Origin of the sequence: Streptomyces sp. ITFR-6 (assembly GCF_031844725.1) — a bacterium.
Classification (GTDB): Bacteria; Actinomycetota; Actinomycetes; order Streptomycetales; family Streptomycetaceae; genus Streptomyces.
The window spans coordinates 5,301,504-5,416,846 of record NZ_CP134612.1; the positions used below are offsets into that span (position 1 = coordinate 5,301,504).

81 protein-coding genes, 3 rRNA genes, 1 other RNA gene and 1 pseudogene (2 of these 86 cut by a window edge) are annotated in these 115,343 nt (G+C 70.5%); 63 read left to right on the top strand and 23 right to left on the bottom strand.

From position 1 onward, the window contains the following. On the bottom strand, positions 1-497 hold the 5' portion of the coding sequence (gene cofD, locus RLT59_RS24295) for a 2-phospho-L-lactate transferase (RefSeq protein ID WP_311305358.1). 460 nt of this gene lie to the left of the window's left edge; the window shows 497 of its 957 coding nt (coding positions 1-497); it begins with the start codon at positions 495-497; the stop codon falls past the left edge of the window. A gap of 123 nt (positions 498-620) precedes the next feature. Continuing rightward, positions 621-1,112 (bottom strand): cysteine dioxygenase, encoded by a 492-nt coding sequence (locus tag RLT59_RS24300; protein ID WP_311305359.1) that lies wholly within the window; start codon positions 1,110-1,112, stop codon positions 621-623. A 712-nt stretch (positions 1,113-1,824) separates the two neighbouring features. On the opposite strand from RLT59_RS24300, the gene RLT59_RS24305 reads away from it, so the two are divergent. The 3 genes from RLT59_RS24305 (at position 1,825) to RLT59_RS24315 (ending at position 7,819) form a co-directional block, all read left to right on the top strand. Further along, positions 1,825-2,088, top strand: coding sequence for a WhiB family transcriptional regulator (locus RLT59_RS24305; protein WP_024494319.1), 264 nt, complete (start codon positions 1,825-1,827; stop codon positions 2,086-2,088). 296 nt (positions 2,089-2,384) lie between these two features. Next, the gene (locus tag RLT59_RS24310) at positions 2,385-6,296 is read left to right on the top strand and encodes a glycosyltransferase (RefSeq protein ID WP_311305360.1); all 3,912 of its coding nucleotides are present in this window, start codon (positions 2,385-2,387) and stop codon (positions 6,294-6,296) included. Then, a complete protein-coding gene (locus tag RLT59_RS24315) occupies positions 6,293-7,819 on the top strand; it encodes a DUF5719 family protein (RefSeq protein WP_311305361.1) in 1,527 nt (508 codons plus the stop codon). The genes RLT59_RS24310 and RLT59_RS24315 overlap by 4 nt, the downstream gene beginning before the upstream one ends. Positions 7,820-7,888: 69 nt before the next feature. Here RLT59_RS24315 and RLT59_RS24320 read toward each other — a convergent pair whose 3' ends face one another. Further along, a complete protein-coding gene (locus tag RLT59_RS24320; RefSeq protein WP_311305362.1) occupies positions 7,889-8,317 on the bottom strand; it encodes a metallopeptidase family protein in 429 nt (142 codons plus the stop codon). Between the two features lie 323 nt (positions 8,318-8,640). Between RLT59_RS24320 and RLT59_RS24325 the strand changes: the two genes are divergently transcribed. The 8 genes from RLT59_RS24325 to RLT59_RS24360 all read left to right on the top strand — a co-directional run bounded on the left by RLT59_RS24325 (position 8,641) and on the right by RLT59_RS24360 (position 17,220). Further along, positions 8,641-9,021 carry a DUF3499 domain-containing protein gene (locus tag RLT59_RS24325; protein WP_311305363.1) on the top strand — a complete coding sequence of 127 codons (381 nt, stop codon included), beginning with the start codon at positions 8,641-8,643 and terminating at the stop codon, positions 9,019-9,021. 86 nt (positions 9,022-9,107) lie between these two features. Further along, the gene (locus RLT59_RS24330; RefSeq protein WP_311305364.1) at positions 9,108-10,475 is read left to right on the top strand and encodes a phosphomannomutase/phosphoglucomutase; all 1,368 of its coding nucleotides are present in this window, start codon (positions 9,108-9,110) and stop codon (positions 10,473-10,475) included. Between the two features lie 392 nt (positions 10,476-10,867). Continuing rightward, positions 10,868-11,050 (top strand): Trm112 family protein, encoded by a 183-nt coding sequence (locus tag RLT59_RS24335; protein ID WP_073738559.1) that lies wholly within the window; start codon positions 10,868-10,870, stop codon positions 11,048-11,050. Between the two features lie 51 nt (positions 11,051-11,101). Continuing rightward, positions 11,102-12,238, top strand: a complete 1,137-nt coding sequence (locus tag RLT59_RS24340) for an SIS domain-containing protein (RefSeq protein ID WP_311305365.1) — start codon at positions 11,102-11,104, stop codon at positions 12,236-12,238. Positions 12,239-12,362: 124 nt separating this feature from the next. Continuing rightward, positions 12,363-13,556: a mannose-6-phosphate isomerase, class I gene (manA, locus tag RLT59_RS24345; RefSeq protein ID WP_311305366.1), complete on the top strand. Its 1,194-nt coding sequence runs from the start codon at positions 12,363-12,365 to the stop codon at positions 13,554-13,556. Between the two features lie 89 nt (positions 13,557-13,645). Continuing rightward, the gene (locus RLT59_RS24350) at positions 13,646-14,671 is read left to right on the top strand and encodes a cation diffusion facilitator family transporter (RefSeq protein WP_311305367.1); all 1,026 of its coding nucleotides are present in this window, start codon (positions 13,646-13,648) and stop codon (positions 14,669-14,671) included. A gap of 246 nt (positions 14,672-14,917) precedes the next feature. Next, entirely contained in the window at positions 14,918-16,375 is a 1,458-nt protein-coding gene (gene ahcY / locus RLT59_RS24355; protein ID WP_311305368.1) for an adenosylhomocysteinase, read from the top strand. Positions 16,376-16,608: 233 nt separating this feature from the next. Next, positions 16,609-17,220 carry a hypothetical protein gene (locus RLT59_RS24360; RefSeq protein ID WP_311305369.1) on the top strand — a complete coding sequence of 204 codons (612 nt, stop codon included), beginning with the start codon at positions 16,609-16,611 and terminating at the stop codon, positions 17,218-17,220. Between the two features lie 47 nt (positions 17,221-17,267). Here the strand turns inward: RLT59_RS24360 and RLT59_RS24365 are convergent, their stop codons facing one another. After that, positions 17,268-18,233, bottom strand: a complete 966-nt coding sequence (locus RLT59_RS24365) for an RDD family protein (protein WP_311305370.1) — start codon at positions 18,231-18,233, stop codon at positions 17,268-17,270. A gap of 120 nt (positions 18,234-18,353) precedes the next feature. On the opposite strand from RLT59_RS24365, the gene RLT59_RS24370 reads away from it, so the two are divergent. From RLT59_RS24370 to rrf, 4 genes are all read left to right on the top strand, one after another. After that, positions 18,354-19,361 (top strand): stage II sporulation protein M, encoded by a 1,008-nt coding sequence (locus RLT59_RS24370; protein ID WP_311305371.1) that lies wholly within the window; start codon positions 18,354-18,356, stop codon positions 19,359-19,361. Positions 19,362-20,059: 698 nt separating this feature from the next. Continuing rightward, positions 20,060-21,586 (top strand): 16S ribosomal RNA (locus RLT59_RS24375). A 301-nt stretch (positions 21,587-21,887) separates the two neighbouring features. Then, positions 21,888-25,014, top strand: a 23S ribosomal RNA gene (locus RLT59_RS24380). A 79-nt stretch (positions 25,015-25,093) separates the two neighbouring features. Continuing rightward, a 5S ribosomal RNA gene (gene rrf, locus RLT59_RS24385) occupies positions 25,094-25,210 on the top strand. The 16S, 23S and 5S rRNA genes sit together here, the layout of an rRNA operon. A gap of 172 nt (positions 25,211-25,382) precedes the next feature. Here the strand turns inward: rrf and RLT59_RS24390 are convergent. Genes RLT59_RS24390 through RLT59_RS24410 form a run of 5 tightly spaced genes read right to left on the bottom strand, consistent with a single transcriptional unit; the run spans position 25,383 to position 30,816 of the window. Then, positions 25,383-26,693, bottom strand: a complete 1,311-nt coding sequence (locus RLT59_RS24390; RefSeq protein ID WP_311305372.1) for a DUF58 domain-containing protein — start codon at positions 26,691-26,693, stop codon at positions 25,383-25,385. Between the two features lie 11 nt (positions 26,694-26,704). Then, on the bottom strand, positions 26,705-27,706 hold the full coding sequence (locus RLT59_RS24395; RefSeq protein WP_311305373.1) for an AAA family ATPase: 1,002 nt from the start codon (positions 27,704-27,706) through the stop codon (positions 26,705-26,707). Continuing rightward, complete coding sequence (locus RLT59_RS24400; RefSeq protein WP_311305374.1) at positions 27,703-28,926, bottom strand: DUF4350 domain-containing protein; 1,224 nt, start codon at positions 28,924-28,926, stop codon at positions 27,703-27,705. Before RLT59_RS24400 ends, RLT59_RS24395 begins: the two co-directional genes overlap by 4 nt. After that, complete coding sequence (locus RLT59_RS24405; protein ID WP_311305375.1) at positions 28,923-29,612, bottom strand: DUF4129 domain-containing protein; 690 nt, start codon at positions 29,610-29,612, stop codon at positions 28,923-28,925. Before RLT59_RS24405 ends, RLT59_RS24400 begins: the two co-directional genes overlap by 4 nt. A 4-nt stretch (positions 29,613-29,616) precedes the next feature. Further along, positions 29,617-30,816 (bottom strand): DUF7544 domain-containing protein, encoded by a 1,200-nt coding sequence (locus tag RLT59_RS24410; protein ID WP_311305376.1) that lies wholly within the window; start codon positions 30,814-30,816, stop codon positions 29,617-29,619. 140 nt (positions 30,817-30,956) lie between these two features. Between RLT59_RS24410 and mtnA the strand changes: the two genes are divergently transcribed. The 7 genes from mtnA (at position 30,957) to RLT59_RS24445 (ending at position 39,470) form a co-directional block, all read left to right on the top strand. Beyond that, entirely contained in the window at positions 30,957-32,102 is a 1,146-nt protein-coding gene (mtnA, locus tag RLT59_RS24415; protein WP_311305377.1) for an S-methyl-5-thioribose-1-phosphate isomerase, read from the top strand. 4 nt (positions 32,103-32,106) lie between these two features. Next, a complete protein-coding gene (gene mtrA / locus RLT59_RS24420; protein WP_187740742.1) occupies positions 32,107-32,796 on the top strand; it encodes a two-component system response regulator MtrA in 690 nt (229 codons plus the stop codon). 1 nt (position 32,797) lies between these two features. Next, positions 32,798-34,831 (top strand): MtrAB system histidine kinase MtrB, encoded by a 2,034-nt coding sequence (mtrB, locus tag RLT59_RS24425; protein ID WP_311305378.1) that lies wholly within the window; start codon positions 32,798-32,800, stop codon positions 34,829-34,831. Between the two features lie 85 nt (positions 34,832-34,916). Continuing rightward, positions 34,917-36,686: an LpqB family beta-propeller domain-containing protein gene (locus RLT59_RS24430; protein ID WP_311307841.1), complete on the top strand. Its 1,770-nt coding sequence runs from the start codon at positions 34,917-34,919 to the stop codon at positions 36,684-36,686. Between the two features lie 102 nt (positions 36,687-36,788). Beyond that, positions 36,789-37,517, top strand: a complete 729-nt coding sequence (locus tag RLT59_RS24435; RefSeq protein ID WP_311305379.1) for a ComF family protein — start codon at positions 36,789-36,791, stop codon at positions 37,515-37,517. Positions 37,518-37,838: 321 nt separating this feature from the next. Beyond that, entirely contained in the window at positions 37,839-38,528 is a 690-nt protein-coding gene (gene hpf, locus RLT59_RS24440; protein WP_311305380.1) for a ribosome hibernation-promoting factor, HPF/YfiA family, read from the top strand. 186 nt (positions 38,529-38,714) lie between these two features. After that, positions 38,715-39,470: a response regulator gene (locus tag RLT59_RS24445; RefSeq protein ID WP_311305381.1), complete on the top strand. Its 756-nt coding sequence runs from the start codon at positions 38,715-38,717 to the stop codon at positions 39,468-39,470. A gap of 33 nt (positions 39,471-39,503) precedes the next feature. Here RLT59_RS24445 and RLT59_RS24450 read toward each other — a convergent pair whose 3' ends face one another. Both RLT59_RS24450 and RLT59_RS24455 read right to left on the bottom strand, forming a co-directional pair. Further along, positions 39,504-40,679, bottom strand: a complete 1,176-nt coding sequence (locus RLT59_RS24450; protein WP_311305382.1) for a winged helix-turn-helix domain-containing protein — start codon at positions 40,677-40,679, stop codon at positions 39,504-39,506. A gap of 52 nt (positions 40,680-40,731) precedes the next feature. Beyond that, on the bottom strand, positions 40,732-41,319 hold the full coding sequence (locus RLT59_RS24455; protein WP_311305383.1) for a GNAT family N-acetyltransferase: 588 nt from the start codon (positions 41,317-41,319) through the stop codon (positions 40,732-40,734). Positions 41,320-41,560: 241 nt separating this feature from the next. On the opposite strand from RLT59_RS24455, the gene secA reads away from it, so the two are divergent. After that, a complete protein-coding gene (secA, locus tag RLT59_RS24460; RefSeq protein ID WP_311305384.1) occupies positions 41,561-44,398 on the top strand; it encodes a preprotein translocase subunit SecA in 2,838 nt (945 codons plus the stop codon). Between the two features lie 401 nt (positions 44,399-44,799). Here secA and RLT59_RS24465 read toward each other — a convergent pair whose 3' ends face one another. After that, positions 44,800-45,219 (bottom strand): Rv3235 family protein, encoded by a 420-nt coding sequence (locus RLT59_RS24465; RefSeq protein ID WP_311305385.1) that lies wholly within the window; start codon positions 45,217-45,219, stop codon positions 44,800-44,802. Positions 45,220-45,508: 289 nt separating this feature from the next. Here RLT59_RS24465 and RLT59_RS24470 point away from each other — a divergent pair, with 289 nt between their 5' ends. Then, the gene (locus RLT59_RS24470; RefSeq protein ID WP_311305386.1) at positions 45,509-46,015 is read left to right on the top strand and encodes a DUF6912 family protein; all 507 of its coding nucleotides are present in this window, start codon (positions 45,509-45,511) and stop codon (positions 46,013-46,015) included. Between the two features lie 71 nt (positions 46,016-46,086). Continuing rightward, entirely contained in the window at positions 46,087-46,758 is a 672-nt protein-coding gene (locus RLT59_RS24475; protein ID WP_311305387.1) for an HAD family hydrolase, read from the top strand. 64 nt (positions 46,759-46,822) lie between these two features. On the opposite strand, the gene RLT59_RS24480 is transcribed toward RLT59_RS24475, so the two are convergent. Continuing rightward, on the bottom strand, positions 46,823-47,389 hold the full coding sequence (locus RLT59_RS24480) for a DJ-1/PfpI family protein (protein ID WP_311305388.1): 567 nt from the start codon (positions 47,387-47,389) through the stop codon (positions 46,823-46,825). Positions 47,390-47,831: 442 nt separating this feature from the next. Between RLT59_RS24480 and RLT59_RS24485 the strand changes: the two genes are divergently transcribed. Further along, a complete protein-coding gene (locus RLT59_RS24485) occupies positions 47,832-52,865 on the top strand; it encodes an NAD-glutamate dehydrogenase (RefSeq protein ID WP_311305389.1) in 5,034 nt (1,677 codons plus the stop codon). Positions 52,866-52,968: 103 nt separating this feature from the next. On the opposite strand, the gene RLT59_RS24490 is transcribed toward RLT59_RS24485, so the two are convergent. Then, the gene (locus RLT59_RS24490; RefSeq protein WP_311305390.1) at positions 52,969-53,748 is read right to left on the bottom strand and encodes an ABC transporter ATP-binding protein; all 780 of its coding nucleotides are present in this window, start codon (positions 53,746-53,748) and stop codon (positions 52,969-52,971) included. After that, on the bottom strand, positions 53,741-54,697 hold the full coding sequence (locus RLT59_RS24495; protein ID WP_399126011.1) for an ABC transporter permease: 957 nt from the start codon (positions 54,695-54,697) through the stop codon (positions 53,741-53,743). The genes RLT59_RS24490 and RLT59_RS24495 overlap by 8 nt, the downstream gene beginning before the upstream one ends. Positions 54,698-54,815: 118 nt before the next feature. Here RLT59_RS24495 and RLT59_RS24500 point away from each other — a divergent pair, with 118 nt between their 5' ends. The 5 genes from RLT59_RS24500 to RLT59_RS24520 all read left to right on the top strand — a co-directional run bounded on the left by RLT59_RS24500 (position 54,816) and on the right by RLT59_RS24520 (position 62,839). After that, complete coding sequence (locus tag RLT59_RS24500) at positions 54,816-55,433, top strand: TetR/AcrR family transcriptional regulator (RefSeq protein WP_311305391.1); 618 nt, start codon at positions 54,816-54,818, stop codon at positions 55,431-55,433. A 322-nt stretch (positions 55,434-55,755) separates the two neighbouring features. Next, a complete protein-coding gene (locus RLT59_RS24505; RefSeq protein WP_311305392.1) occupies positions 55,756-59,292 on the top strand; it encodes a bifunctional glycosyltransferase/CDP-glycerol:glycerophosphate glycerophosphotransferase in 3,537 nt (1,178 codons plus the stop codon). Between the two features lie 322 nt (positions 59,293-59,614). Further along, positions 59,615-60,796 carry a hypothetical protein gene (locus RLT59_RS24510; protein ID WP_311305393.1) on the top strand — a complete coding sequence of 394 codons (1,182 nt, stop codon included), beginning with the start codon at positions 59,615-59,617 and terminating at the stop codon, positions 60,794-60,796. 83 nt (positions 60,797-60,879) lie between these two features. Beyond that, on the top strand, positions 60,880-62,394 hold the full coding sequence (locus tag RLT59_RS24515; protein ID WP_311305394.1) for a methyltransferase domain-containing protein: 1,515 nt from the start codon (positions 60,880-60,882) through the stop codon (positions 62,392-62,394). A 70-nt stretch (positions 62,395-62,464) separates the two neighbouring features. Then, complete coding sequence (locus RLT59_RS24520) at positions 62,465-62,839, top strand: DMT family transporter (protein ID WP_311305395.1); 375 nt, start codon at positions 62,465-62,467, stop codon at positions 62,837-62,839. Between the two features lie 67 nt (positions 62,840-62,906). On the opposite strand, the gene RLT59_RS24525 is transcribed toward RLT59_RS24520, so the two are convergent. From RLT59_RS24525 to RLT59_RS24545, 5 genes are all read right to left on the bottom strand, one after another. Further along, the gene (locus RLT59_RS24525; protein ID WP_311305396.1) at positions 62,907-65,078 is read right to left on the bottom strand and encodes a bifunctional glycosyltransferase/CDP-glycerol:glycerophosphate glycerophosphotransferase; all 2,172 of its coding nucleotides are present in this window, start codon (positions 65,076-65,078) and stop codon (positions 62,907-62,909) included. A 353-nt stretch (positions 65,079-65,431) separates the two neighbouring features. Beyond that, complete coding sequence (locus RLT59_RS24530; RefSeq protein WP_311305397.1) at positions 65,432-66,355, bottom strand: carbohydrate ABC transporter permease; 924 nt, start codon at positions 66,353-66,355, stop codon at positions 65,432-65,434. Further along, on the bottom strand, positions 66,352-67,776 hold the full coding sequence (locus RLT59_RS24535; RefSeq protein ID WP_311305398.1) for a carbohydrate ABC transporter permease: 1,425 nt from the start codon (positions 67,774-67,776) through the stop codon (positions 66,352-66,354). Before RLT59_RS24535 ends, RLT59_RS24530 begins: the two co-directional genes overlap by 4 nt. Positions 67,777-67,780: 4 nt before the next feature. Next, complete coding sequence (locus tag RLT59_RS24540; protein WP_311305399.1) at positions 67,781-69,151, bottom strand: ABC transporter substrate-binding protein; 1,371 nt, start codon at positions 69,149-69,151, stop codon at positions 67,781-67,783. Between the two features lie 227 nt (positions 69,152-69,378). Next, entirely contained in the window at positions 69,379-72,960 is a 3,582-nt protein-coding gene (locus RLT59_RS24545; protein WP_311305400.1) for an FtsK/SpoIIIE domain-containing protein, read from the bottom strand. A gap of 500 nt (positions 72,961-73,460) precedes the next feature. Between RLT59_RS24545 and RLT59_RS24550 the strand changes: the two genes are divergently transcribed. The 4 genes from RLT59_RS24550 (at position 73,461) to RLT59_RS24565 (ending at position 79,051) form a co-directional block, all read left to right on the top strand. Then, on the top strand, positions 73,461-75,095 hold the full coding sequence (locus RLT59_RS24550; protein ID WP_311305401.1) for a serine/threonine-protein kinase: 1,635 nt from the start codon (positions 73,461-73,463) through the stop codon (positions 75,093-75,095). Positions 75,096-75,298: 203 nt separating this feature from the next. Next, positions 75,299-76,549: a protein kinase domain-containing protein gene (locus RLT59_RS24555; RefSeq protein ID WP_311305402.1), complete on the top strand. Its 1,251-nt coding sequence runs from the start codon at positions 75,299-75,301 to the stop codon at positions 76,547-76,549. Between the two features lie 92 nt (positions 76,550-76,641). Beyond that, complete coding sequence (prfB, locus tag RLT59_RS24560) at positions 76,642-77,748, top strand: peptide chain release factor 2 (protein WP_311305403.1); 1,107 nt, start codon at positions 76,642-76,644, stop codon at positions 77,746-77,748. A 346-nt stretch (positions 77,749-78,094) separates the two neighbouring features. Then, positions 78,095-79,051 (top strand): hypothetical protein, encoded by a 957-nt coding sequence (locus RLT59_RS24565; protein ID WP_311305404.1) that lies wholly within the window; start codon positions 78,095-78,097, stop codon positions 79,049-79,051. 221 nt (positions 79,052-79,272) lie between these two features. Here RLT59_RS24565 and RLT59_RS24570 read toward each other — a convergent pair whose 3' ends face one another. Next, positions 79,273-79,476 (bottom strand): hypothetical protein, encoded by a 204-nt coding sequence (locus tag RLT59_RS24570; protein ID WP_024489200.1) that lies wholly within the window; start codon positions 79,474-79,476, stop codon positions 79,273-79,275. Positions 79,477-79,734: 258 nt separating this feature from the next. Here RLT59_RS24570 and ftsE point away from each other — a divergent pair, with 258 nt between their 5' ends. From ftsE to RLT59_RS24620, 10 genes and pseudogenes are all read left to right on the top strand, one after another. Then, entirely contained in the window at positions 79,735-80,424 is a 690-nt protein-coding gene (ftsE, locus tag RLT59_RS24575; RefSeq protein WP_311305405.1) for a cell division ATP-binding protein FtsE, read from the top strand. Positions 80,425-80,447: 23 nt separating this feature from the next. Continuing rightward, entirely contained in the window at positions 80,448-81,365 is a 918-nt protein-coding gene (ftsX, locus tag RLT59_RS24580) for a permease-like cell division protein FtsX (RefSeq protein WP_311305406.1), read from the top strand. A 67-nt stretch (positions 81,366-81,432) separates the two neighbouring features. Continuing rightward, positions 81,433-82,620 carry a S41 family peptidase gene (locus RLT59_RS24585; RefSeq protein ID WP_311305407.1) on the top strand — a complete coding sequence of 396 codons (1,188 nt, stop codon included), beginning with the start codon at positions 81,433-81,435 and terminating at the stop codon, positions 82,618-82,620. Between the two features lie 18 nt (positions 82,621-82,638). Beyond that, on the top strand, positions 82,639-83,127 hold the full coding sequence (gene smpB, locus RLT59_RS24590; RefSeq protein WP_311305408.1) for an SsrA-binding protein SmpB: 489 nt from the start codon (positions 82,639-82,641) through the stop codon (positions 83,125-83,127). 120 nt (positions 83,128-83,247) lie between these two features. After that, positions 83,248-83,635: a transfer-messenger RNA gene (gene ssrA, locus RLT59_RS24595) on the top strand. A 331-nt stretch (positions 83,636-83,966) separates the two neighbouring features. Further along, on the top strand, positions 83,967-84,659 hold the full coding sequence (locus tag RLT59_RS24600; RefSeq protein WP_311305409.1) for a hypothetical protein: 693 nt from the start codon (positions 83,967-83,969) through the stop codon (positions 84,657-84,659). Between the two features lie 66 nt (positions 84,660-84,725). Then, positions 84,726-86,855 (top strand): bifunctional polysaccharide deacetylase/glycosyltransferase family 2 protein, encoded by a 2,130-nt coding sequence (locus RLT59_RS24605; protein WP_311307843.1) that lies wholly within the window; start codon positions 84,726-84,728, stop codon positions 86,853-86,855. Next, positions 86,852-88,171 carry an acyltransferase family protein gene (locus RLT59_RS24610; RefSeq protein WP_311305410.1) on the top strand — a complete coding sequence of 440 codons (1,320 nt, stop codon included), beginning with the start codon at positions 86,852-86,854 and terminating at the stop codon, positions 88,169-88,171. Before RLT59_RS24605 ends, RLT59_RS24610 begins: the two co-directional genes overlap by 4 nt. Positions 88,172-88,313: 142 nt before the next feature. Further along, positions 88,314-89,182, top strand: a pseudogene (locus tag RLT59_RS24615) (MFS transporter); the annotation flags it as partial. A 152-nt stretch (positions 89,183-89,334) separates the two neighbouring features. After that, positions 89,335-90,477 carry a uroporphyrinogen-III synthase gene (locus RLT59_RS24620; protein WP_311307844.1) on the top strand — a complete coding sequence of 381 codons (1,143 nt, stop codon included), beginning with the start codon at positions 89,335-89,337 and terminating at the stop codon, positions 90,475-90,477. Here the strand turns inward: RLT59_RS24620 and RLT59_RS24625 are convergent. Then, on the bottom strand, positions 90,426-90,995 hold the full coding sequence (locus tag RLT59_RS24625) for an anthrone oxygenase family protein (protein WP_311305411.1): 570 nt from the start codon (positions 90,993-90,995) through the stop codon (positions 90,426-90,428). The genes RLT59_RS24620 and RLT59_RS24625 overlap by 52 nt on opposite strands. Positions 90,996-91,086: 91 nt before the next feature. Here RLT59_RS24625 and RLT59_RS24630 point away from each other — a divergent pair, with 91 nt between their 5' ends. The 5 genes from RLT59_RS24630 (at position 91,087) to RLT59_RS24650 (ending at position 97,419) form a co-directional block, all read left to right on the top strand. Continuing rightward, a complete protein-coding gene (locus RLT59_RS24630; RefSeq protein WP_311305412.1) occupies positions 91,087-91,671 on the top strand; it encodes a GNAT family N-acetyltransferase in 585 nt (194 codons plus the stop codon). A 112-nt stretch (positions 91,672-91,783) separates the two neighbouring features. Further along, positions 91,784-92,392 carry a CGNR zinc finger domain-containing protein gene (locus tag RLT59_RS24635; protein ID WP_311305413.1) on the top strand — a complete coding sequence of 203 codons (609 nt, stop codon included), beginning with the start codon at positions 91,784-91,786 and terminating at the stop codon, positions 92,390-92,392. A 117-nt stretch (positions 92,393-92,509) separates the two neighbouring features. Continuing rightward, complete coding sequence (locus tag RLT59_RS24640; protein WP_311305414.1) at positions 92,510-94,891, top strand: HelD family protein; 2,382 nt, start codon at positions 92,510-92,512, stop codon at positions 94,889-94,891. A 470-nt stretch (positions 94,892-95,361) separates the two neighbouring features. Continuing rightward, positions 95,362-96,795: an NAD-dependent malic enzyme gene (locus RLT59_RS24645; RefSeq protein WP_311305415.1), complete on the top strand. Its 1,434-nt coding sequence runs from the start codon at positions 95,362-95,364 to the stop codon at positions 96,793-96,795. Positions 96,796-97,137: 342 nt separating this feature from the next. Beyond that, on the top strand, positions 97,138-97,419 hold the full coding sequence (locus RLT59_RS24650; protein ID WP_003968811.1) for an HU family DNA-binding protein: 282 nt from the start codon (positions 97,138-97,140) through the stop codon (positions 97,417-97,419). A 139-nt stretch (positions 97,420-97,558) separates the two neighbouring features. Here the strand turns inward: RLT59_RS24650 and murA are convergent, their stop codons facing one another. Next, a complete protein-coding gene (murA, locus tag RLT59_RS24655; protein WP_311305416.1) occupies positions 97,559-98,899 on the bottom strand; it encodes a UDP-N-acetylglucosamine 1-carboxyvinyltransferase in 1,341 nt (446 codons plus the stop codon). Positions 98,900-99,173: 274 nt separating this feature from the next. On the opposite strand from murA, the gene RLT59_RS24660 reads away from it, so the two are divergent. The 13 genes from RLT59_RS24660 to RLT59_RS24720 all read left to right on the top strand — a co-directional run. Further along, positions 99,174-99,734 (top strand): YqgE/AlgH family protein, encoded by a 561-nt coding sequence (locus RLT59_RS24660; protein WP_311305417.1) that lies wholly within the window; start codon positions 99,174-99,176, stop codon positions 99,732-99,734. Between the two features lie 30 nt (positions 99,735-99,764). Then, complete coding sequence (locus tag RLT59_RS24665; protein WP_073723799.1) at positions 99,765-100,058, top strand: DUF3039 domain-containing protein; 294 nt, start codon at positions 99,765-99,767, stop codon at positions 100,056-100,058. Between the two features lie 257 nt (positions 100,059-100,315). Continuing rightward, a complete protein-coding gene (locus RLT59_RS24670) occupies positions 100,316-101,620 on the top strand; it encodes an extracellular solute-binding protein (protein ID WP_311305418.1) in 1,305 nt (434 codons plus the stop codon). 2 nt (positions 101,621-101,622) lie between these two features. Next, on the top strand, positions 101,623-102,597 hold the full coding sequence (locus tag RLT59_RS24675; protein WP_311305419.1) for a carbohydrate ABC transporter permease: 975 nt from the start codon (positions 101,623-101,625) through the stop codon (positions 102,595-102,597). Further along, entirely contained in the window at positions 102,594-103,442 is an 849-nt protein-coding gene (locus tag RLT59_RS24680; RefSeq protein WP_311305420.1) for a carbohydrate ABC transporter permease, read from the top strand. Before RLT59_RS24675 ends, RLT59_RS24680 begins: the two co-directional genes overlap by 4 nt. 4 nt (positions 103,443-103,446) lie before the next feature. Beyond that, the gene (locus RLT59_RS24685) at positions 103,447-105,081 is read left to right on the top strand and encodes a beta-N-acetylhexosaminidase (protein ID WP_311305421.1); all 1,635 of its coding nucleotides are present in this window, start codon (positions 103,447-103,449) and stop codon (positions 105,079-105,081) included. Between the two features lie 287 nt (positions 105,082-105,368). Then, positions 105,369-106,265 carry an FAD binding domain-containing protein gene (locus RLT59_RS24690; protein WP_073738181.1) on the top strand — a complete coding sequence of 299 codons (897 nt, stop codon included), beginning with the start codon at positions 105,369-105,371 and terminating at the stop codon, positions 106,263-106,265. Beyond that, positions 106,262-107,905, top strand: coding sequence for a 2Fe-2S iron-sulfur cluster-binding protein (locus RLT59_RS24695; RefSeq protein WP_311305422.1), 1,644 nt, complete (start codon positions 106,262-106,264; stop codon positions 107,903-107,905). The genes RLT59_RS24690 and RLT59_RS24695 overlap by 4 nt, the downstream gene beginning before the upstream one ends. After that, positions 107,902-110,247, top strand: coding sequence for a xanthine dehydrogenase family protein molybdopterin-binding subunit (locus RLT59_RS24700; protein WP_311305423.1), 2,346 nt, complete (start codon positions 107,902-107,904; stop codon positions 110,245-110,247). Before RLT59_RS24695 ends, RLT59_RS24700 begins: the two co-directional genes overlap by 4 nt. A gap of 68 nt (positions 110,248-110,315) precedes the next feature. Next, positions 110,316-111,974: a helix-turn-helix domain-containing protein gene (locus RLT59_RS24705; protein WP_311305424.1), complete on the top strand. Its 1,659-nt coding sequence runs from the start codon at positions 110,316-110,318 to the stop codon at positions 111,972-111,974. 165 nt (positions 111,975-112,139) lie between these two features. Next, entirely contained in the window at positions 112,140-113,552 is a 1,413-nt protein-coding gene (locus tag RLT59_RS24710) for a type III PLP-dependent enzyme domain-containing protein (protein WP_399126025.1), read from the top strand. Next, entirely contained in the window at positions 113,549-114,382 is an 834-nt protein-coding gene (locus RLT59_RS24715; RefSeq protein ID WP_311305426.1) for a M55 family metallopeptidase, read from the top strand. The genes RLT59_RS24710 and RLT59_RS24715 overlap by 4 nt, the downstream gene beginning before the upstream one ends. Positions 114,383-114,474: 92 nt before the next feature. Further along, positions 114,475-115,343, top strand: partial view of an amino acid permease gene (locus RLT59_RS24720; RefSeq protein WP_311305427.1) — the 5' portion only. It continues 598 nt past the right edge of the window; the window shows 869 of its 1,467 coding nt (coding positions 1-869); its start codon is at positions 114,475-114,477; its stop codon lies beyond the right edge, outside the window.

Consider the following 115,343-nt stretch of genomic DNA (forward strand, 5'->3'; position numbering starts at 1 on the left):
GGGACGGAGGCGCGGAGCTTCACCCAGTACTCCTGGAAGTGAATGGCCTTGCTCTCGCCGTCGGCGTCGACCGCGACATGGGTCTCGATTCGGTCGTCGGACATCGGCAGCAGCCGGACCCCCGGCTTCCAGCGCGCACAGAGCGCCTCCGTGACGGCGCTCAGCGGGTAGCCCGCGCCGAGCATCTGGGTGCGGACGATATGGGTCGCGAAGTCACGGTCGCCGAGACCGAACCACTCGGGTCCCACGCCGTAGGCCGCGAGTTCCTCCTTGACGTGGAAACTCTCGTCGGTACGGCCCCAGCCCTGGTCCTCGTTGATGCCACCGCCGAGGGTGTACATGACGGTGTCGAGGTCGGGGCAGACCTTGAGCCCGAACAGATGGATGTCGTCACCGGTGTTGCCGATCACCGTGATGTCCACGTCGGGCGCGGCCTCCTTGAGGCCACGCAGAAAACGAGCACCACCGATACCGCCGGCCAGAACCACAATGCGCATGGGAAACAGTCTGTCAGGCGAAGCCTGATCGTTGTCGGGGTGGTGGCGGGCGACGGGTGGGACTGTCAGGCGAAGCCTGATCGTTGTCGGGGTGGTGGCGGGCGACGGGGTGGTGGTGCGTCGTCAGACGGTGACCGTTGCCGCGGTGCTCTGCGAGGCGTGCATGGGCATGTCGGTCAGGCCCGGGTAGTAGATGTGCAGGCTGACGGCCGGTTCGAGGAAGTCGTTGACCACCTCGTGGGCGTAGCCGGGGGCGAAGACGCGCTGGGCGCCGGAGCTCAGCGTCCGCTTCCCTCGGTCCGTACGCTCCGTCAGCTCGCCGTCCAACACGGTCAGTACACCGGAGGACGGGCCGTGGTCGTGCAGCCCGCTGCCCTGGCCCGGGATCCAGCTGAGCAGCCAGACGTCGTACCCGGGGAGGCTGAGCAGCCGGTGGTACCAGCGGGTGGTGGCGTCGTACTGGACGAGCGGGGCCCAGCGGGGGCGGTCGTCGGCGATGGAGCGGGCGAGCCCGGCGAACTCCGCCACCGTGGCGGGGTGCTCACGGGCGGGGCGCAGGAGGTGCTGGACCTCAAGGAGGTCGCCGGCGATCTGGAGGTCGCTGTCGCTGTTCATGGGTGCGGTGGTTCCTCGGCGGGAGTGCGGGTCCGGTGGGGGTGCGGGGGTGTCGCGAGGACCGTGGGGACCGGGTGACCACGGGCCGTGAAGGCCGCAGGGGAGGGTCCGGGGGTCCGGGATGAGCTGCGTCGGGCTGGAGCGCGAGGGCTTCAACAGCTGAGACAGCTGGAACAGCAACAGCGAGCCCGGACAGCGCTACGGAACCCACAAGTGTGGGTGACGTGCATCGCTGAGGTCACTGGCATGACATCAAGGAGAGCCGGAGAACCTTCGGACTGTCAACCCAATGCCCGATTTAGGGTTAATGTTTCACCTCATCCGGTTGCTTCGAGCGAAGAAAGGTTTGTGCAGCGCTCATGGCGGAGACGTGGCGCAGCGGAGGTGCCCGTGAGTGCGGTTGCGGCTCCGTGACCCGGCTGTGATCTTGATCGCTTCGGTGATCGAATCGCAACGTGCCGCCCTCCGGGGAGTTCCTCCCTGTGGCGGGCGATTGCGTGATGGGTGCGCGAGAGGCCCGTGGCATATGTCAGGTTTCTGGTTATTTGAACACTTACCGCATAGGCTTGGTGCCGCCGAGTGAATACCGGGCCCAATAGCAGATCTGCGCTTGACTGGTACGAAGCTACACACTTGTAATTTCACTCGTGTCGTTCGGCCGATTCAATAACGGCCGCATCGCGGGGACGCAAGAGACAGACGAGGGGCGCACATGACCGAGCTGTTCCAGCAACTGCTGGTCGAGGACGCGGACGAGGAACTCGGCTGGCAGGAGCGCGCGCTGTGCGCCCAGACCGACCCTGAGTCCTTTTTTCCTGAGAAGGGCGGATCCACCCGCGAGGCGAAGAAGGTCTGTCTCGCCTGTGAAGTCCGGTCCGAATGCCTTGAGTACGCCCTTTCCAAGGACGAGCGGTTCGGCATCTGGGGCGGTCTCTCCGAGCGCGAGCGACGGCGTCTGAAGAAGGCCGCGATCTGACGCGCACCGGCCGAAGACGCCGGACTCCGCGGAGCTGACCGCTCCCCGACCCGGCCCGCCCATGGCCCGCCGCCTGCACCCTGCCCGCAGGCGGCGGGCCATCGCCGTGCCCGGCACAGCGCCTCCGGCCCCGTACCGTCGCTCTCGTTCAACCGCTCCGCGCCACCCCGGTTATCCGTACCGTTAGTGTGGGGCCCCGTCCGAGACGCGCCAACGACCCGACAGGGCGCGCGTGTACACCGATGCAGCCCCCGGGGGTACGTCCCCCCGGACCCGGCCGGAGGGCCCGTACCTCGATGTCCGTGCACAGCCATTCGACGGCGCCGTACGCGGCCGCCGCCGCCCCAGAGTTCCCCAGGCATGTCGTCACCGCCGTGCTCGTCTCCCACGACGGCGCACGCTGGCTGCCCGACGCACTCGCCGGGCTGCTCGGGCAGGAACGTCCCGTACAGAGCGTCGCCGCCGCCGACACCGGCAGCGCCGACGACTCCGCGCGGCTGGTCACGGAGGCGCTCGGCGCCGACCGCGTCCTGCACCTCGCGCGACGTACGAGCTTCGGCACCGCAGTCGACGAGGCGAGCCGCACCGCCGGTGTACTCACCCCGGACGACCTGCCGTACCTGAAGCGCCCCAGCGGCTGGGACCCGGTCACCCGGTCCTGGCGCGACGACAACTACGACCTGCCCGAACTGCCGCACGGCGAACCGGTGCAGTGGCTCTGGCTGCTCCACGACGACTGCGCTCCCGAGCCCGACGCGCTCGCCGAGATGCTGCGCGTCGTCGACAACGACCCGCACGCCGCGATCGTCGGCCCCAAGATCCGAGGCTGGTACGACCGCAGGCAGCTCCTCGAAGTCGGCGTCTCCATCGCCAACAGCGGGCGCCGCTGGACCGGTCTCGACCGGCGCGAGCAGGACCAGGGCCAGCACGATCAGGTCCGTACCGTGCTGTCCGTCTCCAGCGCCGGCATGCTCATCCGCCGTGACGTGTGGGAGGAGCTCGGCGGCTTCGACCGCAGACTCCCCCTGATGCGCGACGACATCGACCTGTGCTGGCGCGCCCACATGGCCGGGCACCGGGTGCTGATCGCCCCCGACGCCGTCCTGCGGCACGCGGAGGCGTCCGCCCGCGAACGGCGCCCCATCGACTGCGCCGGGCGTTCCGTCTCCAGCCCGCACCGCGTCGACAAGGCCGGCGCCGTCTACACGATGCTCGCCAACGCCCGGGGCAAGCTGCTGCTCTGGGCGCTGCTCCGGCTGGTGCTCGGCACCCTGCTGCGTACGCTCGCCTACCTCGTCGGCAAGGTGCCGGGACAGGCGCTCGACGAGGTCGCCGGACTCCTCGGCACCCTGCTGCGGCCCGGCCGGATCCTCGCGGCCCGCCGCCAACGCGGCAAGGGGGTCATCGACCCGGCGGAGCTGCGCGGGCTCTTCCCCGCGCCCGGCGCCACCGTCCGCGCCACCGTGGAACAGGTCGCCGGGAACTTCGGCGGCTCCACGGAGGCCGAGTCCGGCGGCTCGCGGCACGGCGCCGTGGAGTCCGGACCGGGCGGCGACGACGCGGACTTCCTGGAGATCGACCAGTTCGCCAAGTTGAAGCGGGTCGGCCGCAAGCCGGGACCGGTGCTCTTCGCCGTCCTGCTCCTCGTCTCGCTCGTCGCCTGCCGCAGCCTCATCGGCGGCGGCGCACTGGCCGGCGGCGCCCTGCTGCCCGCACCCGGCGACGTCTCCGAGCTGTGGGGCCGGTACGCGGACGCCTGGCACACCGTCGGCACCGGCGGCACCCAGACCGCGCCGCCCTACCTGGCCATGATCTCCGCGCTCTCCGCGCTGTTCCTCGGCTCCACCGGATTCGCGCTCACCCTGCTGCTGGTCTGCTCGGTCCCGCTCGCCGGACTCACCGCGTACTTCGTCTCCCGCCCGCTGATCCCCTCACGGCTGCTGCGGGCCTGGGCGAGCGTCGCGTACGCCTTCCTGCCCGCCGCGACCGGAGCCCTGGCGACCGGCAGGCTCGGCACCGCCGTCCTGCTCGTCCTGCTGCCCCTGATCGCCCGCGCCGCCGTCTCGGCGCACGGGATGCGCGGCAGCGGTGACAGCCGGGGCAGCTGGCGCGCCACCTGGGCGTACACCCTGCTCCTCACCCTCACGATGGCGTTCACCCCCATCGTGTGGCCGCTCGCGGTGGTTCTCGGCGTCGGTGTCCTCGCGCTCCGACGCAACGACATCACGGCCTACGGGCTCCGCTTCCTCGCCGCCGTCGGCACCCCGCTGCTCGTCCTGGCGCCCTGGTCGCTCTCCCTGCTGACCAGCCCCTCGTCCTTCCTGAAGGAAGCCGGCCTGGAGGCCGGTACGGGATCGGCCTCCGCCCTCGACCTGCTCGGCATCAGCCCCGGCGGGCCCAAGGCGGCGGGAGGCGTCCTGCTGCTCGGCATCGTGCTCGCGGCGCTGGCCGCGCTGCTGCGCGGGGAACGGCAGTTCGCGGTCCGGACCGCCTGGGTCGTGGCCCTGGTCGGGCTGGCCTTCGCCGGGCTCGCCAACGGCTCCGGCTGGGCGGGACCCGCCACCCTCGTCTACGGCGCCGCGCTCATCGCCGCCGCGCTGGTCGGCGCGGACGGTGCGCGCATCCGCGTCGCGGAACTCAGCTTCGGCTGGCGCCAGCCGGTCGCAGTCCTGATCGCGCTCGCCGCGGGCATCGCCCCCGTGCTGGCCGCCGCCGGCTGGATGATCGGCGGCGCCGCGGGCCCGCTGGAGCGGCGCGACCCGGTGCAGGTGCCCGCGTTCGTCGCGGAGGAGAGCGGCACCCGTGACCAGCCGCGCACCCTGGTGCTCGACGGCACATCGCCCTCCACCGTCGCCTACACCCTGGTCCGTGGCTCCGGCGCCCGGCTCGGTGACGGCGAACTCGCCGCGGCGGGCGGCGGCAACAGCCACCTCGACAAGGTCGTCGCCAACCTGGTCGCGGGCTCCGGCGCCGACCAGGGCAGTCAGCTCAGCGGCTTCGCGATCCGTTACGTCCTCGTACGGGACGGGGCGCCGAAGCAGATGAGCCGGGTGCTCGACGCGACGCCCGGTCTCAGCCGGCTCAGCCAGCTGGACGGCAGCGCGCTCTGGCGCGTCGACCGGCAGGTCGCCCGGATCATGATCGTCCCGTCCGCCGCCGGCGCCGAACCGCTGCCGGTCGGCTCCAGTCCGGTCGAGGCGCACACCGAGATCCCGCCGGGCGGCGCGGGCCGGGTGCTGCGGATCGCCGACGCCGCCGACCCCGGCTGGCAGGCCACGCTCGACGGCCGGCCGCTGACCCGCAAGACCGTCGACGGCTGGGCCCAGGGCTTCGAGCTCCCCACCGGGGGCGGCTCGCTGAACCTCACGTACGAGACGTCGATCACGCACTCCGCGCGGATCTGGGCCCAGGCCGCGCTCGGCGTGGTCCTGCTGGTCCTGGCCCTTCCGGGCCGCCGCCGGGAGATCGACGACGAGCTGCCGGAGGAGACCGTGCCGGTCCCCGCCGAGTCGGTCGCGGGCGAGGGCCGCCGGGCACGCAGGCTGCGCGCGGCCGCTGAGGCGGAGGGCGAGGACGGCGACGCGGGGGAGCGGGCGGAGTACGCCCCGCCCCAGCAGCCGTCCGCCGAACCGCAGCCGCCCGCCGCCGACGGCCAGGACGTCTTCGTACCGCAGCAGGCGGACGGCGACACCGGCGAGTACGCGGCGGTGCCGCAGCAGGCGGACGGCGACACGGGCCAGTACGCGGCGGTGCCGCAGCAGCAGCAGTACGGGGAATGGGACGCCCAGCAGTACCAGGGCGCCGACTACCCGCAGTACCAGGAGGGCCAGTACCAGGACGGCCAGTACGGAGCCGGGCAGCAGCAGAACGCCCCCGGCGCGTACGACCCGTACGGCTATCCGCAGCAGCAGAGCGACTACACGGCGTACGGCCAGGGGCAGTACACCAACGCCCCGTACGACCCGGCCAACCCGCAGTACGACGCCAACGCCCAGTACGGCACGGGCGACCAGTACGGCAACGCTCCGTACGACCCGAACGCCCAGTACGGCGTGGGCCAGTACGGCGACCAGCAGCCGTACGACCCACAGAACCAGAACCAGGACCAGAACCAGAACCGGGATCAGAACCAGAATCCCGACGAGAACCCCGCCCCGGGCCAGAACCCGTGGCCGACCGGTAACGCATCGCGAGGCGAGTCCGAGTGAAGTCCACCAGCCTGTCCCTCATCGCGGGGGCTGTCGCCCTCGCCGCAGTCACCGGATTCGCCGCGCTCACCGTGCCCGGGGACGACGGCGCGACGGAGGCCGTGGCGTCCTCCCGGCTGCCCGTGGAGCGGTCCAGCCTGCTCTGCCCGGCGCCCGGCCTCTCGGACCTCGCGGAGACGGCGTACACGTCCTTCACCCCGCCCGCGGACGGCGACGGCGAAGCCGGTACGGCCGAACTGAAGTCACCCGCGGCCGACAAGAAGAAGGACGACAAGGAGAAGGACAAGTCCAAGGACAAGAGCAAGGACAAGGCGGCCGATTCGGACAAGCCTGTCGTTGCCCTGAAGGAGCCCGGCAAGCCGGTCACCGCCGACGTGTCCGGTTCCGACGCCCCCGCTCTCGTCGGCACCGCCACCGGCCGGCTCGCGCCCGGCTGGAGCGCCCAGCAGACCACCACGGTCGAGGCCGGCGACGGACGGGGCGTGCTCGGGGTCAGCTGCACGGCACCCGACACCGACCTCTGGTTCCCGGCCGCGAGCACCGCGAAGACCCGGGAGGACTACGTCAACCTCACCAACCCGGACGACACCGCCGCGGTGGCCGATATCGAGCTGTACGGCCCGGACGGCACGCTCAAGTCCGATGTCGGCGAGGGCATCACCGTCCCCGCCGGATCCGGCGTCCGGGTCCTGATCTCGACGCTGACCAGCAAGGTCGTCGACGATGTGACCGTCCACGTCACCACCCGCACCGGGCGGGTCGGCGCGGTCGTCAGGACGGCCGACAGCAAGACCGGCAGCGACTGGCTCACCGCCTCCGCCGCCCCGGCCGGCACCCTGGTGCTGCCCGGCATCCCGGCGGACGCGACGTCGGTCCGGCTGGTGGCCTTTGCCCCCGGCGAGGACGACGCGGACCTCACCGTGCGGCTGCTCGGCAAGACCGGCCCGTTCGCCCCGGTGGGCAACGAGGATCTCCACGTGAAGTCGCGGATGACGGCCGGGGTCGACCTGAAGAACCTCACCCGGGGCGAGGCGGGTTCCCTGCTGCTGACCCCCGCCCAGAAGGACAGGGCCACTCCCGTGGTGGCCGCTCTGCGGGTGGTCCGGGGCAAGGGCGACAAGCAGGAGGTCGGTTACATCCCGGCGACCGGACCGGTGGGCGCGCAGGCGACCGTGGCCGACAACCGGTCGAAGGGCTCGACGCTCTCGCTCACCGCACCGGGCGCCGCCGGCACCGTGAAGGTCACGGCGTCCGCGGGCAGCAAGGCGGGCACCCCGGTCAGCAAGACGTACAAGGTCGCCGCGGGCACGACGCTCGCGGTCACCCCGCCGGTCCCGTCCGGCCTCAAGGGCACGTACGCGCTGACGGTTCAGACGCGGTCGGGCGGCCCGGTCCACGCCGCCCGCACGCTCGCACTCCCGCAGGACGGCATCCCGATGTTCACGGTGCAGACCCTGCCGGACGACGGCGGAACGGTCGAGGTACCGGTGGCCGAACAGGACCTGTCGGTCCTGGACGACTGAACGCGGAGGGGGCGGCAGGGGCCGGAGGCAGGGGGAGGGAGAACGAACCCGCCCCCGGCCCCCGTTCCGCTACTCCTGGCCGTAACGCGGGTCGACCGACTCCGGGGCGAGTCCGAGCAGTTCCGCGACCTGCTCGACCACGACCTCGTGCACCAGCAGTGAGCGCTCGTCGCGGTTCTTGGTACGGATCTCGACGGGACGCCGGTAGATGACGATCTGCGCCGGCTGCCCCTTCTCTGCGGACAGCGCGTTTCCCAGCGGAACGGTCTCCTCCCTGGTGCTCGGCACATCGAGGACCACGAAGTCGACCTCGGCCAGCTGCGGCCAGCGCCGCTCCAGCCGTTCCACGGAGTCCTGAACGAGATCACGGAAGCTGTCCGCCCGGCTGGCCGAGAGCGGCACCTGGGGCGGTGCGACGGGCCCGCGCATGCCTCGGCCGTGGCGGTCTCGGCGCCGCGGCCGCGGCTCGGACGGGTGGGGCGGTACGGGACTGTCCATCACCGACGCAGCGTAACGCTCCGCGCGACGAGTGGACGGCGGCTGCGCGGGGACGAAACCGGCCTGTCCGCTCCTGAACAATCCGGCCACGGGGGAGCCCGATTCCGGCCCCGCTCGTGACCGCCGTCCTCTTGTCCTATGACCGCTTTCGCGGTGAGCGGCGACCGGAATCGCTGCCGCCACGACCTGCGCTCTTCCGCTGCCGCGCAGGTCAGGAGAGTTGTCCCGGAGGCGGCCGTACCGCGGGTCACAGGGCGACACGGTGGGGTGAGCCGGGGGAGAGTCGTCGCAGCCCGCTCAAGAGTGCGGTAGCGTCCAACATCGTGAGCCCTGTACGTCGCTGTTCGCGCACCGCGTGCGGCCGCCCTGCCGTCGCGACACTGACGTACGTCTATGCCGACTCGACTGCGGTCCTCGGCCCGCTCGCCACCTACGCCGAGCCCCACTGTTACGACCTCTGTGCCGAGCACAGCGAGCGGCTGACCGCGCCACGCGGCTGGGAGGTCGTCCGGCTCTCCGACCCCTCCGCACCCGTGCGCCCCAGCGGTGACGACCTGGAAGCGCTCGCCAACGCCGTACGGGAAGCGGCGCGTCCGCAGGACCGGGGCGACGGGCCCAGGGGCGGCGGCGGCCGTCGCACCGCGGATCCGGCGGAGGTCGCCCGCCGGGGCCACCTCCGGGTGCTGCGCTCGCCCGAGTCCTGAGCGGTCGCCGGTCCGCCCGGCGCGCGGGGGGTCTGTGGCCGCCGGGTAGTTTGGCGGTCCGAAGAAACCCTCAGGAGGACCGTCCCGTGACTGCAGACCTGTCGCAGCTCGTGAAGGCGTACGACGTGCGCGGAGTCGTGCCCGACCAGTGGGACGAGGCCCTGGCCGAGCGGTTCGGAGCGGCGTTCGTCGAGGTGACGGCCGCGGCCGCGATCGTGGTCGGCCACGACATGCGCCCCACGTCACCGAGCCTCTCGGGCGCCTTCGCCCGCGGTGCGGCCGCCCGGGGCGCGGACGTCACGATGATCGGCCTGTGCTCGACGGACCAGCTGTACTACGCGTCGGGGGCACTGGACCTGCCGGGCGCGATGTTCACGGCCTCGCACAACCCGGCTCAGTACAACGGCATCAAGATGTGCCGTGCGGGCGCCGCCCCGGTAGGCCAGGACACCGGCCTCGCCGAGATCCGCACCCTGGTCGAGCAGTGGTCCGAGACCGGCGCCCCGCAGCCGGCCGCCACCCCCGGCACGGTCACCGAACGGGACACGCTCACCGACTACGCCGCGTACCTGCTGTCACTGGTGGACCTGTCCGCGATCCGCCCGCTGAAGGTGGTCGTGGACGCGGGCAACGGAATGGGCGGCCACACGGTCCCCACGGTCTTCGCGGGTCTGCCCGTCGAGCTGGTCCCGATGTACTTCGAACTGGACGGCACGTTCCCGAACCACGAGGCCAACCCCCTGGACCCCAAGAACATCGTCGACCTCCAGGCCCGCGTGCTGGCCGAGAGCGCCGATCTGGGCCTGGCCTTCGACGGCGACGCGGACCGCTGCTTCGTGGTGGACGAGCGGGGCGAGGGAGTCTCCCCGTCGGCCATCACCGCCCTGGTCGCCGCCCGCGAACTGGCCCGCAACGGCGGCAGCGGCACGGTCATCCACAACCTGATCACCTCCCACTCGGTCCCGGAGGTCGTACGGGAGAACGGCGGCACCCCGGTCCGCACCAGGGTCGGCCACTCCTTCATCAAGGCGGAGATGGCCGCGCACGGGGCGATCTTCGGCGGCGAGCACTCGGCGCACTACTACTTCCGCGACTTCTGGAACGCGGATACGGGCATGCTCGCCGCCCTCCACGTGCTGGCCGCCCTGGGCGGCCAGGAGGAGCCCCTCTCGGCCCTGCTGGCCCAGTACGACCGCTACACCGGCTCCGGCGAGATCAACTCCACGGTCGACGACCAGCCGGCCCGCACGGCGGACGTCCGGGCAGCGTTCGCGGACCGCGAGGGCGTGAGCACCGACGAGCTGGACGGCCTGACCGTCACGGCCCCGGACTGGTGGTTCAACCTCCGCGCCTCCAACACCGAACCGCTGCTGCGCCTGAACGTCGAGGCACGGGACGAGCAGACGATGGCAGCGGTACGCGACGAGGCCCTGACGGTAATCCGCAGGCCGTGACCACCACACCCTGATCCACCGCCCCCAACACAAGCAGCCTCGTCGGCCGGCCCTGCTTCCGGCCGCGCCGACGTATGAGGCGGGGCAGCCCGCCCACCCGACCTTCACTCCAGCCCCGCTTCCACCCCCTCCGGCGTTTGAGGAGCGGGGTCCGGGGCGGAGCCCGGTTACGGGAAGGTGCGGGTAGGGGAACAAGCCCGCCGCAGGCGCACCACCCGCCCCCGCCAACGCACCCCCCGCTACACCCCGGACAAGCACCCCCGGCCAGGCCGCATCCCCGCCACCCCAGCGGTAGGCTGACGTGGCTCGATCCAAGACCAAGAAGCAAGACCAAGAAGCAAGACGCAAGACACAAGAACACGCACTCGTGCCCGCCCGAAGGGACCCACCCCATGCCGCTCGAAGCCGGCCTCCTGGAGATCCTGGCCTGCCCGGCCTGTCACGCCCCCCTGGACGACCGTTCCGCGGCCGACAGCCCCGAACTGGTCTGCACCGGCAAGGGCTGCGGACTGGCCTACCCGGTACGGGACGGCATCCCCGTCCTCCTCGTCGACGAGGCCCGCCGCCCCGCGTAACCGGGCCCCACACCCCGCACGGTGATCGCGTGTGATCGGAGGACCGTCCCCATGCTCGACGAGTCGTTGCTCGACGCCCCGGAAGCCCTGGCCCGAGCCGACCGCCGCGGTCTGCTGCGTGGCGCCGCCGAGGCCGGGGCCAGGGTCCGTACCGCCGCCCGGCACGCGACGGAGGCCGGCATCCCCGAGCTGAACCCGGAGGGCCGCCCGCGCGCCGTCCTCGTGGCCGGCTCCGGCACCGCCGCCTCCGGCGTCGCGGACCTGATCGCCGCATTCGCCGGAGCCTCCGCGCCGGTCACGCGCATCCAGCCGACCGGCGTCGCCCCCGCCGCGGGCGCGATGCGCTGGACGCTGCCCGGCTGGACCGGCTCCCTCGACCTGCTGCTCATCGCCACCGCGGACGGCTCGGAGCCCGGTCTGGCGCTCGTAGCGGAACAGGCGTACCGCCGCGGCTGCAGCGTCGTGGCCGTCGCCCCCAGGCAGTCCCCGCTGCGGGAGGCGGTGGACGGCGTGCACGGCCTCGTCGTACCGATGGCCTCCGCCCCGCACGGCGAGTACGACGCCGAGACGTCGGCCGCGGGCCCCGGCACCCTGTGGGCGCTGTTCACCCCGCTGCTCGCGCTGCTCGACCGCGTCGGCCTGCTCACCGCGCCCCCGGAGACGCTGCAGAGCGTGGCCGACCGCCTGGACCGCACGGCGGAACGCTGCGGACCGGCCATCGCCACGTACAGCAATCCGGCCAAGACCCTGGCCGCCGAGCTCGCGGACAGCCTCCCGCTCGTCTGGACGGAGGGCGAGGCCGCGGCCCCGGTCGGACGCCGCTTCGCCGCGGTCCTGGCCGAGCTCTCGGGCCGCCCGGCCCTCGCGGCCGAACTCCCCGAGGCGCTCCCTGCCCACGGAGGCCTGCTGGCCGGGGCCTTCGCCGCGGGAGCGGACCCGGACGAGTTCTTCCGCGACCGGGTCGACGAGCCGGAGGCCCTGCGCGCCCGGGTCGTCCTGCTCAGGGACCGGCCCACCGGCGGCCTGAGCGCGGCCCCGGCGGCTCGCGAACTCGCCCTGGGCCACGAGACGCCGATCAGCGAACTCGAACCGGAGGAGGGCAGCCGGCTCGAAGCCCTCGCCGAACTCCTCGCGGTCACCGACTTCGCCGCCGTCTACCTGGCCCTGGCCTCGGAAGCCCGCGCCTGAACCACCACACGGAAAGCCGCGGCAGCCCACCCCACGCAGCACCACGCCCAACGCATCCGCCCCAACGCATCCGCACAGCACCAAGATCCACGCACGCATCCAACACAGCACGAGGACGAACTCCATGGACCGGCTCTCCAACACCGTGCGCCCGTACGCCTGGGGCTCCACCACAGCCATCCCCGCCCTGCTGGGCGTCGCCCCCACCGGCGAGCCCCAGGCCGAGATGTGGATGGGCGCCCACCCCGGAGCCCCCTCCCGGATAACCCGCCCCGGCCCCGCCACCGCAACCGGCACCCCGCACCCCACCGAGCAGCCCCTCACCGACGTCATCGCCGCCGACCCGGTGGGCGAGCTCGGCCCGGCCGCCGTCGAGAAGTTCGGCCCCCGGCTCCCCTTCCTCCTCAAGCTGCTCGCCGCCGGAGCACCGCTCTCCCTCCAGGTCCACCCCGACCTCGCCCAGGCACAGCAGGGTTACGCCGACGAGGAGCGCCGGTCCGTTCCGATCGACGCCCCCCACCGCACGTACAAGGACGCCAACCACAAGCCCGAACTGATCTGCGCGCTCACCCCCTTCGACGGCCTGTGCGGCTTCCGCCGGCCCATCGAGGCGGCCGAGGCGATGGAGGCGCTGGGCGTCGACTCCCTCAAGCCGTACGCCGATCTGCTCCGCGCCCAGCCCGAAGAGGCCGCCCTGCGCGAGGTCCTCACGGCGATCCTCACCGCGGACCCGGCGCAGGTGGCGGAGACGGTGACCGCCGCGGCCGCCGCCGCGGAACGGCTCGGCGGCGCGTACGCCCCGTACGCGCGCATCGCCCACCACTTCCCGGGCGACGCGGGCGTCATCGCGGCCATGCTGCTGAACTACGTACAACTCCAGCCCGGCGAGGCACTGTTCCTCGGCGCCGGAGTCCCGCACGCCTACCTCGACGGCCTCGGCGTCGAGATCATGGCCAACTCGGACAACGTGCTGCGCTGCGGACTCACCCCGAAGCACATCGACGTACCCGAACTCCTGCGCATCGTCCGCTTCGAGGCCACCGATCCCGGGGTCCTGCGCCCCGAGGCGTCCCCGTCCGGCGAGGAGCTGTACGAGACCCCGGTCGACGAGTTCCGGCTCTCCCGCTTCGACCTCTCACCGGGCGGCGGCCCCGTCGACCTGACCGCGGCCACGCCTCAGATCCTGCTCTGCACAGCGGGCGCACCGCGGACCGGCGACCTCGGTCTCGTACCCGGCGACTCGGTCTTCGTACCGGCCGGCGAGAAGGCCGAAGCATCCGGTACGGGCACGCTGTTCCGTGCCACTGTGGTGGCCTGACGTACCGTCCGCACCATGGACTGCAACAATGTCCGGCCGTACCGCGGCCGCACGAGCCGCAGCATCGAACGAAGGGACACCAGGCACCCATGAGTGCGTCAGGCGGAACCAAGGCGATCGTGGCGGCGCTCGGCGCCAACCTCGCGATCGCAGTGGCCAAATTCGTGGCGTTCCTGTTCAGTGGCTCCTCTTCGATGCTCGCGGAGAGCGTTCACTCGCTCGCCGACTCGGGCAATCAGGGGCTGCTGCTGCTCGGCGGCAAGAAGGCCAAGCGCGAGGCCACCCCCCAGCACCCGTTCGGGTACGGGCGTGAGCGCTACATCTACGCCTTCCTCGTCTCCATCGTGCTGTTCTCGGTCGGTGGCATGTTCGCGGTGTACGAGGGCTACGAGAAGATCAAGCACCCGCACGAGATCGAGGCCTGGTACTGGCCGGTCGGCGTCCTGGTCTTCGCGATCATCGCGGAGGGCTTCTCCTTCCGGACGGCCATCAAGGAGTCCAACGAGACCCGCGGCGCGCTGTCCTGGACCGAGTTCATCCGGCGTGCGAAGGCCCCGGAACTCCCCGTCGTCCTCCTGGAGGACTTCGGCGCGCTCATCGGTCTGGTTCTCGCCCTCGCCGGCGTCGGCCTGGCCATCGGGACCGGCAACGGTGTGTGGGACGGCATCGGCACCCTGTGCATCGGCATCCTGCTGATCGCGATCGCGATCGTCCTGGCCGCCGAGACCAAGTCGCTGCTGCTCGGCGAGGCCGCCGGCACCGACCAGGTCGAGAAGATCAAGGCCGCGGTCGTGGACGGCGACACCGTCACCGGCATCATCCACATGCGCACGCTCCACCTCGGCCCGGAAGAACTGCTGGTCGCCGCCAAGATCGCGGTCCAGCACGACGACACGGCCACCGAGGTCGCCAACGCGATCAACGCCGCCGAGTCCCGCATCCGCGAGGCCGTCCCGATCGCCCGGGTCATCTACCTGGAACCGGACATCTACAACGAGGCCGCGGCCCGGTCCGGCACCAACCCGGCGAAGGACAACGCCATGGACGCCAAGGATCCCGCCGAGGAAGGAACCGACGCCGAGGGCCCCTCCGACCCGACCGGAACCAGCCACTGAACGCGCCGTACTCGCCTTCGCAGCCGCTCCCGGACCGGTGGGCTGGGAGCGGCTGGGCCGTTCGGTGTAGATTCGACGGCAGTGCCAGACGTCGCTGCTGATGGCGGTCGATCGGTCCGTAGCCACGGACCGGCCGAGGGAGAGAGGGCCTCCGACGGACTGCGCTGCGAGCCTCTCGGGCATTCGTGTGCCCGAGGCCGCAGAGCGCGCCCATCCACCCTCGAACCAACTGAGGAGCAGCCCGTTATGACGACGGTCGCCAATCGACAGGACTTCAAGGTCGCTGACCTCTCCCTCGCGGCTTTCGGCCGTAAGGAGATCAACCTGGCCGAGCATGAGATGCCCGGTCTGATGTCGATCCGTAAGGAGTACGCCGCCGCGCAGCCGCTGGCCGGTGCTCGTATCACCGGTTCGCTGCACATGACGGTGCAGACGGCGGTGCTGATCGAGACGCTGGTCGCTCTGGGTGCCGAGGTGCGCTGGGCCTCCTGCAACATCTTCTCGACCCAGGACCACGCTGCCGCGGCCATCGCGGTCGGCCCGACCGGCACCCCGGACGCCCCCGCCGGTGTTCCGGTCTTCGCGTGGAAGGGTGAGTCGCTGGAGGAGTACTGGTGGTGCACGGAGCAGGCGCTGACCTGGCCGAACACCCCCACCGGTGGTCCGAACATGATCCTCGACGACGGTGGCGACGCCACCCTCCTCGTCCACAAGGGCGTCGAGTTCGAGAAGGCGGGTGCCGCCCCGGACCCGTCGACCGCGGACAGCGAGGAGTACGCGCACATCCTCACCACGCTGAACCGCACGCTGGCTGAGGCGCCGCAGAAGTGGACGCAGTTGGCGTCGGAGATCCGCGGTGTGACCGAGGAGACCACGACGGGTGTGCACCGGCTGTACGAGATGCACCGGGACGGGACGCTGCTGTTCCCGGCGATCAACGTGAACGACGCGGTGACGAAGTCGAAGTTCGACAACAAGTACGGCTGCCGGCACTCGCTGATCGACGGCATCAACCGTGCCACCGATGTCCTGATCGGCGGCAAGACCGCGGTCGTCTGCGGCTACGGCGACGTGGGCAAGGGGTGTGCGGAGTCGCTGCGGGGTCAGGGTGCCCGGGTGATCATCACGGAGATCGACCCGATCTGTGCGCTGCAGGCGGCGATGGACGGCTACCAGGTGGCCACCCTCGACGACGTGGTGGAGCAGGCGGACATCTTCGTCACCACGACGGGCAACAAGGACATCATCATGGCGGCGGACATGGCCAGGATGAAGCACCAGGCGATCGTCGGGAACATCGGCCACTTCGACAACGAGATCGACATGGCGGGCCTCGCCGCCATCGACGGCATCGTCAAGGACGAGGTCAAGCCGCAGGTCCACACCTGGACCTTCCCCGACGGCAAGGTCCTCATCGTGCTCTCCGAGGGCCGCCTGCTCAACCTGGGCAACGCCACGGGCCACCCGTCCTTCGTCATGTCGAACAGCTTCGCGGACCAGACCCTGGCCCAGATCGAGCTCTTCACGAAGCCCGAGGAGTACCCGACCGACGTCTACGTCCTCCCCAAGCACCTCGACGAGAAGGTCGCCCGCCTCCACCTCGCCGCACTCGGCGTCAAACTCACGACGCTGCGCCCGGAGCAGGCCGCGTACATCGGTGTCGAGGTCGACGGCCCGTACAAGTCGGACCACTACCGCTACTGAGCCGCTGACCACGACGGCATGCCGGTGACCGGCCGAGGTCACCACCGGTCAGCGACGACCGGCCACCGGCATGTTCCGTGGAGCCGCTCCCGGAGCCCGCGGACGCGACAGCGTCAGCGGCCCCGGTGACTCAGCAGCACAGCGCAGCAGCTACGAACGCAGGCCCCCGCACCCCCGTGTCGGGGGCCTGCGCCGTACCGCACCCGCACAGCCCGAGGAACCCGAAGGACCCCATGCCCCGCGGCCGCTATTCGCTCCACGATCTCCACGACCACACCCCCCTCGGTGAAGAGCACTTCCACTGCGCCCCCGGCCCCTCCGGCTGGCGCTATGTCTCCCAGACGACCGCCCCGCCCGGCGACCACCTCGGATCCATCGATCTCACACTGGACGAACTCGGCCGCCCGATCCGTCTCGAACTCCACGCCGCGAGCTGGCAGGTCCGCGGCGCCGCCCTCGAAGGCGTCACCTGGGTCCGCACCGATCCGACCGGTACTCACGCCACCGAAGGCAATATCCGCGCCCACACCTTCACCGGCACTTCCCCCGCCTTCCTCGTCGCGACCGCTCGCTTGCTGCGCCTCACCCCCGATTCGCCCGCGACCCGTCTCCGCGTCGTCGCCTTCACGGATCCGGTCCTCGCCCCCCGTACCGTCGACCAGTCCTGGGCCCTGGTGAACAGTGAAGCGCACGCCACTGACAACGGGCCGCTGATCGTGGACGAATACCAGGTCAACGCCCTGGACACCGGCGAGCAGCACACCATCCACCTGGCCGGCGACGTGGTCCTCTCGGCCCCGGGCATCGAGCTGGAAGAGCTGGAATCCCCGCCTTCGGCCCGCTAGTGCCGTGAGGGGCACCAGCCCGCCCGGACAGGGCCGCCGGACATGCCCTATGCGGGCGGGGCGAACCCGGTGGCGGGCGGCGGCAAGGGTTCCGTCCCGGCAGCAGAGGCCCCCGGCGTAGGTGCACCGGGCGCAGCCCCCGAGCTCCGCGGCCCCTCACCCACGCTCGCACCGCTACCGCCGCGACCGGCGTCGCCCGTCGGGCCGGGAGCCCCCATGGGCCACCCCGTCCCCGTACCGCCGGGGCGGTCGGCGGAGGACCGGGAAGCGGCGAACATCCGGTGCGCGTCCCGGGCCTGCCGCTCGTTCACCACGGCTGCGAGGTACGCGGCGGCGGGCACGCCCACCGGGGCCGGAACCCCGGTCCACCCGGCCAGCTCCCCGGCCAGCCGAGCGGCCATGGCCCGGCCCACATCCGCGTCCAGCTGGTGCATCCGCGTCAGGCACTGCCGCACCGCCAGCCACAGTTCGTCCGGAACCGCCGACAGGTCCAGCCCGGCGAAACGTCCCACCAGCCAGGGCGGCGGAGGAGGAACAGAGGCGGACCGGCCCGCAGGCAGCCGCTCGCGTACGACGAGCGTCCCCGCGAAGACATCCCCGAGCCGCCTCCCGCGCGCCGAGACCAGCGACGCGATGGACGCGACCACCCCGAGCGTCATGAGGATCTCCACGACACCCATTGCCCCACGCACCAGCGCGTGCCGGAACCGGATCGGACCCCCGTCGTCCCGCACCACGCGCAGCCCGCACGCCAGCTTCCCCAGTGAACGGCCATGGCTGAGTGTCTCCACCGCGATCGGAGCGCCGACCAGCACCAGCAGGAACGTTGCCACGGAGACGGCGGCGAACGCCGCCGCGTCCAGCCCGGAGGTCGCCAGGGCCAGTCCGACCGAGACCAGGACGAACGCCGTCCCGACCACGACCAGATCGATGGACAGAGCCAGCGCGCGGCTCGGCAGTTTCGCCGGCCGCAGCCCCAGCACGACCGCGTCCCCGGTCACGAGCTCGCTCATCCCCGCCCACCCTTCGCCGTCCATCCCTGCCCCACCGGGCCACAGTCTGCCAAGCTGACCCGCAAACGCGCCGCAGCAGTACGGACCCGTACGCACCCATGCCTGGAGCAGCAGCCGACCATGGACCTCGACGTCTTCGTCAACGCCCACCGCAGCGAGTGGGACCGCCTGGACCACCTCCTGCACCGCGGACGCAAGCTCACCGGCGCGGAGGCCGACGAGCTGGTCGACCTCTACCAGCGCACGGCGACCCATCTCTCCCTGATCCAGTCCGGCGCCCCCGACCCGCTGCTCATCGCGCGCCTCACACAACTGGTGGCCCGTGCCCGCGCCACGGTGACCGGCACCCGCCGAGCCACGTGGCAGGACGCCGCGCGATTCCTCACCGCGGGTTTTCCCGCAGCGGTCTACCGCTCCCGGCACTGGTGGATGCCCACGGCCGTCCTCTCCACGCTCCTGGCCGCGTTGATCGGCTGGTGGATCGCGGTCCATCCGGAAGTCCAGTCGGCCATCGCCGCGCCGGAGGACCTGCGCCGCATGACCAGCCCCGGTGGCGAGTACGAGACCTACTACTCCAGCCACCCCGCGGCCTCGTTCGCCGCCCAGGTCTGGACGAACAACGCCCAGGCCGCGGCCATGTGCCTGGTGCTGGGCGCGTTCCTCTGCGTCCCGGTGATCTGGATCGTCTTCCTGAACGTGCTCAATCTCGGCATAGGCATCGGACTGATGTCCTCGGCCGGCCGGCTCGACACCTTCCTCGGCCTGATCCTTCCGCACGGACTGCTGGAACTCACCGCGGTCTTCGTTGCGGCAGGAACCGGGCTCCGACTGGGCTGGACGGTCATCGACCCCGGTCCGCGCACCCGGCGCACCGCCCTCGCGCAACAGGGCCGCGCCGCGATCGGCATGGCCATCGGCCTGGCCCTGGTCCTGTTCGTCTCGGGTGTCATAGAAGGCTTCGTCACCCCCTCCGACCTTCCGACCTGGGCCCGTATCGCCGTCGGAATCGCCGCCGAGCTGTCCTTCCTCGCGTACGTCTACATCCTGGGCGGCCGTGCGGCCCGCGCCGGCGATACCGGCGACGTTGCCGACACCGAACGGAGCGCCGAACTCCCGGTGGCCGCCTGATGTGCGTGCGCCTCTCCTGACCTGCTAGTCTCCTCCTCGCCCCAAAAAACCGTTGACACGGCGTACTGGGGGAGGTAGATTCCAACGGTTGCCTCGAACTGGACAAGTTCGGGCCCAGCAGTTAGTGTCATCTCGCTCTCGTCGGAAATCGAATTTCCGCAGAGCCATTGATTCCCACTCTTCGGATCACGAAGCCGATTAGTTCGGCCGAACTGCTTCTGATAAAGTCGAATCAGCCGAAAGGCAAGGCCACTTCAACGGCCACTGGAATTCAAATTCGAACCGGAAACGGAACGAAATCGAGTCTGGTAAGGTTGGAACCGCCGGAAAGGGAAACGCGAAAGCGAAGAACTGGAAAGCAAAATTGCGAGGCCCGCTTCGACCGGGAATCGGACACGAAAGAGTCTGATAGAGTCGGAAACGCAAGACCGAAGGGAAGCGCCCGGAGAAAAGCCCGATGAGGGTGAGTACAAAGGAAGCGTCCGTTCCTTGAGAACTCAACAGCGTGCCAAAAGTCAACGCCAGATACGTTGATACCCCGACCTGCTTCGGCAGGTTCGAGGTTCCTTTGAAAGTCCTGGCAGACCCACTTGTGGTTCTACCAGGCAATGCACATAGCGAGGACACAGTGAACGGTCGGTCTTATTCCGACTCGACTGTTCCGCTCTCGTGGTGTGATCCCCGATTACGGGAAAACATTCACGGAGAGTTTGATCCTGGCTCAGGACGAACGCTGGCGGCGTGCTTAACACATGCAAGTCGAACGATGAAGCCTTTCGGGGTGGATTAGTGGCGAACGGGTGAGTAACACGTGGGCAATCTGCCCTTCACTCTGGGACAAGCCCTGGAAACGGGGTCTAATACCGGATAATACTTTCTCTCTCATGGGGGAAGGTTAAAAGCTCCGGCGGTGAAGGATGAGCCCGCGGCCTATCAGCTAGTTGGTGGGGTAATGGCCTACCAAGGCGACGACGGGTAGCTTAGCCTGAGAGGGCGACCGGCCACACTGGGACTGAGACACGGCCCAGACTCCTACGGGAGGCAGCAGTGGGGAATATTGCACAATGGGCGAAAGCCTGATGCAGCGACGCCGCGTGAGGGATGACGGCCTTCGGGTTGTAAACCTCTTTCAGCAGGGAAGAAGCGAAAGTGACGGTACCTGCAGAAGAAGCGCCGGCTAACTACGTGCCAGCAGCCGCGGTAATACGTAGGGCGCAAGCGTTGTCCGGAATTATTGGGCGTAAAGAGCTCGTAGGCGGCTTGTTGCGTCGGTTGTGAAAGCCCGGGGCTTAACCCCGGGTCTGCAGTCGATACGGGCAGGCTAGAGTGTGGTAGGGGAGATCGGAATTCCTGGTGTAGCGGTGAAATGCGCAGATATCAGGAGGAACACCGGTGGCGAAGGCGGATCTCTGGGCCATTACTGACGCTGAGGAGCGAAAGCGTGGGGAGCGAACAGGATTAGATACCCTGGTAGTCCACGCCGTAAACGTTGGGAACTAGGTGTTGGCGACATTCCACGTCGTCGGTGCCGCAGCTAACGCATTAAGTTCCCCGCCTGGGGAGTACGGCCGCAAGGCTAAAACTCAAAGGAATTGACGGGGGCCCGCACAAGCAGCGGAGCATGTGGCTTAATTCGACGCAACGCGAAGAACCTTACCAAGGCTTGACATACACCGGAAAGCATCAGAGATGGTGCCCCCCTTGTGGTCGGTGTACAGGTGGTGCATGGCTGTCGTCAGCTCGTGTCGTGAGATGTTGGGTTAAGTCCCGCAACGAGCGCAACCCTTGTTCTGTGTTGCCAGCATGCCCTTCGGGGTGATGGGGACTCACAGGAGACTGCCGGGGTCAACTCGGAGGAAGGTGGGGACGACGTCAAGTCATCATGCCCCTTATGTCTTGGGCTGCACACGTGCTACAATGGCCGGTACAATGAGCTGCGATGCCGCGAGGCGGAGCGAATCTCAAAAAGCCGGTCTCAGTTCGGATTGGGGTCTGCAACTCGACCCCATGAAGTCGGAGTTGCTAGTAATCGCAGATCAGCATTGCTGCGGTGAATACGTTCCCGGGCCTTGTACACACCGCCCGTCACGTCACGAAAGTCGGTAACACCCGAAGCCGGTGGCCCAACCCCTTGTGGGAGGGAGCTGTCGAAGGTGGGACTGGCGATTGGGACGAAGTCGTAACAAGGTAGCCGTACCGGAAGGTGCGGCTGGATCACCTCCTTTCTAAGGAGCATCTAGATTCCGTAAGGAATTCAGAGCCACTACGCTTAGCAAATGTTCGGCGGTGGTCAGCTCATGGGTGGAACGTTGACTATTCGGCACGACAGGTTGTTTTTCACTAGTACTGCTTCGGCGTGGAATGTGGGAAGGGATCGGTCGGGTCGGGCACGCTGTTGGGTATCTGAAGGTACGGCCGTCATGGTCGTCCTTCGGTTGCTTACCCCAGTGCACTCACCTGGTTAAGGGTGGGGTGATGGGTGGCTGGTCGTTGTTTGAGAACTGCACAGTGGACGCGAGCATCTGTGGCCAAGTTTTTAAGGGCGCACGGTGGATGCCTTGGCACCAGGAACCGATGAAGGACGTGGGAGGCCACGATAGGCCCCGGGGAGCTGTCAACCAAGCTTTGATCCGGGGGTGTCCGAATGGGGAAACCCGGCAGTCGTCATGGGCTGTCACCCGCTGCTGAACACATAGGCAGTGTGGAGGGAACGCGGGGAAGTGAAACATCTCAGTACCCGCAGGAAGAGAAAACAACCGTGATTCCGGGAGTAGTGGCGAGCGAAACTGGATCAGGCCAAACCGTATGCGTGTGATACCCGGCAGGGGTTGCGCATGCGGGGTTGTGGGATCTCTTTTTCATAGTCTGCTTACTGTGAGACGAGTCAGAAACCGTTGATGTAGGCGAAGGACATGCGAAAGGTCCGGCGTAGAGGGTAAGACCCCCGTAGCTGAAACATTAACGGCTCGTTTGAGAGACACCCAAGTAGCACGGGGCCCGAGAAATCCCGTGTGAATCTGGCGGGACCACCCGTTAAGCCTAAATATTCCCTGGTGACCGATAGCGGATAGTACCGTGAGGGAATGGTGAAAAGTACCGCGGGAGCGGAGTGAAATAGTACCTGAAACCGTGTGCCTACAAGCCGTGGGAGCGTCGCGCGCCGAGTTTACTCGGTGCGTCGTGACTGCGTGCCTTTTGAAGAATGAGCCTGCGAGTTAGCGGTGTGTAGCGAGGTTAACCCGTGTGGGGAAGCCGTAGCGAAAGCGAGTCCGAATAGGGCGTTTGAGTTGCACGCTCTAGACCCGAAGCGGAGTGATCTAGCCATGGGCAGGTTGAAGCGGAGGTAAGACTTCGTGGAGGACCGAACCCACCAGGGTTGAAAACCTGGGGGATGACCTGTGGTTAGGGGTGAAAGGCCAATCAAACTCCGTGATAGCTGGTTCTCCCCGAAATGCATTTAGGTGCAGCGTCGTGTGTTTCTTGCCGGAGGTAGAGCACTGGATAGGCGATGGGCCCTACCGGGTTACTGACCTTAGCCAAACTCCGAATGCCGGTAAGTGAGAGCACGGCAGTGAGACTGTGGGGGATAAGCTCCATGGTCGAGAGGGAAACAGCCCAGAGCATCGACTAAGGCCCCTAAGCGTACGCTAAGTGGGAAAGGATGTGGAGTCGCAGAGACAACCAGGAGGTTGGCTTAGAAGCAGCCACCCTTGAAAGAGTGCGTAATAGCTCACTGGTCAAGTGATTCCGCGCCGACAATGTAGCGGGGCTCAAGCGTACCGCCGAAGTCGTGTCATTCACACATATAGGGCCAACGCCTGTGTGGATGGGTAGGGGAGCGTCGTGTGCCGGGTGAAGCAGCCGCGGAAGCGAGTTGTGGACGGTTCACGAGTGAGAATGCAGGCATGAGTAGCGATACACACGTGAGAAACGTGTGCGCCGATTGACTAAGGGTTCCTGGGTCAAGCTGATCTGCCCAGGGTAAGTCGGGACCTAAGGCGAGGCCGACAGGCGTAGTCGATGGATAACCGGTTGATATTCCGGTACCCGCTTTGAAACGCCCAGTACTGAATCAGGCGATGCTAAGTCCGTGAAGCTAGCCCGATCTCTTCGGAGTTGAGGGTAGTGGTGGAGCTTAGCGAACCAGACTTGTAGTAGGTAAGCGATGGGGTGACGCAGGAAGGTAGTCCAGCCCGGGCGGTGGTAGTCCCGGGGTAAGGGTGTAGGCCGTGTGGTAGGTAAATCCGTCACACGTTAAGGCTGAGACCTGATGCCGAGCCGATTGTGGTGAAGTGGATGATCCTATGCTGTCGAGAAAAGCCTCTAGCGAGTTTCATGGCGGCCCGTACCCTAAACCGACTCAGGTGGTCAGGTAGAGAATACCGAGGCGTTCGGGTGAACTATGGTTAAGGAACTCGGCAAAATGCCCCCGTAACTTCGGGAGAAGGGGGGCCATCACTGGTGATCGGATTTACTCCGTCAGCTGGGGGTGGCCGCAGAGACCAGCGAGAAGCGACTGTTTACTAAAAACACAGGTCCGTGCGAAGCCGTAAGGCGATGTATACGGACTGACGCCTGCCCGGTGCTGGAACGTTAAGGGGACCGGTTAGCTGACTTTCGGGTCGGCGAAGCTGAGAACTTAAGCGCCAGTAAACGGCGGTGGTAACTATAACCATCCTAAGGTAGCGAAATTCCTTGTCGGGTAAGTTCCGACCTGCACGAATGGCGTAACGACTTCTCGACTGTCTCAACCATAGGCCCGGTGAAATTGCACTACGAGTAAAGATGCTCGTTTCGCGCAGCAGGACGGAAAGACCCCGGGACCTTTACTATAGTTTGATATTGGTGTTCGGTTCGGCTTGTGTAGGATAGGTGGGAGACTTTGAAGCGGCCACGCCAGTGGTTGTGGAGTCGTCGTTGAAATACCACTCTGGTCGTGCTGGATGTCTAACCTGGGTCCGTGATCCGGATCAGGGACAGTGTCTGATGGGTAGTTTAACTGGGGCGGTTGCCTCCTAAAGAGTAACGGAGGCGCCCAAAGGTTCCCTCAGCCTGGTTGGCAATCAGGTGTTGAGTGTAAGTGCACAAGGGAGCTTGACTGTGAGACCGACGGGTCGAGCAGGGACGAAAGTCGGGACTAGTGATCCGGCAGTGGCTTGTGGAAGCGCTGTCGCTCAACGGATAAAAGGTACCCCGGGGATAACAGGCTGATCTTCCCCAAGAGTCCATATCGACGGGATGGTTTGGCACCTCGATGTCGGCTCGTCGCATCCTGGGGCTGGAGTCGGTCCCAAGGGTTGGGCTGTTCGCCCATTAAAGCGGTACGCGAGCTGGGTTTAGAACGTCGTGAGACAGTTCGGTCCCTATCCGCTGTGCGCGTAGGAATATTGAGAAGGGCTGTCCCTAGTACGAGAGGACCGGGACGGACGAACCTCTGGTGTGCCAGTTGTCCTGCCAAGGGCATGGCTGGTTGGCTACGTTCGGAAAGGATAACCGCTGAAAGCATCTAAGCGGGAAGCCTGCTTCGAGATGAGTATTCCCACCTCCTTTGAGGGGTTAAGGCTCCCAGTAGACGACTGGGTTGATAGGCCAGATGTGGAAGCCCGGTAACGGGTGGAGCTGACTGGTACTAATAGGCCGAGGGCTTGTCCTCAGTTGCTCGCGTCCACTGTGTTAGTTCTGAAATAACGAACGGCCGTGTTTTGTTCCGGTGTTGGTTAATTTCATAGTGTTTCGGTGGTCATTGCGTTAGGGAAACGCCCGGTTACATTCCGAACCCGGAAGCTAAGCCTTTCAGCGCCGATGGTACTGCAGGGGGGACCCTGTGGGAGAGTAGGACGCCGCCGAACTCCTTTTAATAGTTGAGCCCCGTGCCCTTGTGGCACGGGGCTTTTCTGCGTTCCCGACCAAAATGGGCTTGATTCCTGACCCCTGACTCCCGATCGGATCCCAGCCCGGCACCTCTGCCGCTTTCCGAAATACCGGGCTCAGGTCCGATCTGTTGGATCCTGTAGCCCGCGGCTACAGACGACCTGCTGCTTTGAGAGCCAGGTAGGCGTCGGCAAGAGCCGGCGCGAGGGTGTCGGGAGTGGCGTCGACTACAACGACTCCGTGCCGTTGGAGCTGATCCGCCGTTCTGCGACGTCGGGCCTTGGCCTGGGCGGCTGCAGCCGCTTCATAGACCGCGTCCACCGTTCCCCTCGCGCCGGCCATCTCCTCGATGTGCGGATCGCTGACAGCCGCCAGCACCACGGTGTGCCGCTGTGTCAGGCGGGACAGCACAGGCAGCAGACCCTCCTCGACGGGGGCCGAGTCGAGACTGGTCAGAAGCACGATCAGGGAACGGCGAGGGGCGTTCGCCAGAGCCATGGCACTGAGGCCGCGCGCATCCGTTTCCACCAGCTCCGGTTCGAGCGGTGCCATGGCATCCACCATGGCCGACAGGACTTCCCCGGATGCCCGGCGCTGAACGCGGGCGCGCAGACGCCGGTCGTAGGCGAGTAGATCGACCCGGTCGCCTGCCCGGGTGGCGAGAGCGGTCAGGAGCAGTGACGCGTCCATCGCGGCGTCGAGCCGAGGGACATCACCGACCCGCCCAGCCGATGTCCGGCCCGTATCGAGCACGACGAGGATGTGACGGTCGCGCTCGGGGCGCCACGTCCGTACAGCGACGGCAGACTGGCGGGCGGTGGCCCGCCAGTCGATCGAGCGGGCGTCATCGCCGGGTACATAGGCGCGAAGACTGTCGAACTCCGTACCCTCGCCACGGGTCAGGACGCTGGTGCGGCCGTCGAGTTCTCGCAGTCTGGCGAGCCGGGACGGCAGGTGCTTGCGACTGGTGAACGGCGGCAGAACCCGGACCGTCCAGTGCAGTTGATGGATGCCCTGGCGCGCCGCGAGACCCAGCGGGCCGTACGAACGGACGGTGATCTGCTCGGCCCGCCGGTCGCCGCGGCGGGTGGGGCGCAGGAACGTGGTGATGCGGCGGCGTTCGCCCGGCGGGACCGTCAGCCTGTGGCGGGACGCCGACTGTTCCGTGCCGGCTTGCCAACTGCTGGGAGGCCAGGCATCACGGAGGTGTGCCCGCAGGCGCCGACGGGAAGGATTGACTACGGTGAGTTGCACTTCTGCGCTGTCACCAAGTCGAACGGTTGTATCACCGGATCGGGTGAACTGGAGTGGACGCACTGGCGCAGCCAGGGCATAGTCGCACAGAATTGCTAGAGACAGTGGGGCGTTGACCGCGAGCATGCCCGTCCAGCTCGGGGCCAGGATGCCTACAGGGAGTGACCCCAGGGCGGCGAGCAGCGCGGTGCGTCCGGTGAGGGCCACGACTCACCGCCTCATCGGGGTACGGGGACTTGGGCGAGGACCGAGGTGATGACGGAGTCGGGGGTGACACCTTCCATTTCCGCCTCGGGCCGGAGCTGGACGCGGTGGCGAAGTGTGGGGAGGGCCAGGGCTTTCACATCGTCCGGAATCACGTAGTCGCGGCCCGTGAGCCAGGCCCAGGCCCGTGCGGTGGAGAGCAGAGCAGTGGCACCTCGGGGTGAGACCCCGAGGGAGAGCGAGGGGGAATCACGCGTGGCACGACAGATGTCTACGACGTAGCCGGCGATCTCGGGGGAGACGCTGGTCCTGGCGACAGCGGCGCGAGCGGCTTCCAGATCGGCCGGTCCCGCGACCGGGCGTATGCCCGCTGCTTTGAGATCTCGGGGGTTGAAGCCGTCGGCGTGGCGGGTCAGGACATCGATCTCGTCCTCCCGGGACGGCAGAGGCACCGTCAGCTTGAGGAGGAAGCGGTCCAACTGGGCTTCGGGGAGCGGGTATGTGCCCTCGTACTCCACCGGGTTCTGGGTTGCCGCGACGAGGAAGGGGTCGGGGAGGAGCCGGGGGGTTCCGTCAACGGTGACCTGCCGCTCTTCCATCGCCTCCAGGAGGGAGGACTGGGTCTTGGGCGGTGTCCGGTTGATCTCGTCGGCGAGCAGAAGGTTGGTGAAGACCGGCCCCTGCTGGAAGGAGAACTCGGCGGTGCGGGCGTCATAGACGAGCGACCCGGTGACATCGCTGGGCATCAGGTCGGGGGTGAACTGGACGCGTTTTGTATCGAGTTCGAGCGATGCCGCGAGGGCACGGACCAAGAGGGTCTTGGCCACGCCCGGCACGCCTTCGAGCAGGACGTGACCTCGGCAGAGCAGTGCGACGACAAGACCGGTGACCGCCGGGTCCTGCCCGACCACGGCCTTGGCGATCTCGGAGCGCAGGGCTTCCAGGGAGGCGCGGGCGGTGTCGTCGCTCCGGTTGGTGTCGGCTGTCCCGGCGGAAACGGGGGGCGGGGCGGTCATGAGGTACGAACCTCCCTTTCGAGGGAGTCGAGTTGGTCTGCCAGAAGGACGAGCGCGGCATCGTCGGAAGGAGCCGGGCCGAAGATCAGTTCTCGAAGGCCGTCGTCGGCCGTGCTGAGGCGGGCGGAGACGGCGGGCAGGAGGGTGGCGGGGGAGTGGGCGTCCTGTGGGGAGACGCCGACGAGAGGGGCGATGCGGGTGCGGGAGGCGTGACGCAGTGCGGTGGCGGCGCGATCACGTGCGTTGGTCTTGCGGTGGAGGCGGGCGCGGCCCTCGGTGGACTCGGAGGCGCGGATGGCCACGGGCAGCCGCTCAGCGATCACGGGGCCCAGGTGACGTGACCGCCAGACGGCGGCGAGTGCGGCGGCGAGTGCGAGTTGCAGGGCGCCCCACAGCCAGCCCGAGGGGATCAGGTCGATGAAACTGCTCTGGCCGCCGGCGCTCTCGTTCCCCGTTCCGCCGTCATCGTGTTCGCCGCCTGTGGCGGAGGGGTCATCGAGCGAAGGGAGGTACCAGATCAGATGCGGTTGGGAGCCGAGGAGTTGAAGGGCCAGCGAGGCATTGCCCTCCTTGTCCAGGCGGTCGTTGTACAGGATGTCGGGAGAGCCGAGAAGGACGGTGTCGCCCGCTGCCGGGTGGCGCAGGAGCAGCAGGGAGGGAAGGCCGTCGGCCGGGTAGCAGGCGAGGGCGTCGAGGCTGTCCGTGGAGTAGCGCAGGCCACCCGTCTCGGCGGTGCCGGCCAGCCGGGCCGCTTCCAGGGGGCAATGAGGGGCCCGAGTGGTCACCGGTGCGGCGGACTGCGCGCGGACACCGGGGGCCAAGGCGCGCACGGAGGGAGGTCCTGCGGCGAGGAGGACGGTCCGGCCGGCGGTGGCGGTGGTTGCCGTGCGGAGGGTGTGCTGCTGGTAGGGCGTCAGCAGGTTGGGTGCGGTGACGAGCAGCGTGGTGTCCGGTCCCGCCGCCGACGTGGCGTCCTTGAGTGTGGTGACGACCCGGACGGAGACGCTGCGGTCCTTGAGGAGTTCGGCGACGGCCCGGCTGCCGTAGCGGTCGGCGGAGCGGGGGTCGAGACGTCCGTGCCGGTCGCCGGAGTGGGTGGCGGCCAGCGCGATTCCGGCGGCGACGAGCACGAGTACGGCGAGCAGCAGTCCTCGTGTGCGGATCCAGACCTGACGAGCGGTCGGGGACGCCGAGGAGGAAGCGGCGGTGGCCACGGTCATCCGGCGGCTCCCGGGAGCGTGCCACTCAGCTGGGGCCTGGTGGATTCGAGCTCCAGGTCCAGGGCGAGCAGGGTCCGGTACGCCTGCTGGTCGGCGGTGCGGCCGCCGTACGTGACGTCGTCGAACTGCCGGGCGGCCGCGTGCAGTCGCGTGGCGTGTGCGGGGAGCGGCCGTCCGGCCTCCGCGGCGGCTTCGTCGGCCGTGCGGCCGGGGCGCGGGTCCAGGAGGGCGCGTTCTTCGAGAGAGCGGACGATGGCGCGCATCCGTTCTTGGACCGCCTGGTTCCAGCGGCCGGCGGCGGCGTGGGTCTCGGCGGCGGTGCGGTGTTCCGCAGCACTGTGGGGACCGCTCTCGAAAAGGCCGTCAGCCGTTCCGGGAGCGCGTTGCGGGGTCCCCAGCCGCCACCGGAGTGCGGCGGCCAGGGCGAGAACGATCAGCGCGAGTACGACCAGCCCCGTCGGACCGCCCAGGGCGGCGCCCGAGGCGGACGAGAGGAGATCACCGACCCAATTCCACAGGTGGTCGAGAGCACGCTGGAGGAAGTTCGGATCGTTCTCGTGGTACGCCGGTTCGGACAGTTCGTGCCGTGCCGCCTCGCGGGCGGGCACCCGTGGGGTGTCCACGGGTATGCCGCCGCCGGCCCGGATCAGCAGCTGTGCGGCCGCCGTGCCGCCCGCCCCCGACACGGCGTCAACTCCTGTTGTCGTAGCCCGGCAGACCGGCTGCCCTGGCGAGTTCGAGGTCGAGTGCCTCGCGCCGGATGCGCTGGTCCACGTAGAGCAGCGCCGTGACTCCTGCGGAGAGCGGGTAGGTGATCGTCGCGACGACCACGTCACCGATTCCGGAGACGATCAGGAACGACCAGCCGAAACCGTTGGCGTCATCGGTGAGGAACGAGCTCATTCCGCCACCGTCCACAGCGATGGCGATGAGGCCGAACGGAATTCCGATCACCACGGCCACGATGAGAGTCAGCAGCCAGGTGAGTGCCAGGATGCCGAAAGTCCGCCACCAGGCGCCCCGGACCAGTTTGGCGGAGCGTCGCATGGAGGCGGTGATCGACTGCCGTTCCAGCATCAGAGCGGGCGAGGCGAGGCAGAAGCGGACCATCAGCCAGGCCAGCACGACACATGCTGCGAGAAGCCCGAGGAAGGCGAGCCCGACACCCGCCGTGTCTCCGATCAGGAAGCCGGGAAGGATCCCGACGGCCATGATGGCCACGGCCATGACAGCGAGCAGGAGTGTCAGGCCCAGCAGCGCGAGCAGCCGGGGCCGGGCCTCGGCCCACGCGTCGGAGAGGGTGACGGGGCGGCCGAGCACCGAGCGGCTGATCACGACGGTCAGCACCGCTGTGGTGAAGATGGTGGCGAGCATGGTGATGAGCAGGGACGGCCCGAGATCCAGCAGGCTGGCCCGGAGCGAGTCGGCTGCCTGTCGCAGGGCCTCCGAGCCCGTGGCGTTCGCGTCGATCGACGGGGGCTCGGGCAGCAGGTAACGCTGTACGAGGATGATCGCGGTCTGCGCGATCACGGAGACGGCGAGTGTGAGGCCGAGGACCGTGCGCCAGTGGGCGCGCATGGTGGAGACCGCGCCGTCCAGGATCTCGCCGACGCCCAGTGGCCGGAGCGGGATGACGCCGGGCCGGTCCGCATGCGGCCGGCCCCTCCCGGGGCCCTGGGGCCGGCCGCCCCAGCCGGGGGCGGGAGGCGGTGCGCCGGGGCCGGTGCCGGGACTGCTCGGTGGGGACCACTGCCCTGCGGGCGGCTGTGTGGAAGACCAGTTTCCCACAGGTCCGCTGCTGTCGACAGGTTCGGAAGGCCGGGGGATCCCCGTCTCCTGGCCGTCGGAGGGGGCAGATCCGGGCGAGGCCCAGCCCGGAGTGTCGTTCATTCGCGCTCCTTAACGGTCCTGCCCGCTCATCGGGGCGGCAGGTTGGCAGCCATCGTGCCACGCGTCGCACCGGTCCGGTCCTGGTGCTCCATCTCCTTCGTACCTTCATTTCCCGGCGGGTCACCGGGCAGACTGGGCGGATGGCTGATCAGGACGCGCAACCGCCGGTGGGCATAGCACCCTCGGCCCTCTCCGTACTTCGCTGGGACGAGCCCCCGGAAGGTCCTGCGGTGGTGCTCCTCGACCAGACGAGGCTGCCCGCGGAGGAAGCCGAGCTGGTGTGCGCCGATGTGCCCGCACTGGTCGAGGCGATCCGGGCCCTGGCGGTGCGGGGAGCGCCGCTGCTGGGCATCGCGGGGGCCTACGGCGTGGCTCTCGCCGCGGTACGGGGGCAGGACGTGCAGGCTGCCGCGGCACTGCTGGAGCGGGCGCGGCCCACCGCGGTGAACCTCGGCTACGGGGTCCGGCGGGCCGCCGGGGTGTACCGGGCGGCGGTCGAGAAGGGGGCAGGCCCGGAGCAGGCGGCGGCCGAGGCGCTGGCGGAGGCCAGGGCCCTGCACCGGGAGGACGCCGAGGCCAGTGGCCGTATGGCGCGGTTCGGGCTCGCCCTCCTGGACGAGCTGCTGCCCGACGGCGGTCACCAGCTGCTGACCCACTGCAATACCGGGGCGCTCGTCTCGGGAGGAGAGGGGACCGCTTTCGCGGTGGCGCTCGGCGCGCACCGGGCCGGCCGGCTGAGGCGGCTGTGGGTCGACGAGACCCGTCCGCTGCTCCAGGGGGCGAGGCTGACCGCGTACGAGGCGGCTCGCAACGGCATGGCGTACAGCGTGCTCACGGACAACGCCGCAGGATCGCTGTTCGCGGCGGGGGAGGTGGACGCCGTACTCATCGGGGCGGACCGCATCGCCGCGGACGGATCAGTGGCCAACAAGGTGGGGAGCTATCCGCTGGCGGTGCTCGCGCAGTATCACCACGTACCGTTCATCGTGGTGGCCCCGACCACGACCGTGGATCTGGACACCGCGGACGGGGCATCGATCACCGTGGAGCAGCGACCGGGGCGAGAGGTGACTGAGGTCACATTTTCTCGGTCCGGGGCGGCCGGCCGGGAAACGGGCGGTGTCGTCGTGGCACCGCAGGGATCCCCGGCGTACAACCCCGCCTTCGACATCACACCGCCGGAGCTGGTCACGGCGATCGTCACGGAGGAGGGCGTAATCTCCCCGGTCACAGGGGTCGGGCTGGCAGAGCTGTGTGCCAGGTCATCGCAGATAACGATTAGCTAATGGGATGATGTCGATTATGAAGGGACGCGTCCTTGTCGTCGATGACGACACCGCACTGGCCGAGATGCTCGGCATTGTGCTGCGTGGTGAGGGATTCGAGCCGTCGTTCGTAGCGGACGGCGACAAGGCACTTGCTGCATTTCGTGAGGCGAAGCCGGACCTGGTTCTCCTGGATCTCATGCTGCCCGGTAGGGACGGCATCGAGGTCTGCAGGCTGATCAGGGCCGAGTCAGGTGTGCCGATCGTCATGCTCACTGCCAAGAGCGACACGGTTGACGTGGTGGTGGGCCTGGAATCCGGGGCCGACGACTACATCGTCAAACCGTTCAAACCTAAGGAGTTGGTTGCCCGGATCAGGGCACGTTTGCGGAGGTCAGAGGAGCCGGCACCGGAGCAGCTCACCATTGGTGATCTGGTCATAGACGTGGCCGGGCACTCGGTGAAGCGGGACGGGCAGTCCATCGCCCTGACCCCGCTGGAGTTCGACCTGCTGGTCGCGCTCGCCCGTAAGCCGTGGCAGGTCTTCACCCGTGAGGTACTGCTTGAGCAGGTGTGGGGATATCGCCATGCCGCCGACACCCGGCTGGTGAACGTGCACGTTCAGCGTCTGCGTTCCAAGGTCGAGAAGGACCCGGAGCGGCCGGAGATCGTGGTGACCGTCCGAGGCGTCGGTTACAAGGCCGGACCGAGCTGACATGTCCCTGGGTAGCGCTGCTCCGAAGCCCGGGGAGCCGGGAGTCCGTGCGGAGCGGGCTGCCGGTTCAGGGCACACACCGTCTCACGTCGGGCTCTTCCTGCAGGGCGGCCGGTTGTTCCAGAACCGGGCGCCCGGCGGGCCGGTGCCCCGACTGCTGATGCGCTGGGTGCGGCGTCCGCTGCTGCCGGCCGTGCGGCTGTGGCGGCGCAACCTTCAGCTGCGGGTCGTCGCGGGCACGCTGCTCATGTCGCTCGGTGTGGTGCTGCTGCTGGGCCTGGTCGTGATCGGCCAGGTGCGCAACGGATTGCTGGACGCGAAGGGCAAGGCGGCCCAGACCCAGGCCGCGGGCGGGTTCGCGGCCGCCCAGGAGAAGGCGAACGCACCGCTCACCCCCACTCCCGGGCAGGGCGGCGACGCCGCGGACGGCACCACGGCCAACAACTCCTGGCGGACCGAGCTGGTCGACCAGCTCGCCAGTGGCGGGAAGAACGCCTTCAACGTCGTGGCGCTCAGCGCCGACGAGGGCTCCCGCGCGCCCCGCGGCTCCGGCGGCGTCGAGGCCGCGAGCATCCCGCAGAGCCTCCGTGAGTCCGTGAACAAGGGCCCCGGAGCGTTCCAGACGTACTCCCTGATCCGGTACGCGAACGGGCAGGATTCGCAGCCCGGTCTCGTCGTCGGCAAACGGCTGTACGACATCGACCGCAACCCCTACCAGCTCTACTACCTCTTCCCGCTGACGCAGGAGGAGAAGTCGCTGACCCTGGTCAAGGGCACGCTGGCCACCGCAGGTCTGTTCGTGGTCGTGCTGCTCGGGGCCATCGCCTGGTTCGTGGTGCGCCAGGTCGTCACCCCCGTACGAATGGCGGCCGGGATCGCTGAACGGCTCTCGGCCGGGCGGCTCCAGGAGCGGATGAAGGTCACCGGCGAGGACGACATCGCCCGGCTCGGCGAGGCCTTCAACAAGATGGCGCAGAACCTTCAGCTGAAGATCCAGCAGCTGGAGGAGCTCTCGCGGATGCAGCGGCGGTTCGTCTCTGACGTGTCGCACGAGCTGCGCACCCCCCTGACGACGGTACGGATGGCCGCCGATGTCATCCATGAGGCACGCGTCGACTTCGACCCCGTCACGGCTCGCTCCGCGGAGCTGCTCGGTGATCAGCTGGACCGTTTCGAGTCGCTGCTCTCCGATCTGCTGGAGATCAGCCGGTTCGACGCCGGGGCCGCGGCGCTGGAGGCCGAGCCGACAGACCTGCGGCAGGTCGTGCGGCGGGTGATCGGCGGTGCCGAGCCACTGGCCGAGCGCAAGGGCACCCGGATCCGGGTGGTCGGTGACGAGCAGCCGGTGATAGCGGAGGCCGATGCGCGTCGCGTCGAGCGGGTCCTGCGCAATCTGGTCGTCAACGCCGTCGAGCACGGTGAGGGCCGCGATGTCGTGGTGCGGATGGGGGTGGCCGGTGGAGCGGTCGCCGTGGCCGTCCGGGACTACGGGGTGGGCCTGAAGCCCGGCGAGGCGACCCGGGTGTTCAACCGTTTCTGGCGGGCCGACCCGGCCCGCGCACGGACGACCGGCGGCACCGGACTGGGGCTGTCGATCGCCGTCGAGGACGCCCGGCTGCACGGCGGCTGGCTGCAGGCCTGGGGCGAACCCGGCGGCGGCTCGCAGTTCCGGCTGACCCTGCCGCGCACGGCGGACGAGCCGCTGCGTGGTTCACCGATACCGCTGGAGCCCGAGGACTCGCGGCGCAACCGGGAGAGCCGGGAGCGGGCCGCGGCGGCGCCCGCACAGGCCGCGGGCAGCGAGCACCGGCTGCTCGCGGTGCCCTCCCAGACGGCGTCGGGTACGGACCGCTCACCGCTGCCGGTGCCCGCCCGCGCCCCCGCGACCGCCCGGACCGCACCGGTCTCGGTACACCCGGCCGCGCTGCCGGGCAACGGCGCACGGGTGGTGCCGCGCCCCGCAGGGGAGCGCACCGGCGCCAACGACTCTCCGGGGCAGGATTCCGGGCGGGAGGACACGACTCGTGGGCACTGACCGTCATCAGGGCGGCCGCGGACGCGCGGCGGAGCTGACCGTGCTGCTGGGATGCGGCGCGCTGCTGCTCACCGCATGCGGCTCGATGCCCGTCACCGGGGACGTCAAGGCGGTGGACGCCTCCCAGCCCGGCGATTCCCAGGTGCAGGTGTACGCGGTCGCACCACGTGACGGTGCCACGCCCAACGAGGTGGTCGACGGTTTCCTGGAGTCGATGACCAGCGACGACTCCGATTTCCGGACGACGCGCAAATACCTCACGCCGGAGGCGTCGAAGTCCTGGAAGCCGAGTGCGCTCACCACCGTGCTGGCCAAGGCGCCGAACCGGAGCGACCGCCCGGTCCACGAGAGCGACCGCTCCACCACCGAGGTCAGCTACACCTTGTCCGGCGAGAAGGTGGCGACGGTCGACGAGCAGAACGCGTACCAGCCGCTGGCCCCGGCGGACTACTCCGGCGCCCTCCATCTGGTGCGGCGGAAGGGGCCGAACGGCAAGGAGTGGCGCATCGACACGGTGCCCGACGGCCTGGTGCTCGGGCAGTCGGACTTCAAGCGGCTCTACCGCTCCGTCAACAAGTTCTACTTCGCCACCGGGCTGTCCGAGGCGGAGTCCACACTCGTCGCCGACCCCGTCTACATCCGTAACCGGACGGACCCCACCACCGGGATGGACACCGTCACACAGGCGGTCCGCAGCCTCCTGGGGGGCCCGACCGACTGGCTGCGGCCGGTGGTCAGATCGCGCTTCCCGGCCGGGACGAAGCTGCGGAAGGACGTCGTCTCGCTGACGCCCGACGACCGCAACGTACTGAAGGTCCCGCTCGACAAGAAGGCGGACGGGGCAGGCCAGCGCTCCTGCCGGATGATGGCGTCGCAGGTGCTCTTCACCCTCCGGGACCTGACCTCGGCCCGGGTCGAGCAGGTGGAGCTCCAGCGCTCGGACGGTTCGACGTTGTGCGTGCTCGGCTCCGACCAGGCGGAGGAGTACGCCCCCGACGGTTCCTCCGGCGGGCCCGACAGCCAGTACTTCGTCGATGCCAAGGGGCATGTGCAGCGCATCCCGGGGAGCACCCGGGGCAGCGGGGAACCGGAGCCGGTGCCCGGACCGTTCGGCGCGGGCACGGCGCGGGTGAGCGAGGTCGGCGTGGCCCGGGACGAGCAGCTGGCGGCGGCGCTCTCACAGCATCGCGACGCGCTCTACGTGGCTTCCATCACCGAGGACGGCCAGCTGCCGGCCCCGGCGGTGACGAGCGGGGCCAGCGGCGCCGACAACCGCCTGACGGCCCCCAGCTGGGACGGCAGGGGCGACCTCTGGGTCGCCGACCGGAACCCGGACAATCCCCGGCTGCTGCGGCTGGCCGGTGGCGCGGGCAAGCCGCAGGAGGTCACGGTGCCCAGTCTGAACGGCAGCCGGATCAAGGGGCTGCGGCTGTCCTCGGACGGAGTGCGCATCGCGCTGCTGCTGACGAGTGACGGCCACACGACGCTCAAGATCGGCCGGATCGAGCGCCGCGGACCGCAGGACAAGCAGCAGGTCTCCGTGGTGGATCTGCGGCAGGCGGCCCCGCAGCTGGCGGATGTGACCGCGATGTCGTGGTCGGGCGGCAGCCGCCTCGTGGTGGTCGGCAAGGAGCAGGGCGGCGTGCAGCAGGTCCGCTATGTGCAGGCGGACGGCTCGACACCGTCCTCCGGTGTGCTCCCCGGGGTGAACCAGGTGCGGGCGATCGCCGCGGCGGACGACGAGCAGTTGCCGCTGATGGCGGACACCCAGGGCGACGGAATAGTGAAGCTGCTGCCCGGGGACAACTGGCAGACGGTCCTCAAGGAGGGCTCGGCGCTGGTCTACCCGGGCTGACGCCGATAGCGCGCGAGCCCCTCGGCGCGGGGCCCGTCCGCCGGTCCCGGGAGGTTTTCCACAGGGGTGGTCCGACGGCCCCGGCGGGGGCACAGTGGAGACATGCGCGGGTGGTGGCGGGAGATCACCGGACTGGTCCTGCCGGTGGCCTGTGGGGGCTGCGGCAGACCGCGGACCGAGCTGTGCGAGGAGTGCGCCGCCCAGCTCCACGGTGCACCGCCGCGCCGAGTGCGCCCCGATCCCGAGCCGGCCGGTCTGCCCGCCGTGCTTGCCGCCGCCTGCTACGAGAACGCGGTACGTGCGCTGCTCCTGGCCCACAAGGAGCGGGGCGTGCTCGGCCTGGCGGGGGCGCTCGGCAAGGCGCTGGCGGGTGCGGTGAGGGCCGGAGCGGGCCCGCCGCCGCTTCCCGGACCGCTGCTGCTCGTGCCGGTCCCCTCGTCGCGCCGGGCCGTGGCGGCGCGCGGGCATGATCCGACGCGCCGGATCGCGCTGGCGGCCGCGGCGGAACTGCGGCGCGCGGGCACCCCGGCCTCGGTGGCGGCGGTGCTGCGGCAGCGGCGTCGGGTGGCCGACCAGTCGGGGCTCGGCGCCGGGGACCGCCGGGTGAACCTGGCGGGGGCGCTGCAGGTGGTGCCCGGAGGCGGGCGGCTGCTGGGCACCGGGCGGGTGGTGCTGGTCGACGACCTGCTCACCACGGGCGCCTCGCTGGCCGAGGCGGCACGCGCGATCGACCGGGCGGCAGGGCCGGAACGCACGGGTTCCGGGGTGCGCCGGGCGGCCGTCGTCGCAGTATCTCCGTCCGCCTTCGAAATAAACCGGAACTGGAACTGAACTTGCATCGTTGCAGGTAGTGAGTGGGTAAAAAGACCTGAACGGAGGTACGTGCGAGTAGCGGGTGCCGACAGGCGGCCGAGCAGGCTATGTTCGGTTGTGAGGAATGGTGAATGCCAGACCTCGGCGAATGCACTACCAGGTTTCGGGCAGGTGACCCACCAGCAGTTCAGAACCGGAAATTCGGTGGGGTGCAGACCTCGCCGCCGGGGGAGGAGGAGGTGGAACCCACCGAGTCCGCGGCTCCGGTTACCACCGGGGCCTGGTGCAAAAGGGAGATGCTCCGCCACCGAGCGGAGCGATCCGGGAACGGAGTTCTGCGTGGACATCGTCGTCAAGGGCCGCAAGACCGAGGTGCCCGAGCGGTTCCGCAAGCACGTGGCCGAGAAGCTGAAGCTGGACAAGATCCAGAAGTTCGACGGCAAGGTGATCAGCCTCGACGTGGAGGTGTCCAAGGAGCCGAATCCCCGTCAGGCCGACCGTTCCGACCGGGTGGAGATCACGCTCCGCTCGCGTGGACCGGTCATCAGGGCGGAAGCGGCCGCAGGCGACCCGTACGCAGCGCTGGACCTGGCCACCGGCAAGCTGGAGGCCAGGCTGCGCAAGCAGCACGACAAGCGCTACAGCCGTCGTGGCTCGGGCCGCACCCCGGCCGCCGAGGTCGGTGAAGTAGTACCGGAAGCGGCTTCGTTCAACGGCGACGGCGAGCTGATCGCCGACGAAGGTGCGAAGCCCGTGCCCACCACCAGGATCGGCTCGCTTGAGGTGCAGGGCGAAGGACCGCTGGTGATGCGCGAGAAGACGCATGTCGCGGCACCCATGTCGCTCGACCAAGCGCTGTACGAGATGGAGTTGGTCGGACACGACTTCTATCTGTTCGTCGATTCCGACACGAAGGAACCGAGTGTCGTCTACCGGCGGCACGCGTACGACTACGGCGTCATCCACCTGAGGACCGACCCGCTGGCCGCCGACGAGGCGGGCGGCGCGGGTGGGGCGCTCGGTGGCTGACAGCACCAATCCGTGGTGCCCCTGGAGCGCCATGTGCGCCCCCAGGGGCACCGGCGTGCGACCACTGGATCACCGCTCTGACGTCCAGGCATGAAATCATGGCGGCCCAAGCCAATCTGTGCTGTGTGAACTGCCGTTGGCGGAGAGTTTGTGAACTTCAGGCCGTGGCCTTCAGGGGGAGGAACGATGGCGGACACCTTCGGGCCCGTGCGCGATGCGAATGATGCCGACGCTGCTTCCGGTGTCCGCACCGGAACGGACGATGACGGCGGTTCGGGCAAGGAACCGATCAGGGTCCTCGTGGTCGACGATCACGCCCTCTTCCGCAGAGGGCTGGAGATCGTCCTCGCTCAGGAGGAGGACATCCAGGTCGTCGGTGAGGCCGGGGACGGGGCGGAAGCCGTGGACAAGGCGGCCGATCTGCTGCCCGACATCGTGCTGATGGATGTACGGATGCCCAAACGCGGCGGCATCGAGGCCTGCACCGCCATCAAGGAGGTGGCCCCCAGCGCGAAGATCATCATGCTGACGATCAGCGACGAGGAGGCCGACCTCTACGACGCCATCAAGGCGGGCGCCACCGGCTACCTCCTCAAGGAGATCTCCACGGACGAGGTCGCCACGGCGATCCGTGCGGTGGCGGACGGGCAGTCCCAGATCAGCCCGTCCATGGCGTCGAAACTGCTCACCGAGTTCAAGTCGATGATTCAGCGGACCGACGAACGCCGGCTGGTACCGGCGCCCCGGCTCACCGAGCGTGAGCTCGAAGTCCTCAAACTGGTCGCCACGGGCATGAACAATCGCGATATCGCGAAGGAACTCTTCATTTCCGAGAACACCGTGAAGAACCACGTCCGCAACATTCTGGAGAAGCTCCAGCTGCACTCCCGGATGGAAGCCGTGGTCTACGCCATGCGAGAGAAAATCCTTGAGATCAGGTGACCGGGCCGGGTAAAGGCCTGGGAATGCCTGGAGCTATGCCAGAAGGCGGGCGATTTCCCGGGTGAGCGGTCCGCGCAGCTCCGGTGCGTCGACCCGCTCCAGGCGGACATCCGTGCAGTCGACCCAGGAGGCCGCCTCGACCAGCGCCTCCGCCATCGGCGGCACGGCCTTCGGCCCCGCCAGGGATACCTGCCGGGCGACCAGCGTCGTCCCCTCGCGCGCCGGGTCGACCCGGCCCTGGAGCCTGCCGCCCGCCAGCAGGGGCATCGCGAAGTAGCCGTGGACCCGCTTGGGCTTGGGGACGTAGGCCTCCAGCCGGTGGGTGAAGGCGAAGATCCGCTCGGTGCGCGCCCGCTCCCAGACCAGCGAGTCGAACGGCGACAGCAGCGTCGTACGGTGCCGGCCGCGCGGCTCGGAGGCCAGCGCCGCCGGATCGGCCCAGGCCGGCTTCGTCCAGCCCCGCACCGCCACCGGCACCAGGCCGGAGTCCGCGACCACCGCGTCGAACTGCTCCGCCTTGAGCCGGTGGTAGTCGGCGATGTCCGCGCGGGTGCCCACACCCAGTGACTGCCCGGCGAGCGCCACCAGCCGGCGCACGCACTCCGCGTCGTCCAGATCGTCGTGGAGCACGGAGGCGGGCAGGGCGCGCTCCGCGAGGTCGTAGACCCGCTTCCAGCCGCGCCGCTCCGTGCACACCACCTCGCCGTACATCAGGGCCCGCTCGACGGCGACCTTCGAGGCGGACCAGTCCCACCACTCACCGCCGTTGTTCGCACCGCCCAGCTCCGTGGCCGTCAGCGGTCCCTCGGCGCGCAACTGCTTGATGACCGTCTCGTACGCGCCGTCCGGCAGGTCGTGGTGCCACTGCGGGCGCGCGCGGTAGGCGCGGCGGCGGAAGGCGAAGTGCGGCCACTCCTCGACCGGCAGGACGCACGCCGCGTGCGACCAGTACTCGAAGGCGCGGCCGCCCGACCAGTACGCCTCCTCGACCGGGCGCCGGCCGACCGCGCCGAGGCGGGCGTACGGAATCAGCTCGTGCGACCGCGCGAGCACCGAGATCGTGTCGAGCTGGACGGCGCCGAGATGCCGCAGCACGCCCGGCACCCCGGCCCGGCGGTCCGGAGCGCCCAGGAAGCCCTGGGCGCGCAGGGCGATCCTGCGGGCCTGATCGGCGGAGAGTTCGACTGCGGGAGGCTGCACAGGCGTCATGCCTCGAACCCTAGAGGGCGGCACTGACACTCCGGCCCGGCCTTCGCCCCGCTCACGGGCGGACGGGGGTGCTCGCCGGAAGGTAGGCGCAGGTCCCCGGCAGCCCGAGGTCGGACGGGAGCAGCGCGCCGGTCCACGTATCGCGTCGCACCCCCTTGTTGAGCAGTCCCGAGCGCTGATCGCCCTCCATGACGAAGCCGGCCCGCAGCGCCACGGCCCGTGAGGGGACGTTGCCCGTCTCGGCCCGCCACTCCAGCCGGTCCCCGCCGAGCGCGGTGAAGGTCCAGTGGGCGGCGCGGCGGACCGCTTCCGTCATGTAGCCGCGGCCGCGATGCTCCCCGGCGGCCCAGAAACCCACCTCGTAGGTGCCCGGCTGGTTGCCTCGGTTGAGGCCGAGCGCACCGGTCAGCGCCCCGCCGTCACGCAGCACGACGGCGAAGTTGTACATGGAGTCGTCCTGCCAGCCGGCGGGCGAGAGCCGGCCGGTGAAGAGCTCCGCGTCACTGCGGCCGTACGGCGAGGGGACGACCGTCCAGCGCTGGATGTCGGGGTCCTGACAGGCGGCGTACACCTCGGCCGCGTCGCCCGGGGCGAAGGGGCGCAGCAGCAGACGGTCGGTGGTGAGGGTGATCGGTTCCATGTACGGATTCTGCTGACCGGCCGGGGCGGAGGGCGAGCACTTTTCGCCCTTCCCGGCACCTTCGGCGCCCTTCGTCCGTTGATCCGGGAGGGCACTGCGAGCTCAAGGCAGTGGCAGCCCTCCCGGCGCGGCGGGGTCCTCGCTTACGATGGCCGTTGCGGTGGGGCCCACCTGCCGTGCCCGTGCCAGAGTCCATAACACGACCCAGTGCCAGGCCCGACCGGCAAGGAGACCAGCCTCAGTGTCCGTCTTCAACAAGCTCATGCGTGCAGGCGAAGGCAAGATCCTGCGCAAACTGCACCGCATCGCGGACCAGGTCAGCTCCATCGAAGAGGACTTCGTCAACCTCTCCGACGCCGAGCTGCGGGCGCTCACCGACGAGTACAAGGAACGGTACGCGGACGGCGAGAGCCTGGACGACCTGCTTCCCGAAGCATTCGCGACCGTCCGTGAGGCCGCCAAGCGAGTCCTCGGACAGCGCCACTACGACGTTCAGATGATGGGCGGCGCAGCCCTGCACCTCGGCTATGTGGCCGAGATGAAGACCGGTGAGGGCAAGACCCTGGTCGGCACGCTGCCCGCGTATCTCAACGCGCTCTCCGGCAAGGGCGTGCACCTGATCACGGTCAACGACTATCTGGCCGAGCGTGACTCGGAGATGATGGGCCGGGTCCACAAGTTCCTCGGGCTGAGTGTCGGCTGCATCATCGCCAACATGACTCCGGCCCAGCGCCGCGAGCAGTACGGCTGCGACATCACGTACGGCACGAACAACGAGTTCGGTTTCGACTACCTCCGCGACAACATGGCGTGGTCGCAGGACGAGCTCGTCCAGCGCGGTCACAACTTCGCGATCGTCGACGAGGTCGACTCGATCCTGGTCGACGAGGCCCGTACGCCGCTGATCATCTCCGGCCCCGCCGACCAGGCCACCAAGTGGTACGGCGACTTCGCCAAGCTGGTCACCCGGCTCACCAAGGGTGAGGCGGGCAACCCGCTCAAGGGCATCGAGGAGACCGGCGACTACGAGGTCGACGAGAAGAAGCGGACCGTCGCGATCCACGAGCCCGGTGTCGCGAAGGTGGAGGACTGGCTCGGCATCGAGAACCTCTACGAGTCGGTGAACACCCCCCTCGTCGGGTACCTCAACAACGCGATCAAGGCCAAGGAACTCTTCAAGAAGGACAAGGACTACGTCGTCATCGACGGCGAAGTCATGATCGTCGACGAGCACACCGGCCGTATCCTCGCCGGCCGCCGCTACAACGAGGGCATGCACCAGGCGATCGAGGCGAAGGAAGGGGTGGACATCAAGGACGAGAACCAGACCCTCGCCACGATCACCCTGCAGAACTTCTTCCGCCTCTACGGCAAGCTCTCCGGCATGACCGGTACGGCGATGACCGAGGCCGCCGAGTTCCACCAGATCTACAAGCTCGGCGTGGTGCCGATCCCGACCAACCGGCCGATGGTCCGGGCCGACCAGTCGGACCTGATCTACCGCACCGAGGTCGCGAAGTTCGCCGCCGTCGTCGACGACATCGCGGAGAAGCACGAGAAGGGCCAGCCGATCCTGGTCGGCACCACCTCGGTCGAGAAGTCCGAGTACCTCTCGCAGCAGCTCTCCAAGCGCGGTGTGCAGCACGAGGTCCTCAACGCCAAGCAGCACGACCGGGAGGCGCCGATCATCGCGCAGGCCGGCCGCAAGGGCGCCGTCACCGTCGCGACGAACATGGCCGGCCGCGGTACGGACATCAAGCTGGGCGGCAACCCCGACGACCTGGCGGAGGCGGATCTGCGTCAGCGCGGACTCGACCCGGTGGAGCACGTCGAGGAGTGGGCGGCCGCGCTGCCGGCGGCGCTGGAGAAGGCCGAGCAGGCGGTGAAGGCCGAGCACGACGAGGTCAAGGACCTCGGCGGGCTCTACGTCCTGGGCACCGAGCGGCACGAGTCGCGCCGTATCGACAACCAGTTGCGCGGTCGTTCCGGCCGTCAGGGCGACCCGGGCGAGTCCCGCTTCTACCTGTCGCTGGGCGACGACCTGATGCGCCTGTTCAAGGCGCAGATGGTCGAGCGGGTGATGTCTATGGCCAATGTGCCGGACGACGTCCCGATCGAGAACAAGATGGTGACGCGGGCGATCGCCTCGGCCCAGTCGCAGGTCGAGCAGCAGAACTTCGAGACGCGTAAGAACGTCCTGAAGTACGACGAGGTGCTCAACCGGCAGCGCGAGGTCATCTACGGCGAGCGGCGCCGGGTGCTGGAGGGCGAGGACCTCCAGGACCAGATCCGTCACTTCATGGACGACACGATCGACGACTACATCCGCCAGGAGACGGCGGAGGGTTTCGCGGAGGAGTGGGACCTGGACCGGCTGTGGGGCGCGTTCAAGCAGCTCTACCCGGTGAAGGTGACGGTCGTCGAGCTGGAGGAGGCCGCCGGGGATCTCGCCGGGGTCACCGCCGAGTTCATCGCGGAGTCCGTCAAGGACGACATCCACGAGCAGTACGACGAGCGTGAGAAGACGCTCGGCTCCGACATCATGCGCGAGCTGGAGCGGCGCGTGGTGCTGTCCGTGCTGGACCGCAAGTGGCGTGAGCACCTCTACGAGATGGACTATCTCCAGGAGGGCATCGGGCTGCGGGCCATGGCGCAGAAGGACCCGCTGGTCGAGTACCAGCGCGAGGGCTTCGACATGTTCAACGCCATGATGGAGGGCATCAAGGAGGAGTCCGTCGGCTACCTGTTCAACCTGGAGGTCCAGGTCGAGCAGCAGGTCGAGGAGGTGCCGGTGCAGGACGCGGCGGCGACCTCGCTGACCAAGGAGGACGCCGTTCCGGCGGCGCGTCCGGAGATCCGGGCGAAGGGGCTCGACGCTCCGCAGCGTCCCGACCGGCTGCACTTCTCCGCTCCCACGGTGGACGGTGAGGGCGGTGTCGTCGAGGGCGACTTCTCCAACGTCGACGGTGACGCGGTCGGTGCGGGTGCGGGGGCCGGGGGTGAGTCCGACGGGCTTACTCGGGCTGAGCGGCGCAAGGCGCAGAAGAGTGGTGGGAGTGGGCGGCGCCGCAAGAAGTAGCGCGCGCTGATCGCTTCGATCTGGATTACGGCCGGGGCCGGGCACCGTTTGGGTGCCCGGCCCCGGCCGTTCTGTCTGGTGGTGGTGGCTGCGGTGGTGGGGTGGGTGGGGCGCCTGCGGCGGGCCTCGTCCCCTCCCCGCCCCTTCCCGAAACCGGGGCTCCGCCCCGGACCCCGCGCCTCAAACGCCGGCGGGGCTGGATGGGGCGGAGGGGCTGGGTGTGGGGTGGAGGGGTGGGTAGAGGCCGGAGGGCCGGGGCGGCGGGGGAGTTAGGGGAGGACTGTGGAAGGTGGGTGCGTGGGTCTGTGTGGGCTTGTGAGGGCTTTGCGGTGGTGCGGGTGTGGGATTCGGTGGTGAGGGCTGCGATCGGGCTCGTACGGGCCGGTGGTGGGGTCCTCTCGTCACGGGCGGCGGGCGGGGGCGCTGCCCAGTTCCACCGCGGCGCAGCGCCAGCGGAGGTCGGGGCCCTGTTCCAGGCGGAAGGCCATGGCCCGGACCTGTTCGCCCGCCGCGATGCTCGCGCAGGCCTCCACCACCCCTGGGGCCGGCTGGGCGCCCCGGCACATGCGGATCACCGGGCGGGCGCCATGGCTCCTGAGGGGTGTGGCGGGGGCCAGTTCGGCCAGCTGGTCGTAGGCCTCGCCGATGGTGTGGCCGAGCATCCAGTGGACGGGGCGCTGGCCGCTGAGGACGGCCAGGAGGCGTTCCGCGAACCACTGGTGGGGGCGGACGCGCCGGGGTGTCCGGAGGCGTTGCGAGGGGACGGTCTCGGGCCTGCGTGCGTCGTGCCGTCCGGCGGGCCGGGTCCTGTTCATGGTCACTGCTCATCGCCCCCGTGCTTCAGAGGCCCGGCAAATACCGGGCGGTAACTTCTGCTGTGGACCTTCTACGGGGGCGGCGGACCGGCCGCAAGCCTCCGAGGGCGCGGGGCAGCGGGCCCGGAATTCACCTATCCGGGTGGCGGACCCGGTACGGAGCGGGGAGCGGGGACGGGGCGGGCAGGGTGAGTGGCGGTCGCCGGGTGGACGGGGCGGGGGCCGTACAGGTAACCCCAAAGGGGGACGCCGCACGTATCCTGAGGGCGTCTCCGACTACGAAAGCGGCCAAGCCATGCGCGTGTACGTCCCCCTGACCCTCTCCGGTCTCGCAGCGGCGCACCGGGCGGGCGAACTGGGCCCCGGCCCGCTCACCGCCTACGCGGTGACCCCCGGTCTGCGCGAGTGGTACGTCTCCGACGACATCGAGGAGCTGGAGTACGCGGCGCTCAACCGGGCCGCGTCCGCCTCGCTGCGGCTGATCGCCGGGGACCCGGGCGCCGCCCGCCGCCGCGTCGTCGTCGCGGTCGACGTACCGGACGGGGACGCGGTCGCCGACCCGGATCACATCCTGGACGCCTCCTCGCTCGGCGAGGTCACGATCGCCCCCGCGGTGGCGCTGGCGAAGGCGGCCGCGGTGCACGTCGACTCGGACGAGGCCGACAAGGACGTCACGGCGGCCGCGGCCGCGCTGGGAGCGGCGGACCTCGGTGACGACGACGCCCAGTTCACCGTGGACGGCGCGGAGGACCACGAGCTGCTGTGGTTCGGGATCCAGGAGATTCCCAACCTGATCGGCTGAGCCGAGCCGAGCGGGAGGCCGCAGGGCCGCTGCTTCGCCGGTTGTCGGTGGCTACGGGTATTTTTCTTGGCATGGGGACGCAGGGGAAATACCGCACACATCTGGTCTGGGACTGGAACGGCACACTGCTCGACGACAATCTCGCGGTCGTCGGCGCGACCAACGCCGCCTTCGGGGAGGTCGGCGTGGCGCCGATCACCCTGGAGCAGTACCGGGAGATGTACTGCATACCGATACCCCGGTTCTACGAACGGCTGATGGGCCGGCTGCCCACCGAGGCCGAGTGGGACCGGATGGATCTTGTCTTCCACCGCCACTACACCGAGCAGCGCGGCGGCTGCGGGCTGACGGCGGGGGCCGCGGAGCTGCTCTCGCAGTGGCAGCAGGCCGGCCGGAGCCAGTCCCTGCTGAGCATGTACGGCCACGACGAGCTGGTCCCCGTGGTGCGGGGATACGGCATAGAGCCGCGTTTCGTGCGCGTCGACGGCCGCACCGGGCGCTCCGGCGGCAGCAAGGCGCAGCACATGGAGCGGCATTTCGCGGCACTGGGCGGGATATCTCCGGAGCACGCGGTGATCATCGGTGACGCGGTGGACGACGCGGTGGCCGCCGCCCACGTCGGTGCGAGAGCGGTGCTCTACACCGGCGGTTCGCACAGCCGGACCAGCTTGGAGGCGGCCGGGGTGCCCGTCGTGGACACCCTGGCCGAAGCGGCGGCCCTGGCCGAGCGGCTCGTCGCGTAGGAGCCCACGGGAGCGGCGGCAGGACCGGTGGCAGGAGCGGCGGCGACGCCCGCGCGGCCCGTCGTCAGGCGACCGGGGCCTTCGCGCGGAGCACGGTCAGGAACTCACGCATCCAGGCCGAGTGGTCCGGCCAGGCGCGGGACGACACCAGGGTGCCGTCCACCACGACCTCGGTGTCCTGGAAGGCGGCTCCGGCCGACTCCATGTCCGGTTCCAGCGCGGGATAGGCCGTGACCCGGCGGTCCTTCAGCGCGCCCGCCGCGGCCGTCATCAGCGGGCCGTGGCAGATCTGGGCCACCGGGCGGTCCGTGTCGAAGAAGGCCTTGAGGATCTCGCGCAGCCGGGCGTCGTTGCGGAGGTACTCGGGAGCGCGCCCGCCCGGGACGACCACGGCGACGTAGTCGTCCGGGTCGACGTCCGCGAAGGCCAGGTCGGCGGGCCAGGTGTAGCCGGGCTTCTCCGTGTACGTGTCGAAACCGGGCTCGAAGTCGTGCACCACGAAGCGGAGCGTCTTGCGGGTGGGGGCGGCGATGTGGACCTCGTAGCCCTCCTTGCGCAGCCGCTGGTACGGGTAGAGGACTTCGAGGGACTCGGCGGCGTCGCCGGTGACGATGAGGATCTTCGGTGCCATGGCGGGGCTCCCACGGTTCGTCGGCCTGTTCCGGATGCCTGTTCCGGATACCGGTGCCGGACGCCTCTTCGGGCTACCGGCTCCGGCTACCAGAGTGCGACTCACCGGCTCGACGCGCTGTCCAGAGTGTCAAAGTCTGGGGCTTTCTTTTGTACACATCCGGCTCGTGACGGTTACCGGGCCGGGGGAGATAGCCTGGACCCCGTGATCAGCGCGATAGCCCTCGGGGGCTGTGAAGCCCCCGGCCTTCGCCCGGAGTGCCACAGCACCCGGGCCCCGACTGATCCCCTCGGCCCGGCCCGACTGCCAAAAATGGCCAATAAGGTCCCGGGCGTCTCTCATAGCGGCATAGCGTCGACTCAGACCGGAAACCCCGTGTCGTGGCGGTACGTCGTCTTTTTCACCTACGTCACGCAACGGCGCGCGACAGGAGCCAGAGGACATGCAGACCAAGCTGGACGAAGCCAAGGCCGAGCTGCTCGCACGGGCCGCCAAGGTAGCTGACAACAGCCCAGGTGGTGGTGTCGGTGGCCCGGGGGGTTCCCCCCGGGTGCACGTCGCGGCCACCGGGGCCGACAACGGCGACGGGGCCGGGCAGGAGCGTCCGGGCCAGGACGCACTGCTCGCCTACCTCCAGCGCTACTACCTCCACACCGCTCCGGAGGACATCGGCGGCCGGGACCCGGTCGACGTCTTCGGCGCCGCCTCCTCGCACTACCGGCTGGCGGAGAACCGCCCGCAGGGCACGGCGAACGTCCGGGTGCACACCCCGACCGTCGAGGAGAACGGCTGGACGTGCACGCACACCGTCGTCGAGGTCGTCACGGACGACATGCCGTTCCTGGTCGACTCCGTCACCAATGAGCTGTCCCGCCAGGGGCGCGGCATCCACGTCGTGATCCACCCGCAGGTCATCGTCCGCCGCGATGTGGCCGGCAAGCTGATCGAGGTCCTCACCGACGGCGCCGGCGTCTCGACCGGTCCCCAGAACGGGCGCAAGAACGCCAAGGGGGCCAAGGACGCCAAGGCCGAGCTCCCGCACGACGCGCTCGTCGAGTCCTGGATCCACGTCGAGATCGACCGCGAGTCCGACCGCGCCGACCTCCAGCAGATCCAGTCCGACCTGCTGCGCGTGCTGTCCGACGTACGGGAGACCGTCGAGGACTGGGAGAAGATGCGGGACGCCGCGCTGCGCATCGCCGACGACCTGCCCGGCGAACCGCTCGACGACCTCGCCGACGACGAGGTGAACGAGGCCAGGGAACTGCTGCGCTGGCTCGCCGCCGACCACTTCACCTTCCTGGGCTACCGCGAGTACGAACTGAAGGACTCCGACGCGCTGGCCGCCGTACCCGGCACCGGCCTCGGCATCCTGCGCTCCGACCCGCACCACACGGAGAACGAGGCGCACCCGGTCAGCCCCTCCTTCGACCGGCTGCCCGCCGACGCCCGCGCCAAGGCCCGGGAGCACAAGCTCCTCATCCTGACCAAGGCGAACAGCCGGGCGACCGTGCACCGCCCCAGCTACCTCGACTACGTCGGCGTGAAGAAGTTCGACGCCGAGGGCAACGTCATCGGTGAGCGCCGCTTCCTCGGACTGTTCTCGTCCGCCGCCTACACCGAGTCCGTGCGCCGGGTGCCCGTCGTCCGCCGCAAGGTCGCGGAGGTGCTGGAGGGCGCCGGCTTCACGTACAACAGCCACGACGGCCGCGACCTGCTCCAGATCCTGGAGACGTACCCGCGCGACGAGCTGTTCCAGACGCCGCCCGACCAGCTGCGCTCCATCGTCACCTCGGTGCTCTACCTCCAGGAGCGGCGCCGGCTCCGGCTCTACCTGCGGCAGGACGAGTACGGGCGCTACTACTCCGCGATCGTCTACCTGCCGCGCGACCGCTACACCACCGGCGTACGCCTCCGGCTGATCGACATCCTCAAGGAGGAGCTGAACGGCACCAGCGTCGACTTCACCGCCTGGAACACCGAATCGATCCTCTCCAGGCTGCACTTCGTCGTCCGGGTCGCCCCCGGCAGCGAGCTGACCACCCTCACCGACGCCGAGGCCGACCGCATCGAGGCCCGGCTCGTCGAGGCCGCCCGCTCCTGGGCCGACGGGTTCCAGGAGGCGCTGAACGCCGAGTGCGGCGAGGAGCGCGCCGCCGAGCTGCTGCGCCAGTACGGGCACTCGTTCCCCGAGGGCTACAAGGCCGACCACTCGGCGCGTGCCGCCGTGGCCGACCTGGTCCACCTCGAAGCCCTCAAGGAGAACGAGCGGGACTTCGCCCTCAGCCTGTACGAGCCGGTCGGCTCCGCCCCGGGCGAGCGTCGCTTCAAGATCTACCGGACCGGCGAGCAGGTCTCCCTGTCCGCCGTCCTCCCGGCGCTCCAGCGCCTCGGCGTCGAGGTCGTCGACGAGCGCCCGTACGAGCTGCGCTGCGCGGACCGCACGCACGCCTGGATCTACGACTTCGGGCTGCGGATGCCGCAGGCCACCGGCAACGGCGGCTACCTGGCCGACGACGCCCGCGAGCGGTTCCAGGAGACCTTCGCCGCCGTGTGGACCGGCGAGGCCGAGAACGACGGCTTCAACGCGCTGGTGCTGAGCGCCGGTCTGAACTGGCGCCAGGCGATGGTGCTGCGCGCCTACGCGAAGTACCTGCGCCAGGCCGGATCGACCTTCAGCCAGGACTACATGGAGAGCACTCTCCAGAACAACGTCCACACCACCCGGCTGCTGGTCTCGCTCTTCGAGGCCCGGATGGCGCCGGAGCGCCAGAGCGCGGGCACCGAGCTGACCGACGGGCTCCTCGAAGAGCTCGACGGGGCCCTGGACCAGGTCGCCTCGCTCGACGAGGACCGGATCCTGCGGTCCTTCCTCACCGTCATCAAGGCCACCCTGCGCACCAACTTCTTCCAGCGCGCGGACAGCGGCAAGCCGCACAACTACGTGTCGATGAAGTTCGACCCGCAGTCCATCCCCGACCTCCCGGCCCCCCGCCCGGCGTTCGAGATCTGGGTCTACTCGCCCCGGGTCGAGGGCGTCCACCTGCGGTTCGGCAAGGTCGCCCGCGGTGGCCTGCGCTGGTCGGACCGGCGCGAGGACTTCCGTACGGAGATCCTCGGCCTGGTCAAGGCGCAGATGGTGAAGAACACCGTCATCGTGCCGGTCGGCGCCAAGGGCGGCTTCGTCGCCAAGCAGCTCCCCGACCCGGCCGTCGACCGCGACGCCTGGCTGGCCGAGGGCATCGCCTCGTACCGCACCTTCATCTCGGCGCTGCTAGACATCACCGACAACATGGTGGCCGGCGAGGTCGTGCACCCCAAGGGGGTCGTCCGGCACGACGAGGACGACACCTACCTCGTCGTCGCGGCCGACAAGGGCACCGCGAAGTTCTCCGACATCGCCAACGAGGTCGCCGTCGCCTACGGCTTCTGGCTGGGTGACGCGTTCGCCTCCGGCGGCTCGGCCGGCTACGACCACAAGGGCATGGGCATCACCGCCCGGGGCGCCTGGGTGTCCGTCGAGCGGCACTTCCGGGAGCTCGGCCACGACACCCGGACCGAGGACTTCACCGTCGTCGGCGTCGGTGACATGTCGGGTGACGTGTTCGGCAACGGGATGCTGCTCTCCGAGCACATCCGGCTCGTCGCGGCCTTCGACCACCGGCACATCTTCATCGACCCGAAGCCCGACGCCGCCGTCTCGTACGCCGAGCGGCGCCGTCTCTTCGACCTGCCGCGCAGCTCCTGGGCCGACTACAAGAAGGAGCTGATCTCCGCGGGCGGTGGCATCCACCCGCGCAGCGCCAAGTCGATCCCCGTCAACGCGCACATCCGCGAGGCGCTCGGCATCGAGCCGGGAGTCACCAAGATGACGCCCGCCGACCTGATGCAGGCGATCCTCAAGGCGCGCGTCGACCTGCTGTGGAACGGCGGCATCGGTACGTACATCAAGTCCTCCGCCGAGTCGAACGCGGACGTCGGTGACAAGGCCAACGACGCGATCCGCGTCAACGGCGAGGACCTGCGGGCCAGAGTCGTCGGTGAGGGCGGCAACCTCGGCGCCACCCAGCTCGGCCGGATCGAGTTCGCCCGTACCGGCGGCCGGATCAACACCGACGCGATCGACAACAGCGCCGGCGTCGACACCTCCGACCACGAGGTGAACATCAAGATCCTGCTCAACGGTCTGGTGCGGGACGGCGACATGACCGTCAAGCAGCGCAACAAGCTGCTGGCCGAGATGACCGAGGAGATCGGCCACCTGGTGCTGCGCAACAACTACGCGCAGAACACGGCGCTCGCCAACGCGGTCGCCCAGGCGCCCTCGCTGCTCCACGCCCACCAGCGCTTCATGCGCCGGCTGGGCCGCGACGGACATCTCGACCGGGCGCTGGAGTTCCTGCCCACCGACCGGCAGATCCGCGAGCTGCTGAGCGCCGGCAAGGGGCTCAGCCAGCCCGAGCTGGCCGTGCTGCTCGCCTACACGAAGATCACCGCGGCGCAGGAGCTCGTCGGAACCAGCCTGCCGGACGACGAGTACCTGCAGAAGCTGCTGCACGCCTACTTCCCCCGGCAGCTGCGCGAGCGGTTCCCCGAGGCGGTCGACGGGCACGCGCTGCGGCGCGAGATCATCACCACGGTGCTGGTCAACGACACGGTGAACAGCGGCGGCTCAACGTTCCTGCACCGCCTCCGGGAGGAGACCGGGGCCTCGATCGAGGAGATCGTGCGGGCGCAGGTCGCGGCCCGCGAGATCTTCGGGCTCGCCACGGTGTGGGACGCCGTGGAGGCGCTCGACAACCGGGTGGCCGCCGATGTGCAGACCCGGATCAGGCTGCACTCGCGGCGGCTCGTCGAGCGCGGTTCGCGCTGGCTGCTCGGCAACCGGCCGCAGCCGCTGGAGATCGCCGGGACGATCGACTTCTTCCGGGCCGGCGTCGAGCAGGTCTGGGCCGAGCTGCCCAAGATGCTGATGGGCGCCGACCAGGAGTGGTACCGGTCGATCCTGGACGAGCTCACGGAGGCGGGTGTCCCGGACGAGCTGGCGCAACGCGTCGCCGGATTCTCGTCCGCCTTCCCGGCGCTCGACATCGTGGCGATCGCGGACCGCACGGGGACGGACCCGCTGGCCGTCGCCGAGGTGTACTACGACCTCGCGGACCGGCTGTCCATCACCCAGCTGATGGACAGGATCATCGAGCTGCCGCGGGCCGACCGCTGGCAGTCGATGGCCCGTGCCTCCATCCGTGAGGACCTGTACGCCGCGCACGCGGCGCTCACCGGTGACGTGCTGAGCGTCGGTGAGGACTCCGCCACGCCGCAGGAGCGGTTCGAGGCGTGGGAGGAGAAGAACGCGGCGATCCTGACGCGGTCGCGCTCCACGCTGGAGGAGATCCAGGGGTCGGACGCGTTCGACCTGGCGAACCTCTCGGTGGCGATGCGGACGATGCGGACGCTGCTGCGTACGCACGTGTAGCGGTACGGAGATGAGGGCGAGGCGGCTGCCGGGTGCGGACCCGGTGGCCGCCTCGTCGTCGATCGCCGGACGGGCCTGAACGGGACCGGTTGGGGTGTGGGCGTTACTTTTTCTTGGTGAACTTCTCGTAGGCGGCGACCACTTCCTTCGCCGGGCCGTCCATCCGCAGCGTTCCCGCCTCCAGCCAGATCGCCCGGTCGCAGGTCTCGGTGATCGACTTGTTGTTGTGGCTCACCAGGAAGACCGTGCCCGCCTGCTGGCGCAGCTCGATGATCCGGTCCTTGCTGCGGCGCTGGAACTTCGCGTCGCCCGTGGACAGCGCCTCGTCGATCAGCAGGACGTCGTGGTTCTTGGCGGCGGCGATCGAGAAGCGCAGCCGGGCGCCCATGCCGGAGGAGTACGTGCGCATCGGCAGGGTGATGAAGTCGCCCTTCTCGTTGATGCCGGAGAACTCCACGATCTCCTCGTAGCGCTCGCGGATCTCGGCGCGGGTCATGCCCATCGCGAGTCCGCCGAGCACGACGTTGCGCTCGCCGGTCAGATCGCTCATGAGCGCGGCGTTCACCCCGAGCAGCGAGGGCTGGCCCTGGGTGTGGACGCGGCCCCTGGTGGCGGGCAGCAGCCCGGCGATGGCCTTCAGCAACGTCGACTTCCCCGAGCCGTTGGAGCCGATCAGGCCGATCGCCTCCCCCTTGTACGCGGCGAAGCTGACCCCCTTCACGGCGTGCACCTCGCGCACCCCGGGGGACTGCCGGCGCGAGGCGAGCCGGCTGAGGGCCGAGGTGGCGCTGCCCTTGCCGGTGCGGGCGCCGTTGACCTTGTACGTGATGTGGACGTCGTCGACGACGACCGTCGGTACTGCGGGCGAAGTGCTGTCAGCCACGTCCGTAACTCTCCTCTGCCTGCCAGAAGTAGATGAATCCGCCCACGCCGCAGACCAGCGCCCAGCCCGTGGCGATGAGCCACACGTGCGGGGGCAGCTGACCGCCGTCGAAGCTGTCGATGAGCGCGAACCGCATCAGGTCGATGAAGACGGCGGCCGGGTTGACCTCAAGGGCCAGCTTCACCGCGTGCGGGACCCGGTCGCCCTGGAGCATCGTGCCGATGCTCCACATGACGCCCGACGCGTACATCCAGGTGCGCAGGATGAACGGTGTCAGCTGGGCGATGTCCGGGGTGCGGGCGGCGAGCCGGGCCATGACCATCGACATGCCGGTGTTGAAGACGGCCTGGAGGGCGAGGGCCGGCAGCGCCAGCAGCCAGGAGGGCTGCGGGTACTGGCCGAACACCAGCAGGATCAGCACCAGCGCGCCCAGCGAGAAGACCAGCTGCTGGAGCTGTTGCAGGGCGAGGGCGACCGGCAGTGAGGCGCGCGGGAAGTGCAGGGCCCGGACGAGCCCGATGTTGCCGCTGATCGCGCGGGTGCCCGCGGTGATCGAGCTGCTGGTGAAGGTCCAGATGAAGACGCCCGTGACCAGGAAGGGCACGTAGTCGGGGACGCCGTGCTTCGTCTTCATCAGGACGCCGAAGATGAAGTAGTAGACCGTCGCGTTGAGCAGCGGGGTCATGATCTGCCAGATCTGGCCGAGCTTCGCCTGGCTGTACTGGGCGGTCAGCTTGGCGGTGGCGAACGCCGTGATGAAGTGCCGCCGCCCCCACAGCTCCCGTACGTACGCGGGAAGGGACGGCCGGGCGCCGCTCACGGTCAGCCCGTGCCGGGCCGCGAGGGCGGCGAGCTCTCCCGGCGCGTACACGGGAAGGGACGCGGCCGGCGGGGTGACCACCGGGGCCGCCTGGGTCACCGGCGCCGCCGGGGCTGTTGTCTGGCTCACCACGATCGCTTTCGTCGAGGGGCGGGAACACACGAGCGACGCAACGCAACCGTATCGTCGCAACGCCGAGGGTAGGACGCCGAGACGTCGCAACGCAACCGTTTCGTCGTAACGGACTATGATTCGGGCCATGACCACAGAGCCGGGAAGCCGCCGCCGTGCCCCCGCCGGAGCCGCCGTGCTGCGCGAGGACGTGACCGATGCGATCCGCAGCGCGGTCTTCGAGGAGCTGGCCGCGGTCGGGTTCGCCCGGATGTCCATCGAGGGCATCGCCCGGCGCGCGGGCGTCGGCAAGACCGCGGTCTACCGCCGCTGGAAGTCCAAGCTGCACCTGGTCCTGGACCTGGTCTCCGCCGTCGCGGTGCAGGGGATGCCCGCCCCGGCCACCGGCTCGCTGTACGGGGACGTGCGCGCCGTGCTCGAACTGGCCGCCTACGCCCTGCGCCACCCGCTCGCCTCCCAGGTCATCCCGGACCTGCTCGTCGAGGCGGCCCGCAACCCGGAGATCTCCGCCACCATCAAGGCCGCCCTGCTCGACCCCCAGCAGGGCATCGCCGCCGTCGTCGTACGGGACGCGGTGGCGCGCGGGGAACTGCCGGAGGACAGCGACCCCGACCGCGCCCTCGACCTGATCGTCGGCCCGCTCTACTGGCGCCTCGCGGTGGTCAGGGGCGAGCTGCCCGCCGGATACCTGGACGACCTGGCGACCTCTGCGGTGGCCGCGCTCACCCGCTGAGCGCGGGCCCGAGGGCGTTGTCCGCACACCGGGGCGACGTCTCGTACGGGCGTCCCAGCGCGTTTTTCGGGGGTCCCCGGCCATCCGCTAGTGTGGTTGGCGGGCCGCCCCACCGTGCCTACCGGAGCATGCGCAGAGCCTGCTCCAGGACCGTCCGGGCGAAGCCCCAGGCACGGCCGTCACCCCCCGAGCGGCTTTGCCCACGGGGCGAGCACGGGGCAGGCGTAGTCACTTGTTCGGGACCGTAACCGGTGACCCCCGACCGTATTCACGGTTGAGCCATACGGACAGCCAGGCCCCCCGATGAACGGACGTGCTCAACATGCCGCCACGGCTCAGTGTCGTTGTCCCCGTCTATAACGTGGAACTCTTCCTGACGGACTGCCTGCGGTCCCTCGCGGAGCAGACCATGGCCGACCTTGAGGTGGTGATGGTCGACGACGGGTCCACCGACGGCAGCGCGGCACTGGCCGCCGAGTTCGCCGCGCGGGACGACCGCTTCCGGCTGGTGAGCCAGCAGAACGGCGGGCTGGGGCACGCCCGTAACACCGGTGTCCGCAACTGCGACCCGGAGAGCCGCTACCTGGCCTTCGTCGACAGTGACGACATCATCCCGCCGAACGCGTACGAACTGCTCGTCGGGGCGCTGGAGGAGACCGGCTCCGACCTCGCGTCCGGCAACGTGCTGCGGCTGCGCGCCGGCGGCAAACTCCAGCAGTCGCCGATGTTCCGCAAGCCGATGGCGACGACGCGGATGCGCACCCACGTCTCCCGCGACCTGGAGCTCCTCGGGGACCGGATCGCCTGCAACAAGGTCTTCCGCCGCTCCTTCTGGGACAAGCACGAGTTCGCCTTCCCGGTCGGCGCGCTCTACGAGGACATCCCCGTCGTGCTGCCGGCCCACTTCCTGGCCGGCTCCGTCGACATCGTGAAGGACCCCGTCTACCACTGGCGGGACCGGCCGGGCTCGATCACCACCAGCAGGGCCGTCGTCCGGGGCGTCCGCGACCGGGTCGCGCACGTGCAGGGGGTCTCCACCTTCCTGGCGGAGAACCGCCCGGCCGCCGACAAGAACCACTACGAGGCACACGCCCTCGCCAACGACCTCTGGTACTTCATGGAGGTCCTCCCCGACGGCGACGCGGACTACCGCGAGGCCTTCCTGACGCACTGCAACGCGTTCATCGACCAGGTCGACCCGAAGGTCCTGGACGGACTCCCGCTGCGACTGCGCGTGATGTGGTACCTGGTGCGCGAGCACCGCATGGCAGAACTTCTCGCGCTGCTCACCTACGACAAGCGCGAGCCCGGTGCCTTCGCCGTACGCGGGGTACGCCGCCGGCAGGCCGCGTACCCCGTACTGAAGCAGCCGGTGCCGGCCCAGGTGCTGCGCGTGGCCGACCGCGACCTCCCGCTCGCCGCCCGGCTGCGGGACGCCCAGTGGCGCGACGGCAAGCTGCACCTCACGGGGTACGCCTACATCCGTAACCTGCCGGCGGGTTCGGGCCCCGGCGAGTTCCGGATCGGCTGGCTGCGGGCCGGCCGGCGCAACGTGGTGCCGCTGCGGCTGCGCAGGACCGAGGAGCCGGAGGCCACCGCCCGCTCCCGGCAGAGCCTGCACGACTACGAGCGCGCGGGCTTCGAGGCGGTCATCGACCCGGCGAAGCTCCGCATCGCCGCCGACGGCAAGCCCAGGCAGCGCAGCTGGAACCTGGAGATCGGCGTCGCCAGGAACGGTCTGCTGCGCCGCGCCTTCCCCTCCGTCCGCGAGGTCACCGTGGCACCGCCCGTCTACCGTCCGGACGGTGACCACCGCATCGCCCCGGCGTTCGACGGCGACAAGCTGGTCCTGCACACGGAGCGCGTCGACGCCCGGTTCGAGACCCACCGCGCGGGCGACACCGCCGGCACCGTCCTGGTGTCCGGCATGGTCCGCGACCGCCTCGCTGAGGGCGGGCTCCGGCTCGGCCTCACCCACAAGGCCACCGGCGCCGCCTGCGACTTCCCGGTCACGGTGGGCGAGGACACCGGGTCCTCGGCCGCCGGCTGGCGCCGCTTCACCGCCGAACTCCCGCTCGCGGCCGTCACGGAGGCCCGCCCGGCGGCGGACGACACGCCGAACAACCTCGGCTACAGCGTCCACCTCGTCGGCCCCAAGGATCAGCGGACACCGATCGACGTGCCCGGCCCGGTGCTGCCCGGCCGCTACCCGCTCGATGACGGCGAGAACGGCGCACGCCGCGAGCTCGCCCTCGTCACGAGCTCGCGCGGGAACCTGCTGATCAGCGACCGCACCGTACAGCCGCACGTCGAGCTGGCCGACTGGACCGACGACGGGCGGCTCCTCCTGGAGGGCACGTTCCCCGAGGACCGCGCACACCCCGTCGAGCTGGTGGTCCAGAACAGCGCTCACCGCGAGGAGGCGACCTTCCCGGTCGAGTTCTCCGGGGACGAGGACGCCCGGCACTTCCGTGCCGAACTGCGCCCCGACGCCGTCGAGGGACCCGGCGGCCCGCTCCCGCTGGCCGAGGGCAACTGGTACTTCTTCTTCCGCGAGAAGGGGGCGGCCGACGAGAGCGGCGACATCGCGCTGCGCATCCCCGCCTCCGCCTTCCGCACCCTGCCCGCCACCCGCGCCCTCACCGGCCGCGACTACACCATCGCCCGGCGCTTCGGCGACCAGCTGCTGGTGGTCTCCGCCCCGGTGCTCGCCGCCTCCGAGCGCGGCCCGCGCGCCAAGAAGCTGCTCAGCGACGCCTATGCCGCGCAGCGCACCGCGCCACTGCGCGAGGCCGCCCTGTACAGCACCTTCGACGGCCGTCAGTTCTCCGACTCGCCCCGGGCGGTCTACGAGGAACTCGTCTCCAGGGGAGCCGAGTTGGAGCACCTGTGGGTGGTGCGCGACCAGCAGGCCATCATCCCCGCGGGCGCCGTCGCCGTGGAGCACGGCTCGGCCGCCTGGCACGAGGCGCTGGCCCGCAGCCGGTACGTCGTCACCAACACGCAGCTGCCCGAGTGGTTCGAGCGCCGCGAGGACCAGACCGTCGTCCAGACCTGGCACGGCACCCCGCTCAAGCGGATCGGCCTGGAGCTCGCGGGCACGGTCCAGGCGAACGCCGCCTACATCGACACGCTCAAGCAGCGCGCCCGGCAGTGGAGCTTCCTGGTCTCCCCGAACACCTTCTCCACCCCTGTCCTGCGCCGCTCGTTCGGCTTCGAGGGCGAGGTCCTGGAGTGCGGCTATCCCCGTAACGACCTCTTCCACGCCGCCGACCGGACGAAGGTCGCGGCGGCGGTACGGGAGCGGCTCGGGATCCCCAAGGGCAAGCGGGTCGTGCTGTACGCGCCGACCTGGCGCGAGGACCAGCAGCTGGGCGGCGGACGCTACTCGCTGGGCCTCCAGCTCGACCTGGCCGCCGCCGAACGCGAACTGGGTGCGGACACCGTGCTGCTGGTGCGCCGTCACTACATGGTCACCGACCGGCTTCCGGACAGCGGCACCGGATTCGTCCGCGACGTCTCGCGCTACCCGGACGTCGGCGAGCTGATGCTGATCAGCGACGTGCTGGTCACCGACTACTCCTCGCTGATGTTCGACTTCGCCCAGACCGGCCGCCCGATGCTGTTCCACACCTACGACCTGGAGCATTACCGCGACACGCTGCGCGGATTCAGCTTCGAATTCGAGGAGCGTGCACCCGGCCCGCTGATCCCGGGCTCCGAAGAGCTGATCGAGGCCCTGCGCGACCCGGTCCGGGCCCTCGCGGGACACGCGGAAGCGTACGAGGCATTCAAGCGGGACTTCTGCGACCTCGACGACGGCCGTGCGACCGCCCGGGTGGTCGACCGGATGCTGTAGTCCGCGCGCCGCGCGAAACGCCGCCCCAGCGGGGGCACATGTGCCCGGCCGGTACCCGTACCGGCCGGGCACCTGCATGGGGTGAACCGCCGGGCGGTGCCGCGGCGTACGGACCGCGGCGTACGGACCGTGCGAACTGATTGACCCGTTCGGGTGATTCGGCGTTTCCGGTGTTTGCGCCGGCGCGCGGTGCATTCGAGCCGTGCGCCGGAATAGTGTGTTCATCGGTGCGTTGCATAGCGTCGCCGGGTTGCTACGTTCTGTTTTCATGGGTATCCGAATGCGGTGCGAATCCTGGGACGTGCGACGCGCAAGAGCCGTTGTGCTCATTGCCGCGGCCGTCGGCCTGCTGACTCGCATGGTCATCGCGGCGAATTCGCCGGGCCCGGCCGATGTGCGCATCTTCGCGGGATTCGCCAAGGCGGTCACCGTGTACGGCCCCATCCGGATCTACGAACACCCGCTGCCCGGACTCCCCGTCTACAACCACCCGCCCCTGGCCGGCTGGATGCTGCTCGGACTGAACGGTCTTTCCGAACTCGGAATGTCGTTCGCCACGCTCATCCGCTCACCCGCGGCCCTCGCTGACTTCTGCTGCGCGATTCTCGTGTTCGAGATCGTCCGGCGCCGGGCCGCCCGGACGACGACAGCGGTGCTGTGCGGTGTCGGAGTCGCCGTCAGCCCGGTACTGATCGCCACCTCCGGCTATCACGGCAACACCGACGCGGTCGCCATCGCGTTCGCGCTGGCCGCGGCCCATCTGCTGGCCGACCGGAAGTCACCGCTGGCCGCCGGGGCGGCCGCGGCGCTCTCGATCAGCGTCAAGTTCATCCCGGTGGTGGTGGTCCCGGCGCTGTTCGTCGCCGCGCTGCGCGGCGGCCGGCCGGTGCTGCTCCGCTTCGCCGCCGGATTCGGCGCACTGTTCGCGCTGGTCTGGGGGCCGGTCCTGGTGACCGTGCCGCTGCGGCTCAAGGAGAACGTCCTGGAGTACGCGGGCGGCACCTACCACCTCTGGGGGCTCGTCCGGTTCGCCGACGTCTTCGGGCTGCCGGATTCCGTCATCACCTTCATGCAGGGCGGCGGCCACTTCCTCTTCGTGCTGCTCTGCGTGGCCGCCGGGGTCTGGCTGGCGTGGCTGCGGCCCGCGCAGCTGCCCGGGGTCGTCGCCGTCACGCTGGGCCTGCTGCTGCTCCTGTCCACCGCCTCCGGCCTCCAGTACCTGACCTGGGCGGCCGCCGGAACGTTCGTTCTCGGGTTCTGGGAAGGGCTCGCGTACAACTGCGTGCTGGGGCTGACGGCCGTGCTCGGCTACAGCGGGCGCTCCGCGGTGCGCTGGAGCGAGCCGGTCCTGGAGCTGGGCGCCGCCGGCTGGATCGTCCTCGCGGCCGCCCTCGCCACCGGCGTCCGCCGCATCCTCGTCACCCGGCCGCACACACTCCCCGTCGCCTGCCCGCCGCTCGCCGGACCCCGTACGTCGCAGCGTTCCGGTACCGCCGTCAACTGACCGCGCACACCGGGGCCACACCCCCCCCACCGACCTGTTCCCTACCCCAGCAACGAGCACCGAGCGCAACTGGAGAACGCCCCGTGAAGGAAAGCCCGAGTCCCAGGATCGGCATCCTGGTGGTCGCGTACAACGCGGAGACAACGCTGGAGAAGACCCTCGACCGGATTCCGGAGGATTTCCGGTCCAGGGTCGACGAGATTCTCATTCTCGACGATGCCAGTCACGACGCGACCTTCACCGCAGGCTGCCGCTGGTCGCAGGCGGAGGGAATGCCGCGCACCGTGGTGATGCGGCACACCAAGAACCTCGGATACGGCGGAAACCAGAAAGCCGGATACGCACTGGCGGCCGCACACGGACTGGACATCATCGTGCTCCTGCACGGCGACGGACAGTACGCCCCGGAACTGCTCCCCGAAATGGTCGCACCCATCGAACGCGGCGAGTGCGAGGCCGTGTTCGGGTCCCGGATGATGAAGTCCGGGCACGCCCTCAAGGGCGGTATGCCGCTCTACAAATGGCTCGGCAACCGCATTCTCACCCGGCTGGAGAACGGCCTCCTCGGCTCGCGGCTGACCGAATTCCACTCCGGATACCGCGCCTACAGCGTCGAGGCCCTCAAGAAGCTGCCGGTCGACCGGAACACCGACGCCTTCGACTTCGACACCCAGATCATCGTCCAGCTGCTCGACGCGGGAATGCGGATCAAGGAGATCCCCGTGCCCACGTACTACGGCGACGAGATCTGCTACGTCAACGGCATGAAGTACGCCAAGGACGTCGTCAAGGACGTCCTCGAATACCGACTGGCGGTCAAGGGGTTCGGCACCTGCGCCTGGATCCCGAAGCCCGTCGAGTACGCCTTCAAGGAGGGCGACGGCTCCTCGCACGCGGTCATCCTGGAGAAGATGCGCGAGCTGCCGCCCGGCCGGGTCCTGGACCTCGGCTGCTCCGGCGGCCTGTTCGCACAGCGGCTGGAGGCACTCGGCCACGAGGTGACCGGGGTGGACTTCGTCGAGGTGCCCGGAGTGCGCGAGAAGTGCACGTACTTCCACCTCGCCAACCTGGAGGAGGGCCTGCCGCCCGAGGTCGGCACCGACTTCGACTACGTCGTCGCCGGAGACGTCATCGAGCACCTCTCCCGCCCGGAGCGGGTGCTCACCGAGGTCGCCACCGTGCTCCGGCCCGGCGGGCAGGTGCTGCTGTCCGTGCCGAACTTCAGCCACTGGTACTCACGGATGCGGGTCGCGGTCGGCGCCTTCGACTACGACCGCCGGGGCATCCTCGACGAAACGCATCTGCGCTTCTTCACCCGGGCCAGCCTGCGCCGCACGGTACGCGCCGCGGGCTACGACCTCCTGGACATCGCCTCGACGGGGGCGCCGTTCTGGTCACTGCTCGGGCGCGGCCCGCTCGCGGCGGTACTCGGCGGCCTTTCGAGGCTGCTGACCCGGATCCGGCCGACGCTGTTCGGCTATCAGCACGTCGCACTGCTCACCCCGCATGCGGCCGAGACGATCATCGCTGGAGAGCACGTCGATGTACAGGACATCCTCAACCGACAGTACGTCCCCGCCGACCGGGTCGGCGTCTGAGGCGACCATCCCCCCACCCACCGCAGCCCACGCGTCCGAGAACCCGGCCGCCGCCGTCAGGAGCAAGGTCTTGTCCCTTCCCAGTCTGATGCTGCTGCTGTTCGCCGTGTTCTCGTCGGCGGGCGGCCAGATCATGCTCAAACACGGGATGAAGGGCGCCGCGGCCGCCGCCGGGGAGCACGGCGGCTCCGTCGCCCTGCGGGCCGCCACCAGCCCCTGGGTGGTCGTCGGCCTGGTGGTCTTCGCGGTCTCCGCCCTCGCCTGGATGTCCACCCTGGCCAAGGTGCCGCTCTCCATCGCGTACCCGTTCAACGCGCTCGGCTACCTGCTGATCGTGGGGGCCGGGGCGACCGTGCTGCACGAGCGGACCTCGGTGTGGACCTGGGGCGGCTCCGCGCTCGTGGTCGTCGGCCTCGCCACGGTCATGGCGGGCCAGCAGCGCTGAGCACTGCGAAGGGCCCGCCACCGGAACGCTCCGGTGGCGGGCCCTTCGCAGTGCGGGGCGCGGCGGGTCAGGCCGTGCCGGGCGCGGGCTCCTCGCCCAGGATGACGCGGCGCACCACGCGCTCGGCGGCGCGGCCGTCGTCGTACGGGCAGAACCGCTCACGGAACGCCTTCAGCAGCGCCTCGTTCGCCGGGCTGTCCCAGCTGCCGTCGGTGAACGCCCGCGCCAGCTCGTCCGTGGTCGTCGCGACGGCGCCCGGGGTCTCGCCGGGCTTGCCGGACAGCAGGTCGAAGACGACACCGCGGACCGTGCGGTACGTCTCCCAGTCCGGGGCGTGCACCACGATCGGGCGGTTCAGGTGCGCGTAGTCGAACATCACGGAGGAGTAGTCCGTGATCAGCGCGTCGGCCGCGAGGCAGAGGTCCTCGATCCGGGGGTGCTCGCTGACGTCGATGATCTGCGGGTTCTCCGGGAGGCCGGCGCCGCCGTAGAAATAGTGCGCGCGCACCATCACCACGGTGTCCGGGCCGACGGCCGCGCAGAACCGCTCCAGGTCGAGACGGCTGTTGAAGCCGGCCTCGTAGTCGCGGTGGGTGGGCGCGTACAGCAGGGCGCGCTGGCCGGGGCGGATACCGAGGCCCTCCCGGATCGTGTCGATCTGCTCCCGCGTCGCCGTCGCGAAGACGTCGTTGCGCGGGTAGCCGGTCTCCAGCGAACGCGCGGCGCTCGGGTAGGCGCGGGACCACACCTCGGTGGAGTGCGGGTTGGCGGAGACGCTCCAGTCCCAGCGGTCGACCCGCTTGAGCAGCCGGTCGAAGTTGAGCCCCTGGGCGGCCGCCGGATAGTTCTGCTGGTCCATCCCCATGATCTTCAGCGGGGTGCCGTGGTGGGTCATCACATGGATCTGACCCGGGCGCTTGACCAGGTGGTCCGCGAAGTTGACGTTGTTGAAGAAGTACGTGGCGCGGGCCAGCACCGACCAGTAGCGGCGGGTGCCGGGCACCACGTAGTCGATGCCCTTCGGCAGCGAGTCCACCTGGTTCTTCGACACCACCCAGACCCCGTGCACATCGGGGGCCAGCTCCTGGGCCTTGCGGTAGATCGCCTCGGGGTTGCAGCTCACACCGCGGTTCCAGTAGGCCGCGTAGACGGCGAGCTTCGGGTCCAGCGGAAGCTTGCGCTGCGCCTTGTAGTAGCGCGCGGTGAACGACTTCTTCGCCTTGGCCCGTGCCGTGGTGGGCGCCGAGCGCAGGCTGCGACGGGTGGCCAGAGCCGTGTCCAGGGCGCCGAGCGCGGCGTACTTCCCGCCGCTCATCAGCTGCGGCCGGAGCCCCTTCGCGCCGCCCGGGAAGGTGAAGCCGTCGGGGCGGTGGGCGCTGTGGAAGGCGGCGACGGCGCTGACGTACTGCCTGCGGCGCTTGGTCACCGTCGGGTACGCGGAGAGCAGCTCCTGGACGCCGCGGTCGAAGAGCAGCGCGCGTACGGGGCTCAGGGCCGGGCGCGCCTCGACGGAGGTCATCAGCTCCCCGTACGCGTCGATCAGCTCCAGCGGCGTCGTGCCGGTCGTGGGCTCCGCCTCGTCCGCCAGGCCGGGCAGGTAGCGCTGCTGGCGGTGCTCGACGCAGGCGGTGCCCAGGGTGGCGACGGAGCCGGCGACGGCGAGCGTCAAAAGCGCGTACATGCGCTCACCGTGCGGGCCGGGGCCGAAGGCCAGGCTCTCGCGCTCGGCGACGGTGCGGCGGACCGCCCGGTTCCAGGAGACGGGCGCGATGTCCAGGAGGTCGTTGCGCTCGGCCAGGGTGTGCGGGCCCGCCGGCATGCCGCTCAGCAGCTCCAGCGACCGGGTCGTCCGGGTCTTGCCCCGGAACGGGCGCTTGCGGTGGCCGAAGACCAGCACATCGGGGTCGCCGGTGGCGTCCAGCCGGTCCACGATCTCCCGCAGCGCGTTCGGCAGGTAGATGTAGTGGCCCTCCAGGAACAGGAGGTAGTCCCCGGTGGCCTGCTCGGCACCGGCGTTGCGCCGGCCGTGGGCTCCCGCGCCCGCGGGCAGGTGGATGGCCCGGACCCGGCTGTCGAGCGCGGCGAACTCGTCCAGCACGAGCCCCGAGCCGTCCGGAGCGCCGTCTTCCACGCCGATCACCTCGATGTCCGTGAAGGACTGCGAGAGCACCGACTCCAGGCACTCGCGCAGACTTCCTCGGGCGCGGCGGACGGGGATGATGACACTCAGCCGGGGCATACAGACTCTTTCTCGGACTGTGCGTACTGGGGCGCAGACAGATTACTGCGGAGTGCCCAGCAGAACGGGCAGGGGACTGGCAACGGTGCGAAAGCGGGGGAGGGGAAGGGTGGGGCCCCGCTGGGGCGGCCGCAGTGGTCGGCGGCGCGACTGATAGGCCCCACTTATCATACTACGCACACCCTTAAGTGACCCTTGGGCGTCGCGGGGCGGGCGAGGCGTGGTATGGCCGGTCCGCCGACCCGGGGCGGAGGCGTCCCGGACACGCGTACGGGGCAGTCCATGGTGACTTATCGGACTGCCCCGCGTTAACGACGTGCACGGGCCGCCAGGGCGAGGTTCGCGCCCGGTGGCTACTTGACCGCGCCTGCCATGACGCCGGAGACGAACTGGCGCTGGAAGGCGAAGAACACGGCGAGCGGAATCACCATAGAGACGAAGGCGCCGGGCGCCAGCACATCGATGTTGTTGCCGAACTGCCGCACCTGCTGCTGGAGTGCGACCGTGATCGGCGGCGAGTCGGAGTCCGCGAAGATCAGGGCGACCAGCATGTCGTTCCACACCCAGAGGAACTGGAAGATTCCGAGCGAGGCGATCGCCGGACCGCCCAGCGGCATCACGACCCGGGTGAAGAGCCGGATCTCGCCCGCCCCGTCGAGCCGTGCCGCCTCCAGCAGTTCCCGCGGGATCTCCGCGAAGAAGTTGCGCAACAGGAAGATGGCGAACGGCAGTCCGAAGGCGGTGTGGAAGATGATCACGCCGAAGGTCGTCTCGAAGATGCCGACCGTGCCGAAGAGCTTGGAGACCGGGATCAGCGCCACCTGCACCGGGACCACCAACAGCCCCACCACGACCAGGAACCACCAGTCGCGGCCCGGGAACTCCATCCAGGCGAAGGCGTATCCGGCGAGCGAGCCGATCACGACGACCAGAACGGTCGACGGGACGGTGATCATCACCGTGCTGAGCAGCGAGTCGGTGATCGTCGAATTGTCCAGCAGTCGGGAGTAGTTGTCGAAGGTCAGTTCGGACGGGGTGGTGAAGATCTGCCACCAGCCGGTGGCCGCGATCTTGTCCGCACCGCGCAGCGAGGACAGGAACAGCCCGATGGTGGGCATCAGCCAGAACAGGGCCACCAGGATCAGGACGACCCGCATGACGCCGCCGCCGGCCCGTGCCGCGATCCGGGCGCCGAGCGACCGCCCGGCCTTCGCCGTGCCGGTGCCCGGGGCGTCGCCCGCCCCGGCGGGCGGGGCCGTGGCCGTGGGTGCCGTCATCGGCGCCCCTCCTTACGTATCCGCCTGATGTTGAAGAGCATCACCGGAACCACCAGCAGCAGCAGGAGTACGGCGATGGCGCTGCCGATCCCGAGGTCCGCGTCCGTGCCGAACGAGGACCGGTAGAGCTGGAGCGCCAGCACGTTCGCGTCGTCCTGCGAGGAGCCCGGCGCGATGATGAAGACCAGGTCGAAGACCTTCAGGACGTTGATCATCAGCGTCACCAGGACCACCGCGAGGACCGGGGCGAGCATCGGCACCGTGATCCGGCGGAACACCTGCCACTCGTTCGCCCCGTCGACCCGGGCCGCTTCGAGGAGTTCGCGCGGCAGGCCCGCCAGGCCGGCCGCGATCAGCACCATGGCGAAGCCCGCCCACATCCAGACGTAGCTGCCGATGATGCCGGGCGTCACGAGGCTCGGCCCGAGCCAGTCGACGCCGTTGTACGGCTCCCTGAAGTTGGAGGCGGGCAGCCGGAGTTCGGCGCCGTCCGCCGCCGCGGGCAGGGTGAACGTGCCGTCGGCGGCCGCGGTGGCCGAGGCGACCACCTCGCCGTCCTTGACGGCCTCGACCTCGATGCCCTTGAGGCCGAGCTCCGAGGGGTCGATGACGTTGGGCTTTCCGCCGCCGCCCTTGGTGAAGTCCAGCCAGGCGGTGCCGGTGATCCCGCCGTCGTCCGCCTTCGCGGGGGTCCGCGCGGGCTTCGCGTCGCCGGGCATCTTCGCGGGCGCCACCCCGACCAGGGGCAGCTGGACCGGTTCCCCGGCCCGGACCGGCGTCTTGGTCACGAAGGACCCGCCGTCGGCCGCCTTGAGCGGGTGGACGGGCAGTGGATGCGCCTTGGGGAAGCCGGTCGACCCGGAGAACGTGTCGTGCACGCCCACCGCGACGGCGTTGGCGATCCCGCGCTCCGGCGCCTGGTCGTACACCAGCCGGAAGATGATGCCCGCGGCGAGCATCGAGATCGCCATCGGCATGAAGACGATCAGCTTGAACGCGGTGCCCCAGCGGATCCGTTCGGTCAGCACGGCGAAGATCAGGCCGAGAACGGTGGAGACGGTCGGTGCGAGGACGACCCAGATCGCGTTGTTCTTGATCGCGGTACGGATGGTGTCGTCGGAGAACAGTGCCTTGTAGTTGTCGAGTCCGGCGAACCCGGTCCCCGCCTGGTCGAAGAACGACCGGTAGACGGAGTACACGATCGGGTAGACCACGAGCGCGCCGAGCAGGACCAGAGCGGGCAGCAGAAAGAGCGCCGCGATGACCCTCCGGGTACCGGTCACGCTCTTGCGGCTGGGGACCCGGCGGAGGGGCGGCTGCCCGTCCCCGGGCCTTCTGGGGGCGGGTACCGAGGTTCCGCCGCGGGATCCGGTGTCGGCGGAGGGCGCCTCGTCGGCGCCCCCCGCTGCGGCTGTCGTCATCCCGTCAGCTCTTGTATGCCTTGGCCGCGTCGGACTCCAGTTTGGCCTGGGTCCCCGCGATGTCCTTCGGGTTCTTGAGGAAGTCCTGGAGGCTCTTCCACTCACCCTTGCCGGGCGTCCCGCCGAACGACTGCGGGGCCTGGTCGGACATGTCGAAGCGGACGGCGTCACCGGCCGCGATCAGCGCCTTAGCGATCGTGCGCTGCACCTCGTTGGGGTAAGCGGCCACGTCCATGGCCTTGTTGGGCGAGATGAACCCGCCCTGCTCGGCCGCGATCTTCGCGGCGTCGGCGGAGGCCAGCCAGGTCAGCAGGGCCTGGGCGCCCTTGGTGTCCTTCAGCGCCACCGCGGCGTCCCCGCCGGTCACCACGGGCGACTCGGCGCCGACCGCGGGGAACGGGAACACCTTGGCGTCCGTACCGATCTTGGCCTTGGTCTGCTGGATGTTGACGCCGACGAAGTCGGCCTCGAAGACCATCGCGCCCTTGGGCTGGTCACCGCCGGTGAAGGTCTGGGTGACCGACGCCGGGAACTCCGTCTGGAGTGCGCCGTCGGCGCCGCCCGCGATCAGGGAGGGCTTGCCGAAGAGCTGCCCGAGGGTGGTCAGCGCGTCCTTGACGGACGGGTCCGTCCACTTGATCTTGTGCTGGGCCAGCTGGTCGTACTTCTCCGGGCCCGCCTGGGAGAGGTAGATGTTCTCGAACCAGTCGGTGAGCGTCCAGCCGTCCGCACCGGCGACCGAGACCGGGGTGACTCCCGAGGCGGACACCGTCTCCGCGGTGGCCAGGAAGTCCTTCCAGGTCTTCGCCTCCTTCGCCCCGGCGTTCTCGAACGCCTTGGCGTTGTACCAGATCAGCGACTTGTTGGCGGCCTTGAAGTACACCCCGTACTGGGTGCCGTCCACGGAGCCCAGGTCCTGCCAGACCTTGGAGTAGTTCTTGGTCAGCTGGGCCTTCGCCTCGGCTCCTGCGGGCTTCGCCCACTTCTTCGCGACGGCCTGCTGGATCGCGCCGACCTGCGGGATCATCGCGAGGTCCGGCGGCTGGCCGCCCGCGATCTTCGTACCGAGGAAGTTGACGATCGGGTCCTGCGCCGGGACGAAGGTGACCGTCGCCCCCGTGCGCTTCTCGAACTCCTTGAGGACCTTGACGAAGTTGGCCTGTTCCGGGCCGGTCCAGACCGCCGCGACGGAGATCTTCTCGCCGTCCAGTTTCGGCAGGACGACGCTCGACGCGCTGTCCTTGCCTCCTTCGGAGCCGCCCCCGTCGGCCTTGCCCTTTCCGCCGTCACCGTCGTCGCCGCAGCCGGTGAGGGCCAGTGCTCCGATGGCTGTGAAGACCATGGCGGCCCTGCGAATCCGAAGCGTTGTGCGCATCCCTGCCCCGTCTCTCCTGTGCGCGTGCACCGATCGGAACCGCCGGACTCCGACGGTTCCGGTCATTCTTCACGTGGTCGTGTGCGCACAGTCCTACGCCCGGCACCCGGGTGCCGCAATACCGGAATCGGGCCCAACTCAATGATCGTTGTGGGCTCGTGACGTCAAGTCAGTGACGGTATACGGAGATTGGGGACGATCGGCCGGTTCCTGCGGGCAGGTCCCCCTCAGGGGTGGGCGGGCGCGAGCGGTGCCAGCGGCTCGGCGTTGACCGAACGCGCCGCCCGCTCCAGCGCGCTGGCCAGCAGCGCCAGGTCGGTCGGCCCGTTGCCCAGTTCGCGCACCGGCCGGCGGGTCGGCGGGTCGCCCATCCGCTCCCACTCCAGCGGTACGACCGTGGGCCGCAGCGTCGCCGTACGCGGAATGCGGCCCGTGACCCGGCCGCCCTGGAACGGCGTCACCCGCCCGTCCGGATGTCCCAGCCGGCCCCGGCCCGGCGCCGGGCCGTCCGGCGAGGGCGGCACGACGGGCGGATCGAGCACGACCCGCAGCCGGGCCCCGTGCGCCAGGTCCGTGTCCTGCGTACGGTCCGGCCGCGCGGACGTCGCGACCAGGTGGACGCCGAGCCGGCCGCCCTCCCTGGCCACGGTCTCCAGCGCCCTGACGATCGAACCTGCGGCCGGCCGGCCCGGACTGCCGAGGGCGGGGGCGATCAGCGCGTCGAAGTCGTCCACCAGCACGACGAGCCTGGGCAGCGGTGACGGACCCGGCTCCGGTGGCCGGGCCATCGGCCGCAGTTGCAGGGTGCCGCTCATCTGGGAGTCCACGTCGCCGTGGACTCCGCCGGGCATGCCGGGCGACCGCTGGCCGGCCGTACGCCGTGCCGCGTCCGACCGGCTGTGCCACTCGGTGAAGTCGAGCCCGCCGAGCAGCTCGGCCCGCCGCTTCACCTCCGCGCCCAGCGCCTGCGCGAACTCCCGCATCCTGACCGGATCCGAAGCCACCAAGTGCGTGAACACGTGCGGGAGTTCGGTGCAGGGGTGCAGGCTCTCGCCGCGCTCGCCGCCGGCGCCGTCGACCAGTAGGATGCCGAGCCGGTCGGGGCGGGCGGCGGCCGCCAGCGAGGCGGCGACGGCCCTCAGCAGCTCGGTACGCCCGCTGCCGCCGGGCCCCTCGATGAGGAGGTGCGGCCCCTCGTCGGCGAGATCGACGCTCACCGGGCCCCGCGGACCGGCCCCGAGCACCACGACGGGCCGCCCGGCGAACGCGGCGCCCTCGTCGGAACGGGCCGCCGGGCGGGGACCGGTGTCCGTGGTGGCGATCCGGGGGGCGTCGCCCTGACGCGGCCCGCTGACCCGGCCGGAGGAGCGCCCGGAACCGGCGGACCGCAGGCTGTCGCTGTCCCGCACATCCGCTGACCCGTCCCAGCCGCGGGTGTCGGAGCCGCGCGTGTCGGAGCCGGGCAGGGTCCGCGAACTCTGCGCCCCCCGTGCCTCCGCGTCGTACCGCTGCTCGCCCACCCGTGGGTGCGGGGTGCGGCCGGATCCGGCCGAGTCGGTGCGGTCGGGGTACGGGGTGCGGCCGGAGGTGCTGGTGTCGTACGCGCCGGTGCGGTCGGGGTACGGGGTGCGGCCCGAGCCGGGGCCGTCCGGGCGGGCTGACTCGGAGCTCGTGCGCTGGGCGCCCACGCGGGGGGCCGGGGCGCGGGCGCCCGTCCAGCTGCCGGAGCCGCGCACCGTCGCGCCCGGCTGGTCCTCGGCGGTGGAGGCCCAGCGGGCCATCAGGGAGGCCGGGGTGGCGCGGGCCAGGCCCAGTTCGTCCAGGAGGCGGGCGGAGGGCGGGAGCGCCACTGCGGCGGGCCGGCCCGGCAGCCCCGACGGCCCCTCCGCGCGCAGCGGGGCCAGCGCCCGGCCGAATCGTTGCGCCCAGTGCGCGGAGACCGCGTCCACCGTGGCGACCGTGCCGTGGCCCGCCGCCCGGCCGCCCGCCGTGCGCAGCAGCCGCAGGGCCGTCGCCACGTCACCGCTGAGCATCGCCACGGCCCCGCACTCCCGGAACGCTATGGAGGCGTGGCACGCCGCTTCGTACGTCGCCGCGACCGGAGAGGTGGGGGTGGCGGCCGGGGTCTCGGCCAGGCAGATCAGGTGGATGCCCGCCGCCGCGCCCGCGGAGGCCAGCCGGGCGGTGCTCTCACGCAGTGCGGAGGAGCCGGGGTCGCCGTCCACGACCACCACGGTGAGCGGACCCTCGTAGTGCCGGGCGGCCTCGGCGACCGTCGCGCGGTCCAGGCTCGCCCAGCCGGGGCCCAGCGGCCCGTCGTCCAGCCGGCGCACCAGCTCCGTGGTCCGGGCGTCGGCCTGCTCACGGTCGTACGCGAGCAGCAGCCGGCAGTCCTGGCCGTGCATCGGGCGCAGATGCGGCAGCCAGCCGAGCCAGGACCACTCGCGCCTGCGCTCGTCCAGCCCGCGGGCCCGGTCCGTGCTGATCAGCACGATCTCCAGATCGGCGGGGGAGTGCAGGGCGGCGAGCTGCGCCACGGCAGAGCGGGCGAGCCCGGACAGCCGGTCCCGCGGTCCGGCGAGCCCCAGTGAGCCCGCCTCCCGCAGCCCCACGGTCACCGGCACGGCCGGCAGCTCGGCCCGCTCTGTGGTGCCCAGCCGGACCACCAGCGCCTCCGGATGCGCGGTGTCGCGCTCCCACAGCCGGGGGCCGGGGCCGAGGGCGGTCAGCAGCACGGAGGCCGGATCGGGCCAGGTGCCCTCCGGAGCGGTGGGCAGTGCGGTGAAGGTGGCGGGGACCGGGACCGGTGCGGGCGTCTCGTCGGGCGCGCTCTCGTGCACCGGATCGCCCTTGCCGCCCGCGAGCCGGCGGGCCCAGGAGCCTATGCCGCGCCGGGGGGTCTCCGCGTCCGGGTGGCGGCCCGGGAGCCCGGAGCCGGGCCGGGGCCGCGCCTGGGACCGTCCGCGCCCGTCGTCGTCCGCGCTGTGCTCGTGGCCGGGCCCGTGGTCCTGCCCGTGGCTGTGCCCGTGCAGGTGTCCGTGCGGGTGTCCGTGTTCGTGTCCGTGGAAGGCGGCTTCCTCGTCGGAACCGGTCCCGGGGCGCGCGGCCGCGCTGTACGTGTGGGCGGAGCCGTCCCCGTGACCGGGGCCGGGCTCTGCCGGGGCGCCGGCCACCCGCAGATGTCCCTCGCCGTCCGGTGTCGTCGCCAGCGTCGGCGTACGCGCCCCCGAGGTCAGCCGGAGCGTCGACTCGCCCAGCCGCAGCAGCGCACCGGGCTGCAGCAGGACCGGCCGGTCGCGGACCTCCGCGCCGTCCAGCGAGGTGCCGTTGGTGGAGCCCAGGTCGGCCACCGAGACCCGGCCGTCGTCGGAGACGGTCACCGCGCAGTGCAGCCGCGAGACGTCCGGGTCGTCGAGCGGCACATCGGCCTCTGCCGAGCGCCCGATCCGGATCTGCCCGCCGTGCAGCAGGTGGACCCCGCCCGCGTCCGGTCCGGCGACCACGTGCAGCCGCGCCGGAACCGTCTCGTCCGTCGACTCGTCCTCGCCCGGGACCTGGAGCGAGAGCACCGCCCCGTCGACCAGGGGCGGCTCACCGAGGGCGCTGCGGTGCGCGTCGAGCCGCTCCCGTCCGGCGAACAGCACCACCGCTCCGCTGCCGAGGGAGCCGTCGGGCCCGGAGACGGCCGCGGCCAGGCCGGACGCCACGGTGGCCAGCGCCGTCCCCACGGGGGCGGTGACCAGCACATCGCAGGCGCGCGCCGGGGTCTGGCCGCTGCGCGGCGCGAGGACGGTCAGCCGGATCTGCATCGCCGTCAGCGGTCCCTTCTGCGCGGGGTGCCCGGCAGGGGAAACGCCCTGTGATTCCCCCCACCCGGCACGGACGCGTCGTCCGGTACAGGTTCGTCACGTACCGCGGGGTTCCCGCCCCCACAGTTCCGTGCTGGAGGCATCCTCGCACCTGCCACTGACAACACGCCCGGGGGTCACCGCTAAGTGATCTTGAAAGGTCTGCTGTGCGCACAAAAGTGCCTGCTTGGGCCGTTCCCGGCACGACCGATACGGGCCGCTCCGGCGCCCGGAGAGATCGCGCGCCCCCCGGTGCGGCAACCATCCGTACGAAGTGGGCGTCTTCCCCCGTAACCGGCGCACCCCGGAGCGCCGAGACCCGCCCCCTCGGGGAATTCCGGACAAAGCGGCAACCGGACGGAGCCGGTCACCCACCCTCGGACAGGCTCTAGAGTGGGCCGGAAACTCCTGGAGGGAATCCGGGGGACCGCAAGCACCACGATCAGCAGGGAGCGCATGACGTGCGGCCGGTAGGCAGCAAGTACCTGCTCGAAGAGCCGCTGGGACGCGGCGCCACGGGCACCGTCTGGCGCGCCCGCCAGCGCGAGGCCGCGGGCGCGGAGGCGGCCGTCACCGGCCAGCCCGGCGAGCTCGTCGCGATCAAGGTCCTCAAGGAGGAGCTCGCCAACGACGCGGATGTCGTGATGCGGTTCCTGCGCGAGCGCTCCGTTCTGCTGCGGCTCACCCACGAGAACATCGTGCGCACCCGGGACCTGGTCGTGGAGGGAGACCTCCTCGCCCTGGTGATGGACCTGGTCGACGGGCCCGACCTGCACCACTACCTGCGCGACAACGGCCCGCTCACCCCGGTCGCCGCCTCGCTGCTCACCGCCCAGATCGCTGACGCGCTCGCCGCCAGCCACGCCGACGGCGTCGTCCACCGCGACCTGAAGCCCGCCAACGTGCTGGTCTCCGAGCGCGACGGCCAGATGCACCCGATGCTCACCGACTTCGGCATCGCCCGGCTCGCGGACTCCCCGGGGCTGACCCGGACCCACGAGTTCGTCGGCACGCCGGCCTATGTGGCGCCCGAGTCGGCCGAGGGCCGCCCGCAGACCTCCGCCGTCGACATCTACGGCGCCGGAATCCTGCTGTACGAGCTGCTCACCGGCCGTCCGCCGTTCGCCGGTGGCACCGCGCTCGAAGTCCTGCAGCGCCACCTCAGCGAGGAGCCCCGCCGCCCCAGCACGGTCCCCGCGCCCCTGTGGACCGTCATAGAGCGCTGCCTGAGCAAGGACCCGGACCGGCGGCCCAGCGCCGAGAACCTGGCCCGCGCGCTGCGCACCGTCGCCGCCGGTATCGGCGTGCACGCGAACTCGGCGCAGATCGCCGCCGCCGACGGAGTGGCCGTCCTGCTGGCGCCCGACCCGGCGCCCACCGCCGTTCCGGAGACGCCCGGAGCGGCGGACCCGACGCAGGTGCTGCCGAGCAACGCCGGCTCGTACGACCCGAACGCGGCCACCAGCGTCATGCAGCAGAACGCCGGCCAGGGCGGCCACGCCGACCCGACCGCGGTCATGCCGCCCGTCCCGGCGCGGCCCGAGGGCGCCCCGCGGCCCGACGGACCGCACCCCTGGCAGTCCCAGCTCCAGGCCGCCCGCGACCGCAACGACCAGACGCAGGTCCAGTACCTCGACCCGAGCCAGGACCCGCTGCGCCGCCGCCCCCAGCGCCAGCCTCAGCAGCAACAGCAGCAGCCGCGCCAGCAGCAGTACCCGCCGCGGAACCGGCAGCAGCCTCAGCAGCAGTACCCCCCGCAGCAGCAGTACCAGCCGCAGCCTCAGCAGCAGCAGTACCAGCCGCAGCAGCAGCGCCAGCAGTACGCGCCGCCGCAGCAACCCCAGCAGCCTGCTCAGCGCGCGCCCCGCGAGCCCAGGCAGCGCAGCGCCAACCCGATGAAGATCCCCGGCCTCGGCTGTCTGAAGGGCTGCCTGTTCACGCTGGTCCTTCTCGTCGTGGCGAGCTGGCTGATCTGGGAACTCACGCCGTTGAAGGACTGGATCGGGCAGGGCCAGAGCTACTGGCACGCGATCAGCGACGCCGCCGGCAAGATCAGCGACTGGGTCTCGGCGCTGGGCGGCGACAGCGGCAACTGACGGGGCGGGGCGCCGCCGATCCGGCCGGACGCCCCGTCAATTCTGTAGCTATATCGACTTCCGCGAACCAATTCCCTGGCAATTCGTACGCAGAAGTGAAGGTTGGCGCCATCCAGGGCACGCGACCCCCCGATCGCCGCGTAACTTTGTCGACCGGGGGTTGTTGCGCGAGGGCCCAATCGCCAGCCGCTGAGGGAGCAGTCTTGGCACGGAATATCGGCAGCCGGTACACCGCCCACCAGATCCTGGGGCGCGGCAGCGCCGGAACGGTGTGGCTCGGCGACGGCCCCGAGGGGCCCGTCGCCATCAAACTCCTCCGCGAGGACCTCGCGTCCGACCAGGAACTCGTCGGCCGGTTCGTCCAGGAGCGCACCGCCCTGCTGGGCCTCGACCATCCGCACATCGTCGCCGTCCGCGACCTCGTGGTGGACGGCAACGACCTGGCGCTGGTCATGGACCTGGTGCGCGGCACGGATCTGCGCACCCGGCTCGACCGCGAGCGCAGGCTGGCCCCGGAGGCCGCCGTCGCGATCGTCGCGGACGTCGCGGACGGCCTCGCCGCCGCGCACGCCGCCGGGGTGGTCCACCGCGACGTCAAGCCGGAGAACATCCTGCTCGACATGGAGGGCCCGCTCGGACCCGGCAACTCCCACCCCGCGCTGCTCACCGACTTCGGCGTGGCCAAGCTGATCGACACCCCGCGCCGCACCAAGGCCACCAAGATCATCGGGACGCCCGACTACCTGGCCCCCGAGATCGTCGAGGGCCTCCCGCCGCGCGCCGCCGTCGACATCTACGCCCTCGCGACGGTGCTGTACGAGCTCCTCGCGGGCTTCACGCCCTTCGGCGGCGGCCACCCCGGCGCCGTACTGCGCCGCCATGTCACCGAGACCGTCGTCCCGCTCCCCGGCATCCCCGACGAGCTCTGGCAGCTGCTGGTCCAGTGCCTGGCCAAGGCCCCCGCCTCCCGGCTGCGCGCCTCCGAGCTGGCGGCCCGGCTGCGCGAACAGCTTCCGCAGCTCGCCGGCATCCCGCCGCTGGACGTGGACGAGCCGGACGAGGAACCGGAGCCCCAGCCGCATGGGCAGGGCTACGACGAGCAGCAGTACACCCCGACGGCCGAGGAGCCCCGCCGCCGGGGCGCGGTGCCGCTGGTCCCCGGCTCGTCCCCCGACTCCAACCGGGACACCCACACGAGCATGCGCGTCCCGGCCCCCGACGAGCTCTCCGGCGGCCCCCGGGGCACCGCCCGCGCCCCGCGCGCCCCCGGCCGGCCCCGGCCCGGCTCCGCGCGCAACAAGTCGGCGGCCATCCGCAAGCGCCGCATCACCCTGGGCGCGGCGGCACTGATACTCGTCGCCGGACTCGGGGTCGGCGGCTGGCTGGCGATGAGCGGTGACGACGCGGGCGCGACCCCGCAGGAGACCGGCAGCTCCGCCCCCGGCACCCCCTGAGAACCCCCGGCACCCCCTGAGAAAGAAGGGGCGGCGGGCCGCGATCACGCGGCCCGAGGAACGTCCGCGCCGACAGCCGTTACGCTGGACCCGTGGCAGTCGTCGATATTTCCGAAGAGCTGAAGTCCCTCTCCTCGACCATGGGGTCGATCGAGGCCGTCCTGGACCTGGATGCGCTGAGGGCGGACATCGCCGCGCTTGAGGAGCAGGCGGCGGCGCCGTCTCTCTGGGATGACCCGGAGGCGGCGCAGAAGATCACCAGCAAGCTTTCGCACATGCAGGCCGAGGTCCGGAAGACGGAGGCCCTGCGCGGCCGCATCGACGATCTCGAAGTTCTCTTCGAGCTCGCCGAGGACGAGGGCGACGCCGACGCGCTCGCGGAGGCCGAGTCCGAGCTGACCTCCGTGAAGAAGGCGCTCGACGAGATGGAGGTCCGTACCCTCCTGTCCGGCGAGTACGACGCGCGCGAGGCCCTGGTCACCATCCGGGCCGAGGCCGGCGGCGTCGACGCGGCGGACTTCGCGGAGAAGCTCCAGCGCATGTACCTGCGCTGGGCCGAGCGGCACAACTACAAGACCGAGGTCTACGAGACGGCGTACGCCGAAGAGGCCGGCATCAAGTCGACCACCTTCGCGGTGGAGGTGCCGTACGCCTACGGCACGCTCTCCGTCGAGCAGGGCACCCACCGGCTCGTCCGGATCTCGCCCTTCGACAACCAGGGCCGCCGTCAGACGTCCTTCGCGGGCGTCGAGGTGCTGCCGGTCGTCGAGCAGACGGACCACGTCGAGATCGACGAGTCCGAGCTCCGCATCGACGTCTACCGCTCCTCCGGCCCCGGCGGCCAGGGCGTCAACACCACGGACTCCGCGGTCCGGCTGACCCACCTGCCGACCGGCATCGTCGTCTCCTGCCAGAACGAGCGCTCGCAGATCCAGAACAAGGCGTCCGCGATGAACGTCCTCCAGGCGAAGCTCCTTGAGCGCCGCCGCCAGGAGGAGCAGGCGAAGATGAACGCACTCAAGGGCGACGGCGGCAACTCCTGGGGCAACCAGATGCGGTCGTACGTCCTGCACCCGTACCAGATGGTCAAGGACCTGCGCACGGAGTTCGAGATGGGCAACCCCGAGGCGGTCTTCAACGGCGAGATCGACGGTTTCGTCGAGGCCGGTATCCGCTGGCGCAAGCAGAACGAGAAGTAGCGCGCGGCTGCTGAGCAGTTGAGCCCGGACGGCGACCGCCGTCCGGGCTCCTTCGCGTTCCGGCCCGGCAGTTGGGCGACGACGTGGTGAGTGCGTCACAGTCCTGATGCCGAATGAAGGTCAATTGGCTCCAAAACGCCGCACATTGCGTGGATCGGCCTTGACGTAGTCCTTAACTCTGGACAGGCTGCTGGAGCAGCATGCGTATGTCTGGGACGGGTGTGATCGGGGGCGGGCGGCACGGCCGCGGCACAACGTCGGCCGGCGTCCGGAGCGAACCCCGCAGGGCCGTGGCCCCGCATATGGCTGCTCCGTTGACGAGAACAGCTACTGGGGGTAGCAGCACATGACGAAGAAGACGCGAGTACGCGTCGCGCGGATAGCCGCGGGTGCGGTCATTGCCGCAGGCGCCTCGCTCACCGCCGCGGGTGCGGCGCAGGCCGTCGGGATCGGCATCGGCGTCAACGACGCGGCCAACAACGACGTCGTGAACGTCGGCATCGGCGGCGAGGAAGACGGTGGCGGTGACGCCACGGGCGGCGAGGACGCGGCCGGCGGTGGCGACGCGGCCGGTGGCGCCGATGTCGCGGGCGGCGCGGACGTCGCGGGTGGCGCCGACGTAGCCGGTGGCGGTGACGCCGCCGCTGGTGGTGACGACGCGGCTGGTGGCGGCGATGCCGCTGCTGGTGGTGACGATGCCGCAGGTGGCGGTGACGCTGCTGCTGGTGGTGGCGACGCGGCTGGTGGCGGTGACGCTGCTGCGGGTGGTGACGATGCCGCAGGTGGTGGCGATGCTGCTGCGGGTGGTGGCGACGCGGCTGGTGGCGGCGATGCCGCTGCGGGTGGTGGCGACGCGGCTGGTGGCGGCGATGCCGCTGCGGGTGGTGACGATGCCGCAGGTGGCGGTGACGCTGCTGCGGGTGGTGACGATGCCGCAGGTGGCGGTGACGCTGCCGCTGGTGGCGGTGACGCGGCTGTCGGCGGTGGCGACTCCAACGGTGGCGGCAACGCCTCGGGCGGCGGTGACGCGGCCGGTGGCGGCGACACCACCGGCGGCTCGGGCTCCGCGACCGGCGGCAGCGACGACTGCACCGTCGACCTGAACGGTGCCGAGTGCGCCGACAACACCGACACCGACTCGGTCGGCAACCAGCCGGCCGAGCAGGGCAAGGGCAAGGACGAGCTCGCCGAGACCGGTGCGGCCGAGACCACGTTCCTGCTCGTCGGTGCCGCGACGATGATCGCCGGAGGCATCGGCTTCCGGATCCTCCCGCGCCTGGTGAACGGCCGCACGGCCGCCTGACGGCCTGGTAGCGGTACCTGAACGACCACTGGGACCCGGTCCGCCTCGGCGGACCGGGTCCCAGTGCGTGTACGGCCCTTCCCCGCCCCTGAGGGCCCCTCGGTGCGGGTTTCCACGGAATCGGCCCCCACCGGTCGCCGTATCGTGCCGAGACCCGTCACAGAGGGCGTCCCGGCTCGACCGGGGCGGGGACGTTCAGGTAACGAGGTGGTTGCTCTCGGTCACGCCGCCTGGTGCGCGAGCAGCGCCAGGGCGCAGAGCAGCACCACCAGCAGGGCGATCAGCATCATGGGGTTCATCCCGCCGAAGGGACCCTGGCCCTGTCCCTGCTGCTCTAGCCGCGCACGGCTGGCCCGGCACACGGGGCAACGGCCCTCGGCCACGGGCGCCGCACAGTTCGCGCACACCAATCGGTCATAGGTCATGCGCTTTCCTCCTCCCGCGCGGCGGAGCCGCACAGCCATCTCTCCGCACAACGCTCACGGAAACGCGACCGTTCCCCCTACCACTGTGCCAGCTCGCGAGGATTTCGGCGCGGCCCGCCGGACAGGTAACGGAAGCTCCCGGTTCGCGTTCGCTTGCGTTCCGGCATAAATCACCCATCCCGGTACGCGCGCCTGCACGCGTCAGTCCGGTTCGCGTATGGTCACGCTCACCTACTCCCGGCCGACCGTGGTGCATCCGTGATCCGATTCGACAACGTCTCCAAGACCTACCCCAAGCAGAGCCGTCCCGCTCTACGGGATGTGTCTCTCGATATCGAGAAGGGCGAGTTCGTCTTCCTGGTGGGCTCCTCCGGCTCCGGCAAGTCCACCTTCATGCGACTCATCCTCCGTGAGGAGCGCGCCAGCCAGGGCATGGTCCACGTCCTGGGCAAGGACCTCGCGCGCATGTCCAACTGGAAGGTGCCGCACATGCGGCGCCAGCTGGGCACCGTCTTCCAGGACTTCCGGCTGCTCCCCAACAAGACCGTCGCGGAGAACGTGGCGTTCGCCCAGGAAGTGATCGGCAAGCCGCGCGGCGAGATCCGCAAGGCGGTCCCGCAGGTCCTCGACCTCGTCGGTCTCGGCGGGAAGGAGGACCGGATGCCCGGCGAGCTCTCCGGCGGTGAGCAGCAGCGCGTGGCGATCGCGCGGGCCTTCGTGAACCGGCCGATGCTGCTGATCGCGGACGAGCCGACCGGCAACCTCGACCCGCAGACCTCCGTCGGCATCATGAAGCTGCTGGACCGGATCAACCGGACCGGCGCCACCGTGATCATGGCGACCCATGACCAGAACATCGTCGACCAGATGCGCAAACGCGTCATCGAGCTTGAGCAGGGCCGTCTCGTACGCGACCAGGCGCGCGGCGTCTACGGCTACCAGCACTGAGCACCGAGTACTGAAAGGACGCCATGCGCGCCCAGTTCGTCCTGTCGGAGATCGGCGTCGGCCTCCGTCGCAACCTCACGATGACCTTCGCCGTCGTCGTCTCCGTCGCCCTCTCGCTTGCCCTGTTCGGCGGCGCGCTGCTCATGCGCGAGCAGGTCAGCACGATGAAGGACTACTGGTACGACAAGGTCAACGTCTCCATCTACCTCTGCGGCAAGGGCGATGCGGAGACGGTGGTCCAGTGCGCCAAGGGCGCTGTCACCGCGCAGCAGAAGAAGGAGATCGAGGGCGATCTCAAGAAGATGGACGTCGTCGAGACGGTGACGTACGAATCGTCCGACGAGGCGTACAAGCACTACCAGGAGGAGTTCGGCGACTCCCCGATGGCCGGCAACATCACGCCGGACCAGATGCCGGAGTCCTTCCGCGTCAAGCTGCACGACCCGACCAAGTACAAGGTCGTCGCCACCGCGTTCGCCGGACGCAACGGGGTGCAGTCGGTCCAGGACCAGAGAAGCATCCTGGACAACCTCTTCGGGCTGATGAACGGCATGAACGTCGCCGCGCTGTTCGTGATGGCGCTGATGCTGGTCATCGCGCTGATGTTGATCGTGAACACCGTCCGGGTGTCCGCGTTCAGCCGACGGCGGGAGACGGGCATCATGCGGCTCGTCGGCGCCTCCGGCTTCTACATCCAGATGCCGTTCATCATGGAGGCCGCGTTCGCCGGCCTGATCGGCGGCGTGCTGGCCTGCGTCATGCTGCTGGCCGGGCGTTACTTCCTGATCGACGGCGGGCTCGCACTCCAGGACAAGCTGAACCTGATCGACTTCATCGGCTGGGACGCGGTGCTCACCAAGCTTCCGCTGGTGCTGACGATCGGCCTGCTGATGCCCGCGGTTGCCGCACTCTTCGCGCTGCGCAAGTACCTCAAGGTATGACGATCGCCTCCCGGGGCGCGCGGCCAACAGCCCGTGCGCCCCGGAGCCTTGTCCTAGGCTAGGCGGCATGTCCGGCCCCGTGCACCGCGCTGGGCCCCGCGGCCTCTGCCGCGGGGCCGCCCTGACATTGGTTTTCGCGAGTGTCCTCGCCACCGGCGCCGCCACCGGTTCGCTGCCGCGCGGCGACGGACGGGGCCGGGACGCGGAGACCCGGTCCGTCGCCTCCGTCGCGGACCGCGACGCGGTGGCCGACGCCGCGGCCGACGCGGTGGCGGACGGCAAGTCCGGTACGGAGGCGGCCGAGGAGGTCGTCAGCCGCAGCGGGGACCGCTGGGGCGCGGTCTACGACGAGCGGGAGTACCAGGAGTTCGAACAGGCCCTGGACGGCTCGTACACGGGCGTCGGGATCGCCGCCAGACGCTCCGCCGACGGGCTGGTCGCGGTCGCCCGGGTCCAGCCGGGCAGCCCCGCGGACCGGGCCGGTGTCCGCGCGGGCGACCTGATCCGCACGGTCGACGGCAGCCGGGTCGACCGCCGCCCGGTCTCCGACGTGGTGGCCCTGCTGCGCGGTGACCGCGAGCGCGCGGCCGAGGGGAGCGCCGTGGTGCTCGGGGTGCAGCGGGGTTCCGTCAGCCGGACCGAGACGCTGCACCGGGCCCGGCTCACCACGGAGGCGGTCACGGTACGGCGGCTCGGTCCGGAGCGGCCCGATTCCGGCGCGGCCGTACTGATCGAGGTCGGCTCGTTCACCAAGGGCTCCGGTACCCAGGTCCGTGACGCCGTCCGGGAGGCACCCGAGGGCGCCGGGGTGCTGCTGGACCTGCGCGGCAACTCTGGCGGGCTGGTCACGGAGGCCGTCACCGCCGCCTCCGCCTTCCTGGACGGCGGCCTGGTCGCCACCTACGACGTGCACGGGGAGCAGCGCGCCCTGTACGCGGACGCGGGGGGCGACACCGAGCGCCCCGTCGTCGTCCTCATCGACGGCGGCACGATGAGCGCGGCCGAGCTGCTGACCGGTGCGCTGCAGGATCGGGGGCGCGCGGTCACGGTCGGCTCGCGCACCTTCGGCAAGGGTTCCGTCCAGATGCCGAGCAAGCTCGCGGGCGGTTCGGTGGCCGAGCTGACCGTGGGCCACTACCGCACCCCGGCGGGCCGCAGCGTCGACGACCGGGGCATCACACCGGACCTCGCGGTGAGCTCGGGGGCCCAGAAGAGGGCCGAGACGGTATTGAGTGGCCTCGGGGGTGGGTCGTAGTGCGAAAATGGCCGCACTATGGCTAAGGAAAAGGACCCAGAGCGCAAGATCATCGCGCAGAACAAGAAGGCGCGCCACGACTACACCATCCTCGACACCTACGAGTGCGGCCTCGTGCTCATGGGGACCGAGGTCAAATCGCTGCGCATGGGCCGGGCCTCCCTGGTGGACGGCTTCGTGCAGATCGACGGCGGCGAGGCGTGGCTGCACAACATCCACGTCCCCGAGTACGTCCAGGGCACCTGGACCAACCACTCCGCCAAGCGCAAGCGCAAGCTGCTGATGCACCGGGCCGAGATCGACAAGCTGGAGTCGAAGGCCCAGGAGACCGGGCACACGATCGTGCCGCTCGCCCTGTACTTCCGCAGCGGCCGGGTCAAGGTCGAGATCGCGCTGGCGAAGGGCAAGAAGGAGTACGACAAGCGGCAGACGCTGCGCGAGAAGCAGGACACCAGGGAGACGAACCGGGCGATCTCGGCGGCGCGCCGCCGCCAGCGGGCCGCCTGACCGGGCCGGTCACGGTGGCCGACGGCCGGTCCGCCAGGAATACGCTGGCATCGGCGCACGTTGGTCACGTACGATGGCACTGCACCCCACGGGGTGTGTACCACCTTGAAAAATCAACATGGGGATGATCGGTTTCGACAGCGGATGTCGAAGCAGGGGAAGCGAGTCGAGGAAGCGGCAATGATCTCGTTAACCATATGTCGCAACCAATAATCGCCAATTCCAAGCGCGATTCCTCCGCCTTCGCCCTCGCTGCCTAATTAGCAGCTAAGCGAAGACTCTGCGGAGTGTCAGCCCGGGGGTGGTCCCGACCCGGATCCTGGCATCATTAAGGGATCTAAACTTCTGAGCCCGGTCACGGGGCCCTGAAGGAAATCAAACAGTGACTGGGCCTGTCGGAGGCTTGTTCGCGTGACCTCCGGGGCCGAGAAAAGCGCAGCGAACTGCACTCGGAGAAGCCCTGATTCCGCACCGTTGGACGCGGGTTCGATTCCCGCCATCTCCACAATTCCCATGTGAACGAGGACCCCGTTGCCGCCGGCAACGGGGTCCTCGTTTTTTTGTCTGCCGACAGGCCCGCAGGCTGCCAGGCCATGCCCGGCCGCGCGGGGGCGCGCGGGGGCGCGTGTTCTGGCGCACGCAAGGCAGGTGCGCATCAGGTACACCCCTCCTGATGAACGACACCGGAGAGTGGGGTCACGGTCCCTTCGGGCTGGGCTACGTTCATCGCCCGGGTGAACCGTGACAGGGGCGCGTGGACAGGGTGGGGGCCCGGTCCGGCGATATACAACCGGCCAGTCACGCGCACCCGATCTTAAGTGGGGGAAGTGCGTACAACTGTGGAAACTTGGCGTGAAGGTGCCCATGCGTGGCACACACACGAGCCGAACGAAGTCACCGTCCAACTCGACGGTCTGGGACGCCAGCTCTCCGAGCTGCTGCCGGAACCCGGCGCTCCGGAAGGCTCGGACGGCCCCGTCTTCGTCGACGAGAGCGGGCGCCGGGGCAAAACGTTCCGGCGGTTCGGCTGGGTGATCGCGGCGGCCTGCGTCTGCTTCGCGGTGACGCTCGTCGGCACCGTCCTCGGCGGCAACTCCAGCGCCCCGTTCCTGCCGCTCTCCGGCCAGGAGGAGCACCGGAACGCGGACGAGATCCAGATGCCGCCCGCGCCGGACGAGAGCGCGGACGTCTCCGCGACGCCCGGCGCGACGGCCGGCTCCTCGCCGTCCGCACCCGTGGCCGGAAACAGCGCCCCCGTACTGCCGGGCAGCTCCGCCTCGGCCGGCTCCCCGGCCCCCGGCACCGGCTCCTCCGCACCCGCCGCCGTCGTATCGGCCGGGGACCGCTCGGAGACCACCACCGGTGGCGGCGGCACCGCGTCGTCCGCCGGCACCACGGCCTCCGCGCCGCCCGCCGCCGGCACCGGGACGCCTCCCGCAGAGCCGGAGGCGGAGCCGTCGGACACCACCACGACGCCGCCCCCCGCCGAGTCCGCCGACCCTCCTGTGGAAGAGCAAGAAGGCGCCAACTAAATGACCACCCCCGTCACACGGGGCAGGCACAACCGCGAGAAGCAGACCCGGCGGCGCAGGCTTCCCATGCGCTATCTCCTGCCGTTCCTGCTCCTCGTCGCCCTGCTCGCCATGCTGATGCTGCGCGGCTACGTGCACAGCGAAATCCTTGCCGACCACCGGATCCAGCCACCGGCGGCGACCGACACGGTGCCCGAGCAGGTCCTCGAGGGCGGACCCGTCATCGACGCGCGCAGCGCGAGCGAACCCGCCAAGTCCCTGCGCATCCCCGATCACCGCATCGTGCTGACCTTCGACGACGGCCCGGACCCGGAGTGGACCCCGCGCGTGCTCGACAAGCTCAAGGAGCACCATGCGCACGCCGTCTTCTTCGTCACCGGCACCATGGCCTCGCGCTACCCCGCGCTGGTGAAGCGCATGGTCGACGAGGGGCACGAGGTCGGGCTGCACACCTTCAACCACCCCGACCTCTCCTACCAGTCGCACACCCGCATCGACTGGGAGCTCTCGCAGAACCAGCTGGTGCTGGCGGGCGCGGCCGGAATCCGCAGCTCGCTCTTCCGGCCGCCGTACTCCTCGTTCGCCGATGCCATGGACGACAAGTCCTGGCCGGTCACCCAGTACATCGGCGGCCTCGGCTACCTCACCGTCGTGAACAACACCGACAGCGAGGACTGGAAGCGCCCCGGCGTGCGCACCATCATCGAGAACGCCACCCCGAAGCACGGCAAGGGCGCCATCGTCCTGATGCACGACTCGGGCGGCAACCGATCCCAGACCGTTGCCGCGCTCGACCGCTTCCTGCCCGGAATGCAGGACAAGGGCTACAAGTTCACCAATCTCACCGACGCCCTCGGCACCCCCAGTGCCCACACCCCCGTCACGGGACTCGCGCTGTGGCAGGGCAAGGCGTTCGTCTACGCCGTCGGCGTCTCCGACCACATCACCGATGTGATGGTGGCCGGTCTCGCCGTCATCGGGGTGCTGGTCATCTCCCGCTTCGGGCTGATGCTGCTGCTCTCCTTCGCACACGCGCGCCGGGTCCGAAGACGGGGCTTCAGCTGGGGCGAACCGGTGATCCGCCCGGTGACCGTCCTGGTGCCCGCGTACAACGAACGCGAGTGCATCGCCAATACGGTGCGCTCCCTGGTGGCAAGTGACTATCCGGTCGAAGTCATCGTGATCGACGACGGTTCCACGGACGGCACCGCGGACATCGTCGAGGCGATGTGGCTGCCGAATGTGAGGGTGGTGCGCCAGCGCAACGCGGGGAAGCCCGCGGCCCTCAACAACGGCATCGCGCACGCCCGCCACGACATCATCGTGATGATGGACGGGGACACCGTCTTCGAGCCGTCCACCGTCCGCGAGCTCGTACAGCCCTTCGCGGACCCCAGGGTCGGGGCCGTCGCGGGCAACGCCAAGGTCGGCAACCGGGACTCCATGATCGGGGCCTGGCAGCACATCGAGTACGTGATGGGCTTCAACCTCGACCGCAGGATGTACGACCTGCTGCGCTGCATGCCCACCATCCCCGGCGCGGTCGGGGCGTTCCGCCGGGACGCGCTGGACCGGATCGGCGGCATGAGCGAGGACACCCTCGCCGAGGACACCGACGTCACGATGGCCCTCCACCGGGACGGCTGGCGCGTCGTGTACGCGGAGAACGCCCGCGCCTGGACCGAGGCGCCGGAGACCGTGCAACAGCTCTGGTCGCAGCGCTACCGGTGGTCGTACGGCACGATGCAGGCCATCTGGAAGCACCGCCGCGCGGTGATCGAGCGCGGCCCGTCCGGCCGCTTCGGACGCGTCGGACTGCCGTTCGTCGCCCTGTTCATGGTCGTCGCCCCGCTGCTCGCACCCCTCATCGACGTCTTCCTGCTGTACGGAATCGTCTTCGGGCCCACCCAGAAGACGGTCGTCGCCTGGCTCGGCGTCCTCGCGGTACAGGCGGTCTGCGCCGCGTACGCCTTCCGGCTCGACCGGGAACGCATGACGCATCTGATCTCGCTGCCCCTCCAGCAGATCCTCTACCGGCAGCTCATGTACGTGGTGCTGCTCCAGTCCTGGATCACCGCTCTCACCGGCGGCCGGCTGCGCTGGCAGAAGCTGCGCCGGACCGGTGTCGTGGAGGCGCCCGGCGCGATGACCGGCCAGCGGCGCGGCAGCAGCAATGACCGGAGGCCCGTCGCATGACCCACCCCAGCTACCCCTCCGCGTACCCGCAGCAGCCGCCCGGAGAGCCGCACACGGTGCCGTTCCCGGTGTTCCCGGTGCAGCCGCCGTCCCCGCCCGCCGTTCCCGGCGAGGACCAGCAGCCGCCCGCGGCGAAGGCGGGCGGCCGTGACCGCTATCTCGACCTGCTCCGGGCCGTCGCGCTCGTCCGCGTCGTCGTCTTCCACCTCTTCGGCTGGGCCTGGCTGACCGTCCTCTTCCCGTCCATGGGCGTGATGTTCGCGCTGGCCGGCTCCCTGATGGCCCGGTCGCTGGCCCGGCCCGCCTGGAGCGTCCTGCGCGGCCGGCTGCGCAGGCTGCTGCCGCCGATGTGGGCCTTCGCCGCACTCATCGTGCCGATGATGTTCGTGATGGGCCTCAAACCGGTGCGGGAGGAGGGCATCTGGTGGTTCCTCAAGCTTGGCTGCTACATCCTGCCGGTCGGCTCACCGCCGTTCCCCTGGGAGAGCGGCTCCGAGAGCGGGTTTCTGGAGCAGTCGTGGGCCGAGCAGGCGGCGGGCCCGCTCTGGTACATCCGCGCCTACCTGTGGTTCGTGCTGGCCTCACCGCTGCTCCTGAAGGCGTTCCGCAGGCTGCCCTGGGCGACGATGCTCGCGCCGGTCGGCCTCACCGCCGTCATCGGCACCGGCCTGGTGACCGTGGACGGAGCGACGGGCGAGGCGCTCGTCGACTTCGGTACGTTCGGCGCCTGCTGGATCCTGGGCTTCGTCCACAACGACGGGCTGCTGAAGAAGGTCCCGCGCTACATCTCGGTCTCCTCGGCCGCCATCATCATGGCCTTCGGGCTCTGGTGGGCGTCCGGGCACCTCACGGAGGAGGGCTGGAACCTCGACGAGATCCCGCTGGCCCAGGCCACCTGGTCACTCGGCTTCTGCGCGATCCTGCTCCAGTACGCGCCCTCCTGGAAGCAGCTGCCCGGCCGGCTGGCCGGCTGGGACAGTCCGATCACCCTGGCCAACAACCGGGCCGTGACGATCTACCTCTGGCACAACCTGCTGTTCATGGCGACGATGCCGGTCATCGACCAGCTGTGGAACATCCCGTGGGTCGGTGACCACCTCGGCACGTACATCGACGCCTCCTACAACGTGCTGATGCTGATCCTGATCTGGCCGCTGATAGGGGTGATGATCGTCGCGGTCGGCTGGGTCGAGGACGTGGCGGCGAAGCGGCGGCCCCGGCTCTGGCCCAACGGCGAGCCGAAGCGGACCGGGAAGCGCGGAGCCGGACGCGGCACGCCGGAACCGGCCGGGGTCCCCGGGCGGCGCGGCCGGTGACCTCCCTCACCGGGGCGCCCGCGCCCCGATGAGAGCAAGGTTGCGCACCGGTCACCTCACGGCACCATGCCGAAACGCGCGCTCCCTACGTTCGGGGACAACACCCCGACCCCCTGTGGAGGCGCGTGATGGCTGGCCGTACGCGGGCGGCGGCAACGTGGGGGTGCCCGTCGTGCAGCTCGCCGGGCTGCTGGTGATCGGGACGGCGGGCGCCTCGCATCCGCGGATCGTGCTCGGCGCGTACATCCCGCTGATCGTCGTCGCCGCGCTGTGCGCCGCGCACTTCATGGACAATCCGGCACCCGTGCAGAACGACACCGGGGCCGCCGGGGAAGCCGTCCGCGACCCGCACACCTGGATCATGGCGGTGCTCTACATCGGCACCTTCGGCTCCTTCATCGGCTACAGCTTCGCCTTCGGCCTGGTGCTCCGGATCCAGTTCGGCCGCACCCCGCTGGAGGCCGCCTCGCTCACCTTCATCGGCCCGCTGCTGGGCTCCCTGATCCGGCCGGTCGGCGGCCGGCCGGCCGACCGACCGGTACGGCGGCGCCCGCATCACCATGGGGAACTTCCTCGCGATGGCCGCCGCGACCGGAGTCGTCGTGTACGCCTCCGGCATCGAATCGCTCACCGTCTTCCTGACCGGCTTCACCGCGCTCTTCGTACTGAGCGGCCTCGGCAACGGATCGACGTACAAGATGATCCCGGGCATCTTCCACGCCAAGGCGATCGCGCGCGGACTGCGCGGTGAGGGGGCCGCGGCGCACGGGCGGCGGCTGTCCGGCGCGGCCATGGGGCTCATCGGCGCGCTCGGCGGGCTCGGCGGGCTCGGCGGGCTCGGCATCAACCTGGCCTTCCGGCAGTCCTTCCAGAACGCGGGCACCGGGACGGCCGCCTTCTGGTCCTTTCTGGCCTTCTACGGGGTGTGTTCCGTACTCACCTGGGCGGTATACCTTCGCCGGCACGGCACCCGTGCCGGCGAAGCCGCAGCTCAGCTACGCCGAGGTGTGATGATGATCCAGCCTGATCCAAACGAACGGCCCTGCGGTGTCGGGTGACGTAACGGGCGGGAAATACGGGTGAACCGAGCCTGTCACGCGCCGTTGACAGTCTCGGACCTCCGCACCACCGAGCAGCAGCGGGACGAGAGCCGGGTAGACCTTATGCACGACGACGAACAGCACGGGCCCCTCGCGGGCTTCACGGTCGGCGTCACCGCCGCGCGCCGGGCGGAGGAACTCGCCACGCTGCTGCGGCGGCGCGGCGCCAGCGTGGTGCACGCCCCCGCCCTGCGGATCGTGCCGCTCGCCGACGACAGCGAACTCCTCGCCGCCACCCAGGAGCTCGTCGCCAGCGTCCCCGACGTGGTCATCGCCACCACCGCGATCGGCTTCCGGGGCTGGATCGAGGCGGCCGACGGCTGGGGGATCGGGGACCGGCTGCTGGACCGGCTGCGCGGCGTCGAACTGCTGGCGCGCGGCCCCAAGGTCAAGGGCGCGGTCCGGGCCGCCGGGCTGACCGAGGCGTGGTCACCCGCCTCGGAGTCCATGGCCGAAGTGCTGGAACGGCTGCTCGCGGAGGGCGTAGAGGGCCGCCGCATCGCCCTCCAGCTGCACGGCGAACCGCTCCCCGGCTTCGTCGAGTCGCTCCGGGCGGCGGGCGCGGAGGTCATCGGCGTGCCCGTCTACCGCTGGATGCCGCCGGAGGACATCACCCCGCTCGACCGGCTCCTCGACCTCACCACCACCCGCGGTCTGGACGCGCTCACCTTCACCAGCGCCCCCGCCGCGGCCTCGATGCTGCGCCGGGCGGAGGAGCGCGGCATGCTTCCCGAACTCCTGGGCGCGCTGCGGGACGACGTCGTATCGGCCTGCGTCGGACCGGTCACCGCCCTGCCGTTGCAGGCCCACGGGCTCGACACCATCCAGCCGGAGCGCTTCCGGCTCGGCCCGCTCGTCCAGACCCTCTGCCGTGAACTGCCTTCCCGGGCGAGGACGTTGCCCATCGCGGGGCACCGGGTCGAGATCCGGGGCCACGCCGTCCTGGTCGACGAGGAGCTGCGCCCGGTGCCGCCCGCCGGGATGGCCCTGCTGCACGCCCTGGCCCGCAGGCCGGGCTGGGTGGTGGCCCGCGCGGAGCTGCTGCGCGCGCTGCCCGGCAGCGGTACGGACGAGCACGCGGTGGAGACGGCCATGGCCCGGCTGCGCACCGCGCTCGGGGTGCCCAGGATCGTCCAGACGGTCGTCAAGCGGGGCTACCGGCTGGCCCTGGACCCGGCCGCCGACACCAAGTACGCGGACGTCTGAGGGAGGTGGCGCGCCGTCAGGTGCGAGCCCCGCAGCAGGAGGGCCAGCGCCGCGGTGCACAGGACCGCCCGTACGGCGTTCCAGGCGACCCACGCGTCCTCGAACCGGTCCCGCACGGCGGCTGGGTCAGCGATGTGCGCCGGATCGCCGGCCCGCGCCAGCTCGTCGTTGAGCGGGACGTTGACGCCGGAGGTGAGCAGGAAGGCGACGGCGTACACCGCGAACGCGGCGAAGAGCCACCCGCGCGGCCCGGGGGAGCGGCGGTGCTGCCAGGCGGCCACCGCGGTGAGGAGCAGCGCGCCGAAGAAGCCGGCGAAGAACACCGGGTTCTCTATGACGTCGTTGATGTTCCGCATGACCTCGATGAAGGTGCGGTCGTCGCTGCGGCCGAGCGCGGGCATGACCGCGCAGGAGAAGACGTAGAACGTGCCCGCGACGAGTCCGGTGGTGACAGCGGCGCCGCCGAGGACGAGGTGGCGGAGGGCGCGGTGCGGCCGGTGGGCCTGGCTGGTTGTCATGTCACCAGTCAATTCGCCCGGCCGCTCCCGCTCCATCGCTCAGGCGCGCAGCTCCCTACGCGGGCGTCCAGGCCCGGGATACCGTGCTGGGATGATCGATGACATCCACCGGCTCGACCCCGGGATACGGCTCCGGCCCGCCACCGCGTCCGACGCCGCCTCCCTCGCCGCGGCGCTGACCCGCAGCCGTACGTACATGAGCCCGTGGGAGCCCCGGCGGCCCGACGCCTTCTACACCGAGCAGGGGCAGCGCGAGCGGCTGGCCGGAATCCTGGCCGACCGCGAGGCGGGGCGCGCGATGCCCTGGGTGCTGGCCGACGAGGAGGACCGGGCGGTCGGCGGATTCAACCTCGACGGCATCGTGCTCGGACCGTTCCGCAGTGCCACGCTCGGCTACTGGGTGGACGTCGAGTGCGCGGGCCGGGGCCTGGCCACCGCGGCGGTGCGGCTCATCTGCGACCTGGCCAGGGACGAGCTGCGGCTGCACCGGATCCAGGCGGGAACGCTGCTGCACAACGCGGCCTCGCAGCGGGTGCTCACCAAATGCGGCTTCGAGCAGTTCGCGACGGTCCCGCGCTATATGCACATCGACGGCGACTGGCGCGATCACCGGCTCTTCCAGCGCATCCTGCACGACGGCCCGGTCACGGGGGCACCGGCCGCCGCCGGGGCCTGAGCGCCCGCCCGGCGCCGCCCGTACGGTCCGCGCGGCGGCAGGGGTTACGGGCGGGGGGCCGGGCGGGCACTCTGGTGGGGACGTCGGGCCGGACCAAGGCGGTGACATGCGCATGGCAACGCGCAAGGGATCGTGCGACTGGCGGTTCGACGCCGGGCGGCTCTGCCTGGACCTGGTGGCGACCGGGGCCGGCCGCGCAGACGCCCCCGACCCGCTGGACCGGCCGGAGCGGCTCGCCCACTGGCTGATGGCCTCCGGAGCCGTACCGCAGGGCACCCGGCTCACCGCCGTGGACCACCACTGGCTGCTGCTCTTCCGCCAGCTGAGGACCGCCGTCGACCGGCTGCTCACCGCACAGCTCGGCGGCCGCGGAGCCGAGGGCGCCCTGGAGCGCGTCAACGCGCTCGCCGCCGGGGCGCCGCCCGGAGTGCGCGCCGTGCGCACAGGGAGCGGCGCCCTGGTGCGCGGGCTCAGCACCGAACCCGACTGCCGGGCCCTGCTCGCCGCCGTGGCCCGCGACGCGGTGGAACTGCTCACCGACCAGGTGGCGCTGGCCGGCCTGCGCCGCTGCGAGGGCGACAACTGCCGCCGGATCTACCTGGACACCTCGCGCGGCCGGCGCCGGCGCTGGTGCTCCAGCGAGGTGTGCGGGAACCGCGAACGGGTCGCCCGGCACCGGCGGCGCAACGCGGACCCGGCCGGGCGGTCCACGACGCCGTGACGCCCCTCCGGTCCCTGTCCGGGCACCGGTGAGATCACATGCTCGTGGCAGGTGCGCGACGGGCCCCGCGTCGCATAGGGTTGACGGCTGCCCAATGCACGTCAGAAGGGGGTCTCGGTGGCCGCGCAGGATGCCGCTGTCGATTCGTTGCGGGACCGGGAAATCGGTGTCGAGCAGGAACATCTCGACCGTGTGTACCACCGCCTTGAGGAGAAGATCCACGAGGCGGAATTTCTCATGAGTGATGCCGTCAAACGCGGCCAGGTCGGGACGCCGGGAGCACTCGCGGAACGCGACGCCCAGGTGTTCCGCGCCGGAATCCACCTCAACCGGCTGAACAGCGAGTTCGAGGACTTCCTCTTCGGGAGGATCGACCTGCTGCTCGGCAAGGACGGCGAGCGCGGCCCCGACGGGGCGTTCACCTCCGTGGAGCCCGCCGACGACGCAGTACGGGAAGACGGCACCGCGGACATCGCGGAGACGCTGCACATCGGCCGGATCGGGGTCCTCGACTCCGACTACGCGCCACTGGTCATCGACTGGCGGGCGCCGGCCGCCGCGCCCTTCTACCGGTCCACGCCGAAGGAACCGGGCCGGGTGGTCCGCCGCCGCGTCATCCGCTCCAAGGGCCGCCGGGTCCTCGGCGTCGAGGACGACCTGATGCGCCCCGAACTGACCGGCTACCTGGCGGGCGAGAAGCTCCCCGTGGTGGGGGACGGGGCGCTGATGGCGGCGCTCGGGCAGGCCCGCAGCCACACCATGCGGGACATCGTCTCCTCCATCCAGGCCGAGCAGGACATGGTGATCCGGGCGCCCGCCGCCTCGGTCACCGAGGTCTCCGGCGGCCCCGGCACCGGCAAGACCGCGGTCGCCCTGCACCGGGCCGCCTACCTGCTCTACCAGGACCGGCGGCGGTACGCGGGCGGCATCCTCGTCGTCTCACCGACGCCGCTGCTGGTCGCGTACACCGAGGGGGTGCTGCCCTCGCTCGGTGAGGAGGGCCAGGTCGCGATCCGCGCGGTCGGCTCGCTGTCGGACGAGGCGGCGGGCATCGAAGGCGCCACCACCTACGACGAACCGGCCGTCGCCCGGATCAAGGGCTCCTCCCGGATCCTGCACGTGCTGCGCAAGGCGGCCCGCGGGGCGCTGGAGCAGCCGGTGGTCCGGCCGGCCGCCGGGGACGACGGCCAGCTGGCGTTCGGTGAGGAGGAGGAGGCTCCTCGGGAGACCGTCACGCCCACCCGGCTCCGAGTGGTGGCCTTCGGCGCCCGGGTCGAGCTCAACGAGGACGAGCTCCGGCGCATCCGGAACAACGTCCTCAGCGGCACCGCACCGGTCAACCTGCTGCGCCCGCGCGCCCGCAAACTGCTGCTGGACGCGCTGTGGAGCAGGTCGTCCGGCCGGGGCCGCTACACCGATCCGGAGCTGGCCGTCGAACTGCGCTCCTCGTTCGACGAGGACGTCTCCACAGAGGCGCCGTTCATCGCGTTCCTGAACGCCTGGTGGCCCGAGCTCACCCCGCGCGGGGTGCTCGCCGCGATGTCAGACGAGAAGAGGCTGGCCCGCTGGGCACGGCGGACCCTCAACCAGGGGGAGGTGCGCCGGCTCGCGCGCTCCCTGAAGCGTCTCGACAGCGCGGGCCGGGGGCCGCTGTCCGTCCACGACGTGGCGATGCTGGACGAGTTGCAGCACCTGATCGGCACCCCGAACCGGCCCAAGCGCAAACGGGAGTTCGACCCGCTGGACCACCTCACCGGTCTGGAGGAGCTGATGCCGCAGCGGGAGGAGACCCAGTGGGAGCGGGCCGAGCGGCTCGCGGCGGAACGCACGGAGTACGCGCACGTCATCGTCGACGAGGCGCAGGACCTCACGCCCATGCAGTGGCGGATGGTCGGCCGCCGGGGCCGGCACGCCACCTGGACGATCGTCGGGGACCCGGCGCAGTCCTCCTGGTCGGACCCCGACGAGGCGGCCGCGGCGCGCGACGAGGCGCTCGGCAACCGCCCGCGCCGGAACTTCACGCTGACCGTCAACTACCGCAACCCGGCGGAGATCGCCGAGCTCGCCGCCAAGGTCCTCGCGCTCGCGATGCCCGGCATGGAGTCACCGGCCGCCGTCCGCTCCACGGGCGTGCGGCCGCGCTTCGAGACCGTACGGGACGGCGATCTGGCCGGGACCGTGCGTGAGGAGGCGCGGCGGCTGCTGGCCGAGGTGGACGGCACCGTCGGTGTCGTCGTCGCGATGAACCGGCGGGCGCAGGCCCGCAGCTGGCTCGCGGAGCTGGGCGAGCGGGTGGTGGCGCTCGGCAGCCTGGAGGCGAAGGGCCTTGAGTACGACGCCACGGTGGTCGTCTCGCCCGCGGAGATCGCGGACGAGTCCCCGGCGGGGCTGCGGGTGCTGTACGTCGCGTTGACGCGGGCGACGCAGCAGCTCACGGTCGTCTCGGGGGAGCGGGACCTGCCCGACGAGGACGGGGTGCCGGACCTGCTGAGGGACTGACGCCCGGCCGTCGCTCCGGTCGGCCCGGGAGCCTCTTCGGAGTCAACCCGCGCCGGGGGAATCACTTCTCCGGGGTGTTTGTTAGCCTGGAGTCGGCATCGGCCCGATCCAAGCCCCCGGGCCCAACCTTAGTCGCTTCGAGCGACCACTTGCCGCGAGGCGAGCATGGCGGGCCGGTGCCGCTTAACCGAAGAAGACAGACCCGCGTCACCTCTCGGTGACGCGGGTCTGTTTCTGTTTAGGGCCCACCGGGATCGCACCGGCATCACGTCGGCATCGTGGAGGTGCGCCTTCGGGGGTTCCGCTGGAGCCCTCGTATCTCGTATGGTGGAAACAACTTTCCGAAGTGCGGCAGTCATTACCGGCTACCCACCGGTAGGTGCGAATATCTGAAGGCGTGTGCGGGTCTGTTCCTGATTTCGGACCCGGCCCGCGTAGCAATGAAGCTAAGGAAAGCGAAGGACTCGGCCATGGCAACGGCGCCCAGCGTCTCGTACTCGATGACGGTCAGGCTGGAGGTGCCCGCGAGCGGCACAGCGGTCTCCCAGCTCACCACGGCCGTGGAGTCCTCCGGTGGTTCGGTCACCGGCCTCGACGTGACCGCTTCCGGCCACGACAAGCTCCGGATCGACGTCACGATCGCGGCCTCCTCCACCTCGCACGCCGACGAGATCGTCGAAGGCCTGCGCGACATCGACGGCGTCATCCTCGGCAAGGTGTCCGACCGTACGTTCCTGATGCACCTCGGCGGCAAGATCGAGATGCAGTCGAAGCACCCCATCCGCAACCGTGACGACCTCTCGATGATCTACACCCCCGGTGTGGCCCGGGTCTGCATGGCGATCGCGGAGAACCCCGAGGACGCCCGACGGCTCACCATCAAGCGCAACTCCGTCGCAGTCGTGACGGACGGCTCCGCGGTGCTCGGCCTCGGCAACATCGGCCCGAAGGCCGCGCTCCCGGTCATGGAGGGCAAGGCCGCCCTCTTCAAGCGGTTCGCCGGCATCGACGCCTGGCCGATCTGCCTGGACACCCAGGACACCGACGCCATCGTCGAGATCGTCAAGGCGATCGCCCCCGGCTTCGCGGGCATCAACCTGGAGGACATCTCCGCGCCGCGCTGCTTCGAGATCGAGGCCCGGCTGCGCGAGGCCCTGGACATCCCCGTCTTCCACGACGACCAGCACGGCACCGCCATCGTCGTACTGGCCTCGCTGACCAACGCGCTGCGCGTGGTGGGCAAGGCCATCGGGGACGTACGGGTCGTCATGTCCGGCGCCGGGGCGGCCGGTACGGCCATCCTGAAGCTCCTCCTCGCCGCGGGCGTCAAGCACGCGGTCGTCGCCGACATCCACGGCGTGGTGCACGCCGGCCGCGAGGACCTGGTCTCCGCCGACGCCGACTCGCCGCTGCGCTGGATCGCGGACAACACCAACCCGGAGTCCGTCACCGGCACCCTCAAGCAGGCCGTCGTGGGCGCCGACGTCTTCATCGGCGTCTCGGCCCCGAACGTGCTGGACGGGACCGACGTCGCGGCCATGGCGGACGGAGCGATCGTGTTCGCGCTCGCGAACCCGGACCCCGAGGTCGACCCCGCGGTCGCCCGCGAGACGGCCGCGGTCGTGGCCACCGGCCGCTCCGACTTCCCCAACCAGATCAACAACGTCCTGGTCTTCCCCGGCGTCTTCCGCGGGCTCCTGGACGCCCAGTCCCGGACCGTCAACACCGAGATGATGCTCGCCGCCGCACGCGCACTCGCCGGTGTCGTCGCGGAGGACGAGGTGAACGCGAACTACATCATCCCCTCGGTCTTCAACGACAAGGTCGCCGGAGCGGTCGCCGGAGCGGTCCGGGAAGCCGCCAAGGCGGCCGGGGTGACTGTGACGGGTCCCACGTCTGCCTGATGTCGGCGCGTCGCTGGTCGCGGCGCCCCAAACGCCCCTTTAGGGTGGGCGGGCGACGCGTCCCGCAGAGCCCCGCAACCGCTGCGGACCGCTTTCGGGGAGTCGACGGAACGTCACCACGACGAGGCAGTGGCGCTTTTCGTTTGACTCCGGAGGGTGCCGGATTGGCTTTCCCGCCGCAGGTGGGGGCAGGATACTTTCCCAAGGACTTCGTCCGGGGGGAGACCCCCACGGGGCGCGAGGGTTCTCACACGGACCCGAGTCCGGGGACTGTCCGAGGGCCCTGGCAGCATCGGCTTCGATCTCACGCCTCACAGGCAAGAAGAACACGGGAGTAACAACATGAACCGCAGTGAGCTGGTGGCCGCCCTGGCCGACCGCGCCGAGGTGACTCGCAAGGACGCCGACGCCGTGCTGGCCGCGCTCGCCGAGACCGTCGGTGAGATCGTCGCCAAGGGCGACGAGAAGGTCACCATCCCCGGCTTCCTGACCTTCGAGCGCACCCACCGTGCCGCTCGCACCGCTCGTAACCCGCAGACCGGCGACCCGATCAACATCCCGGCCGGCTACAGCGTGAAGGTCTCCGCGGGCTCGAAGCTCAAGGAAGCCGCCAAGGGCAAGTAACAACCCCCTGGTACGACGAAGGGCGGTCACCCCGACCAGGGTGGCCGCCCTTCGGCGTACGGGCCGCAGAGAGCCGTTTGCGGGCCTCTGTACGGGTACGGAGCCGCTCCCCGGGGGCTCGCCGCCCCCGGGGAGCGGCTCAGACGAGTGAACCGCCCGGCAGCTCCACCTTCGCGCCGAGCTTCTCCAGCTTGTCCATGAAGTTCTCGTAGCCCCGGTTGATCAGGTCGATCCCGTGCACCCGGGACGTCCCCTGCGCCGCCAGAGCGGCGATCAGGTACGAGAAACCGCCGCGCAGGTCGGGGATGACCAGATCGGCGCCCTGCAGCTTAGTCGGCCCGGAGACGACCGCGGAGTGCAGGAAGTTGCGCTGGCCGAAGCGGCAGTCGGAGCCGCCCAGGCACTCGCGGTAGAGCTGGATGTGCGCGCCCATCTGGTTCAGCGCGGAGGTGAAGCCGAGCCGCGACTCGTACACCGTCTCGTGCACGATCGACAGGCCCGAGGCCTGCGTCAGCGCCACGACCAGCGGCTGCTGCCAGTCGGTCTGGAAACCGGGGTGCACGTCCGTCTCCAGCGCGATGGCGTTCAGCGCGCCGCCCGGATGCCAGAACCGGATGCCCTCGTCGTCGATCTCGAAGGCGCCGCCGACCCGGCGGAAGGTGTTCAGGAACGTCATCATCGAGCGCTGCTGCGCCCCGTGGACGTAGATGTTGCCCCCGGTCGCCAGCGCCGCGGATGCCCAGGAGGCGGCCTCCAGGCGGTCCGGGATGGCCCGGTGCGTGTAGCCGTCGAGACGGTCGACACCGGTGATCCGGATGGTCCGGTCGGTGTCCATGGAGATGATCGCGCCCATCTTCTGCAGTACGCAGATGAGGTCCTCGATCTCCGGCTCCACGGCCGCGTTCGACAGCTCGGTGACACCCTCGGCCAGCACCGCGGTCAGCAGCACCTGCTCGGTGGAGCCCACCGACGGGTACGGCAGCCTGATCTTGGTGCCGCGCAGCCGCTGCGGGGCCTCCAGGTACTGGCCGTCCGCCCGCTTCTCGATCGTCGCGCCGAACTGGCGCAGCACGTCGAAGTGGAAGTCGATCGGCCGGCCGCCGATGTCGCAGCCGCCGAGACCCGGGATGAACGCGTGGCCCAGCCGGTGCAGCAGCGGGCCGCAGAAGAGGATCGGGATGCGCGACGAGCCCGCGTGGGCGTCGATGTCGGCGACGTTCGCGCTCTCGACGTGGGTGGGGTCCAGGATCAGCTCGCCCGGTTCGTCACCCGGACGGACCGTCACGCCGTGCAGCTGCAGCAGCCCGCGGACCACCCGCACATCGCGGATGTCGGGCACGTTGCGCAGCCGGCTGGGCCCGCTGCCGAGCAGCGCGGCGACCATTGCCTTCGGCACCAGGTTCTTGGCGCCTCGGACGCGGATCTCGCCCTCCAGCGGGGTTCCGCCGTGGACAAGCAGGACATCGTCTGTGCCGGTCATGAATCTCGCGTTCCGGAGTGGTCGGGCAGGGGGCCAATCGAAAGGGTAATGGCCGCGCACCCCTCCTCCGTAAGAAAGCGGGGGGTACGCGAACGTCATGAATCCGCCACAACACGCTCCGCGTCCTGGATCTTGCGGAGGGTCACCGTCCGGATGGGTGCCCGTTCGTGCGCTCCCCGTGCACCCGTGCGCCCTGAGCTGCGCTCGGGTCCCCGGGGCGACGGCCGGGCCACTTGGCCCCCACGAACGCCGAAGATGCGGGATCATTTCTGGCATGACCGAGGTGTCCTCGCTCACAGGGCGGCTGCTCGTGGCCGCACCCGCCCTGGCGGACCCGAATTTCGACCGCGCGGTGGTGCTGCTCCTCGACCACGACGAGGAGGGCTCGCTCGGCGTCGTCCTGAACCGCCCGACCCCGGTCGGCGTCGCCGACATCCTCCTGTCCTGGGCCGGACTGGCCGGCGAACCCGGTGTCGTCTTCCAGGGCGGCCCGGTCTCCCTCGACTCGGCGCTGGGGGTGGCGGTGATCCCCGGGGAGGAGGGCCCCCTCGGCTGGCGCCGGGTGCACGGGGCGATCGGCCTGGTGGACCTGGAGGCGCCGCCCGAGCTGCTGGCCCCGGCCCTCGGCTCGCTGCGGATCTTCGCCGGGTACGCGGGCTGGGGGCCCGGACAGCTGGAGGCGGAACTCTCCGAGGGCGCCTGGTACGTCGTCGAGTCGGAGCCGGGGGATGTCTCGTCCCCGCGCCCGGAGGGCCTCTGGCGGGCCGTCCTGCGCCGTCAGCGCAGCAAACTGGCCATGGTCGCCACGTACCCGGACGACCCTTCGCTGAACTGATCCGCCGGGCTTTCAGTACGCTTGGCGGTTATGAGCACTCTTGAGCCCGATCGCGGGGCAGGTACGGGAACCCTCGTGGAGCCGACGCCACAGGTGTCGAACGGCGACGGCGACCACGAGCGCTACGCCCATTACGTCCAGAAGGACAAGATCATGGCGAGTGCCCTGGAGGGCACCCCCGTGGTGGCGCTGTGCGGCAAGGTCTGGGTGCCGGGGCGCGACCCCAAGAAGTACCCGGTGTGTCCCATGTGCAAGGAGATCTACGAGTCCATGGGCGCCGGCGGCGACAAGGACAAGGGCAAGGGCGGCAAGGACAAGAAGTAGCAGGCCGGCACTTTCTGTCCGCAGCAGCAGAACCCACCTGCCCGGAAGGACCCCCGGGGCACGCAGCCGCGTGCCCCGGGGGTCCTTCGTCGTCCGGAGCGGCGTTCGCACCGGCCGCGTTGCACGGGCTGCTTCCCCGGGTCACAGAGTGGTTGAGACCACTTGTCGGAGACTTCGTCTAGACCTACCCTCCTGCCAGTTGTGCAGAACGAAACGCGCGTTGCGCATGGTGCAACGCCTACCGGTAGGGGTCCCGGATGAAGCTTTCTGCCCGAATTGCCGCCCCGGCTGCGGCGCTTGTGCTGGCGGGTCTCACCGCCACCGCCTGCGCGCCGCAGACCTCCGACACCGGCGCCAAGGGGGACGAGAAGACCGGCACGCTGCGCGTCTGGCTGTTCCAGGAGGTCGGCAACAAGCCCAAGGAGAAGGTCGTCGACGCCGCGGTCGCGGACTTCCGGAAGGCCCACGAGGACGCGAAGGTCGAGATCGAGTACATACCCGTCGACACCCGCGCCCAGCGCGTCAAGGCCGCGTTCAACGACCCCGAGAGTGCCCCGGACCTGATCGAGTACGGCAACACCGACACCGCCGGCTACGTGAAGGACGGCGGACTGGCCGACGTCAGCGCCGAGTTCGCCGCGTGGCCGGACGCCAAGGACACCGACCCGACGGCCAAGCAGTCCGTGACGGTCGACGGAAAGATCTACGGGGCCCCGCTCTTCGTCGGCGTCCGGGCGCTCTACTACCGCACCGACGTCTTCGAGGACCTGGGGATCGGGGCGCCCAAGTCCCAGGCGGAGCTGATCTCCACCGCCAAGAAGATCCACCGGAAGAAGCCGGACCTCTACGGGCTCTCGGTGGGCGGCGCGTACACCTACGGAGCGATGCCGTTCATCTGGGCCAACGGCGGCGAACTGGCCACGGGCGGCGGGACTTCGTACAAGGCGGCCATCAACAGCGAGAAGGCCCGCAAGGGCATCGCCGCCTACACCTCGCTCTTCGGCGGCGCCAACTGCCCGGCCGCCAAGTGCGCGGGCATGGGCGGCAACGCGACCGTCACCGCCTTCGCCTCCGGCAAGGCCGCCATGGCCATCGGCGGCGACTTCAGCCACGCGGCCGTCGAGGCGGGCACGGTGAAGGGCAAGTACGCGGTCGTGCCGCTGCCCGGTGTGGCCGAGGGCTCGGTCGCCCCGGCGTTCGCGGGCGGCAACAACATCGGCGTGCTGAAGAGCAGCAAGCACCGCACCCTCGCCGTCGACCTGATGAAGTCGCTGACCGGCAAGGCGACCCAGGCGAAGATGTTCGACGCGATGGGCTTCCTGCCGACGTACACGGACGTGCTCGACGCGGCCGCGAAGAAGGAGCCGTTCGTCGAACCGTTCGTCAGGACCCTGGGCGCGGGCGCCAAGTTCGTCCCCGCCTCTGCCGCCTGGGGCCAGATCGACTCCTCGCTGATCCTGCCGACGATGTTCCAGGAGATCGTCAGCGGCCGTAAGGACGTGGCCGGCGCCTCGGACGACGCGGCGAAGAAGATGGACGCAGCGTTCGCCGCCGCGGGCTGACGATGACGGCGAACAGCACGGCGTACAAGGCGCCGGGCGCACCCGGCACGGGCGGGGCCGCCCCGCGTCCGCGCCGGCGCCGCCCCCCGGCCTCCCCGGCCAGGCGGTCCGGCTGGACCCCCTGGCTCTACCTCCTGCCCGCGCTCGTCCTGCTGGGCGGGCTGCTGGTCTACCCGATCTACCAACTCGGCCTGATCTCCTTCCTGGAGTACACCCAGGCCCAGGTCAGCGGCGGCGAACCGGCCACCTTCCAGGGGTTCGGCAACTACGCGACGCTCTTCCAGGACAGCCAGTTCTGGCAGGTCCTGGCGGCCACCGTGGTCTTCGCGGCCCTGTGCGTGCTCGCCACCCTGCTGGTCGGCTGCGCCCTGGCCGTCCTGCTGACCCGGGTACGGGCCCTGCCCCGGCTCGCGCTGATGATGGCCGCGCTCGGCGCCTGGGCGACCCCGGCGATCACCGGTTCGACCGTCTGGGTCTTCCTCTTCGACGCCGACTTCGGACCGGTCAACCGGGTGCTGGGGCTCGGTGACTTCTCCTGGACGTACGGGCGCTACAGCGCCTTCGCGCTGGTGCTCCTCGAAGTCCTGTGGTGCTCGTTCCCGTTCGTGATGGTCACCGTGTACGCGGGCATCCGGGCGATCCCCACCGAGGTGCTGGAGGCGGCGGCGCTGGACGGCGCCTCGCAGTGGCGGATCTGGCGCTCTGTCATGGCACCGATGCTGCGGCCGATCCTGATCGTCGTCACCATCCAGTCGATCATCTGGGACTTCAAGGTCTTCACGCAGATCTACGTCATGACCAACGGCGGCGGCATCGCCGGGCAGAACCTGGTGCTCAACGTGTACGCCTACCAGAAGGCGTTCGCGTCCTCGCAGTACAGCCTCGGCTCGGCCATCGGCGTCGTGATGCTGATCATCCTGCTGGCGGTCACGCTGGTCTATCTGCGCCTGGTGAGGCGCCAGGGGGAGGAACTGTGAGCCTGCCGTCCCTGTCGCGCGTCCGCCGGCCCGGCCGGCTCGCCGCCGAGGCCGCGGCGCTGCTGATCGCCGCCGCCGTGGCCTTCCCGCTGTACTGGATGGTGCTCTCGGCCTTCAAGCCGGCCGGAGAGGTCCAGTCCGCGCACCCGAGGCCCTGGACGCTGTCGCCGTCCCTGGACTCCTTCCGCCGGGTCTTCCAGCAGCAGGACTTCGGGCGCTACTTCCTCAACAGCCTGATCGTCGCCGGCACGGTCGTCATCGTCTCCGCCCTGATCGCCTTCCTGGCGGCGACGGCGGTCACCCGGTTCCGGTTCCGCTTCCGCACCACCCTGCTGATCATGTTCCTGGTCGCGCAGATGGTGCCGGTCGAGGCGCTGACGATCCCGCTGTTCTTCCTGATGCGCGACTTCGGCCAGCTGAACACGCTCGGTTCGCTGATCCTGCCGCACCTGGCGTTCTCGCTGCCGTTCGCGATCTGGATGCTGCGCGGCTTCGTCAAGGCCGTCCCGGACGCCCTGGAGGAGGCGGCGTACATCGACGGGGCGAGCCGGGCCCGCTTCCTGTGGCAGATCCTCTTCCCGCTGGTCTTCCCGGGGCTGGTGGCGACGAGCGTCTTCTCGTTCATCTCGACCTGGAACGACTTCCTCTTCGCGAAGTCGTTCATCATCAGCGACACCTCCCAGTCGACGCTCCCGATGGCGCTGCTGGTCTTCTTCAAACCCGATGAGAACGACTGGGGAGGGATCATGGCAGCCTCGACGGTGATGACCATCCCCGTGCTGGTCTTCTTCGTACTCGTACAGCGACGCCTGGTCTCGGGACTGGGCGGAGCGGTTAAGGACTGACCTCATGGACATGGATCTGATCCCGGCCCCCGTGCGCGCCGATGACCGGGGGCGGTGCGGATTCGTCCTGGACGCGGCAACCACCATCACGGCGGCCCCCGGCACCGAGACCACGGAGCGCTGGCTGCGCGCCACGCTCGGCGCCGCCTTCGGCCTGTCGCTCGCCCCGGCGGGCGAGGGCGCGGAGCAGTCCGTCCGGCTGCTGACCGACCCCGCCCTGGAGCCCGAGGCGTACCGGCTGACCACCCTGCCCGGCAACAGCGTCGCGATCACCGGCGGCAGCCCCGCCGGGGTCTTCTGGGGCGCGCAGACGCTGCGTCAGCTGCTGGGGCCCGAGGCGTTCCGCCGGGCGCCCGTGGACGGCGACGCCCGGCCCGGCTTCGGGTTCACCGACATCGAGGACGGCCCGCGCTTCGGCTGGCGCGGCATGATGCTCGACGTGTCACGGCACTTCATGCCCAAGACCGACGTTCTGCGTTACCTCGACCTCCTCGCCGCCCACAAGCTGAACGTCTTCCACTTCCACCTCACCGACGACCAGGGCTGGCGCATCGAGATCAAGCGCCACCCGCGCCTGACCGAGGCCGGCTCCTGGCGCTCGCGCACCAAGCACGGCCACCGGGCCTCCGAACTCTGGGACGAGACCCCGCACGGCGGTTTCTACACCCAGGACGACATCCGCGAGATCGTGGCGTACGCCGCCGCCCGGCACATCCGGGTCGTCCCCGAGATCGACATCCCGGGCCACTCGCAGGCGACCATCACCGCCTACCCGGAGCTCGGCAACACCGACGTCATCGACACCGCCGCCCTGACCGTCTGGGACGACTGGGGCGTCGCCCCGAACGTCCTCGCCCCCACCGAGCGGACCCTGCGCTTCTTCGAGGGCGTCTTCGAGGAGGTCCTCGAACTCTTCCCCGCCGCCACCTCGCCGTTCATCCACGTCGGCGGCGACGAGTGCCCCAAGGACCAGTGGAAGCGGTCGCCGACGGCCCAGGCGCGCATCAAGGAGCTCGGCCTGGCCGACGAGGACGAGCTGCAGTCCTGGTTCATCCGGCACTTCGACAGCTGGCTCACCGCACGGGGCCGCCGCCTGATCGGCTGGGACGAGATCCTGGAGGGCGGGCTCGCCGAGGGCGCGGCCGTCTCCTCCTGGCGCGGCTACGCGGGCGGCATCGCCGCCGCGGAGGCCGGGCACGACGTGGTGATGTGCCCGGAGCAGCAGGTCTACCTGGACCACCGTCAGGACGGCGGCCCCGACGAGCCGATGCCGATCGGATACGTCCGCACCCTGGAGGACGTCTACCGCTTCGAACCCGTTCCGCCGAGCCTCTCCGAGGAGGCGGCCCGGCACATCCTGGGCACCCAGGCCAACGTCTGGACCGAGGTCATGCAGAACCGGGCCCGGGTCGACTACCAGGTCTTCCCGCGCCTGGCCGCCTTCGCGGAGGTCGCCTGGTCGGCCCTGCCCGCCCCGGAGGAGCGGGACTTCGCCGGCTTCGAGCGGCGGATGGCCGCGCACTACGTGCGACTCGACGCGCTGGGCGTCGACTACCGGCCGTCGAGCGGCCCGTTGCCGTGGCAGCGGCGGCCCGGCGTCCTCGGCCGCCCGCTCGAAGGAGCGCCCCCGCGCGTGTGAGACCTCTCCCTTCCCGGTGCTCCCGGACCTCCCGTCCAACTCGTCCGTTCCACTCTTCCGTGGAACGGAATAAGTCGTACAAGCTCGCTGAATAGTGGCAATTCGCACTCCGCTCCGAAGAGGTGCGAATCAGGACCATCCCCCTGGCCAGGGACGGATACTCCCTTCGCGGACCCTCGCGTCGGGCCGGTCCGAAGATGTGCCAGAGTTGCCACGTCCAGGCTTTGAGCACGTACCGTACGGCGAAACAGACGGGACAGCCGGGACACCGGGAAGGGGCAGCTGGGTTGACCACGCAAGCACCGCAGGCGACGCAGTCCGTCACGCTGCCCGCCTCGCTGGACGAGGCAGTGGCGGCACTCGGCGCCATGCCTGCCGCCGTCCCCGTGGCGGGTGGCACGGACCTGATGTCGGCCGTCAACAAGGGCCTCCTGCGCCCCTCCGGGCTGGTCGGCCTCGGCCGGATCAGCGAACTGAGGGGCTGGCACTACCAGGACGGCCACGCCCTCCTCGGCGCCGGACTCACCCACGCCCGGATGGGCCGCCCCGACTTCGCCGCCCTCATCCCCGCCCTGGCCGCCTCCGCCCGCGCCGCCGGCCCGCCGCAGATCCGCAACGCCGGGACGCTCGGCGGCAACATCGCCACCGCCGCCCCGACCGGAGACGCCTTGCCGGTCCTGGCCGCGCTGGAGGCCGAGCTGGTCATCGCCGGTCCCGGCGGCGCCCGCCGCGAGATCCCGGTCTCGCACCTGCTGGCCGGCCGCGAGATGCTGGAGCCCGCGGAGCTGATCGGCTTCGTCCGGGTGCCCCTGCTGCACGCCCCGCAGGTCTTCCTCAAGGCGACCGGACGCACCGGCCCCGGCCGGGCCACCGCCTCCGTCGCGATCGTCCTCGACCCGGCCCGGCGCGGAGTGCGCTGCGCGGTCGGCGCCATCGCGCCGATGCCGCTGCGGCCGCTGGAGGCCGAACGCTGGATCGCCTCGCTGATCGACTGGGACGGCGAACGGGGCCTGGCGCCCGACGCGCTGGCCGCCTTCGGTGAGTACGTCGCCGCGGCGTGCATCCCGGACGAGCCACCGCCCGCCGACGGGGGAGAGGCGCCACCGCTGTCCCCCGCCGTACTGCACCTGCGGCGCACCGTCGCCGCGCTGGCCCGACGCGCGCTGGGGAGGGCACTGTCGTGAGCAACGAGGACCACACCGAACAGCACGGGGGATGGGAGCCGATCCCCCAGAGCGGCGATTACGACGGCGAGTCGACCGCCTTCGTCCACCTGCCGCCGGAGGACCTGGCGAACATCCCGCTGGCCGCGCCCGGCCAGGGCTACGTACCGCCGATGATCCTGCCGCTGACCCCGGCGGCCGGGATCGACCCGGCGGCCACCGGCAGCTGGGCCGTCCGGACACCGGACGGGCAGGACAGCCGGGGCGACGGGCAGGACCACGCCCCGGACACGGAGCGGCCCGCCCCGGAGGCGGTGCACTGGCCCGACCCGAACCAGCAGCAGGCGCCGTACGGATACCCGCAGACCCCGTACCAGCCGCACCCGCCGGGGGAGCAGTACCCGGACCGGTACCGCGAGGACCGGGCCGCGACCGGCCAGTGGAACTTCGCGGAGTCCGCCGAGGCCACGGAACCGGCCGGGCACACCGGCCAGTGGCAGATCCCGGTCGCGGACGGCGATCTCCCCGAGGAGTCCGGCGAGTTCTCCCCTTCCGCGGCGGCCGCCTGGTACGCGGACCGCACCCCGCCGGCCACCCTGCCCGGCGGTGCGCCCGCCCCCTGGGCGACGCCCGAGCCGGAGCCCCAGGCCGCGGACAGCGCCCTGCCGCAGGCGCCGGACCAGGACGGGTCACCGGACGCGCACGACGTCCCGCCGGAGGCAGCCCTCCAGGACGCGTCGCAGCCCGCCATGGAGCACCCCGGCCCGGCCGAACCGGTCGCGGAGCCGGTCGCGGAGCCTTCCGCGGACGTGGTCGCGGAACCGGACACCGAGGCCACGGACACCGAAGCGGCACCGGACACCGATGCCACGGCCCCGGACGCGACGGACACGCCCGCCGAAGCCGACACCACGGACCCCGGAGTCACCGACTTCGCCCCCGAAGCCGACCCCGACGTCACCGACTCCGACGTCACCGACCCCGAGGCCGCCCCGGCGGCCCCCCGGTTCGACCTGCCCAGCGAGCACCCCGCCGTCTCGTACGCGCTGCACGTGAACGGCGTCGACCGGCCGGTCACCGACGCCTGGATCGGTGAGTCACTGCTCTACGTGCTGCGCGAGCGCCTCGGCCTCGCCGGGGCCAAGGACGGCTGCTCACAGGGCGAGTGCGGTGCCTGCAACGTCCAGGTGGACGGCCGGCTCGTCGCCTCCTGCCTGGTCCCCGCGGCCACCGCGGCGGGCAGCGAGGTGCGGACCGTCGAAGGGCTGGCCATCAACGGCGAACCGTCCGACGTCCAGCGGGCGCTGGCCGACTGCGGCGCCGTCCAGTGCGGCTTCTGCATCCCCGGCATGGCCATGACCGTCCACGACCTGCTGGAGGGCAACCACGCCCCCAGCGAGCTGGAGACCCGTCAGGCACTCTGCGGCAACCTGTGCCGCTGCTCCGGGTACCGGGGCGTGCTCGACGCCGTCAACGAGGTCATCGCCGGCCGTGAGGCGGCCTCCGCACCCGCACCGGAATCCGCGGACCGGCCCACAGGACAGCCCGCAGGGCAGCCCACCGAACAGTCCGCGAAACAGGACGAGGCGCGCATCCCGCACCAGGCGCCCCCCGGCGCGGGTAGTGTGCAGGCCCATCTGCAGGACGGAGGCATGGCGTGAGCAACGACGCGGCCACCGCGGGCGGCGCGACCCACACGGCGATCAGCATCCCCTCGCTGGACGGACCCGACGGCCCAGAGGGCGAGCAGCCGGTGTTCGGCCTCGGCGCCTCGCTGCCGCCGGCCGACGCCCGCCCCAAGACCGAGGGCACCTTCCCGTACGCCGCCGACCTGTGGGCCGAGGGACTGCTCTGGGCGGCCGTGCTCCGCTCCCCGCACCCGCACGCGCGCATCCTGTCGATCGACACCTCGGCCGCCGTCGAGATGCCGGGCGTACGCGCGGTCGTCACCCACGAGGACGTCCCCGGCGAGAGCGCCTACGGACGCCGCGTCGTGGACCGCCCCGTCTTCGCCTCCGAGCTGGTCCGCCACCACGGCGAGCCGATCGCCGCGGTCGCCGCCGACCACCCCGACACCGCCAGGCTGGCCGCCGCCGCCATCGCCGTGGAGTACGAGGTGCTGGAACCGGTCACCGACCCGGAGAAGGCCTTCGCCGCGGAACCGCTGCACCCCGACGGCAACCTGATCCGCCACATCCCGCTGCGCTACGGCGACCCGGAGATCGTGGGCGAGGTCATCGTCGAGGGGCTCTACCGCATCGGCCGCCAGGACCCGGCGCCGATCGGTGCGGAGGCCGGGCTCGCCGTACCCCGTCCGGACGGCGGCGTGGAGATCTACACCGCCTCCACCGACCCGCACACCGACCGCGACCTCGCCGCCGCCTGCTTCGGCCTCGAACCGGACCGGGTGAAGGTCGTCGTGACCGGCGTCCCCGGCGCCACCGGCGACCGCGAGGACCCCGGATTCCAGCTCCCGCTGGGGCTGCTCGCCCTGCGCACCGGCTGCCCGGTCAAGCTCGCCGCCACCCGCGAGGAGTCCTTCCTCGGCCACGCGCACCGCCACCCGACGCTGCTCCGCTACCGCCACCACGCGGACGCGGAGGGCCGGCTGGTGAAGGTCGAGGCGCAGATCCTCCTCGACGCGGGCGCGTACGCCGACGACTCGTCCGAATCGCTGGCCGCCGCCGTCGCGTTCGCCTGCGGCCCCTACGTCGTCCCGCACGCCTTCATCGAGGGCTGGGCCGTCCGTACGAACAACCCGCCGTCCGGCCATGTCAGGGGCGAGGGCGCGATGCAGGTCTGCGCCGCGTACGAGGGCCAGATGGACAAGCTGGCCGCCAAGCTCTCCATCGACCCGGCCGAACTGCGGCTGCGCAACGCCCTGTCCACCGGCGACATCCTGCCCACCGGACAGACCGTGACCTGCCCCGCCCCCGTCGCGGAACTCCTGGGAGCGGTACGGGACTTCCGGCTCCCCTCGCTCCCCAAGGACTCCCCGGAGGACGACTGGCTGCTCCCGGGCGGCCCGGAGGGCGCGGGCGAACCCGGCGCGGTACGGCGCGGGGTCGGCTACGCGCTGGGCATGGTCCACATGCTCGGCGCCGAGGGCGCGGACGAGGTCTCCACGGCCACGGTCCGGGTCCACGACGGGGTCGCCACCGTCATCTGCGCCGCCGTCGAGACGGGCCAGGGCTTCTCGACCCTGGCCCGCCAGGTCGTCCAGGAGACCCTGGGCATCGAGGAGGTCCACGTGGCCTCCGTCGACACCGACCAGCCCCCGGCGGGACCGGCCACGCACGGCCGTCACACCTGGGTCTCCGCCGGAGCGGTCGAACGCGCGGCGAAGATGGTCCGCACCCAGCTGCTCCAGCCGCTGGCCCACCAGTTCGGCATGTCCACCGAACTGCTCCAGATCGCCGACGGCAAGATCACCAGTTACGACGGGGTGCTCTCGACGACCGTCATGGAGGCGATGGACGGCAAGGAGCTCTGGGCCACCGCCCAGTGCCGCCCCCACCCAACGGAGCCGCTGGACGAGTCCGGCCAGGGCGACGCCTTCGTCGGCCTCGCCTTCTGCGCGATCCGCGCGGTGGTGGACGTCGACATCGAGCTCGGCTCGGTCCGCGTCGTGGAGATGGCCGTCGCCCAGGACGTCGGCCGGGTCCTCAACCCGTCCCAGCTGGCGACCCGGATCGAGGCGGGCATCACCCAGGGCATCGGCACCGCCCTCACGGAGAACCTCCGCACCGCCCGCGGCCTGATCCGCCACCCCGACCTCACGGGCTACGCCCTGCCGACCTCCCTCGACGCGCCGGACATCCGCATCGTCCGACTCGTCGAGGAGCGCGACGTGGTCGCCCCGTTCGGCGCCAAACCCGCCTCCGCGGTCCCCGTGGTGACCTCCCCGGCCGCCGTGGCCGCCGCGGTCCGCTCGGCGACCGGCCGCCCGGTCAACCGCCTCCCGATCCGGCCGCAGGCAGCGGTGGCGGCTACGAGGTCCTGAGCCATGCCCCGGCCCGGCAGTGACCGGGGCCATGGCAGGTCGCGGTGGTGCGGGGCGAGTATGGGCGGATGCACCTCTCCTCGGCGGACCGCCCCGAACCCGGTCCCACGCTGGCGCAGCTCCTCGCGCTGATCGCCACCGGGACGCTCGATGTCGTCGTGGCGCCGGGCGGCACCGACGTACCCGTGTCCGATGTGGTGCTGCACGATCCCGGTGAGGAGGGGGACGAGGACGCCTGGGCGGCCGCCGGGCTGGTCCTGCTCGCGGTCGGGGTGGAGGTCGCTTCGCCCGAGGCGGTCGACGTGCTGCGCGCCGCGGACCGTGCCGGAGCGGCGGCTGTGGTGATGCGGCGTGGCGCGCGGGGGCCGCGGGCGGCGCTGCTGGAGGCGGCGGAGCGGGGGCGTACGGCGTTGCTGACCCGGCGGGCCGGGCAGGGCTGGACCGAGGTGCTCGGGCAGTTGCGGACCGCGCTGGTGCACAGCGTCCCGGACCGGTCCGGGAATGCGGCCGGGGTGGACGGGCTGCGGCTGGGTGATCTGTCGGGGCTGGCCAACACCGTGGCGGACCTCGTCGGCGGCGCGATCACGATCGAGGACCCGCAGTCGCGGGTGCTGGCCTACTCGCGGATGGACCACGAGCCCGACCCGATGCGCCGGCTCACGATCCTCGGCCAGGAGGTGCCCCGCTGGCGGGTCGTCCAGCTGCGGGAGAGTGGCTTCTTCCAGGCGCTGTGGAACACCGACGACGTGGTGCGGCTCCCCGCGGACGAGCGGTACGCCGAGCGGCTGGCCGTCGCGGTGCGGCACGGCTCCGAGGTGCTCGGCTCGATCTGGGCGGCGGCCGACGGGCGGCCGCTGGCAGCGGACGCGGTGGCGGCGCTGCGGACGGCGGCCCGCGCCGCGGTCCCGCACCTGTCGCACCACCGGACCTGGGGCCGGGCGGCGGCCTGGGCGCGCGAGGGGTCGGTGCACGCGCTCCTGTCGGGCAACGGGCAGGCGGCGCACGACGTGGGGCTCGTCCGGGGCCGGCCGTACGCCGTGCTGGTGGCGGAGGCCTACGACGGACCGGAGCCCGCGCCGGGCGACGCCGGGCAGCGGGTGCAGCGGGTGCTCGATGGACTGGCGCTGCTGGCCGCGGCCTACCGGCCTGGGTGTGTGACCGCCCGGTCCGGGCAGCGGCTGTACGTCCTGGTACCGGCCGTGGACGGCGAGAGCGACCCCGCGCGCACCCTGCTGGCCACGGCCCGTTCCTTGCCCCGGGGCGTGGTCTTCGCCGGAGCCGGGCCCGTGGTCTCGGATCCGGCGGAACTGCCCGCCTCGCGGGACGCCGCGGAGCTGGTGCTGCGGGTGCTGCGGGAGCGCGCCGCGCGGACCCCTGTCGGGGCCGGGTCCGCGGTGGCGTCGTACGCGGAGGTCGCGGGCGAGGCGGCGGTGCTGCGGCTGCTCGACCGGGTGGAGCCGCTGTGGCGGGAGATACCGGGGCCGGTGCACGCGATGCTGGAGCACGACCGGTCGCACGGGGCGCGTTACGGCGAGTCCGTCGCCGCGTACCTCGACGCCTTCGGCGACACGGCCGCCGCCGCGCGACACCTCAACGTGCACCCCAATACCCTGCGGTACCGGCTGCGCCGGGCGCGGGAGCTGTTCGGGGTCGACCTGGCCGATCCGGCGGTGCGGTTCCTGGCGGAGATCGGCCTGCGCCTCGGGCCTGCCCGGCCCCGCTCCTGATTCCGGTTCCGGTCTTCCGGCCGGGGCCGGTTCTCATATTCATGATCGTTTATTTATCGGAGTGGACGAGTAAGACGATCGGTCCTGGTCCCTGACGACGAAGACATGCCGGGCTCCGCGCACCGAAGCTGGGCACAACGGCCCGCGGTCCGACGGACGCGGCGTATGAGCGACCCATCACGTAGGAGAGTGGTTCAGGTGACTTCCGGTCCGGCCCCCCAGCGCAAGCGCGCCCGTGAGGCGGCGCTCGCCCGTGCAGTCGAGGACGGGCTGCTCGGCCCCGGATCGCCCCTGGTCGGCCTGCTCGACGTCGACGGGGTGCTGGCCGCGGTGGACGCGCTGAACGAGGCGTTCGAGGGACCGGCCACGGTCCACCACACGTTCGCGGCCAAGGCGTGCGGACTGGTGCCGGTGCTCCGGCTGCTCGCGGAGGCGGGCATGGGCTGCGAGGTGGCGTCGCCCGGCGAGCTGGAACAGGCCCTCGCCGCCGGCTTCAGCCACGACCGGCTGGTGTTCGACAGCCCCGCGAAGACCGTCGAGGAGCTGGAGTTCGCCCTTGAGCACGGCATCGCGATCAACCTGGACAACTTCCAGGAGCTGGAGCGCGTCGACCGCCTGCTGGCCGGCCGCGAGCCCGCCGGACCCATCGGCCTCCGGGTGAACCCCCAGGTCGGGGCCGGGGCCATCGGGGCGATGAGCACCGCCACCGCGACGTCCAAATTCGGCGTCGCGCTGCGTGACCCGGGAGCCGTCGACGCGGTGATCGAGGCCTTCACCACGCGCCCCTGGCTCAACCGCCTGCACGCACACGTCGGCTCCCAGGGCTGCCCGCTGCCGCTCATCGCGCAGGGGGTCGGCGCCGCGTACGAGCTGGCGGAACGGATCAACACCCTGCTCGGGCAGGCCCGGATCACCGGCCTGGACATCGGCGGCGGCCTGCCCGTGAACTTCGACAGCGAGGACGACCGCCCCACCTACACCGACTACGTCACCGAACTGCGCGCCGCCGCCCCCGGCCTCTTCGACGGCCGCTACACCCTCGTCACCGAGTTCGGCCGCTCGCTGCTGGCGAAGAGCGGCACCATCGGCTCGGTCGTCGAGTACACCAAGTCGGCCGGCGGCCGCCGGATCGCGGTGACCCACGCCGGCGCCCAGGTGGCCACCCGCACCGTGTTCATGCCCGGCTCATGGCCCCTGCGCGTCGGCGTGTTCGACGCCTGCGGCCGGCCCAAGGAGGGGCCGCTCCAGGTCGTGGACATCGCCGGACCGTGCTGCTTCGCCGGGGACCTGACCGCGAGCGCCCGCGAACTCCCGGCGGTCGAGCCCGGGGACGTGGTGGCGCTGTACGACACCGGGGCGTACTACTTCTCGTCGCACTTCTCATACAATTCCCTGCCCAGACCCGCTGTGTACGGTTATTGCACAGATTCTGCCGGTCGGGTCCGCCTCGCCATGGTCCGCGAGGCCCAGAGCGTGCGCGAAGTCGTCGAGGAGAGCGGCCTCTCCCACGCGGACGCGCTCGTGGCGCTGTGCGCGCGGGGGTCGGAGCAGACACCGAAGAAGGAGGTGGCGGGGTGAAGCACGTCCTCATATCCGCCGACATGGAAGGGGCGACGGGCACCGTCTCCCCGGCGGACGTCACAGCCGGGACACCGCGCTACGAGCGCTTCCGCCGACTGCTCACCCAGGACGTCAACGCCGCGGTCGCCGGGTTCGCGGACGCCGGCGCCGACGAGATCGTCGTCAACGACGCGCACTGCGGCATGGACAACGTACTCATCGAGGAACTCGACCCGCGCGCGGTCCTGATCGTCGGCCGGCACAAGCCGCTCGGCATGATGGAGGGCCTGACGGAAGGCCCCGACGCGGTGGCGTTCGTCGGCTACCACACCGGCGCCGGCGAACAGGGCGTCCTCGCGCACACCTACCTCTCGCACAGCATCCTCGGCGTCCGCATCGACGGCGAGCTTGTCGGGGAGGGCGAGTTCAACGCCCTGGTCGCCAAGGAGGCCGGCGTCCCCGTCGTCCTGGTCACCGGCGACGACGTGACCTGCCGCGAAGCCACCGGGTACGCGCCCGGCTGCCGGACCGTCACCGTGAAGAGGGCGATCTCCCGGCACGCCGCCGTCTGCCGCACCCCGGCCGTCACGAGTGCCGACATCCGCCGCGAGGCCGCGGCAGCCCTCCCGGCGCCCCCGCCCCGGCCCGCCGCGCACCCCGCCCCGCACGTGGTGGAGGTCGACGTGGACAGTCCGCACCTCGCGGACCGCGCGAGCGCACTGTCCGGAGTCGGACGGTCCGGCCCCCGCACCGTCCGTATGGACACCCCGGACGCCATGACGGCGCTGCGCCGCTTCCGGGCGCTCAGCTGGGTGATCGGCGGCGGTCGCGAGGGCGACTGGACCTGAGGGCCCCCACCCGAACGCCGCTCCGACGGCGCGCGCCCGCCCCCAGGGGCTTCCCACGCCTTGTACGACGTTGCCCATGACCTGGAGCTGCAATGACATCCTCCGTACCGCAGAGAACGCCGCGGAAGACTCCACAGAAGACTTCGCAGAAGACTTCGCAGAAAACGCCGCAGGGAACGCCGCAGAGCCCGCAGCCGGAACTCAGCCGTTCGCTGCGCAACCGCCACATGTCGATGATCGCGATCGGCGGCGCGATAGGCGCCGGACTGTTCGTCGGCAGCGGCTCGGTGATCAAGACCGCGGGGCCCGCCGCGATCGTGTCGTACTGCCTGGCCGGCGCGCTCGTGCTGTGCACCATGCGGATGCTCGGCGAGATGGTCGTCGCGAGGCCCTCCTCGGGCTCCTTCGCCGACTACGCCCGTACCGCCATCGGGCCGTGGGCGGGCTTCACCATCGGATGGCTGTACTGGTACTACTACGTCATCATCGTGGCCGTGGAGGCCGTCGCGGGCGCGGCGATCCTGCACGCGTGGATCGGGCTGCCGCTCTGGGTGCTGGCCATGGGCCTGATGGTCGTGATGACCGCGACCAACCTGCTCTCCGTGAAGTCGTTCGGTGAGTTCGAGTTCTGGTTCTCCTCCGTCAAGGTCGCCGCGATCGTGGCGTTCCTGATCGTCGGCGGACTCTACGTCTTCGGCGGCTGGCCCGGCTCTTCCTTCGACTTCTCCAACCTCACCGCGCACGGCGGCTTCGCGCCCAACGGATTCACCGCGATCTTCTCCGCGATCGTCGTGGTCATCTTCGCGTTCGGCGGAGCCGAGATCGTCACCATCGCCGCTGCGGAGAGCAAGGAGCCCGAGCGCTCGGTGGCGCGCGCCACCACCGGGATCATCTGGCGGATCATCCTCTTCTACGTCGGCTCCATCGTCCTCGTCGTCACCATCGTTCCGTGGGACAGCGC

What these genes read in the sequence shown, in the direction of transcription:
- RLT59_RS24475 (WP_311305387.1), top strand. Translation starts at nt 46,087, where the DNA reads ATGGGGACGCAGGGGAAATACCGCACACATCTGGTCTGGGACTGGAAC.
- RLT59_RS24400 (WP_311305374.1), bottom strand. Translation starts at nt 28,926, where the DNA reads ATGACCGTGGCCACCGCCGCTTCCTCCTCGGCGTCCCCGACCGCTCGT.
- RLT59_RS24480 (WP_311305388.1), bottom strand. Translation starts at nt 47,389, where the DNA reads ATGGCACCGAAGATCCTCATCGTCACCGGCGACGCCGCCGAGTCCCTC.
- RLT59_RS24665 (WP_073723799.1), top strand. Translation starts at nt 99,765, where the DNA reads ATGAGCACTCTTGAGCCCGATCGCGGGGCAGGTACGGGAACCCTCGTG.
- smpB (WP_311305408.1), top strand. Translation starts at nt 82,639, where the DNA reads ATGGCTAAGGAAAAGGACCCAGAGCGCAAGATCATCGCGCAGAACAAG.
- RLT59_RS24625 (WP_311305411.1), bottom strand. Translation starts at nt 90,995, where the DNA reads ATGACAACCAGCCAGGCCCACCGGCCGCACCGCGCCCTCCGCCACCTC.
- RLT59_RS24635 (WP_311305413.1), top strand. Translation starts at nt 91,784, where the DNA reads ATGGCAACGCGCAAGGGATCGTGCGACTGGCGGTTCGACGCCGGGCGG.
- RLT59_RS24365 (WP_311305370.1), bottom strand. Translation starts at nt 18,233, where the DNA reads ATGAGCGAGCTCGTGACCGGGGACGCGGTCGTGCTGGGGCTGCGGCCG.
- RLT59_RS24455 (WP_311305383.1), bottom strand. Translation starts at nt 41,319, where the DNA reads ATGGAACCGATCACCCTCACCACCGACCGTCTGCTGCTGCGCCCCTTC.
- RLT59_RS24450 (WP_311305382.1), bottom strand. Translation starts at nt 40,679, where the DNA reads ATGACGCCTGTGCAGCCTCCCGCAGTCGAACTCTCCGCCGATCAGGCC.
- RLT59_RS24540 (WP_311305399.1), bottom strand. Translation starts at nt 69,151, where the DNA reads ATGCGCACAACGCTTCGGATTCGCAGGGCCGCCATGGTCTTCACAGCC.
- RLT59_RS24470 (WP_311305386.1), top strand. Translation starts at nt 45,509, where the DNA reads ATGCGCGTGTACGTCCCCCTGACCCTCTCCGGTCTCGCAGCGGCGCAC.
- RLT59_RS24340 (WP_311305365.1), top strand. Translation starts at nt 11,102, where the DNA reads ATGCTCGACGAGTCGTTGCTCGACGCCCCGGAAGCCCTGGCCCGAGCC.
- RLT59_RS24430 (WP_311307841.1), top strand. Translation starts at nt 34,917, where the DNA reads ATGCCCGTCACCGGGGACGTCAAGGCGGTGGACGCCTCCCAGCCCGGC.
- RLT59_RS24370 (WP_311305371.1), top strand. Translation starts at nt 18,354, where the DNA reads ATGGACCTCGACGTCTTCGTCAACGCCCACCGCAGCGAGTGGGACCGC.
- RLT59_RS24565 (WP_311305404.1), top strand. Translation starts at nt 78,095, where the DNA reads ATGACGAAGAAGACGCGAGTACGCGTCGCGCGGATAGCCGCGGGTGCG.
- RLT59_RS24670 (WP_311305418.1), top strand. Translation starts at nt 100,316, where the DNA reads ATGAAGCTTTCTGCCCGAATTGCCGCCCCGGCTGCGGCGCTTGTGCTG.
- RLT59_RS24545 (WP_311305400.1), bottom strand. Translation starts at nt 72,960, where the DNA reads ATGCAGATCCGGCTGACCGTCCTCGCGCCGCGCAGCGGCCAGACCCCG.
- RLT59_RS24660 (WP_311305417.1), top strand. Translation starts at nt 99,174, where the DNA reads ATGACCGAGGTGTCCTCGCTCACAGGGCGGCTGCTCGTGGCCGCACCC.
- mtrA (WP_187740742.1), top strand. Translation starts at nt 32,107, where the DNA reads ATGATGTCGATTATGAAGGGACGCGTCCTTGTCGTCGATGACGACACC.
- RLT59_RS24500 (WP_311305391.1), top strand. Translation starts at nt 54,816, where the DNA reads ATGATTCGGGCCATGACCACAGAGCCGGGAAGCCGCCGCCGTGCCCCC.
- RLT59_RS24650 (WP_003968811.1), top strand. Translation starts at nt 97,138, where the DNA reads ATGAACCGCAGTGAGCTGGTGGCCGCCCTGGCCGACCGCGCCGAGGTG.
- RLT59_RS24605 (WP_311307843.1), top strand. Translation starts at nt 84,726, where the DNA reads ATGCGCTATCTCCTGCCGTTCCTGCTCCTCGTCGCCCTGCTCGCCATG.
- RLT59_RS24585 (WP_311305407.1), top strand. Translation starts at nt 81,433, where the DNA reads ATGTCCGGCCCCGTGCACCGCGCTGGGCCCCGCGGCCTCTGCCGCGGG.
- ftsX (WP_311305406.1), top strand. Translation starts at nt 80,448, where the DNA reads ATGCGCGCCCAGTTCGTCCTGTCGGAGATCGGCGTCGGCCTCCGTCGC.
- mtnA (WP_311305377.1), top strand. Translation starts at nt 30,957, where the DNA reads ATGGCTGATCAGGACGCGCAACCGCCGGTGGGCATAGCACCCTCGGCC.
- RLT59_RS24675 (WP_311305419.1), top strand. Translation starts at nt 101,623, where the DNA reads ATGACGGCGAACAGCACGGCGTACAAGGCGCCGGGCGCACCCGGCACG.
- RLT59_RS24350 (WP_311305367.1), top strand. Translation starts at nt 13,646, where the DNA reads ATGAGTGCGTCAGGCGGAACCAAGGCGATCGTGGCGGCGCTCGGCGCC.
- RLT59_RS24630 (WP_311305412.1), top strand. Translation starts at nt 91,087, where the DNA reads ATGATCGATGACATCCACCGGCTCGACCCCGGGATACGGCTCCGGCCC.
- RLT59_RS24360 (WP_311305369.1), top strand. Translation starts at nt 16,609, where the DNA reads ATGCCCCGCGGCCGCTATTCGCTCCACGATCTCCACGACCACACCCCC.
- RLT59_RS24525 (WP_311305396.1), bottom strand. Translation starts at nt 65,078, where the DNA reads ATGCCCCGGCTGAGTGTCATCATCCCCGTCCGCCGCGCCCGAGGAAGT.
- RLT59_RS24620 (WP_311307844.1), top strand. Translation starts at nt 89,335, where the DNA reads ATGCACGACGACGAACAGCACGGGCCCCTCGCGGGCTTCACGGTCGGC.
- mtrB (WP_311305378.1), top strand. Translation starts at nt 32,798, where the DNA reads ATGTCCCTGGGTAGCGCTGCTCCGAAGCCCGGGGAGCCGGGAGTCCGT.
- RLT59_RS24310 (WP_311305360.1), top strand. Translation starts at nt 2,385, where the DNA reads ATGTCCGTGCACAGCCATTCGACGGCGCCGTACGCGGCCGCCGCCGCC.
- ahcY (WP_311305368.1), top strand. Translation starts at nt 14,918, where the DNA reads ATGACGACGGTCGCCAATCGACAGGACTTCAAGGTCGCTGACCTCTCC.
- RLT59_RS24685 (WP_311305421.1), top strand. Translation starts at nt 103,447, where the DNA reads ATGGACATGGATCTGATCCCGGCCCCCGTGCGCGCCGATGACCGGGGG.
- RLT59_RS24410 (WP_311305376.1), bottom strand. Translation starts at nt 30,816, where the DNA reads ATGAACGACACTCCGGGCTGGGCCTCGCCCGGATCTGCCCCCTCCGAC.
- RLT59_RS24335 (WP_073738559.1), top strand. Translation starts at nt 10,868, where the DNA reads ATGCCGCTCGAAGCCGGCCTCCTGGAGATCCTGGCCTGCCCGGCCTGT.
- RLT59_RS24710 (WP_399126025.1), top strand. Translation starts at nt 112,140, where the DNA reads ATGAGCGACCCATCACGTAGGAGAGTGGTTCAGGTGACTTCCGGTCCG.
- RLT59_RS24445 (WP_311305381.1), top strand. Translation starts at nt 38,715, where the DNA reads ATGGCGGACACCTTCGGGCCCGTGCGCGATGCGAATGATGCCGACGCT.
- RLT59_RS24645 (WP_311305415.1), top strand. Translation starts at nt 95,362, where the DNA reads ATGGCAACGGCGCCCAGCGTCTCGTACTCGATGACGGTCAGGCTGGAG.
- RLT59_RS24530 (WP_311305397.1), bottom strand. Translation starts at nt 66,355, where the DNA reads ATGACGGCACCCACGGCCACGGCCCCGCCCGCCGGGGCGGGCGACGCC.
- RLT59_RS24505 (WP_311305392.1), top strand. Translation starts at nt 55,756, where the DNA reads ATGCCGCCACGGCTCAGTGTCGTTGTCCCCGTCTATAACGTGGAACTC.
- RLT59_RS24395 (WP_311305373.1), bottom strand. Translation starts at nt 27,706, where the DNA reads ATGACCGCCCCGCCCCCCGTTTCCGCCGGGACAGCCGACACCAACCGG.
- RLT59_RS24485 (WP_311305389.1), top strand. Translation starts at nt 47,832, where the DNA reads ATGCAGACCAAGCTGGACGAAGCCAAGGCCGAGCTGCTCGCACGGGCC.
- RLT59_RS24610 (WP_311305410.1), top strand. Translation starts at nt 86,852, where the DNA reads ATGACCCACCCCAGCTACCCCTCCGCGTACCCGCAGCAGCCGCCCGGA.
- manA (WP_311305366.1), top strand. Translation starts at nt 12,363, where the DNA reads ATGGACCGGCTCTCCAACACCGTGCGCCCGTACGCCTGGGGCTCCACC.
- RLT59_RS24305 (WP_024494319.1), top strand. Translation starts at nt 1,825, where the DNA reads ATGACCGAGCTGTTCCAGCAACTGCTGGTCGAGGACGCGGACGAGGAA.
- RLT59_RS24570 (WP_024489200.1), bottom strand. Translation starts at nt 79,476, where the DNA reads ATGACCTATGACCGATTGGTGTGCGCGAACTGTGCGGCGCCCGTGGCC.
- RLT59_RS24535 (WP_311305398.1), bottom strand. Translation starts at nt 67,776, where the DNA reads ATGACGACAGCCGCAGCGGGGGGCGCCGACGAGGCGCCCTCCGCCGAC.
- RLT59_RS24300 (WP_311305359.1), bottom strand. Translation starts at nt 1,112, where the DNA reads ATGAACAGCGACAGCGACCTCCAGATCGCCGGCGACCTCCTTGAGGTC.
- murA (WP_311305416.1), bottom strand. Translation starts at nt 98,899, where the DNA reads ATGACCGGCACAGACGATGTCCTGCTTGTCCACGGCGGAACCCCGCTG.
- RLT59_RS24320 (WP_311305362.1), bottom strand. Translation starts at nt 8,317, where the DNA reads ATGGACAGTCCCGTACCGCCCCACCCGTCCGAGCCGCGGCCGCGGCGC.
- RLT59_RS24435 (WP_311305379.1), top strand. Translation starts at nt 36,789, where the DNA reads ATGCGCGGGTGGTGGCGGGAGATCACCGGACTGGTCCTGCCGGTGGCC.
- RLT59_RS24705 (WP_311305424.1), top strand. Translation starts at nt 110,316, where the DNA reads ATGCACCTCTCCTCGGCGGACCGCCCCGAACCCGGTCCCACGCTGGCG.